This window comes from Pantoea sp. C8B4 (assembly GCF_051336905.1).
In the GTDB taxonomy this organism is placed as follows: domain Bacteria; phylum Pseudomonadota; class Gammaproteobacteria; order Enterobacterales; family Enterobacteriaceae; genus Pantoea; species Pantoea rwandensis_B.
Genome location: NZ_JBGMNK010000004.1, coordinates 115344 through 230686, shown reverse-complemented (window position 1 = coordinate 230686; position 115343 = coordinate 115344). Strand labels below are relative to the sequence as shown.

At 54.6% G+C, this 115343-nt stretch carries 97 protein-coding genes, 2 tRNA genes and 1 riboswitch (2 of these 100 cut by a window edge); of the genes, 44 read left to right on the top strand and 55 right to left on the bottom strand.

What is annotated here, in order from left to right:
- The 3 genes from nuoM to ACCW76_RS07350 all read left to right on the top strand — a co-directional run.
- Positions 1-877 carry the 3' portion of an NADH-quinone oxidoreductase subunit M gene (nuoM, locus tag ACCW76_RS07360; protein ID WP_045813694.1) on the top strand. The gene continues 644 nt to the left of window position 1, outside the view, so the window shows 877 of its 1521 coding nt (coding positions 645-1521); its start codon lies off the left edge, out of view; it ends in the stop codon at positions 875-877.
- Between the two features lie 6 nt (positions 878-883).
- Entirely contained in the window at positions 884-2347 is a 1464-nt protein-coding gene (gene nuoN, locus ACCW76_RS07355) for an NADH-quinone oxidoreductase subunit NuoN (RefSeq protein WP_034825051.1), read from the top strand.
- A 166-nt stretch (positions 2348-2513) separates the two neighbouring features.
- Positions 2514-2966, top strand: a complete 453-nt coding sequence (locus tag ACCW76_RS07350) for a GNAT family N-acetyltransferase (RefSeq protein WP_436338172.1) — start codon at positions 2514-2516, stop codon at positions 2964-2966.
- 151 nt (positions 2967-3117) lie between these two features.
- On the opposite strand, the gene ACCW76_RS07345 is transcribed toward ACCW76_RS07350, so the two are convergent.
- Complete coding sequence (locus ACCW76_RS07345) at positions 3118-4776, bottom strand: glucan biosynthesis protein D (RefSeq protein WP_436338171.1); 1659 nt, start codon at positions 4774-4776, stop codon at positions 3118-3120.
- 291 nt (positions 4777-5067) lie between these two features.
- Between ACCW76_RS07345 and elaB the strand changes: the two genes are divergently transcribed.
- Positions 5068-5376: a stress response protein ElaB gene (gene elaB / locus ACCW76_RS07340; RefSeq protein WP_034825045.1), complete on the top strand. Its 309-nt coding sequence runs from the start codon at positions 5068-5070 to the stop codon at positions 5374-5376.
- Between the two features lie 152 nt (positions 5377-5528).
- Positions 5529-6725: a nicotinamide mononucleotide deamidase-related protein YfaY gene (locus ACCW76_RS07335; protein ID WP_436338170.1), complete on the top strand. Its 1197-nt coding sequence runs from the start codon at positions 5529-5531 to the stop codon at positions 6723-6725.
- 59 nt (positions 6726-6784) lie between these two features.
- Here the strand turns inward: ACCW76_RS07335 and yfaE are convergent, their stop codons facing one another.
- The 4 genes from yfaE to lsrK all read right to left on the bottom strand — a co-directional run bounded on the left by yfaE (position 6785) and on the right by lsrK (position 12566).
- On the bottom strand, positions 6785-7045 hold the full coding sequence (yfaE, locus tag ACCW76_RS07330; RefSeq protein ID WP_045813639.1) for a class I ribonucleotide reductase maintenance protein YfaE: 261 nt from the start codon (positions 7043-7045) through the stop codon (positions 6785-6787).
- 2 nt (positions 7046-7047) lie between these two features.
- A complete protein-coding gene (nrdB, locus tag ACCW76_RS07325) occupies positions 7048-8178 on the bottom strand; it encodes a class Ia ribonucleoside-diphosphate reductase subunit beta (RefSeq protein WP_034825039.1) in 1131 nt (376 codons plus the stop codon).
- Between the two features lie 65 nt (positions 8179-8243).
- On the bottom strand, positions 8244-10529 hold the full coding sequence (gene nrdA, locus ACCW76_RS07320) for a class 1a ribonucleoside-diphosphate reductase subunit alpha (protein ID WP_097116584.1): 2286 nt from the start codon (positions 10527-10529) through the stop codon (positions 8244-8246).
- A 465-nt stretch (positions 10530-10994) separates the two neighbouring features.
- On the bottom strand, positions 10995-12566 hold the full coding sequence (lsrK, locus tag ACCW76_RS07315; RefSeq protein ID WP_436338168.1) for an autoinducer-2 kinase: 1572 nt from the start codon (positions 12564-12566) through the stop codon (positions 10995-10997).
- Positions 12567-12775: 209 nt separating this feature from the next.
- On the opposite strand from lsrK, the gene lsrG reads away from it, so the two are divergent.
- Complete coding sequence (lsrG, locus tag ACCW76_RS07310) at positions 12776-13069, top strand: (4S)-4-hydroxy-5-phosphonooxypentane-2,3-dione isomerase (protein WP_337023292.1); 294 nt, start codon at positions 12776-12778, stop codon at positions 13067-13069.
- 271 nt (positions 13070-13340) lie between these two features.
- On the opposite strand, the gene ubiG is transcribed toward lsrG, so the two are convergent.
- On the bottom strand, positions 13341-14066 hold the full coding sequence (gene ubiG, locus ACCW76_RS07305; RefSeq protein ID WP_038645776.1) for a bifunctional 2-polyprenyl-6-hydroxyphenol methylase/3-demethylubiquinol 3-O-methyltransferase UbiG: 726 nt from the start codon (positions 14064-14066) through the stop codon (positions 13341-13343).
- 177 nt (positions 14067-14243) lie between these two features.
- Between ubiG and gyrA the strand changes: the two genes are divergently transcribed.
- Positions 14244-16883, top strand: a complete 2640-nt coding sequence (gene gyrA / locus ACCW76_RS07300) for a DNA topoisomerase (ATP-hydrolyzing) subunit A (protein ID WP_436338167.1) — start codon at positions 14244-14246, stop codon at positions 16881-16883.
- A gap of 166 nt (positions 16884-17049) precedes the next feature.
- On the top strand, positions 17050-19902 hold the full coding sequence (rcsC, locus tag ACCW76_RS07295; RefSeq protein WP_436338166.1) for a two-component system sensor histidine kinase RcsC: 2853 nt from the start codon (positions 17050-17052) through the stop codon (positions 19900-19902).
- A gap of 41 nt (positions 19903-19943) precedes the next feature.
- On the opposite strand, the gene rcsB is transcribed toward rcsC, so the two are convergent.
- The 3 genes from rcsB to ACCW76_RS07280 are packed head-to-tail and all read right to left on the bottom strand — an operon-like array spanning position 19944 to position 24431.
- The gene (gene rcsB / locus ACCW76_RS07290; RefSeq protein ID WP_034825012.1) at positions 19944-20594 is read right to left on the bottom strand and encodes a response regulator transcription factor RcsB; all 651 of its coding nucleotides are present in this window, start codon (positions 20592-20594) and stop codon (positions 19944-19946) included.
- Position 20595: 1 nt separating this feature from the next.
- Positions 20596-23253, bottom strand: coding sequence for a phosphotransferase RcsD (gene rcsD, locus ACCW76_RS07285; protein WP_436338225.1), 2658 nt, complete (start codon positions 23251-23253; stop codon positions 20596-20598).
- Positions 23254-23276: 23 nt separating this feature from the next.
- Positions 23277-24431 carry an MFS transporter gene (locus ACCW76_RS07280; RefSeq protein ID WP_436338165.1) on the bottom strand — a complete coding sequence of 385 codons (1155 nt, stop codon included), beginning with the start codon at positions 24429-24431 and terminating at the stop codon, positions 23277-23279.
- Between the two features lie 909 nt (positions 24432-25340).
- Here ACCW76_RS07280 and ompC point away from each other — a divergent pair.
- A complete protein-coding gene (ompC, locus tag ACCW76_RS07275; RefSeq protein WP_436338163.1) occupies positions 25341-26441 on the top strand; it encodes a porin OmpC in 1101 nt (366 codons plus the stop codon).
- A gap of 56 nt (positions 26442-26497) precedes the next feature.
- Here the strand turns inward: ompC and ACCW76_RS07270 are convergent, their stop codons facing one another.
- A complete protein-coding gene (locus tag ACCW76_RS07270; RefSeq protein WP_436338162.1) occupies positions 26498-27052 on the bottom strand; it encodes a TetR/AcrR family transcriptional regulator in 555 nt (184 codons plus the stop codon).
- A gap of 95 nt (positions 27053-27147) precedes the next feature.
- On the opposite strand from ACCW76_RS07270, the gene ACCW76_RS07265 reads away from it, so the two are divergent.
- Positions 27148-27603 carry a DUF1348 family protein gene (locus ACCW76_RS07265; RefSeq protein WP_436338161.1) on the top strand — a complete coding sequence of 152 codons (456 nt, stop codon included), beginning with the start codon at positions 27148-27150 and terminating at the stop codon, positions 27601-27603.
- A 2-nt stretch (positions 27604-27605) separates the two neighbouring features.
- Here the strand turns inward: ACCW76_RS07265 and ACCW76_RS07260 are convergent, their stop codons facing one another.
- Positions 27606-27758: a hypothetical protein gene (locus tag ACCW76_RS07260; protein WP_436338160.1), complete on the bottom strand. Its 153-nt coding sequence runs from the start codon at positions 27756-27758 to the stop codon at positions 27606-27608.
- Between the two features lie 399 nt (positions 27759-28157).
- Between ACCW76_RS07260 and apbE the strand changes: the two genes are divergently transcribed.
- The 3 genes from apbE to ACCW76_RS07245 all read left to right on the top strand — a co-directional run bounded on the left by apbE (position 28158) and on the right by ACCW76_RS07245 (position 31590).
- Positions 28158-29195 carry an FAD:protein FMN transferase ApbE gene (gene apbE, locus ACCW76_RS07255; RefSeq protein ID WP_436338159.1) on the top strand — a complete coding sequence of 346 codons (1038 nt, stop codon included), beginning with the start codon at positions 28158-28160 and terminating at the stop codon, positions 29193-29195.
- A 15-nt stretch (positions 29196-29210) separates the two neighbouring features.
- Positions 29211-29852, top strand: coding sequence for a DNA oxidative demethylase AlkB (alkB, locus tag ACCW76_RS07250; protein WP_436338157.1), 642 nt, complete (start codon positions 29211-29213; stop codon positions 29850-29852).
- 85 nt (positions 29853-29937) lie between these two features.
- On the top strand, positions 29938-31590 hold the full coding sequence (locus tag ACCW76_RS07245) for a multidrug ABC transporter permease/ATP-binding protein (RefSeq protein WP_045813625.1): 1653 nt from the start codon (positions 29938-29940) through the stop codon (positions 31588-31590).
- A 155-nt stretch (positions 31591-31745) separates the two neighbouring features.
- Here the strand turns inward: ACCW76_RS07245 and ACCW76_RS07240 are convergent, their stop codons facing one another.
- Both ACCW76_RS07240 and ACCW76_RS07235 read right to left on the bottom strand, forming a co-directional pair.
- Positions 31746-32411 carry a 4'-phosphopantetheinyl transferase family protein gene (locus ACCW76_RS07240; protein WP_436338155.1) on the bottom strand — a complete coding sequence of 222 codons (666 nt, stop codon included), beginning with the start codon at positions 32409-32411 and terminating at the stop codon, positions 31746-31748.
- Between the two features lie 140 nt (positions 32412-32551).
- Positions 32552-32755: a hypothetical protein gene (locus ACCW76_RS07235; protein ID WP_034824993.1), complete on the bottom strand. Its 204-nt coding sequence runs from the start codon at positions 32753-32755 to the stop codon at positions 32552-32554.
- A gap of 210 nt (positions 32756-32965) precedes the next feature.
- Here ACCW76_RS07235 and ACCW76_RS07230 point away from each other — a divergent pair, with 210 nt between their 5' ends.
- A complete protein-coding gene (locus ACCW76_RS07230; protein ID WP_436338154.1) occupies positions 32966-33517 on the top strand; it encodes a GNAT family N-acetyltransferase in 552 nt (183 codons plus the stop codon).
- 53 nt (positions 33518-33570) lie between these two features.
- Here ACCW76_RS07230 and ACCW76_RS07225 read toward each other — a convergent pair.
- From ACCW76_RS07225 to ACCW76_RS07215, 3 genes are all read right to left on the bottom strand, one after another.
- Positions 33571-33647 (bottom strand) — tRNA-Pro (locus ACCW76_RS07225).
- A gap of 72 nt (positions 33648-33719) precedes the next feature.
- A complete protein-coding gene (gene yejM / locus ACCW76_RS07220) occupies positions 33720-35471 on the bottom strand; it encodes an LPS biosynthesis-modulating metalloenzyme YejM (RefSeq protein ID WP_045813621.1) in 1752 nt (583 codons plus the stop codon).
- A 23-nt stretch (positions 35472-35494) separates the two neighbouring features.
- Positions 35495-35722: a YejL family protein gene (locus ACCW76_RS07215; protein WP_034824987.1), complete on the bottom strand. Its 228-nt coding sequence runs from the start codon at positions 35720-35722 to the stop codon at positions 35495-35497.
- 158 nt (positions 35723-35880) lie between these two features.
- Here ACCW76_RS07215 and yejK point away from each other — a divergent pair, with 158 nt between their 5' ends.
- Positions 35881-36885 (top strand): nucleoid-associated protein YejK, encoded by a 1005-nt coding sequence (yejK, locus tag ACCW76_RS07210; RefSeq protein ID WP_045813620.1) that lies wholly within the window; start codon positions 35881-35883, stop codon positions 36883-36885.
- Between the two features lie 56 nt (positions 36886-36941).
- Here yejK and rplY read toward each other — a convergent pair whose 3' ends face one another.
- Both rplY and ACCW76_RS07200 read right to left on the bottom strand, forming a co-directional pair.
- Entirely contained in the window at positions 36942-37226 is a 285-nt protein-coding gene (gene rplY / locus ACCW76_RS07205) for a 50S ribosomal protein L25 (RefSeq protein WP_034824983.1), read from the bottom strand.
- Positions 37227-37354: 128 nt separating this feature from the next.
- Complete coding sequence (locus ACCW76_RS07200; RefSeq protein ID WP_097116598.1) at positions 37355-39109, bottom strand: DEAD/DEAH box helicase; 1755 nt, start codon at positions 39107-39109, stop codon at positions 37355-37357.
- 169 nt (positions 39110-39278) lie between these two features.
- Between ACCW76_RS07200 and rsuA the strand changes: the two genes are divergently transcribed.
- From rsuA to ACCW76_RS07185, 3 genes are all read left to right on the top strand, one after another.
- Positions 39279-40001, top strand: a complete 723-nt coding sequence (gene rsuA, locus ACCW76_RS07195) for a 16S rRNA pseudouridine(516) synthase RsuA (RefSeq protein WP_045813619.1) — start codon at positions 39279-39281, stop codon at positions 39999-40001.
- A gap of 12 nt (positions 40002-40013) precedes the next feature.
- Complete coding sequence (locus ACCW76_RS07190; RefSeq protein ID WP_038645809.1) at positions 40014-41204, top strand: Bcr/CflA family multidrug efflux MFS transporter; 1191 nt, start codon at positions 40014-40016, stop codon at positions 41202-41204.
- A 414-nt stretch (positions 41205-41618) separates the two neighbouring features.
- Positions 41619-41945: a hypothetical protein gene (locus ACCW76_RS07185; protein ID WP_034824977.1), complete on the top strand. Its 327-nt coding sequence runs from the start codon at positions 41619-41621 to the stop codon at positions 41943-41945.
- Here the strand turns inward: ACCW76_RS07185 and yejF are convergent.
- From yejF to yeiP, 9 genes are all read right to left on the bottom strand, one after another.
- Complete coding sequence (gene yejF, locus ACCW76_RS07180; RefSeq protein ID WP_436338151.1) at positions 41942-43528, bottom strand: microcin C ABC transporter ATP-binding protein YejF; 1587 nt, start codon at positions 43526-43528, stop codon at positions 41942-41944. The genes ACCW76_RS07185 and yejF overlap by 4 nt on opposite strands.
- Positions 43525-44550: an ABC transporter permease gene (locus ACCW76_RS07175; RefSeq protein ID WP_038645813.1), complete on the bottom strand. Its 1026-nt coding sequence runs from the start codon at positions 44548-44550 to the stop codon at positions 43525-43527. Before ACCW76_RS07175 ends, yejF begins: the two co-directional genes overlap by 4 nt.
- The gene (locus tag ACCW76_RS07170) at positions 44550-45641 is read right to left on the bottom strand and encodes a microcin C ABC transporter permease YejB (RefSeq protein ID WP_034824974.1); all 1092 of its coding nucleotides are present in this window, start codon (positions 45639-45641) and stop codon (positions 44550-44552) included. Before ACCW76_RS07170 ends, ACCW76_RS07175 begins: the two co-directional genes overlap by 1 nt.
- A 10-nt stretch (positions 45642-45651) precedes the next feature.
- Positions 45652-47460, bottom strand: a complete 1809-nt coding sequence (locus tag ACCW76_RS07165) for an extracellular solute-binding protein (protein ID WP_436338148.1) — start codon at positions 47458-47460, stop codon at positions 45652-45654.
- Between the two features lie 65 nt (positions 47461-47525).
- The gene (locus ACCW76_RS07160; protein WP_436338146.1) at positions 47526-49091 is read right to left on the bottom strand and encodes a cyclic di-GMP phosphodiesterase; all 1566 of its coding nucleotides are present in this window, start codon (positions 49089-49091) and stop codon (positions 47526-47528) included.
- Positions 49092-49389: 298 nt separating this feature from the next.
- The gene (gene mepS / locus ACCW76_RS07155; RefSeq protein WP_034824970.1) at positions 49390-49965 is read right to left on the bottom strand and encodes a bifunctional murein DD-endopeptidase/murein LD-carboxypeptidase; all 576 of its coding nucleotides are present in this window, start codon (positions 49963-49965) and stop codon (positions 49390-49392) included.
- Positions 49966-50481: 516 nt separating this feature from the next.
- Positions 50482-51189, bottom strand: coding sequence for a phosphatase PAP2 family protein (locus tag ACCW76_RS07150; protein WP_436338145.1), 708 nt, complete (start codon positions 51187-51189; stop codon positions 50482-50484).
- 45 nt (positions 51190-51234) lie between these two features.
- Complete coding sequence (locus tag ACCW76_RS07145; RefSeq protein WP_436338144.1) at positions 51235-52209, bottom strand: CobW family GTP-binding protein; 975 nt, start codon at positions 52207-52209, stop codon at positions 51235-51237.
- A gap of 95 nt (positions 52210-52304) precedes the next feature.
- Complete coding sequence (yeiP, locus tag ACCW76_RS07140) at positions 52305-52877, bottom strand: elongation factor P-like protein YeiP (RefSeq protein WP_034824964.1); 573 nt, start codon at positions 52875-52877, stop codon at positions 52305-52307.
- Positions 52878-53026: 149 nt separating this feature from the next.
- On the opposite strand from yeiP, the gene ACCW76_RS07135 reads away from it, so the two are divergent.
- The 4 genes from ACCW76_RS07135 to fruA all read left to right on the top strand — a co-directional run bounded on the left by ACCW76_RS07135 (position 53027) and on the right by fruA (position 57334).
- Positions 53027-53281, top strand: coding sequence for a YkgJ family cysteine cluster protein (locus tag ACCW76_RS07135; protein ID WP_038645825.1), 255 nt, complete (start codon positions 53027-53029; stop codon positions 53279-53281).
- A 276-nt stretch (positions 53282-53557) separates the two neighbouring features.
- The gene (gene fruB / locus ACCW76_RS07130) at positions 53558-54688 is read left to right on the top strand and encodes a fused PTS fructose transporter subunit IIA/HPr protein (protein ID WP_038645829.1); all 1131 of its coding nucleotides are present in this window, start codon (positions 53558-53560) and stop codon (positions 54686-54688) included.
- On the top strand, positions 54685-55623 hold the full coding sequence (fruK, locus tag ACCW76_RS07125) for a 1-phosphofructokinase (protein ID WP_038645831.1): 939 nt from the start codon (positions 54685-54687) through the stop codon (positions 55621-55623). Before fruB ends, fruK begins: the two co-directional genes overlap by 4 nt.
- 16 nt (positions 55624-55639) lie before the next feature.
- Entirely contained in the window at positions 55640-57334 is a 1695-nt protein-coding gene (fruA, locus tag ACCW76_RS07120; RefSeq protein ID WP_436338143.1) for a PTS fructose transporter subunit IIBC, read from the top strand.
- A gap of 51 nt (positions 57335-57385) precedes the next feature.
- On the opposite strand, the gene nfo is transcribed toward fruA, so the two are convergent.
- A complete protein-coding gene (gene nfo, locus ACCW76_RS07115) occupies positions 57386-58231 on the bottom strand; it encodes a deoxyribonuclease IV (protein ID WP_038649994.1) in 846 nt (281 codons plus the stop codon).
- A 230-nt stretch (positions 58232-58461) separates the two neighbouring features.
- On the opposite strand from nfo, the gene ACCW76_RS07110 reads away from it, so the two are divergent.
- The 6 genes from ACCW76_RS07110 to ACCW76_RS07085 all read left to right on the top strand — a co-directional run bounded on the left by ACCW76_RS07110 (position 58462) and on the right by ACCW76_RS07085 (position 63797).
- On the top strand, positions 58462-58779 hold the full coding sequence (locus ACCW76_RS07110; protein ID WP_038645835.1) for a hypothetical protein: 318 nt from the start codon (positions 58462-58464) through the stop codon (positions 58777-58779).
- A gap of 120 nt (positions 58780-58899) precedes the next feature.
- Entirely contained in the window at positions 58900-59277 is a 378-nt protein-coding gene (locus ACCW76_RS07105; RefSeq protein WP_034824950.1) for a YkvA family protein, read from the top strand.
- Positions 59278-59286: 9 nt separating this feature from the next.
- A complete protein-coding gene (gene yieE, locus ACCW76_RS07100) occupies positions 59287-60153 on the top strand; it encodes a DNA-binding transcriptional regulator YeiE (RefSeq protein WP_436338142.1) in 867 nt (288 codons plus the stop codon).
- 137 nt (positions 60154-60290) lie between these two features.
- Positions 60291-61757 carry an amino acid permease gene (locus ACCW76_RS07095; protein WP_038645839.1) on the top strand — a complete coding sequence of 489 codons (1467 nt, stop codon included), beginning with the start codon at positions 60291-60293 and terminating at the stop codon, positions 61755-61757.
- Positions 61758-61929: 172 nt separating this feature from the next.
- Complete coding sequence (locus ACCW76_RS07090; protein WP_436338141.1) at positions 61930-63009, top strand: FecCD family ABC transporter permease; 1080 nt, start codon at positions 61930-61932, stop codon at positions 63007-63009.
- On the top strand, positions 63009-63797 hold the full coding sequence (locus tag ACCW76_RS07085; protein ID WP_045813610.1) for an ABC transporter ATP-binding protein: 789 nt from the start codon (positions 63009-63011) through the stop codon (positions 63795-63797). The genes ACCW76_RS07090 and ACCW76_RS07085 overlap by 1 nt, the downstream gene beginning before the upstream one ends.
- Before the next feature lie 141 nt (positions 63798-63938).
- On the opposite strand, the gene fghA is transcribed toward ACCW76_RS07085, so the two are convergent.
- Genes fghA through ptrR form a run of 3 tightly spaced genes read right to left on the bottom strand, consistent with a single transcriptional unit; the run spans position 63939 to position 66876 of the window.
- Positions 63939-64781 (bottom strand): S-formylglutathione hydrolase, encoded by an 843-nt coding sequence (fghA, locus tag ACCW76_RS07080; protein WP_436338140.1) that lies wholly within the window; start codon positions 64779-64781, stop codon positions 63939-63941.
- Between the two features lie 12 nt (positions 64782-64793).
- On the bottom strand, positions 64794-65918 hold the full coding sequence (locus ACCW76_RS07075; RefSeq protein WP_038645848.1) for an S-(hydroxymethyl)glutathione dehydrogenase/class III alcohol dehydrogenase: 1125 nt from the start codon (positions 65916-65918) through the stop codon (positions 64794-64796).
- 46 nt (positions 65919-65964) lie between these two features.
- Entirely contained in the window at positions 65965-66876 is a 912-nt protein-coding gene (gene ptrR, locus ACCW76_RS07070; RefSeq protein WP_038645851.1) for a putrescine utilization regulator PtrR, read from the bottom strand.
- A gap of 104 nt (positions 66877-66980) precedes the next feature.
- Between ptrR and ACCW76_RS07065 the strand changes: the two genes are divergently transcribed.
- From ACCW76_RS07065 to mglC, 7 genes are all read left to right on the top strand, one after another.
- A complete protein-coding gene (locus ACCW76_RS07065) occupies positions 66981-68111 on the top strand; it encodes a YbfB/YjiJ family MFS transporter (RefSeq protein WP_045813608.1) in 1131 nt (376 codons plus the stop codon).
- Between the two features lie 125 nt (positions 68112-68236).
- The gene (gene folE / locus ACCW76_RS07060) at positions 68237-68902 is read left to right on the top strand and encodes a GTP cyclohydrolase I FolE (RefSeq protein ID WP_034824925.1); all 666 of its coding nucleotides are present in this window, start codon (positions 68237-68239) and stop codon (positions 68900-68902) included.
- Positions 68903-68953: 51 nt separating this feature from the next.
- Complete coding sequence (gene yeiB / locus ACCW76_RS07055; protein ID WP_436338139.1) at positions 68954-70114, top strand: DUF418 domain-containing protein YeiB; 1161 nt, start codon at positions 68954-68956, stop codon at positions 70112-70114.
- 141 nt (positions 70115-70255) lie between these two features.
- Complete coding sequence (galS, locus tag ACCW76_RS07050; protein WP_038645861.1) at positions 70256-71296, top strand: HTH-type transcriptional regulator GalS; 1041 nt, start codon at positions 70256-70258, stop codon at positions 71294-71296.
- Positions 71297-71600: 304 nt separating this feature from the next.
- Positions 71601-72596 carry a galactose/glucose ABC transporter substrate-binding protein MglB gene (gene mglB / locus ACCW76_RS07045; protein ID WP_167140405.1) on the top strand — a complete coding sequence of 332 codons (996 nt, stop codon included), beginning with the start codon at positions 71601-71603 and terminating at the stop codon, positions 72594-72596.
- Positions 72597-72666: 70 nt separating this feature from the next.
- Complete coding sequence (mglA, locus tag ACCW76_RS07040; RefSeq protein ID WP_034824907.1) at positions 72667-74187, top strand: galactose/methyl galactoside ABC transporter ATP-binding protein MglA; 1521 nt, start codon at positions 72667-72669, stop codon at positions 74185-74187.
- Positions 74188-74205: 18 nt separating this feature from the next.
- Complete coding sequence (gene mglC / locus ACCW76_RS07035; protein WP_436338138.1) at positions 74206-75216, top strand: galactose/methyl galactoside ABC transporter permease MglC; 1011 nt, start codon at positions 74206-74208, stop codon at positions 75214-75216.
- Positions 75217-75463: 247 nt separating this feature from the next.
- On the opposite strand, the gene sanA is transcribed toward mglC, so the two are convergent.
- The 6 genes from sanA to metG form a co-directional block, all read right to left on the bottom strand.
- Positions 75464-76183, bottom strand: a complete 720-nt coding sequence (gene sanA, locus ACCW76_RS07030) for an outer membrane permeability protein SanA (RefSeq protein ID WP_436338137.1) — start codon at positions 76181-76183, stop codon at positions 75464-75466.
- A gap of 136 nt (positions 76184-76319) precedes the next feature.
- Positions 76320-78017 (bottom strand): NAD-dependent malic enzyme, encoded by a 1698-nt coding sequence (locus tag ACCW76_RS07025; protein ID WP_045813604.1) that lies wholly within the window; start codon positions 78015-78017, stop codon positions 76320-76322.
- A gap of 160 nt (positions 78018-78177) precedes the next feature.
- Positions 78178-79074 (bottom strand): cytidine deaminase, encoded by an 897-nt coding sequence (cdd, locus tag ACCW76_RS07020; RefSeq protein WP_436338136.1) that lies wholly within the window; start codon positions 79072-79074, stop codon positions 78178-78180.
- A gap of 124 nt (positions 79075-79198) precedes the next feature.
- The gene (locus ACCW76_RS07015; RefSeq protein ID WP_038645873.1) at positions 79199-79891 is read right to left on the bottom strand and encodes a CidB/LrgB family autolysis modulator; all 693 of its coding nucleotides are present in this window, start codon (positions 79889-79891) and stop codon (positions 79199-79201) included.
- Entirely contained in the window at positions 79884-80258 is a 375-nt protein-coding gene (locus ACCW76_RS07010) for a CidA/LrgA family protein (protein WP_034824894.1), read from the bottom strand. Before ACCW76_RS07010 ends, ACCW76_RS07015 begins: the two co-directional genes overlap by 8 nt.
- Before the next feature lie 57 nt (positions 80259-80315).
- Positions 80316-82403 (bottom strand): methionine--tRNA ligase, encoded by a 2088-nt coding sequence (gene metG / locus ACCW76_RS07005; protein WP_436338135.1) that lies wholly within the window; start codon positions 82401-82403, stop codon positions 80316-80318.
- An 88-nt stretch (positions 82404-82491) separates the two neighbouring features.
- On the opposite strand from metG, the gene apbC reads away from it, so the two are divergent.
- Complete coding sequence (apbC, locus tag ACCW76_RS07000; RefSeq protein ID WP_038645877.1) at positions 82492-83604, top strand: iron-sulfur cluster carrier protein ApbC; 1113 nt, start codon at positions 82492-82494, stop codon at positions 83602-83604.
- On the opposite strand, the gene ACCW76_RS06995 is transcribed toward apbC, so the two are convergent.
- On the bottom strand, positions 83601-84053 hold the full coding sequence (locus ACCW76_RS06995) for a GNAT family N-acetyltransferase (RefSeq protein WP_045813600.1): 453 nt from the start codon (positions 84051-84053) through the stop codon (positions 83601-83603). The two genes, apbC and ACCW76_RS06995, sit on opposite strands and share 4 nt — an antisense overlap.
- Positions 84054-84422: 369 nt before the next feature.
- On the opposite strand from ACCW76_RS06995, the gene ahpC reads away from it, so the two are divergent.
- Entirely contained in the window at positions 84423-84986 is a 564-nt protein-coding gene (gene ahpC / locus ACCW76_RS06990; RefSeq protein WP_034824884.1) for an alkyl hydroperoxide reductase subunit C, read from the top strand.
- Between the two features lie 70 nt (positions 84987-85056).
- Positions 85057-86625: an alkyl hydroperoxide reductase subunit F gene (gene ahpF / locus ACCW76_RS06985; protein WP_045813599.1), complete on the top strand. Its 1569-nt coding sequence runs from the start codon at positions 85057-85059 to the stop codon at positions 86623-86625.
- Positions 86626-86691: 66 nt separating this feature from the next.
- Here the strand turns inward: ahpF and ACCW76_RS06980 are convergent, their stop codons facing one another.
- Positions 86692-86895, bottom strand: a complete 204-nt coding sequence (locus tag ACCW76_RS06980) for a hypothetical protein (protein ID WP_436338134.1) — start codon at positions 86893-86895, stop codon at positions 86692-86694.
- A gap of 324 nt (positions 86896-87219) precedes the next feature.
- Positions 87220-87315, top strand: a riboswitch (TPP riboswitch).
- A gap of 33 nt (positions 87316-87348) precedes the next feature.
- Between ACCW76_RS06980 and thiM the strand changes: the two genes are divergently transcribed.
- The 3 genes from thiM to fbaB all read left to right on the top strand — a co-directional run bounded on the left by thiM (position 87349) and on the right by fbaB (position 90181).
- Complete coding sequence (gene thiM / locus ACCW76_RS06975; RefSeq protein WP_436338133.1) at positions 87349-88134, top strand: hydroxyethylthiazole kinase; 786 nt, start codon at positions 87349-87351, stop codon at positions 88132-88134.
- Positions 88131-88931 carry a bifunctional hydroxymethylpyrimidine kinase/phosphomethylpyrimidine kinase gene (gene thiD, locus ACCW76_RS06970; protein WP_436338132.1) on the top strand — a complete coding sequence of 267 codons (801 nt, stop codon included), beginning with the start codon at positions 88131-88133 and terminating at the stop codon, positions 88929-88931. The genes thiM and thiD overlap by 4 nt, the downstream gene beginning before the upstream one ends.
- A gap of 197 nt (positions 88932-89128) precedes the next feature.
- Positions 89129-90181 (top strand): class I fructose-bisphosphate aldolase, encoded by a 1053-nt coding sequence (gene fbaB, locus ACCW76_RS06965; RefSeq protein WP_045832840.1) that lies wholly within the window; start codon positions 89129-89131, stop codon positions 90179-90181.
- Between the two features lie 212 nt (positions 90182-90393).
- Here fbaB and ACCW76_RS06960 read toward each other — a convergent pair whose 3' ends face one another.
- The 5 genes from ACCW76_RS06960 to ACCW76_RS06940 form a co-directional block, all read right to left on the bottom strand.
- The gene (locus ACCW76_RS06960) at positions 90394-91080 is read right to left on the bottom strand and encodes a GntR family transcriptional regulator (RefSeq protein WP_034824871.1); all 687 of its coding nucleotides are present in this window, start codon (positions 91078-91080) and stop codon (positions 90394-90396) included.
- Positions 91081-91178: 98 nt separating this feature from the next.
- A complete protein-coding gene (locus ACCW76_RS06955; protein WP_436338131.1) occupies positions 91179-92639 on the bottom strand; it encodes a mannitol dehydrogenase family protein in 1461 nt (486 codons plus the stop codon).
- 52 nt (positions 92640-92691) lie between these two features.
- Complete coding sequence (locus ACCW76_RS06950; RefSeq protein ID WP_038645896.1) at positions 92692-93975, bottom strand: MFS transporter; 1284 nt, start codon at positions 93973-93975, stop codon at positions 92692-92694.
- A 193-nt stretch (positions 93976-94168) separates the two neighbouring features.
- The gene (locus ACCW76_RS06945; protein WP_436338224.1) at positions 94169-95179 is read right to left on the bottom strand and encodes a Zn-dependent oxidoreductase; all 1011 of its coding nucleotides are present in this window, start codon (positions 95177-95179) and stop codon (positions 94169-94171) included.
- A gap of 603 nt (positions 95180-95782) precedes the next feature.
- Positions 95783-95858 (bottom strand) — tRNA-Asn (locus ACCW76_RS06940).
- 308 nt (positions 95859-96166) lie between these two features.
- Between ACCW76_RS06940 and ACCW76_RS06935 the strand changes: the two genes are divergently transcribed.
- The gene (locus tag ACCW76_RS06935; protein ID WP_436338130.1) at positions 96167-97288 is read left to right on the top strand and encodes a Gfo/Idh/MocA family protein; all 1122 of its coding nucleotides are present in this window, start codon (positions 96167-96169) and stop codon (positions 97286-97288) included.
- A 358-nt stretch (positions 97289-97646) separates the two neighbouring features.
- On the opposite strand, the gene yegS is transcribed toward ACCW76_RS06935, so the two are convergent.
- From yegS to ACCW76_RS06885, 10 genes are all read right to left on the bottom strand, one after another.
- Complete coding sequence (gene yegS, locus ACCW76_RS06930; RefSeq protein WP_436338129.1) at positions 97647-98546, bottom strand: lipid kinase YegS; 900 nt, start codon at positions 98544-98546, stop codon at positions 97647-97649.
- A gap of 232 nt (positions 98547-98778) precedes the next feature.
- The gene (gene trhP / locus ACCW76_RS06925; RefSeq protein ID WP_436338127.1) at positions 98779-100146 is read right to left on the bottom strand and encodes a prephenate-dependent tRNA uridine(34) hydroxylase TrhP; all 1368 of its coding nucleotides are present in this window, start codon (positions 100144-100146) and stop codon (positions 98779-98781) included.
- A gap of 140 nt (positions 100147-100286) precedes the next feature.
- On the bottom strand, positions 100287-100994 hold the full coding sequence (gene baeR, locus ACCW76_RS06920; RefSeq protein ID WP_038645906.1) for a two-component system response regulator BaeR: 708 nt from the start codon (positions 100992-100994) through the stop codon (positions 100287-100289).
- A 3-nt stretch (positions 100995-100997) separates the two neighbouring features.
- Entirely contained in the window at positions 100998-102389 is a 1392-nt protein-coding gene (baeS, locus tag ACCW76_RS06915) for a two-component system sensor histidine kinase BaeS (protein ID WP_436338126.1), read from the bottom strand.
- A complete protein-coding gene (mdtD, locus tag ACCW76_RS06910) occupies positions 102386-103792 on the bottom strand; it encodes a multidrug transporter subunit MdtD (RefSeq protein ID WP_436338125.1) in 1407 nt (468 codons plus the stop codon). The genes baeS and mdtD overlap by 4 nt, the downstream gene beginning before the upstream one ends.
- Before the next feature lie 16 nt (positions 103793-103808).
- Complete coding sequence (gene vapC / locus ACCW76_RS06905; RefSeq protein WP_200680250.1) at positions 103809-104207, bottom strand: type II toxin-antitoxin system tRNA(fMet)-specific endonuclease VapC; 399 nt, start codon at positions 104205-104207, stop codon at positions 103809-103811.
- Entirely contained in the window at positions 104207-104440 is a 234-nt protein-coding gene (vapB, locus tag ACCW76_RS06900; RefSeq protein ID WP_436338124.1) for a type II toxin-antitoxin system VapB family antitoxin, read from the bottom strand. The genes vapC and vapB overlap by 1 nt, the downstream gene beginning before the upstream one ends.
- Positions 104441-104511: 71 nt before the next feature.
- Entirely contained in the window at positions 104512-107580 is a 3069-nt protein-coding gene (gene mdtC / locus ACCW76_RS06895; RefSeq protein WP_436338122.1) for a multidrug efflux RND transporter permease subunit MdtC, read from the bottom strand.
- Complete coding sequence (locus ACCW76_RS06890) at positions 107577-110699, bottom strand: MdtB/MuxB family multidrug efflux RND transporter permease subunit (RefSeq protein WP_436338121.1); 3123 nt, start codon at positions 110697-110699, stop codon at positions 107577-107579. Before ACCW76_RS06890 ends, mdtC begins: the two co-directional genes overlap by 4 nt.
- Positions 110699-111925, bottom strand: coding sequence for an MdtA/MuxA family multidrug efflux RND transporter periplasmic adaptor subunit (locus tag ACCW76_RS06885; RefSeq protein ID WP_436338120.1), 1227 nt, complete (start codon positions 111923-111925; stop codon positions 110699-110701). Before ACCW76_RS06885 ends, ACCW76_RS06890 begins: the two co-directional genes overlap by 1 nt.
- A 240-nt stretch (positions 111926-112165) precedes the next feature.
- Between ACCW76_RS06885 and ACCW76_RS06880 the strand changes: the two genes are divergently transcribed.
- Both ACCW76_RS06880 and ACCW76_RS06875 read left to right on the top strand, forming a co-directional pair.
- Positions 112166-113128 (top strand): aldo/keto reductase, encoded by a 963-nt coding sequence (locus tag ACCW76_RS06880; RefSeq protein ID WP_436338119.1) that lies wholly within the window; start codon positions 112166-112168, stop codon positions 113126-113128.
- A gap of 213 nt (positions 113129-113341) precedes the next feature.
- Entirely contained in the window at positions 113342-114682 is a 1341-nt protein-coding gene (locus tag ACCW76_RS06875) for a carbohydrate porin (RefSeq protein WP_436338118.1), read from the top strand.
- A 138-nt stretch (positions 114683-114820) separates the two neighbouring features.
- Here the strand turns inward: ACCW76_RS06875 and yegD are convergent, their stop codons facing one another.
- A protein-coding gene (yegD, locus tag ACCW76_RS06870; protein ID WP_436338116.1) for a molecular chaperone crosses the window boundary here: on the bottom strand, positions 114821-115343 show its 3' portion. The gene runs 830 nt beyond the window's last position; only the last 523 of its 1353 coding nucleotides appear in the window; the start codon falls outside the window, past its right edge; its stop codon occupies positions 114821-114823.

Genomic DNA, 115343 nt, shown 5'->3' with positions numbered 1-115343 from the left:
GTCGCACACCGTTGAATATCTGCTGATGCTCGGCTTCTTTATCGCCTTCGCCGTAAAAATGCCGGTGGTGCCTCTGCACGGCTGGTTGCCGGATGCGCACAGTCAGGCTCCGACCGCCGGTTCGGTAGACCTCGCAGGTATCTTGCTGAAAACGGCGGCGTACGGTCTGCTGCGTTTCAGCCTGCCACTGTTCCCGAATGCTTCCGCAGAGTTTGCGCCGATTGCTATGTGGCTCGGTGTACTGGGTATCTTCTACGGTGCCTGGATGGCGTTCTCGCAGACGGATATCAAACGTCTGATTGCTTACACCTCCGTTTCGCACATGGGCTTCGTGCTGATTGCTATCTACACCGGCAGCCAGCTGGCGTTCCAGGGCGCGGTGATTCAGATGATTGCTCACGGCCTGTCCGCCGCAGCACTGTTCATCTTGTGTGGTCAGCTGTATGAGCGTCTGCATACCCGTGACCTGCGTCAGATGGGCGGTTTGTGGTCACGCATTAAATGGATTCCAGGCCTGTCGCTGTTCTTCGCGGTGGCCAACCTCGGTATGCCAGGCACCGGTAACTTTGTCGGCGAATTTATGATTCTGACCGGCAGTTTCCAGGTGGTGCCGGTGATTATCGTGATTGCCACCTTTGGCCTGGTGTTTGCCTCGGTGTATTCGCTGGTGATGATGCAGCGCGCTTACTACGGCGAAGCGAAATCGAAAGATCCGCTGCCGGGCATGTCACCGCGTGAATTCATGACGATCGGCGTGCTGGTGGTGCTGCTGGTTCTGCTGGGTGTTTATCCACAGCCGATCCTTGATACCTCTCACGCTGCGATGAGCAATATTCAGCAGTGGTTTACCGCTTCAATTTCAACTACAAGGCCGTAATTCGCCATGACAATAACTCCTCAACATCTGATTGCGTTACTGCCGCTGTTGATCGTCGGATTGACGGTGGTGGTGGTGATGCTGTCCATTGCGTGGCGACGCAACCACTTTGTCAATGCCACGCTGACGGTCATTGGCCTGAACGTGGCGCTGTTTTCACTGTGGTTTGTCGGTCATGTCGGCGCCATGGATGTCACGCCGCTGCTGCGCGTTGACGGCTACTCGATGTTCTACACCGCGCTGGTGCTGCTGGCCAGCCTCGCGACCTGCACCTTTGCTTATCCGTGGCTGGCCGGTTTCCCGGACAACAAAGATGAGTTCTATCTGCTGGTGCTGATCGCGGCGCTCGGTGGCATCGTGCTGGCGAGTGCCAACCATCTGGCGGCACTGTTCATCGGTATTGAACTGCTGTCACTGCCGCTGTTTGGTCTTATCGGCTACGCCTTCCGCCAGAAACGTTCGCTGGAAGCGGCGCTGAAATACATGATCTTGTCAGCGGCGGCCTCATCGTTCCTGATTTTCGGTATTGCGCTGATTTATGCCGATTCAGGCAGCCTGAGCTTCGTACAGTTAGGTAAGAGCCTGAATGACAGCATGATCCAGCAACCATTGCTGCTGGTCGGTTTGGGCATGATGATTATCGGCCTCGGCTTTAAGCTGTCACTGGTTCCGTTCCACCTGTGGACGCCAGACGTTTATCAGGGTGCGCCTGCGCCGGTTTCAACCTTCCTGGCCACCGCCAGCAAAATCGCCATCTTTGGTGTGGTGATGCGCTTGTTCCTGTACGCGCCAGTGACGGACAGCGAAGCCGTGCGCACCGTGCTCGGTGTCATCGCCTTTGTGTCGATTCTGTTCGGTAACCTGATGGCGATTTCGCAGAGCAACATCAAACGTCTGCTCGGTTACTCATCGATCGCGCACCTGGGCTATCTGCTGGTGTCGCTGATTGCGGTGAAAACCCATCAGCTGTCGCTGGAAACGGCGGGTGTGTACCTGGCGGGTTACCTGTTCAGCAGCCTCGGCGCGTTCGGTGTGGTCAGCCTGATGTCCAGCCCATACCGTGGCCCGGATGCTGATACGCTCTACTCTTACCGTGGTCTGTTCTGGCACCGCCCGATTCTGTCAGCGGTCATGACCGTGATGATGCTGTCTCTGGCCGGTATCCCGATGACGCTGGGCTTCATTGGTAAGTTCTACGTTATTGCTTCCGGTGTGAACGCGCATCTGTGGTGGCTGACCGCGGCAGTGGTTGCCGGTAGTGCGATCGGTCTTTACTACTATCTGCGTGTGACGGTGAGCCTGTATCTCAGTCCACCAGAAATGCACACGCGCGATCGTGATACGCCAGCCAACTGGGCCTTTACCGCCGGTGGTGTGGTGGTGCTGATCTCGGCGATTCTGGTACTGCTGTTGGGTGTCTATCCGCAGCCACTGATTTCGCTGGTACAGATGGCACAGCCGCTGATGTAAATGCGCTTTGACCTCAGGAATCAGGCCCAAGGGCCTGATTTTTTTTGCCTGTAATCTGAGAATGCGATCACGACAAGGCAATGCGGTAACCCTGTACGGCAGCTTAATACCCGCGCGCTGTGATACTCTCAGGGGATCACTTTTTTCGCTCAGACAAGGAAGCATCATGGAAATGCAATGGCTTGATTGCCACCACAGTGAACTGAGTGCACAGCAGTTGTATACCGTGCTGGCACTGCGCAATCACGTATTCATTGTGGAGCAAAACTGCCCCTATCAAGACCTAGATGGTCAGGATTTGCGAGCAGAGAATCGCCACATCATGGGCTTCCTTGACGGCAAATTATTGGCCTACGCTCGCGTGCTTACGCCCTCACTGGACAGCGCCCCGGTGATGATTGGTCGCGTGATCGTGTCCGAAGAAGCGCGTGGCCTGAAGTTGGGCTATCGACTGATGGAGAAAGCGCTGGAGAGCTGCGATACCCATTGGCCGCAACGCACTATTTATTTATCGGCGCAGGCCCATCTGGAAGGGTTTTACGGTCGTCTTGGCTTCAAAGCGGTGGGGGACGTTTACATGGAAGATAACATTCCGCACATCGGTATGCAGAAAGCGTAATGGCGAGGAATACTCCTCGCCATTTATACCCGTCATACTTCAAATTACCGGTGAGTTGGCTGCTCTGGCTCACCCGAATCACTGACTTGAGTCAGCTCATCGGGTTCTCTCGTTTGCCGCCTTCCTGAAATTCGAACTTTTTAGGGGGATATCAGCCCGGCGTCATCTGTCGGTCATCGGTGTATTTACGCTGATCCGGCGGCGGTGGGAAATACTGATACAGCCAGGTTTCACTTAAGGTCTCATCTTTGGTGCGCAGGAACAGGCGCATATCCACCGGCTTAGTAGAGTCGCTGTTCGGATACCAGTCAAACAGAATGCGGTAGCCGTTAAGCGGCTCCACATAAAGAATCTCAACCTGCTTGATGGTGCCGGCATTGACTGTAATAACCGGCTCAATGCCTTTCGGCGCAGCGGCTTTCAGGTCGCCACCGACGAAATCAATCGCAAAGCGACGGCACCACTGATCGGGGAAGTGCTCGCCCGGCGCCCAACCTTCCGGGAAACCACCGATGCCGGTACGTGTGGCATCGACGCGCGCCAGCCCGCTGCGCACTGGCGGCAGTTGGCTCCAGTAAAGTTTGTACTGGAAGTTAAATTCGCTGCCCGCTTTAACCGGTTCCGTTGGCTGCCAGAAGCACACCACGTTATCCAGGGTTTCACCGGTCGTCGGGATCTCCATCAGGTTGATGGCGCCTTTGCCCCACTTGCCAATCGGCTCAACCCACAGGCTTGGGCGCTTGTCGTACCAGCCAATGACATCCTGATAATCTTTGAAGTCGTGGTTGAGCTGCAGCAGACCAAAACCACGTGGGTTTTCATCTTCATAAGCATTGAATTGCAAGCGTTGCGGGTTGTTCAGCGGACGTGCAATCCATTCCCCTTTGCCGGTCCACATTGCCAGACGATCGGAGTCATGGATTTGTGGATGATAGGTATTACACATGCGACGCTCGTTGGTGCCGCAGCTAAACATACTGGTCATCGGCGAGATGCCGAGCTGACGAATGTCGTTACGAGCAAACAGGTGGTTTTCCACCTCCATCACCACGCGTTTCTCTTCGCAGTGGATAGTGAACTTGTACGCACCGGTCACGCTGGCGCCGTCCAGCAGCGCATAAACCACAAAGGTGGTGTCGTCGGCTTTCGGTGTTTCAAACCAGAAGGCGGTAAAGTCCGGGAACTCTTCGTGGCCGTTGCTAAAGGTGTTTACTGCTACACCGCGCGCTGACAAGCCGTACTGGAAGGTTTCATCAACCGCACGGAAGTAGCTCGCGCCGAGGAACGAGACGATATCGCGACGCGCCAGTTCTGGCTTTTTAAACGCGCGGAAACCAGCGAAGCCCAAATCGGTTTTGCCGACCAGTTGTTGGGTATCGACGTTAGCGTTGTGGTAGTTAAACAGTTCGGGACGGAAGTGGATTTCGCGCGCTTCACGGCTATCGGCATCCACTGAGAACATGCGGATACGGCGTTTAAAGCCCATCCCCACGTGGAAGAACTGCACATCCAGTTCGCGATCGGGAATGTTGTTCCACAGCGAATGGTTGGCATCGTACTGAATTTCGTTGTAGGCCTGCGGTGTCAAATTGGCCAGGGTATCAGGAAGCGGGCCGGGTGCGCCGCCCCAGGGCTGTTTCGCCAGCGCGGAGGCTTTCTTTTTCAGTAAGTCGAAATCGAAGCGCACTGCGGTGCCGTCGGCGATGCCATCATCGGCCCAGGCGGACTGCGCAAACAGCGAGGAGAGCCCGGTCATGCCGCTTGCGGCAGAGAGGGCCATGGACGCTTTCATAAATTTTCTACGATTCATGCCGGAAATCTAATCCTTAGCTGCTCTGGTGTGTTGTGACTGTCGTAAGACGCATTACGTCTGGCTACAAGGGGGTACGACAGTCGCGAAATTAAAAAATTCAGTCTGACAAAAATTTATCAGATTAATCAAATAAGCGAAGCAGATTTCACGCTGCAACAGCGCGGATTACGCAACTTTGCATTGAGTCGAGCAAAACCCAGCGTAATCCTAATCCCTTGCGCGCAGCAAATACCGAATTTATGACTATAGTTAAACGACGATAAGTGACGAGCATGGAGGAAGTATAACGTGTCATCTTCAGATCAATTTGAAACTCGCCTTGATGACGACCTGGCGCTACTGACAGAAACTTTGGAAGAAGTACTGAAATCGTCGGGCGATCCGGCCGATCAAAAGTACATCGAATTGAAACTTAAAGCGGAACAAGCACTGGAAGACGTGAAGAATCGCGTTAGCCAGGCTTCTGACAGCTATTATTACCGTGCCAAAAAAGCGGCCTACCGTGCCGACGATTATGTGCATGAAAAACCCTGGCAGGGGATCGGCATTGGCGCCGCCGCTGGCCTGTTTGTCGGTTTACTGTTGGCCCGCCGTTAAATTGTCGGGGCGTAACGCCGGTTACGCCCGATTCCTCTTTTTTACCGCTTTATCCCTCTCATTTGTCTCGAATCCTTGTTTCGCATCAACGGCGATTGTGTTTCGCGTGCGCGCTTTCTACAGTAAAGCGACAGGGATAAGGAGAATGTAACGTGATACGTGTTGAAATGCTCTCAACGGGCGATGAAGTGTTGCATGGGCAGATTGTCGATACGAATGCCGCATGGCTGGCGGATGTGCTGTTCCAGCACGGTTTGCCAATGACCAGCCGCAGTACCGTTGGCGATGCGATGTCCTCGCTGGTGGAGACGCTGCAGAGTCGCAGCCAGATTGCCGATGTGCTGATTGTGAACGGTGGCCTCGGCCCAACCAGCGACGATCTCAGTGCGCTGGCCGCTGCTACCGCGTGTGGCACCGAATTGGTGATCCAGCAGGAATGGCTGGAGAAAATGGAAGCCTGGTTTGCCAGCCGTGGACGCATCATGGCGCCGAGCAACCGCAAGCAGGCGGAAATTCCGGCGAATGCCGAGCTGATTGATAATCCGGTGGGTACCGCGTGTGGCTTTGCACTTCAGCTCAATCGCTGCTGGATATTCTTCACGCCGGGCGTGCCGTCCGAATTTAAAGTGATGGTCGAGCAGGAGATCATTCCGCGTTTGAAAGCGCGTTTTGATTTGCCAGAGCCGCCGCTGTGCCTGCGCCTGACCACCTTTGGTCGCGGCGAGAGTGACATTGCCGCCGAACTGGAGCCGTTACCGTTGCCGGAAGGTGTGGTAATGGGCTATCGCTCATCAATGCCAATCATTGAAATCAAACTCACCGGACCGGCCAGCCAACGTGTGGCTATGGAGCAGGCGTGGCAGCAGGTGAAGCTGCTGTTGGCGGAATGCACTATCTTCGAAGGCACTGTAGGTTTACCCGCTTTGTTAGCGCATGAGTTGCAACAGCGTGGTTTCCGGCTGGCGTTAAGCGAGCAATACACAGCCGGATTACTGAACTGGCAACTGGCGTCAGCGGACGTGCCGCTCAGCGCAGCAGAGATTTTGCCCCCTCATGATGAACCGCTGGAAGCTCAGGTCGAGCGTACGCGCAATCTGGCCGCGCATCACGGCACGGTGTTGGCGCTGTCGGTGGGTAATCTGGAAGAGGGCGAAGTGGCGATTGCGCTGCATACGCCGGAAGCCAGCTGGGGCCAGCGCGTGAAGTTCACCCATGGGCGTCACAATGTTGAAACCCGGCAGAAAGTCGTGGCGATGATGGCGATGAACATGTTGCGTCGCTGGCTGCACGGCAGTGAAGTCAGTACCGGGCATGGCTGGATTGATGTGCTGGAAGCCGTGAAACAGTAAGTGTGTGGGCAGGCTTTGCGATGAATTTCACCGGGTCGCCATTGATGGCGACCCGGTGCTTATAGCTCGATCTCAATCTCCCCTTTAGCGCGGCAGCAGCAGGGCAAAATCTCGCCCTGTTGAATAAACGCCAATGGGGTTTCCGCGTAAGCCACTTCGCCTTTCAGCAAACGCATCCGGCACGATCCGCAGTAGCCTTCACGACACTGAAACTCCACGCACACGTTGTGCGCTTCCAGTGCAGCAAGCAGATTGGGATGATCTTCTGCGCACTCCAGCCTGGAGCCGGAACTGCGTAGAATAACAACAGAACGGCTCATGCTTACAGCTGGAAGTCGTTGAAGTCGTCTTCGCCGACTTCGGCATCAATCTGACCCACCAGGTAAGAACTGACTTCCACTTCCTGCGGTGCCACCTGCACGTTATCCGATACCAACCAGGAGTTGATCCATGGAATCGGGTTAGAACGCGTCTGGAACGGCAGATCGAGACCTACAGCCTGCATGCGGATGTTGGTGATGTACTCAATGTACTGGCACAGAATGTCTTTGTTCAAACCGATCATTGAGCCACCGCTGAACAGATAATCTGCCCACTCTTTCTCTTGCTCGGCGGCTTTCTTGAACAGGTCGAAACACTCATCACGGCACTCGGCAGCGATCTCTTTCATTTCAGGATCATCTTCACCGGTGCGCAGCAGGTTCAGCATGTGCTGAGTGCCGGTCAGGTGCAGAGCCTCATCGCGCGCAATCAGTTTGATGATTTTGGCGTTACCTTCCATCAGCTCGCGCTCGGCGAAGGCAAATGAACAGGCGAAGCTCACGTAGAAGCGAATCGCTTCCAGTGCGTTAACGCTCATCAGGCAGATATACAGCTGTTTTTTCAGCGCACGCAGATTCACGGTCACGGTTTTACCCGCCACTTCGTGCGTGCCTTCTCCCAGCAGATGCCAGTAGCTGGTCATCTCGATCAGGTCGTCGTAATACTTCGAGATGTCCTGCGCACGCGCCAGAATCTGCTCGTTAGTGACGATGTCGTCAAACACCAGTGAAGGATCGTTGACGATGTTACGGATGATATGGGTGTAAGAGCGCGAGTGGATGGTCTCAGAAAACGCCCAGGTTTCGATCCAGGTTTCGAGTTCTGGAATCGAAATCAGCGGCAGCAGGGCCACGTTAGGGCTACGACCCTGGATTGAATCCAGCAGTGTCTGGTATTTCAGGTTGCTGATAAAAATGTGTTTTTCGTGATCTGGCAGCGCCTGATAATCGATACGATCGCGTGAGACGTCCACTTCTTCTGGACGCCAGAAGAAGGAGAGCTGCTTTTCGATCAGCTTTTCAAAGATGTCATATTTCTGCTGGTCGAAACGGGCAACGTTCACTGACTGGCCGAAGAACATCGGTTCTAACAGCTGGTCGTTTTTGTTCTGCGAAAATGTGGTGTAAGCCATGGCTAAGTCCAAAAGTGATGAGGGCCGACCATTGCCGGCCCTGACAAGATAGGGCGTCTGACTAATTAAATCTTACAAGCGCCGCTTTCGCAGCCGTCATCCTGAATGGAAGGAGCCAGGTCGTCCTGCGCATCTTCCGCACCATCACGGGTGTTTTGGTAGTACAGGGTTTTCACGCCAAATTTATACGCGGTCAGCAGATCTTTCAGCAGCTGTTTCATTGGCACTTTGCCATTGGCGAAACGGCTTGGATCGTAGTTGGTGTTCGACGAAATCGCCTGATCGATAAATTTCTGCATCACACCAACCAACTGCAAGTAACCGTCGTTAGATGGCATTTCCCACAGCAGTTCGTACTGATCTTTCAGACGCTCATACTCTGGCACCACCTGACGCAGAATACCGTCTTTGGATGCTTTGATGCTGATGTGACCGCGTGGTGGCTCAATGCCGTTGGTGGCGTTTGAAATCTGCGAAGAGGTTTCAGACGGCATCAGCGCGGAGAGCGTAGAGTTGCGCAGGCCGTGCGTAACGATCGACTCACGCAGACCTTCCCAGTCCAGGTGCAGCGGCTCGCTGCAAACGGCGTCGAGATCCTTTTTATAGGTATCGATCGGCAGAATGCCCTGTGAGTAAGTGGTCTCTTTGAACCACGTACAGGCGCCTTGCTCTTTCGCCAGCTCGTTCGAGGCTTTCAGCAGGTAATACTGAATGGCTTCAAAAGTTTTATGCGTCAGGTTGTTGGCGCTGCCATCAGAGTAACGCACGCCGTTTTTCGCCAGATAGTAAGCGTAGTTAATCACGCCAATACCCAGAGTACGACGGCCCATTGCGCCGCGTTTTGCCGCAGGAATTGGGTAATCCTGATAATCCAGCAGCGCATCCAGTGCACGAACTGCGAGGGTCGCCAGCTCTTCCAAATCGTCGAGGCTGTCAATCGCACCGAGGTTAAAGGCAGACAGCGTACACAACGCGATTTCGCCGCTTTCGTCATTCACATCGTTCAGCGGTTTGGTTGGCAGCGCGATTTCCAGGCACAGGTTAGACTGGCGGACGGGCGCGATAGCCGGATCAAACGGGCTGTGGGTGTTGCAGTGATCGACGTTCTGGATGTAGATACGGCCAGTAGAAGCACGTTCCTGCATCATCAGTGAGAACAGCTCAACCGCTTTCACGCGCTGTTTGCGGATGCTGTCGTCTTTCTCGTATTTGGTGTACAGACGCTCAAACTCGTCCTGATCGGCGAAGAACGCATCGTACAGGCCTGGCACGTCAGACGGGCTGAACAGGGTGATCTCTTCACCTTTCAACAGACGGGTATACATCAGCTTGTTGATCTGTACGCCGTAGTCCATGTGACGTACGCGGTTGCCTTCAACGCCACGGTTGTTTTTCAGTACCAGCAGGCTTTCCACTTCCAGATGCCACATCGGGTAGAACAGGGTGGCTGCACCGCCACGCACGCCGCCTTGTGAGCAGGACTTCACTGCCGTCTGGAAATGCTTATAGAACGGGATACAGCCGGTATGGAAGGCTTCGCCGCCACGGATTGGGCTGCCCAGCGCACGAATGCGACCGGCATTGATACCGATACCGGCGCGCTGAGAAACGTATTTTACGATAGCGCTGGAAGTGGCATTGATGGAATCAAGGCTGTCACCACACTCGATCAGTACGCAAGAGCTGAACTGACGGGTTGGGGTACGTACGCCCGACATGATTGGCGTCGGCAGTGAGATCTTGAAGGTAGACACGGCATCATAGAAGCGACGCACGTAATCCATACGCGTCTCACGCGGATAACCGGAGAACAGGCATGCAGCAACCAGAATATACAGGAACTGGGCACTCTCGTAGATTTCACCACTCACACGGTTCTGCGCCAGGTATTTACCTTCCAGCTGCTTCACCGCAGCGTAGGAGAAGTTCATGTCGCGCCAGTGGTCGATGAAGCCGTCCATCTGCTCGAACTCTTCTACGCTGTAATCTTCCAGCAGGTGGCGATCGTATTTGCCCATCTCAACCATTTTCACTACCTGATCGTACAGCTTCGGCGGCTCAAACTGGCCGTAAGCTTTTTTACGCAGGTGGAAGATGGCGAGGCGAGCAGCCAGGTACTGGTAATCCGGCGCATCACGGGAGATCAGGTCTGCAGCAGCCTTGATGATGGTCTCGTGGATATCAGAAGTACGAATTCCATCGTAGAACTGAATGTGGGAGCGCAACTCAACCTGAGACACGGAGACGTTATTCAGCCCTTCAGCGGCCCAATCCAGTACTCGGTGAATCTTGTCGAGATCAATGCGCTCCTGGCGGCCATCGCGTTTAGTAACGAGCAGACTTTGGTTCATGTCGCGTGTTTACCTGTCCATGAAAGAGTGAGTTATCCCCCATCTATTCACAAGGTCTATGCACAAGCCGCTCGTTGTGAGTAAGCCTGTGGATAAACACTATATATAGGGGGTGCGGGAAGTTTGAACAACAATATGGTGAGTATTCTAGTCAGCATTCTGATCATCACAAGAGTTGATTTTCGCGAAAAAATCCGTCCAGGGGGGTGGCGAAATTCCTGGATCCCCATTCCGTAAGGCCTGCCAATGGTGTCAACTGCCAACGACTTTTTTTTCACTTTTTGATCGAGCGCGTGTTTATTGCTCAAAGCTTCTCATCACGGAAATTTCTGAAGTCAAAAAAGCCCTGACAAGGCCGCCAGTAGCGAACTTATCTAAAATTGCTTATGAATTTTTTGTGACCAATGCAGCCTACAAAAAAGCGTGGTACGCGTCTAAAAGGAAATTGATCTGGATAGCAGTGAGTTACAAACCTGGTGCTTTCCACATCGAGGTGGTTAACCCACTGTCCACCAGGGTGAGTTGGTCGGCATAGACTTTCTGCCAGTTGGCTTTTTGCTGTTGATAGAGCTGGTGGTGTTCTGCGTTGGGGTGAAATTCGCGCTCCCAGCGGACTAACTGCTGTCCCGTTTCCTGCAAACTGCGGTAAACCCCAGCGGCAACACCTGCAGCGATAGCGCAGCCCAGAGCGGTGGCTTCTTTCACCTGCGGCACTTTGACCGTCAGCCCCGTGACATCGCTCAAAATCTGGCTCCACAATTTGCCCTTCGCACCGCCACCAGCAAACACGATCTGTGAGGTTTGGACACCGGAAAAGGCGGCCACCTGATCCAGATTGCAGGCCGAAACAATCGCAGCATTCTCTTCCAGCGCACGGAAGAGCGTCTGTTTATTGCAGCGTTCGGGATCGATGGAAAGATTAATAAAGGAAGGTGCAGCGTGATACCACTTGTTGAAGTGCATCGCATCTGAGAACACCGGCATCACGCCCCACGAACCGGCGGGAACGCGAGCCGCCATCTCTTCCAGCAGGCTGTAGCAATCCACACCAAGGCGCTCCGCCAGCAGTTTCTCTTCGCCGCAAAAGGCATCACGGAACCAGCGCATCGTTAGGCCGGTAAAGAAACTGATCGCTTCCGCCTGTGCCATACCGGGGATCACATGCGGATTCACGCGAATGTTCATTTGAGGATCAACCTGTGGTTGCGGCAAGTTCACTACTTGTTGCCAGAAAGTGCCCCCCAGCACAGCCGTTTCCCCCGCATTCACGACGCCTAACCCCAGAGTGCCAAGCTGCACATCGCCGCCGCCCATGCCAACCACCGTGCCTTGCTCAAGACCACACTGGCGAGCGGCTTCGGCCGTAATCTCTCCTAGCTTGCTGCCGGTTTCGGCTACCGGGGACAAGATATTCCCGCGCAATCCTGCCATCTCTAACAGATCAGGGCGCCATTGCCGCGTGTGCAAATCCAGCAGGCCAGTCGTGCCGGCGTTCGATGGGTCCACGGCGAGTTCACCGCTGAGACATTTCGCCAGCCAATCGCTGATCATGGTTAAGGTGGCGGCCTGACGATAAACATCAGGTCGATGATGCGCCAGCCACAGCAGACGCGGCATCGCGCCCAGTGCCAGCGTTTGTCCTGAACACTGATAGATTTCTCGCTCAAACTGTCCGTGGTGAATTTCCTTAAGTTCACTCACCTCGCGGCTGGCACGGGCATCGACATTGGCGCACGCCCAAATCGCTTCGCCCGCTTTGTTGTAAAGCACAATACCTTCGCGCATTGAACAGCAGGCCACGCTTCGTATCGACCTGGCAGGCAATTGTGACTGTTGCAGCACCTGTCGAATGCACTGACAGGCAAGTTGCCAGTTGTGCTCAAGATCAAACTCCATTGAGCCTGGCACATCGGGCAGGGCGAGGTGCCGCCATTCAGCCTGCGCCACCGCGACTTGCTCACCCTGAAGATTGAAAATCACGGCGCGAATGCTACCGGTGCCGGCGTCGAGCGCCATCAGATGTGGGGCGTGTGTCATCACGAAACTCCTGTTGAAAAGGAAAGAGTGCTCCACACCGACTGCCCAACGGGTGTTACTGCAAAGATAGTTGTGCGTGAGCGTTTTCACCTCCAGATGAAGGGCTTAGCCCATCGTTGAAAGTTTGAACTGTGATCGCTGCGAGAGTTTTATTCAGCGAGCCTGGCCAGGCTTGCCACTCTGCAAATCGTGATGAAAGGAACAAGCCGATGGAAGTAACGCTGGTAGAGATCAACGTGAAGCCCGACTGTATCGACGAATTTTTGCGGGTGTTTAAGCTCAATCATTTAGGGGCACTGCAGGAGCCTGGCAATCTGCGTTTTGACGTTTTGCAGGACAGTAGTGAAGCGACACGCTTCTTTATTTATGAAGCTTATGCGGATGAGGCCGCGGTGTTAGCACACAAGAAAACGCCGCATTATCTGGCCTGCGTCGAGGCGCTAGAGGCGCTGATGAGCGAACCGAGAAAGAAAACCGCGTTTAAGGGGATTTTTCCCGAGTAAGGGCGTTCATCATTTCGTCTTAACACTCAGAGGCATGACTTGTTGAACTCTTGAATGAGCAATGACTAAGAGATGCACCACTGCTACAGAGACAATCCGAAGCCATGATCAACGTTCAGGGCCAGTAAAGCCCCGCCCGAAGAGCAAAGCGTCCGCCGCAGGGATGCGGCGGCCGATCTGCATGGATGCGTGTTTCCTTTGCGATCGGGCGGGGCTTTACTGGCTTATGCACCGATCCCACAGCGGCGATTCGCCAATCCACGCAAAAAACTCAATCCTGACGATGGGTATGCACCATATAGTTCACATCCACACCACGCCCCAGACGGAACTGATTGGTCAGCGGATTGTAGTGCAGGCCAATCATGCCCCTCTCGCGCAATGGCGTCTCATCAACCCAATTCAGCAACTCTGAGGGGCGGATAAACTTTTTCACGTCATGCGTGCCGCGCGGCACCATGCGCATCACGTATTCGGCACCGAACACTGCGAGTAACCATGCCTTTGGATTGCGGTTAATGGTAGAGAAGAACACTTCGCCACCCGGCTTCACCAACTGCGCGCAAGCCAACACCACAGAACGTGGATCAGGAACGTGTTCCAGCATTTCCATACAGGTCACGACGTCATAGGCACCCGCATGGCTGACCGCATGATCTTCCACGGTCTGCTGCACATAGTTCACGCTCACACCGCTCTCCAGCGCATGTAACCGCGCCACTTCCAGCGGCTCCGCCCCCATATCCAGCCCGGTCACGTTGGCCCCTTCACGCGCCATGCTCTCCGCTAAAATACCGCCGCCGCAGCCGACATCCAGCACCTTCTTACCAAACAGGCCATTGCTGTGCTGGGCAATCCAGCCAAGACGCAGGGGATTGATGCGGTGTAACGGCTTAAATTCACCCTCTAAATCCCACCAGCGCGATGCGACCGCTTCAAACTTGGCAATCTCAGCGTGGTCGACGTTTTGGCGGCTTTCCTGCGGTTGTTCACTCATTGAATCACGACTCCTGACAAAATATTCCCTCAGTATAAACGCTTAACTCTTGCTAGCGCATCTCTCACCTGCAAGGAAAAGCGGCATTAAACCCCGCTTTACGTTCACCGAGGGCAACCACTGTGATATACTTTCGCACCATTAAAAACCGGCATTATGTAGAGGGATAGCGGCTCCATGAGCGACCTTGCGAGAGAAATTACACCGGTCAATATCGAAGAAGAGTTAAAAAACTCCTACCTCGATTACGCCATGTCGGTCATCGTTGGCCGAGCTTTACCCGATGTGCGTGATGGCTTGAAGCCGGTGCACCGCCGTGTGCTTTTTGCCATGAGCGAACTGGGTAACGACTGGAACAAACCTTATAAGAAATCGGCCCGTGTGGTCGGTGACGTGATCGGTAAATATCACCCACACGGTGATTCCGCGGTATACGAAAGTATCGTTCGTATGGCCCAGCCGTTCTCCCTGCGCTACATGCTGGTAGATGGTCAGGGTAACTTCGGTTCCGTTGATGGCGACTCCGCCGCAGCGATGCGTTATACCGAAGTGCGTATGGCGAAGATCTCTTCTGAACTGCTGGCGGACCTCGAAAAAGAGACCGTCGATTTTGTGCCGAACTACGATGGCACCGAGCAGATTCCTGAAGTTCTGCCGACCAAAATTCCTAACCTGCTGGTGAACGGCTCGTCCGGTATCGCCGTAGGTATGGCGACCAACATTCCACCGCACAACCTGACGGAAGTGATCAACGGCTGCCTCGCCTTCATCGAAGACGAAGACATCACTGTTGAAGGCCTGATGGAACACATCACCGGCCCTGACTTCCCGACTGCGGCGTTCATCAACGGTCGTCGTGGTATCGAAGAAGCCTATCGCACCGGTCGCGGTAAAATTTACATCCGCGCACGCGGTGAGATTGAAACCGACGCAAAAACCGGCCGCGAAACCATCATCGTCAATGAAATCCCGTATCAGGTAAACAAAGCGCGCCTGATCGAGAAAATTGCCGAGCTGGTAAAAGAGAAGCGTGTTGAAGGCATTAGCGGCCTGCGTGATGAATCCGATAAAGACGGTATGCGTATCGTCATCGAGATCAAACGCGATGCGGTCGGTGAAGTGGTGCTCAACAACCTCTATTCGCTGACGCAACTGCAAGTCTCCTTCGGCATCAACATGGTGGCACTGCATCAGGGCCAGCCGAAGATCATGACGCTGAAAGGCATCATTGAAGCCTTCGTGCGCCACCGCCGTGAAGTGGTGACGCGCCGTACCATTTTCGAACTGCGCAAAGCGCGTGACCGTGCACACATCCTTGAAGGTCTGGCCATTGCGCTGGCCAACATCGATCCGATTATCGAACTGATTCGTCGTGCGCCCACCCCAGCTGAAGCGAAAGCGGGCCTGTTGGCACAGCCATGGGATCTGGGCAACGTCGCCACCATGCTGGAACGTGCGGGCGATGACGCAGCACGTCCAGAATGGCTGGAAGCCCAGTTCGGTATTCGTGACGGTCAGTACTACCTGACTGAACAGCAAGCTCAGGCAATTCTGGATCTGCGTCTGCAGAAACTGACCGGCCTTGAGCACGAAAAGCTGCTCGACGAATACAAAGAGCTGCTGGACCAGATCGCAGAACTGATCCACATCCTGCAGAGCGCCGAGCGTCTGATGGAAGTCATCCGCGAAGAGCTGGTGGCAATGCGCGATCAGTTTGGTGATGAGCGTCGTACTGAAATTACCGCCAACAGCGCCGACATCAACATTGAAGACCTGATTAATCAGGAAGATGTTGTGGTCACGCTGTCGCATCAGGGTTATGTCAAATACCAGCCGCTGACTGACTATGAAGCGCAGCGTCGTGGTGGCAAAGGCAAATCCGCAGCACGTATTAAAGAAGAAGACTTTATTGATCGTCTGCTGGTGGCCAACACCCACGACACCATTCTGTGCTTCTCCAGCCGTGGCCGCCTCTACTGGATGAAAGTTTACCAGTTGCCAGAAGCGAGTCGTGGTGCACGTGGTCGCCCAATTGTTAACCTGCTGCCACTTGAAGCCAACGAACGTATCACCGCTATTCTGCCAGTGCGTGAGTACACCGAAGGCTTTAACATCTTCATGGCCACCGCTGACGGTACCGTGAAGAAAACCGCTCTGCAGGAATTTAGCCGCCCACGCAGCGCCGGTATCATCGCCATCAACCTGCGTGAAGATGATGAATTGATCGGTGTTGCACTGACCAACGGTAGCGATGAAGCGATGCTGTTCTCTGCAGCGGGTAAAGTGGTGCGCTTCGCTGAGACCGCAGTACGTGCCATGGGCCGTTCAGCCTCGGGCGTGCGTGGTATCAAGCTGGCCGAAGGCGATAAAGTGGTCTCCCTGATCGTGCCACGTGAAGAGGGCGCCATCCTCACCGTGACGCAAAACGGTTACGGTAAGCGTACGGCGAATAGCGAATACCCAACCAAGTCGCGTGCAACACAGGGTGTGATCTCGATTAAAGTCACCGAACGTAACGGGCCAGTGATTGGCGCGGTGCAGGTGGTGGATGGCGATCAGATTATGATGATTACCGATGCCGGTACGCTGGTGCGTACCCGCGTATCAGAAGTCAGCGTAGTCGGACGTAACACCCAGGGCGTGATTCTGATTCGTACCGCTGAAGACGAAAACGTTGTGGGTCTGCAACGTGTCGCTGAGCCGGTGGAAGAGGAAGAACTCGACGCCATCGACGGCAGCGTCGCAGAAGGCGAAGAGGATATCGCGCCGGAAGTCGACAACGACGACGATGCACCTGAAGTGGATGAAGAAGAGTAATCCGCAGCGGTGAAGAACAGCGGCAGGTCAGGGCAACCGACCTGCCGTTTTTTTATCTGAGTTTTACTCCCAAAGTCGCGCACCAACTGGCTTTTTCGGGCCGATAAAGCTAGTGTATGAGAGTTTTTCAACTTCCTGACAACCCCTTACCGCCAGTGAGCCTCTTTTGAAATATCTCGTCTCCTTTCGCACCACGCTTCGCATCTCGCGCTATCTGTTCCGTGCGCTGGCGTTGCTGCTTTGGACGCTGGGTGCGTTGCTGACCACTTTTTTCATCATCAACGTGCTACACGAGAAAGAGAATGCGGTACGTCAAGAGTTTGCGACCAATTATGGCCAGGCCGAATGGTATGTACGCCATTCTGCTGACGTGATGCGTGAACTGAAGTACATCACGGAAAATCGTCTGGGCAACAGCAGCAATGGTCTTGATGTGCTGAATGGCCTGCCTGCAGGCAAAAGTACCTTGCCGCAGTTCACGCCGCTGTTTTCCGATGGTGACTGCACCTCAATGAGCAATACCTGGCGCAACTCGCTCGATTCGCTGGGCTACTTCATCAATTACTGGAAAAGCAACTTTGCCTCCGCCTACGAACTCAACCGGGTGTTCTTTATTGGGGGTGAAAACCAGTGTCTGGCGGATTTTGCCATTGGTAATAACAATTCGGTCGATCGTGAACGTAGCCTGAAGGCACTGCGTGAGCGTGTGCTGCACTATCGCAGCGGCAACGAAGAAGAACGCCGTAATCCGATGTATTGGATCACACCGAGCAGCCAGCCTGGCGTCGGTAATTTCTATATGGTGATGCCGGTTTATGTGGCTAACAAGCTGCAGGCGTTGCTGGGCGTGGAACAAAATATCCGTCTTGATGAGTTTATTCAGCCAGGCGGATTGCCGCTGGTTGCCACCATCACTGACGAGAATTATCGTCCGCTGTTGAGTTCGCGACGCGGTGGGCCGGGTTATGCGTTGGATGATCTGCCGGATGACAGCACCTGGTTTGGCTATCTCAATAGCTATCACCAACTGGTGCTGAAAAAGCCGCTGCCGCCCTCCAATCTCAACGTCGTGTGGTCACTTTCAACCGATGTGCTGGTGGATCAGCTCAAGCTCATGCTGATTAACGCCCTGTTGCTTAACATCCTCAGTGCACTGATCCTGTTTACGCTGGCATGGGTTTTCGAACGTCGCATGTTCCTGCCGGCGGAAGACAACGCACATCGGCTGGAAGAGCACGAGCAGTTCAACCGCAAAATTGTCGCTTCGGCACCGGTTGGCATCTGTATTTTGCGCACCAGCGATGGCACCAATATTCTGAGTAATGAACTGGCGCACAACTACCTGACGCTGCTGACGCAGGAAGATCGCCAGCGTCTGAATGAGATTATCGGGGGGCAGCAGGTCAACTTTGTCGATGTGCTCACCGGCACCAATACCAACCTGCAAATCAGCTTTGTGCATTCACGCTATCGTAATGAAAACGTAGCGATTTGCGTGCTGGTCGATGTCTCAGCGCGTGTGCGCATGGAGCAGTCGTTGCAGGAGATGGCGCATGCGGCAGAGCAGGCCAGCCAGTCCAAATCCATGTTCCTTGCCACCGTCAGCCATGAGCTGCGTACTCCGTTGTACGGCATTATCGGTAACCTCGACCTGCTGCAAACCAAGTCGTTGCCGAAAGGCGTCGAATCGCTGGTAACGGCGATGAACAACTCGTCGAGCCTGCTGCTGAAAATTATCAGTGATATTCTCGATTTCTCGAAAATTGAGTCGGAGCAGCTGAAAATTGAGCCGCGCCCGTTCTCGCCACGTGAGGTGGTCAATCACATCGCCAGCAACTATCTGTCGCTGGTGGTGCGTAAACGCCTGACGTTATATGTCATGATTGAAAACGATGTGCCGCTGACGATGGATGGCGATCCAATGCGTCTGCAGCAGGTCATTTCTAACCTGCTGAATAACGCCATCAAGTTCACCCATACTGGCTGCATTATTTTGCATGCCTATGTCAACGATGGTTATTTAGCCTTCCGCGTGCGCGATACCGGCGTCGGTATTCCTGCGAAAGAAGTGACGCGTCTGTTCGATCCCTTCTTCCAGGTGGGCTCTGGCGTACAGCGCAATTTCCAGGGCACCGGGCTGGGTCTGGCGATCTGTGAAAAGCTGATCAACATGATGGACGGTGATATTGAGGTCGACTCTGAGCCGGGCATGGGTAGCCAGTTTATCATCCGTATCCCCATTTACGCGGGACAACAGCCTGCGCCGCCGCTGCTGGATGGTTTGCAGGAAAAAGCCATCTGGCTGGATATGCGCAATGATTATCTCGCGGTCTTCCTGCTACGTCTGTTGCAGCAACAGGGTATTACGATCGCGCATTATCAGGGTAATGCCGGTAGCGACGATGTGATTATTAGTGACCATCAGGATACGGTGCCACAGGCCGTGCGCGCGCAGATTCACATCTGCGGTCAGCACATCGATATGCCGCAGGAAACCGCGCCGGGTCAGTGGGTGCAGAGCAGTGCGATGCTGCACGATCTGCCTTCATTACTTGGCCGCATCTATCGCATCAATATTGATAGCGAAACCAGCACGCCGTTGCAGTTGGCCGCACCGCAAGAGGCCAACCGTTACGATGACATTATGGTACTGATTGTTGATGATCACCCGATTAATCGTATGTTGCTCTCCGAGCAGCTCGGCACACTGGGCTATCAAACCAAAACCGCACAGGATGGGGTCGATGCGCTGAACGTGCTGAGCCGTAATCACATTGATATTGTGCTGAGTGACGTCAATATGCCGAATATGGATGGTTATCGCCTGACGCAGCGCCTGCGTCAGCTGGGCCATGCCTTCCCGGTGATTGGGGTGACGGCCAATGCGTTGGCAGAAGAGAAGCAACGCTGTATGGATGCCGGGATGGATAACTGCCTATCCAAGCCTGTTACGCTTGATGTGTTGAAATCCACGTTGGCAATCTACGCCGAGCGGGTAAGAAAAAGCAGGAAAGGGTAGTACAAAAGAACAGGCGCACCGAAGTGCGCCTTTTTGACTTCTTAATCTCTTTCAACCTGAGTCGCGCTCACGGAAGAGAGGTAATTCAGCAGGGCGATATCATTTTCCACCCCGAGCTTCATCATCGCCGATTTCTTCTGGCTACTGATGGTTTTGATACTGCGGTTCAGTTTTTTAGCGATTTCCGTTACCAGGAAACCTTCTGCAAACAGGCGCAGAACTTCACTCTCTTTCGGCGACAGACGTTTGTCTCCGTAACCGCCAGCACTGATTTTCTCCAGCAGTTTCGCCACGCTTTCAGGCGTATATTTTTTGCCTTTCTGCAGGGCTGCCAGTGCTTTTGGCAGATCGGTCGGTGCACCTTGCTTCAGTACAATCCCTTCGATATCCAGATCCAATACGGCGCTCAGGATCGCTGGGTTATTGTTCATGGTCAGAACGATAATTGAGAGATCCGGATAGTGGCGTTTGATGTACTTAATCAGTGTGATGCCATCACCGTATTTCTCGCCTGGCATAGAGAGATCGGTAATCAGAACGTTAGCATCCAGTTTGGACAAGCTGTTAATCAGTGCTGTTGAGTCTTCAAACTCACCTACAACGTTGACCCATTCGATCTGTTCCAGAGACTTACGGATACCGAACAGAACAATCGGATGGTCATCGGCAATAATTACATTCAGGTTATTCATCTTATGGGTTACCTTGCTGCAGCAGTTGGTTGACGTATGCGTCAATTTCACTGGTGGTATTTATAATGGTTAAATCTTCACATAGTTTTATGTGATGTTCTAACTCTTCACAAAGCTGTTTACCTGGAACCAGATTTAGCATGGCGAACACGCCTTTCAGGCGATGTGCAGTCTGAGCAAGCGAGGGATAATCCTTCTCCGCTGCCTCAGTATACAGTCTCTTCACATCAGGCGGTACTGTCTCGGTAAACAGCTGGAAATAGCCTCCGCTCATCAGCGGCGTGGCAGCCTCATCTTCACTACTTTCCTCCATCAAATCATGAGCCATTTGCTTTTCAATCAGTGCCAGCAGCGCGTCAAGCAGCGCATTGCTGAGATTGAAATTGACCCGGTATTGCTGATCGTTCAATGCGTGGTGACCCATTTCGTCACCGGCTAATAGCAGAGCCCAGCCATTGAGGCGGGCGGGATCGTCAGTGATCAGCACATCATGATCCTGACCGGATAAACGTTCGTCAGAGGTCAGGCAATTCGCTCCCCAGTTTTCTAACTGGCGGCAAACAATTTTGTGCACATCTTCGACGGCGATATCAACCAGCGCGGTCACGCCCTCCAGCAGTTTCTCTTCCTGCTCGCCCTGCAGTTCCAGCGCGAGGGGCAGCTGAATATTATAGCGCGTGCCGATATCGGGCTTGGCGATGATCTCCAGCTGGCCACCCATCTGCTTGCACAGCTGCTTGCAGAGGAAAAATGCCATGCCAGAGGCCTGGCCGTAACGATCCTGGGTGGTTTCGCCCAGATACGGGAAATCAACATTCGCCAGCTCATCGACGCTCAGGCCGGAGCCGGTATCCACCAGTTGCAGCAGCACTGAGTTGGGTTTGTTCTCACTGGCTTTAATCTCCAGCGTAATCTTGCCCCACTGCGTGGTGGTTAGCGCATAGTGCATCAGGGTGGTCAGGACTTTGCGCAGTGCACGGCGATCGCCAAAGCGCATCTCGTCGTTCGCCAGATGGTTGTTGACTACCAGCGCCAGCCCTTTACGGCGCATCAGCGGTAGGCTTTCCAGCGCGATGTCGTCTAGCAACTCCTGCAAATTGAACACGCTGGCATCCGGCGACCAGTCGTGTGCTTCCAGGCGATTCAGCAACACAATGTCATCGACCAAACGAGACAGTCCCTGACTTTCATCCAGCAAATCCAGCACGCTTTCATCGTCATCACGCTGGCTGAGTTGCACCAGTTGCGCCACCATGCTCTCGAGCGGACGGTTGAGGGCGTGACCGAGATTTTGCATCAACTGCTGACGCATCTGATGATTACGATCCAACACCTGCTGTGCCTTCTGCAGCTTTTTATTCACCAGCAATTCACGGTCCTGATCGCGCATCATAAACAGTTGAGTATGCGGTGACAGCACGCTACGGGCGTGGCGGATCTCATACACCTCGTTGTTGATGGTGGCCTGCAGCACGCCCTGATGCTGATCGGACATATTGATGATTTTCTGCAGGTTCAGATGGGGCAACAGATGCTCGGCAATTTTGTTGCTTAACAGCGTGCGATTGGTGGCGAAGTCATATACCAGCAAACCCACCGGCAGGCTCGCAACAATCTCTTCATTCAGCATGCGCAGCGAATCCAATTCGGCGCTTTGGTTCTCGTTCGGGCGCAGTGACTGCTGGCGCAATAAGGTGATGCCGGCAATCGAGAGCAGTAACAGCACCAGATTGATCAACAGCGGCCACATCAGATTATGCAGGGTATCCAAAGCGAGGCTGGTGAGCGGCACGCGATAGACCAACTGCAGCGAAGTGCTGGGCAGTGACGCTGCAATTTCGAGATTGGGATTCGCCAGTGAAACCGATGTCGTTTCGCTGGTGGTATCGTCGCTGCTGGTGCTGGAAGATTGCGTGGCATCCTGAATTAACTGGAAGTTTTCTAGCGGCATGCTGTGTGGGATCAAATCGTTGATCGGCAGATCAAAAGCGACCACCGTGGCGAGGTGACCAGGCTGGTTGAAGGTCGTACGCAGGGTAAAGTAGTGATCATTCTGCCAGGCGAAATGGCGCAGCGGTGAAAAGCTTTCACGCTCGTCCAGCGCATTGGCCTGTTGCAGCATCTCGGCACGGCGGCTGTCAACCAGCGTATTGATGGCGCTCTCTTTATAACGCGTTGCCATGTCTTTCAACGGCAGCGTCGAGATCATGATCAAGCTGTTGTCCTGGCCATTAAGGAAATACATTGACCAGGTTGGATTCTCTGCGCCCCACAGTGTATCGAGGTAGTTGGACATGCGCATTGTCATATCCAGCGTGCTGCTGTCGTGGGAGCCAAAGATCAGCGCCTCCGTTTTACGGCGCGTCTTTTCCAGATAATAAACATCCGGGCGCAGGCGGGTTTCCTGCAGATTGGCATTGGGCGCAGATCCGGCCGCGCTGGTGGCGAGATTTTCATAAATCTGCCAGGTCGCGAAACGCGAGGCATCGATACGTTTTTGTACTGCACGCGCTAAATCGGTCATCGCGTAACGCTTCTCAGTAATCCAGGCGTTAACGCTGTTGTGCACCATGGCACCCAGTGCCAGAAACAGCACCAGGTTGAACACCACGAAGAAGCGGGTGACGTTACCCGAGGTCAGCGGAAATTTGTAAGGCAGCATAGTGTCTCAGGATCCTGCGATTAGCGCGCCACCAGGCGAGCACTGGCGGCAACGGCCAGCAGCAGCAGGGCGATCAATAAAAATGCGCCACTCAAACTGAGCCACTGGGAAATAAATCCGATTAAAGCCGGACCTGAAAGAATACCTGCATAGCCTAATGTTGTCATGGCAGAAATCGCCAGATTCGACGGCATATCGTGTTGATTCCCGGCCGCATTAAATAGCATTGGCACGGTGTTGGCTAAGCCGAATCCCACCAGCAGGAAAGCCAGCAGTGCAACCTGTGGCCACGGCAGTAGCACCGCCAGCGTCATACCCGCTGCAGCGGCTAACGCACCCGTGACCATGACGGGATAGCGGCCAAAACGTTGAATGACTTTATCACCGGTGAGACGGCCGATTGTCATCGCCACGGAGAAGATGGCATAGCCCAATCCCGCATGTGCTACGTCCATCTCTGTGTTTTGCAGTAACAGCAGGGCGCTCCAGTCGAGCACCGCGCCTTCTGCCAAAAACAGAATGAAGCACAGTAACCCCAGGAAGGCGACCCAACCGCGTGGGATCACCAGCCAGGGTTGATCCGGCTGATGCAACCGTTCAGTCATTAACGTTGGCAAGCTGAACACCAGCAGCACCACGATTAACACCATCACCACCGCGACGGCATGTAGGGGAGAGAGACCACTGGCCAGCAACAAACTGACGCTACCGGCACCAATAATCCCGCCAAGGCTGAAGAAACCATGGAAACCCGACATCATCGGCTTGCGTGCAGCTTTCTCCACTTCAACGGCCTGCACATTCATGGCGACATCCAGCATGCCCAACCCGGCACCGAAGATCATCAGTGCCGCAGCCATCAACCACATCACATTGAGCAGAGTAAGCAGTGGCAGGATCGCCAGCACCACTAACGTGGAACATAACATCACTCGACGACCGCCCACGCGGGCGATTAACGCACCGGTGATCGGCATCGCTGCCAGTGACCCCACACCGAGGCACAGCAGCAGCCCACCTAAGGATGCGCCGCTCAGTGCCAGACGCTGGCTGGCAAAGGGAACCAATGGCGCCCATGCCGACATGCAAAGTCCGGCGATCAGAAAGACGATGCGTGTACCCATGTTGACACGCTGATGCAAATGATTGTGCTGTGCGGCGTCCAGTGCTGTCATAAAAGTCTTATCAATAGCCGTTAAAGCGACGAAGTTTAGCATTAAAGCTGACGTCACACCGCTGTTCAGAACCGTTGAGTTCGGAAAAGATGAACGTCAGAAACAGGCATATTACCGAGTTTTGGCATGGCGTAACGCTTTTCCAGAACTTTCCTGGCACCTGAACGACCTTCCTGCCTCGCACAATCGGTCGCAAATTGAAATTTCATGATGGAACAGGATGAATATAAAACCACCATCGGTAATAAATCCGCGCGGCACTTTGCCTTAACCAATTGAATAAGAGAAAACTCATGTAGGCTAATAGGAGGGAGTCTGGACCAGAGAATATTCCAGTATTCTTAATTACGCACAGAAATTAACATTGCAGAATGATGGCTATCGATTGAACAAAAAGTGCGAAAAATAGCTAATAATGCGCTGGAGAGATTGTGTTAATTTAACCCAATCAACTAACTTTACTTAAAATTACGCGGGGATGCGTGATTTTGGCAAAAAAAATGCCGGACAAACATGTCCGGCGGGAATTAGGGTAAAACATCTCATTCGGGGTGAATGAAGGAAATAATGAAATAAATGATGATAGCGGGAGTAATTGTATGCGCTGAAGTGATTTTAGTTTTATCATTCAGTGCGGCAAGGGATATCAATTTAACCTGTTGTTATTAAATGAATAAATAATCGATTGCCAATATGTGCTGTATTTTTTGTTGATCCGTGCTGATTATTAGTTCCACGATATTTACATTTAGAAATAACTATTAAATACAATGAAACACTTTTGGAAATTTAGTATCATTTTCGTGATAGATTATTGCCCCGTATAAAATAACAATGGCTTGCCGGCTGAATTTTTAATCGTTCAGTTTGCAGTGGCATAAATAAAGGCACATTAAAGAGGGTAATAAAATGAAACGTCGCGTTCTCTCCCTGATGATCCCTGCATTGCTGGTTGCAGGTTCAGCAAGCGCAGCTGAAATTTACAACAAAGATGGCAACAAATTAGACCTCTACGGTAAAGTCGATGGTCTGCACTATTTCTCCGACAACTCAGGTTCTGACGGTGATCAGTCTTACCTGCGTTTCGGCTTCAAAGGTGAAACTCAGGTCACAGACCAACTGACCGGTTATGGCCAGTGGGAATACCAGGCTGCACTGAACACCTCTGAAAACGAAGGCACCGCCAACAGCTTTACGCGTGTCGGTTTTGCCGGTGTGAAATTCGGTGATGCCGGTTCATTCGATTACGGTCGTAACTATGGCGTGATCTATGATGTTTCTGGCTGGACTGACGTATTGCCAGAGTTCGGTGGCGATACCTACGGCGCGGACAACTACATGTTCCAGCGCGGTAACGGCATGGCGACCTACCGCAACACCAACTTCTTTGGCCTGGTGGATGGCTGGAACTTTGCGGTCCAGTATCAGGGCAAAAACGATAACCCAACTGAATCCGCTAGCGGTCGTGATGTGCTGGGTGAGAACGGTGATGGTTACGGCCTGAGCACCACTTATGACATCGGTTCCGGTTTCGGTATCGGTGCAGCGATGTTCCAGTCTGACCGTACTAACAATCAGAACACCGGCGCTATCCTTGGTCGTGGTGACAAAGCTTCTGCTTACACCGGCGGCCTGAAATATGACGCCAACAACGTGTATCTGGCCGCGATGTACACCCGTTCGTACAACGCGACGCGCTTTGGTTCAAGCGATGCGACCTCTTTTGGTTACGCAGATACAGCGGATAACTGGGAATTGGTGGCACAGTACCAGTTCGACTTCGGTCTGCGCCCATCCCTGGCGTTCGTCTCTTCTCGCGGCAACGTGGAGAACTACGGCGATCAGAACCTGAAAAAATATATTGATGTGGGTGCGACTTACTACTTCAACAAAAACATGTCGACCTATGTTGATTACCAGATCAACATGCTGGACGACAACAACTTCACTAATGCAGCCGGCATCAACACCGACGACATTGTGGCGCTGGGTCTGGTTTACCAGTTCTAAGTTGCAGCCTGGTAGGGCGTACCACTGTGCGCCCTTCGGCGGCCTTCGGGCCGCCGCTACTGTAGCAATGGCGTTAGCGCACTTCGTAATACCTGCACAATCTCCTCTGCCTCTTCCCCAATCTGTACCTGCACAATAGCCCCTTCGACCAACAGCACAATCGGTGCGATTTTGTCCTGGATTTCGGTTGGCAATTTATCAGCGATGGCCTGGGCCATTTCCTGTTTATGCTGGCGAATCAGCAGGCTGGCTTCCGGCAAGGTATTGCCCAATTCTGCTGCCGTATTGATAAATGCACAGCCGCGATAGTCGTCATCGTTAAACCAGCTCAGCAGCGCGGCGGGCAGGGCATCGACCAGATCCTCGTGCTGCGCCAACGCGCTGCGAAAGGCGGTCATCCAGCGCTGATGGCGCGTTTGCAAAAAAGCCAGAATGAGCGCGTTTTTCGCCGGAAAGTGGCGATAGAAGGTCACTTTCGTGACGCCAGCCGCAGCGATGATCTTGTCTATGCCTGTGGCACGAATGCCTTGTTGGTAGAACAGTTGCTGTGCGCTGAGCAGAATGCGATCGCGCGCGGCGGCACTTGCGTCAAAAACCAGAGGTTCCAGCATCAATACATTCCTGAAATTTGGTGTAGACAGAATTGTCTACATACGGCAGGATGAATCAAGTAGACAGATCTGTCTACATGCTCAGGAGAGAAATTATGCTGGTTCCCCCGTTTAATCATCAGACTGCTTTAGAGAAAGTGCGCATGGCGGAAGATGCCTGGAACAGCTGCGATCCACTGCGGGTATCTCAGGTTTACAGTGAAGATACGCGCTGGCGTAATCGGAGTGAATTCGTCAATGGGCGCGCTGACGTCGTGGCATTTTTACAGCGCAAGTGGGCAAAAGAGTTGAGTTATCGTCTGATCAAAGAACTTTGGGCGTGGCACGAAGATAAGCTTGCTGTTCGATTTGCTTATGAATGGCAGGATGATAGCGGCAACTGGTTTCGCAGCTATGGCAACGAAAACTGGCACTTTGGGGCAGATGGGTTGATGATTCAGCGCTTCGCCTGTATCAACGATTTACCGATAACGTCGCAACAGCGCCTGTTTCACTGGCCGGCAGGAAGACGCCCGGATGACCATCCGGGCCTGAGCGAGCTGGGTCTGTAACGTTACGAAATTGTGCGCCATTTTTTGGCTTTTGGCGCAGATGGCGCCGGCGTACTTTGCGTCGGTACGCCACCTTCCATCGCGACGCCTGCCAGCGTAAACGCTGAGAAGCGCAACCAGTGTTGCCAGGTTTGTTGTGTTTTTGTCTTGTCCATTTTGCACCTCGCTGATATTCAACTCAGTCTCAACGGTGCAGAATTCATGCCAGGTCACCGCTCTCAGCGCCACGCGGCCTCAATCTAATTTGCTACACTCCGGCAGCGCTGAAGCGGTGCATATCATGATTCCATGGTGCAAAAATTTAACGTTTTCGCGAGGGGTAATGCTGAATCAGTCGATGGCGATAGTGCTGCCAGCAGCGGAAAGTCCCGAAGATGAACAGAACGGCGGATACAGCGAGAATCATAAAAATCATCAGTCGCTCCTGTGCGGTTAGGGGCTTGAGCGCTTAATCCTCTGTCAGTCTGGTATGGACATCAAGCAGCTTTAGCCTGTTTTACAAGCGATTTATGCTTTGAAACAGGATGAATTAATAGGTTACAGATGAGGAAGTGATGAGTATTAAGAATATTCTGCTAATTGGTGCGCTGGCCGGTGCGTTAACCGGTTGCGATCAGCAAGCATCCCGCAGCGCACTGGTGTTAGAGGGGAAAACCATGGGCACCCAGTGGCGCGTTAGTCTGGCGGGCGTGGATCCTCAGCGCCAGGCCGCTTTGCAGCAGGCTATTCAGCAGCAGCTTGACCGCGATGATCATGAGCTCTCTACCTGGAAAAAGGATTCGGTGCTGTCGCGCTTCAATCAATATCAAGGTAATCAACCACAGCCGGTGAGCGCGGATATGGCCGATATCGTGGTTGAAGCCCTGCGCATCGGCAATAAAACCGGGGGCGCGATGGATATCACCGTCGGCCCGCTGGTCAATTTGTGGGGGTTCGGACCCACGAAACAGCCTGTGCACACCCCGAGCCAGGCGCAAATTGATGCAGCGAAAGCGCAAACCGGCTTACAACATTTGCATGTGATCCAGAGTGTGGACGGACAGTGGTTGCAGAAAGATCTGCCCGCGCTGGATGTCGATCTTTCAACCATGGGGGAGGGATATGCCACCGATCATCTGGCACGACTGATGGAGCAGCAGGGTATTACCGACTATCTGGTGTCGGTAGGGGGCGCAGTGCTGACCCGTGGGCAGAATGCCAGCAATCAACCCTGGCGTGTGGCAATCCAGAAACCCACCGATCGTGAAAACGCCGTCGAAGCGCGCGTTGATCTGCAAGGTCACGGTATCAGCACCTCAGGCAGCTATCGCAACTATTATGAACTGGATGGTAAACGCATTTCACATGTGATCGATCCCGCGACCGGACGGCCCATCGAACATAAGCTGGTCTCGGCCACCGTGATCGCCACCACGGCGCTGGAAGCCGATGGCTGGGACACCGGGCTGATGGTGCTGGGCAGCGAGCGGGCACAAGCGTTGGCACTCAAGGAGCATTTGGCGGTTTATCTGATTAGCAAACAGGGGGACGGCTTTACGCACTGGATGTCACCCCAGTTCAAATCCTTCCTGATCGATCAGGAAAGCAAATAACGGCAGGAGGCGCAGATGCTGGATCTGTTTAGTGACGAAGCACCATGGCAGGAACCGTTAGCGGAAGGCGCGGTGATTTTACGGCGCCGTGCACGCGATGATGCGGATGCATTGCTGGCGGCGATACAGCAGATTGCCGGGCAAAACCCCTTTGCTCACCGCATCACACCAGGTGGACATCGCATGTCGGTGGCGATGACCAACTGTGGCGATTTAGGCTGGTCAACGGATTCGCGCGGCTACCAATACACGGAGCAGGATAACGCCAGTGGGCATAAATGGCCGCCGATGCCTGCGCTGTTCCGCACGCTGGCGCAACAAACCGCACAGGAAGCGGGTTTTTCCGGCTTTAACCCGGATGCCTGCTTAATCAACCGTTATGAACCCGGAGCCAAACTCACCTTGCATCAGGATAAGGACGAGAAGGATTTGCGTCAGCCGATTGTTTCAGTGTCATTAGGCCTGCCTGCGGTGTTCCAGTTTGGTGGTTTTGAGCGCGGTGATGCCACGCAGCGGGTGCTGCTGGAGCACGGTGATATCGTGGTGTGGGGCGGCCCCTCACGCCTGCGTTATCACGGCATTCTGCCGCTCAAACCTGGTATTCACCCGGCAGCGGGCGCCTTTCGCTTTAACCTCACTTTCCGCCGCGCCCACTAACGGCACAGTGAATGAGAATTAATCTTGCTATCATCCGGAGCACCATTAAACTGCAGGCTGCTTGGTTGACCTCCGGAATCTGTTAATGGCATTGCTGCATGTGGTTTATCGCCAGTATCGCTGGCCTTTTATTGGCGTCATTCTGCTGACGCTGTTAAGCGCCGCGCTCGGCATCGGCTTAATCGCCTATATCAATAACGAGCTGATCGTCGCGGTGAATACCTCGATTTCTGTGCTGCCGAGTTTTCTGGGGCAGCTGTTTCTGCTGATGGCCGTGACGCTGGGTTCGCAACTGGCGTTAACTCAGCTTGGCCATCACTTTGTCTGGCGCCTGCGCGGCGAGTTCATCAAGCGTATTCTGGATACGCGCGTCGAGCGCATTGAGCAGATAGGTAACGCGCAACTGCTGGCGGGACTCACCAGTGATGTACGTGCGATCACCATCGCCTTTGTCCGCCTGCCGGAACTGATTCAGGGCATCATTATTACCCTGGGTTCCGCGCTCTATCTGGCGTGGCTGTCACCTAAAATGTTGCTGCTGACCTCGCTGTGGTTAGTCATCACTCTGGTGGGCGGCTGGTTGCTGGTGTCACGTGTGTATCAACACATGGCGAAACTGCGTGAAATCGAAGACGACCTTTACCGTGATTTCCAGACCATCATTGAAGGGCGTAAAGAGCTACAGCTTAACCGCGAGCGTGCTCAACTGATTTACGATACCGTGTATCAGGAAAACGCCAAAAGCTATCGTCATCATATCGTTCGTGCCGACACCTTCCATCTCAGCGCGGTTAACTGGTCAAATATCATGATGCTGGGTGCGATTGGCATTGTGTTCTTTATGGCCAATGGGCTGGGTTGGGCGAACACGGCGGTGGCCGCGACTTACTCATTGACGCTGTTGTTCCTGCGTACGCCGTTACTGGCTGCGGTGGGTGCCTTGCCGACCTTACTGAGCGCACAGGTCGCCTTCCGTAAAATCAACACCTTCGATCTCGCGCCTTACGATGCACAGTTCAAAGCGCTGCCACAGGTGAGTGACTGGCAAACACTGGAACTGCGCGATGTCTGCTTCCATTATGGCGATCACGGTTTCCAGGTTGGCCCGATTAATCTGACGCTGCATCGTGGTGAGTTAGTGTTCCTGATTGGTGGCAACGGCAGCGGTAAATCCACGTTGGCGATGCTGCTCACGGGCCTGTACCAGCCACAATCAGGCAGTTTGCTGTTGGATGGCAAAGTGGTTGACTGGCATAACCTCGATGCTTACCGCAAACACTTCTCAGCGGTGTTTACCGATGTGCATTTGTTTGATCGCCTGATCAGTCACGGCGGCCAGCCAGCGAATCCTGGACTGGTGCAGCAGTGGCTGGAACGCCTGAAGATGCAGGACAAACTGAAGCTGCAAGGCAATAAGGTGCTGAATCTGCAACTCTCTAAAGGGCAAAGTAAGCGACTGGCACTGCTTCTGGCGGCGGTGGAGGAACGCGACATCCTGCTGCTGGACGAGTGGGCTGCCGATCAGGACCCGCATTTCCGACGTATCTTTTACCGTGAATTGCTGCCCTGGCTACAGGCATCGGGCAAAACAATATTTGCCATCAGCCATGATGATCACTACTTCATTCATGCTGACCGCTTGCTGGAGATGCGCGAAGGCCAGTTGAGTGAACTGACGGGCAATGAACGTGAAATGGCCACGCTGGATGCGGTAAAGCGCACTGACACGGGTCATTAACGTCAGCTGGGATAGCTTAGCAAAAACCCTTATTGGGCAAGGTGTTGTCAGGCAGGTAAGGTAAGTTTCAACAGAGATTCCTCGTCTCTGTCTCCCTGGAACACTTCTGTCGTCTTGTGTTGTCACCGGCTTAGATTGATTCTGAGCCGGTTTTTTTATGGGTTGTTCAGTGGGTGGGCGATCAGTGTGATAACGCGGTCGCCACGTTGCCAGAAATGCGCCTGCAGCCGTGTGTTGGCGTTAAACTCGCGTGAAAAATCCTGCGTCAAAGTGACCGTGGCGCGGCCTTGCGCCAAATCCCACTCCAGCAACTCCGCTTGCAGAAAATCCATCGGCTGATGCAACTGTGGCCACAACGCTTTATAGACACTCTCTTTCAGCGAAAACAGCAGAGTGGCCGCTGCTGCAAACGGCAGTGCAGCGGCGGCTAACCGTTGACGCTCTGTACGGCTCATCAGCATCTCCGCCGTTTCCTCTGCGGTCTGTTCTGCCATCACTTGCTCGACATCAACGCCGATACAGAGGGGCGCCTGCGTTGCCGCGATGACGGCCATTTGCTGCGAATGCGAGAGTGAGGCCTGAATCCCCACTGGCCATACCGGCGAGCGATCGGGCGCATTACGCAGGATAAAGTCAGGCATCGCGAAGCGCGCCAGCATTTGCTGCGCCAGCCAGCGACTCGCTAAATGCTCAGCTTTACGCTTGGTGACGGCACTGTGTAGCGCCAGTGGTAGCGGGAGTTGCCAATGTTGATGCAGATCGCTGTGCCAGGCCTGCTGATTAAATTCACACCACGCAATAGGGAGCGGAGAGCTTGTCATAGCCGCAGCGGTGATAAACGGGGAGGGGGGCAGTACCAGGGGAATTTCAGAAGCAAACATTAAGCATCACGGCTGACGGTTAAAACGCTATTTTTACCCGTCAGCCGTGAAAAGAGCAAGCCAAAGCGGCTCACCCACGTTTAGTGATTAGGCGGAATCGACATGCCTTTGATCTGTACCACAAAGTGCTCGTTGCCTTTGGTTATACGTGCACCGCGGTCACACCACCGCGAAGCCAGGCGGAAAAAATCGTCGCTGCCGATATCGTAAGCCAGTTCAACTTTACTGATACCTGAATGCAGGAGTTCTTCCGCGTCCTGCAGGTTTTTAGCTTTGATGACCATAATAAGTGTCCATCGAAAAACAGGAAGGATAAGAGTAATTAAACTGTATGACAGTTTTGTTTCAATCAGATGAAATGCTGTCATATTTGACGAAAAATGTGATCCCGCTCCGCTTTGATTGCTTACGGTAACTGACTTATTATTTGCCAGAAGCATTCCCACCCCGGCCGTTTTACGATAATACTGAATGGGTTAACCAAGGAGGTTGCCATGGAAATACCCCGTCTGGAAACGCCCCGTTTACTGCTGCAACCGCTGCGAAGCGAAGATGCGATTCAGGTACAGCAGGTTTTCCCGCGCTGGGAGATCGTGCGGCATCTGATAGGTTCTGTGCCCTGGCCTTATCCCGCTGATGGTGCCCGCCAATATATTGAGGGCATGGCACTGCCCGCAATGAAAGCAGGGCAGGCGTGGCACTGGAGCCTTCGCCATCGATCTGATCCCAACAGTCTGATTGGTTTAATCTCACTACGTCTGGGGCCGGAAGATAACCGGGGATTCTGGCTGGTGCCTGAATGGCAGAAGCAGGGATTGATGAGTGAAGCCTGCGCAGCAGTCACCGAATTCTGGTTTATCCATCTCGACCAGACGCGTCTGCGTGTGCCCAAGGCGATGGATAATCTGGCTTCTCGTCGCATCTCGGAACGCACCGGCATGCGGTTAGTGGATACCTATAGCAAAACTTTTGTTGAGGGCGAGTTACCGGCGGGCACCTGGGAGCTGACGCGTGACGAGTGGCTGGCGCAGCGTGATAGAGGATAGCGGCCTTCAGAAAGCAAAAAAGCAGCCTTAAGGGCTGCTTTTTTATAGGATTTTGGTCGGCACGAGAGGATTTGAACCTCCGACCCCGGACACCCCATGACCGTGCGCTACCAGGCTGCGCTACGTGCCGAACGTGGAGAAGTAGTCTACTGGTTCCGCTCGCGATTGCAATATGCGCATGTTTTAACTGCCTCATTATTAATCAGTTTGCGGTAAAGCGCTTCTCTTCTGTCAACACCTGAAGCAGTAACGCCAGCTGCGGTTTATGATCCTTCAGCTTATGGCCCTGTGCATCGTAGGCGCTGTAACTGCCGTTGTTATTCAGCACCAGCGTCACGGTTGGCGTAGTCACCACCAGTTTGCCCTCTTCACTGCTGGCCACCCAGTTGTGGCTGCGCTGAGCAGCAAACAGGTCTTCACCCTGTGAATAGTTGGCTGGATTGGTGCGCACATGCAGCAGACGTTGCATCAACGTTGTCATCACATCCTGCTGGTCGGTCAGACGATCGATGGTCTGCGCCGGCGTATTCGGCCAATGCACCACCAGCGGCACCTGCAACGTTGCACGGTTACCCGGATTGTCATCATTCTCCGGTGTCACTGCACGCTGAGCGGTAATCACCACCACGGTATTTTTGAGTAAGTCGCGTTGTTTCAGCGTCTGTAGTACGGCCGCAATTTGCTCATCAACACTGTTAGCCTGGCGCAAATAGCTGCGCTGACGCGCTTTAATGCTTTCGCCAGTCACGTTGACGCCATCAAGTGAAATCCATGAGAACCAGGGCGCACCCTCGGCTTTCTGGCCGTTGAGCCAGTTTTGCCATTGGTTCACCGTCGTGCTGTTTGGCTGAGAATCAGCTTCAGGCAAGCTGTAATCCGCTAACAGCGCCTGGCGATACAAGGGTTGGCTGAAACCATCGGAGGAGAACAGACCAAACTGGTATCCCTGCGAATTTAGCGCACCGAGTAACGCCGAAGGCATCCGCGCGGCAAGTACGCCATCCATATAGCTAGAGGAGATGCCGTAAAACAGCCCGAACATGCCTTTCTCCGGCGCAATCCCGGCACTGTAGTGTTGGGTAAAGCGTACGTTGTCGCTGGCAAACTGATTCAGCGACGGCAGTGCCTTATCCAGATTGTCATGGCTCAAACCATCAACGGTCAGCAGCAGCAGGTTGTGGCGCGTGCCGCCATCGCGGAAGGTGATATCGCTCAGCGGATACTGTACTGACAGCGCCTCAGGATCGCCCTGTTGCACCAGACGGCGCTGATACTCCTGCGCATCCAGCAAGCCATGGCGTTCAAGAAACCGTCGTGCGGTCATCGGATAGGAGAGCGGCAGATTGGCGCGCTGCATGGTAATCGGGCGATAGAAATTGGCATCCGCCCAGATATACATCAGATGGCTGGCAAAGAAAGCACAGATAAACAGCGCGGCCAGCGGCTTACCAAATGAGCGTCGATTCAGGCTGCGCAGCTTCTGCCAGCTCCAGGTGGCAAACAACATCTCCACGAGGAAGATGACCGGTACGCTAATAAACATCAGCTGCCAGTCACGTGCCATTTCGCTTTGGTCCGGGTTGATCACTAACTCCCACACCACCGGATTCAGATGGAGGTGGAAGCGGTTGAACACCGCGCTATCGACCATAATCAGCGTCAGCCCGGCAGTGGCGATAATCGCCGACAGCACCCTTAGCAATCGCTGTGACATCACCACAAAGGTGAGCGGAAAAATCACCAGCAGATAACCGGCGAACACGATAAAGCTAAAGTGGCCAATCCAGCTGGTATAGGCATAAATACGGCCCGCGAGTGACGCAGGCCAATCGGCGACCAACAGATAGCGGCTACCTAAAATCAGCGCGAAGATGATATTAAACAGAGCAAACCAGTGCCCCCAGCTGATCATCTGGGAGACTTTTTCGCGATAGCGCTGCCGGTTGGTTACCATATTTATGAGGTCAGATCTGCAATTTAGTGGGCGTTGTCATCGCGAACGGAAGACTGCAACGCTTCCGCGAAAGATTTCGCCAGGCTGCGGCGCTGGGCCGGCGAGACACTGGTGTTAATCAAATTGGTTACCATGTTCCCTAATACCATCAGGGAAAGGTCGGTTGGCGCTTTGTCTTTTTCAAGAATCTGCGCCATCTGCGCGAGAAGCTTCTCTACGCGCTCGTCGCTATAACGGGATGATTGTGGCATATCGTCGACTAATCAAGTGTGAAAAGGCGGTATATTACCGTAACAACGCGCTTTTTTCCGCAATTAAATCGCAAGCAGAGCGATCAGTTTGTGCGTAGAGTTGAAAGCAGCGGCGGGCGGTGTTTGAATACGCGCCTGAGCCTAAAGGAGAGTCTACCATGAGTCTGGATATCGACCAGATTGCCCTGCATCAGTTAGTTAAACGTGATGAAAATCAGCTTGAGCTGGTCCTGCGTGACACATTACTGCCGACGACCCGTGCGGTAGAAGAGATGGCGGAAGAGTTGCATCGGGTGTATAGCGCCAAAAGTAAGGCTTACGGTTTGTTCAATGAAGAGAGCGAACTGGCCGATGCGCTGCGTAACTGCCGCAAAGGGCAAGATGACTTTCTGGCTTTCAGCCGTGCGGCGACGGGCCGTCTGCGTGATGAGCTGGGCAAATATCCGTTTGCGGAAAGTGGCGTGGTGCTGTTCCTGCACTATCGCTATCTGGCGGTTGAGTACTTGCTGGTGGCAATGCTGAGCAGCCAGTCGAGCATGCGCGTCAATGAGGAATTGGATATCAGCAGCACCCATTATCTCGACATCAATCATGCGGATATTGTGGCGCGTATTGATCTCACTGAGTGGGAAACCAACCCAGAATCAACCCGTTATCTGACCTTCCTGCGTGGACGTGTCGGGCGCAAAGTGGCCGATTTCTTTATGGATTTCCTCGGTGCCAGCGTAGGCCTCGATACCAAAGCGCAGAACCGGGGTTTGCTGCAGGCGGTAGATGATTACTGCGCGGAATCGAATCTCGATAAGAACGAGCGCCAGAACTATCGTCAGCAGGTCTACAGCTACTGCAACGACCAACTGCAGGCAGGTGAGGAGATTGCGCTGGAAGATTTGTCCAGTGAACTGCCGCCACTGGGAGAGAAAACGTTCCAGGCCTTTACCCAAGAGCAGGGTTACGAGTTGGAAGAGCATTTCCCGGCTGACCGTAGCACATTGCGCCAGCTGACCAAGTTTGCTGGCAGCGGTGGCGGCTTGACGCTGAATTTTGATGCCATGCTACTCGGCGAGCGCATCTTTTGGGATCCCGCGACCGATACCCTGACCATCAAAGGGACACCACCTAATCTGCGCGATCAATTACAGCGTCGAACCGGCGGAAACTGATTTCCAGGCAAAAAAAACGCCGCGTAAGCGGCGTTCTCTTTTCAACTCGTTGGCGATTAAGCGCGAACGAAGTCGATGTGGTGCAGTTTTGGCTTGAACGGATGACGCTGTACCGCCTGAGCTTTAACTTTAACTTCTTTACCATCAACAACGATGGTCAGCACGTCGGTGTAGAACTCAGGCTTAGCCTGCAGGTTCATTACAACGTCGTGGTCCAGTTCGATAGCAACTGGCGCTTCGTTTCCGCCATAGATGATGGCTGGGAATTTATTTGCTACACGCAGACGGCGGCTCGCACCCTTACCCTGCTCTTTACGTACTTCAGCGTTGAAAGTGGTCATTTGATTTCTCTTCAATCATTTCTGCTACAGGCGACCCAGCAACAGACGGTTATTCATATGCTTTTACGGATGCAAAAGCGGGCGGCATTATAGCCGCAATAGAAGACGCGGGCAAATGATTCCGTCGCTTAACGCAGCTCATTCGCGCGTCGATAACGTCCCTGATAATCGAACATCTTCTCGCGAATTTGCCAGAAATGACCTTTCGCACGTGCCACGACAAAATCGGGATGACGCAGCAGTGGCTGCAAAGCGATAACATCGGCAGCCGTTTGCCAACCGAGTTCCACGCCGGGTGCGCGCTGGTGTGGGCGCATAAACAGCTGCTCAAAGGCTTTACGTTGTGCAGGCGTTTGCAGACGGAAACGTTCACTGACGCTGGTGCCATCTTCATCAAAATAGGTCGCTTTCAGCCATTCGCCTTTTTCGTCGCGCCCTTGTTCCAGCGTCATGCCGCCGCAGCGCAGCACGCGTGCATCTTTAAGTTTTAGCGCGGCTTTCAACATATCATCCGGGTCGACCATAATACGATCGCACTGATGGCAGCGGCGAGCCGCAATATCGTTTTCTGCACCGCAGTCGGGACAACTTTTAAAGCGGAAGCGATAGTCGCACTGTTCACGATTGCCCTCATCATCCTCCATCACGCCCTGACAGCGACGACCAAAATGTTCAATGATGTGGCCATCTTCGGTGGTTTTTCCCCAAAAGGTGTTGGCGAAACCACAGGCGGGGCAGAACACCTGCACCGGCTGATTGTCACTGGCGCCCTTTGGCGTGCCGACTTCCGGTGTAAAGAGATCGTGCGGATTGCCGGCGTAATCGAGGATCAGGCAATCGGTTTTGCCCGGTGACAAACGCAGGCCGCGCCCGACGATTTGCTGATACAGGCTGACAGATTCAGTAGGGCGAAGAATGGCGATGAGATCGACGTGTGGCGCATCAAAGCCGGTGGTCAGCACCGCGACGTTCACTAAAAACTTTAACTGCTGCGCTTTAAATTCGCTGATCAAACGGTCGCGTTCTTTCACCACGGTTTCCGCCGACACCAACGCGCTGTTCTCGGGCAACAGAGATAAAATCTCACGCGCATGTTCTACCGTGGCGGCGAACACCATCACACCACGGCGATCTTCCGCGAACTCCACGATCTGTCTGATGATGTGCGGCGTTACGCGATTCTGCTGCTTCAATTCGCGATTGAGATCGGCTTCGCTGAATAAGCCGTTGTTTTGCGGGATCAGTCGGCTGAAATCGTACTGTACTACCGGCATATCCAGCCGTTCGGGCGGCACAAGGAAACCGTGCTTGATCATGTAGCGCAGCGGCAATTCATAAATACAGTCACGGAATAGCGCGTGCTGATCGCCGCGCACCATGCCGTGATAGTGAAACTGATAAATCCAGCCTTTACCGAGGCGGAAAGGGGTGGCGGTCAACCCCAGCAGCCGAAGCTGCGGATTGTGCTGTCGCAGATGGGCGAACAGCTGTTGATACTGGCTCTCTTCGTTGTCGCTGATGCGGTGACACTCATCAACGATCACCAGGGAGAAGGCACTGTCGAAGCGATCCAGATTGCGCGCCACCGACTGCACGCTGCCAAAAACCACTTTGCTTTCGCTCTGTTTGCGCTGCAAACCGGCGGCAAAAATATCGGCTTCCAGACCATACGCCTGATATTTACTGTGATTCTGCTCGACCAGCTCTTTCACATGCGCCAGCACCAGCACGCGGCCTCTGGCAATCCGCGCCAGTTCAGCGATCACCAGACTTTTACCGGCACCCGTTGGCAACACGATCACGGCGGGCGCATCGTGGCGGCGAAAATGCTGGAGCGTGGCGTCAACCGCCTCTTGCTGGTACGGGCGCAGGGTGAAGGACATCAGGGCAAACTTTTTTCTTCAAACGGGCACGCATTATGACATGAAAACAGCTGAAACGCAGGCGCGGTACTGTTAGCAGGCGAAGGATCAAGCTATACTGCCCACACTTTTTTAACGGTTTAAAAACACCGTTTCAGTTCCCTCCGTAGTAACAGGCAAAAGCGAATTCATGCGACTCGAAAAATTCATATCTCAGCAGCTGGAAGTCAGCCGTGCTATCGCCGGCCGCGAAATCCGCGCCAGGAAAGTCACTATTAACGGCGAAGTGGTGCGCGATGCGGGCTACAAAGTGTTGCCAGACGACGAAATCGAATACGACGGCAATCCATTGGTGGTGCAAACCGGCCCACGCTACTTCATGCTGAATAAGCCGCAGGGCTATGTCTGCTCCACTGACGATCCCGATCATCCTACCGTATTGTTCTTCATGGAAGAACCCGCTGCCTTCAAGCTGCATGCGGCAGGGCGTCTGGATATCGATACCACCGGTCTGGTTCTGCTGACGGACGATGGTCAATGGTCACACCGTATCACCTCTCCGCGCCATCACCTCGAAAAAACCTATCTGGTTGAGGTCGAAGAGCCGATTGACCCTGCGTTGGTGGAGAAATTTGCGGCGGGGATTCAACTGCACAATGAGAAAGAACTGACCAAACCGGCGGTGCTGGAGATCCTGGATGAAAAGGCCGCTCGTTTAACCATCACGGAAGGCCGCTATCATCAGGTCAAACGCATGTTTGCCGCGATGGGCAACCATGTCTCTGCGCTGCATCGCGAAAGCATTGGTGAGATTGTGCTGGATGACGATCTGGCTGAAGGTGAATACCGTGAACTCACGGAAGAAGAGGTCGACAGCATCGGCCTGCCAGAAGAGCTGAAAAAACGCAAATAGCGGGAGAGAGCGGTGCGTAAGGAAAAGAATTCACCGGTAGGTTTAGTCGTGATTCTGGGATTGCTGGCGATGCTGATGCCGCTCTCCATTGATATGTATTTGCCGGCTATGCCGCAAATTGCTCGCGAATTTGCCGTTTCGGCAGGCAGCGTGCAGATGACGCTTAACCTTTACATCCTGGGGTTTGCTATCGGGCAGTTGGTGTATGGCCCGCTGGCGGACAGCTACGGACGTAAACCGGTGATTGTGCTGGGCACGCTAATCTTTGCCTGCGCCGCGGCGGCATGCGCCTTGTCACAGTCCATTGATCAACTGATCTTTATGCGCTTCCTGCACGGTTTGTCGGCGGCAGCGGCCAGCGTGGTGATTAATGCGTTGATGCGAGACAGTTACTCGAAAGAGGATTTCTCGCGCATGATGTCGTTTGTCATGCTGGTCACGACGATTGCGCCGTTACTGGCACCGATTATCGGCGGTTGGCTGTTGCTGCTGTGGAACTGGCACGCGATATTCTGGACGCTGGCCGTGGCCGCATTGATCACCACCGTGCTGGTGGTGACTCAGATCCGTGAAACGTTGAAGCCTGAACAGCGGCAGCGATTCCATCTGCGTACCACAATCAGTAACTTTGTGGCGCTGGTGCGCCACAAACGCGCGTTCAGTTATATGCTGGCAAGCGGCTTCTCATTTGCGGGGCTGTTTACCTTCCTCAACGCCGGGCCATTTGTTTACATCGAAGTCAATCACGTTTCACCGCAAAACTTTGGCTACTACTTTGGCCTTAACGTGGTGTTCCTGTTTGTCATGACGCTGATTAACAGCCGTGCGGTACGCCGCTTTGGGCCGCTGGCGATGTTCCGTATCGGGCTGATCATTCAGTTCGCCATGGGTATCTGGCTGCTGATTGCCAGTGCGCTGGATTTGGGTTTCCTGTCGCTGGTGTTTGGCGTAGCGATGTTTATCGGCTGCGTCTCGACGGTCTCTTCGAACGCGATGGCGGTGATTCTCGATGAGTTTCCGCATATGGCAGGCACCGCATCGTCGCTGGCCGGAACCTTACGCTTTGGCGTGGGGGCGCTGGTGGGCGCATTGCTGTCACTGGTGAGTATTAACAGCGCCTGGCCGATGGTGGCGACCATTGCCCTGTGCGCAACCGTCTCCATTGTGTTGTTCAGCTACGCCGCACGTCCACGCCACACCTAATCCTGTGCATCCCTCTGACGGCGCGGTTTATCGCGGAGTTCGCTGAGCTTTAGAGCCAATGACTTCGCGGTTAAAACCGCGCCGCAATCACATTCCCACTTGTTGCAAGCGTTCTATTCCTCACCCCCACTCGCGAATCCCCACATATTCGTTATGCTTAATGTTTCCATAATGTGAAAATTAAGGGGTAAAAAAGTAACGACATTGCGTCTAAAATGATTGTTAACTGCCGCCGAACAAGGTACACATAGGCATAAATGCGAGAAAGCTCGCAAATAATAACTTTGCTACATGCTTTATGTTTAAAACGAGAAGGCAAACCTTGACGTCCGTATTCTGAGTTTACCAGGTAGGGATTCACTGCGTAATCGCCGTCGTCGTGAATAAGCGTTAACGTCTCTGGGGACTGTAACTATGCTGCAACTTTCGGTTATGCATCGCTTACCGCAACATTATCGCTGGTCAGCCGATCATGTTGGTGAAATTGAGCGTCAGGAAGCGGTAAATGGTGTGCACGATGAAGATCTCGTCGCATTGCGTCTGTTAAGCCACGATGGGCATCCCGCACTGGAAATTTTGCACCAGCTGCAAGAGACGCTGGCGCAGATTCAGGTCGAATGCAAAATTGCGCTGTGCGAAGGGCAACCCTGTTTACTGATTCAGCGCGGTGATGAAAGCACGACCAATTGTTGCCTGAAAAATCAGGGCGTTGCCATCGCAGAAACCTTTGAAGGTCATTAAGTTAACGATTCACCCTGCGCGGAGGCCAAAAGCTGACGCGTATAATCGCTGGCTGGTGCGTTAAACAACGCTTCGCATTCTCCCTGTTCCACCACCTCACCCTGGCGTAGCACAATCAGCTGATGGCAGAGTGCGCGCACCACCTGCAAATCATGGCTAATAAACAGATACGCTAACTGGTGCTCCTGCTGTAAACGGCGCAGCAGGGTGAGAATTTGCTTCTGCACTGAGCGATCCAGCGAAGAGGTCGGTTCATCCAGCACGATTAATTGCGGCTCCAGAATCAGCGCCCTGGCAATGGCGATACGCTGGCGCTGTCCACCGGAAAACTCGGCGGGATAGCGTGAACGGCTCTCTGCATCCAGTCCCACTTCCTGCATCACGGCAATCACTTTCGCTTCCTGCTCGGCAGCACTTAGTTCAGGACGATGCACTGCCAGCCCTTCCGCAATCACCTGCTGTACTGTCATGCGTGGATTGAGTGATGAGTTGGGATCCTGAAACACCACCTGAATATGTGGACGCAGCGGCAAAAGCTGTTTACGCGATAGGCTATGCAGCGGCTGACCGTCAAACCAAATCTCACCGCGCGCGGCAATCAAACGCAGCAGTGCCAATCCAGTGGTGCTTTTACCTGAACCGGATTCTCCCACCAACCCAAGGCTCTCACCCCGGCGCAGTGTGAAGTTGAGATCGCTGAGTACGGTTTTTTCCGCCACGCTGCGCTTGAACAATCCGCGTTTAATCGGAAAGCCCACGTGCAGGCTTTTGACCTGCAGCAGCGGTTGGGTATTGATAAGCGGCACCGGTTGGCCATCCGGCTCTGCGGCGAGTAATTCACGTGTATAGGGATGCTGTGGCTGGCTGAACAGCGGCTTGCAAAGATTGTGCTCCACTTCCCGGCCATTGCGCATCACCGTTACGCGATGCGCCAGCTGGCGGACGATATTGAGGTTGTGGGTAATGAACAGCATGCCCATATTCAGTTCACGCTGCAGTTCACGCAGCAAGCGCAGAATCTGTGCCTGTACCGTGACATCCAGCGCGGTGGTGGGCTCATCGGCAATCAGCAGTTTTGGTTGTGTCAGTAACGCCATGGCAATCATCACGCGCTGACGCTCTCCGCCGGAAAGCTGATGCGGGAAATCGCCGAGGCGTGATGCTGCATTGCGGATGCCAACGCGATCGAGACAGCCGAGAATTTCGCCGCGCGCCGCTTCTTTGCGCATCCCGCGATGCAGAGACAGCACTTCATACAGCTGCTTTTCAACGTTATGCAGCGGGTTGAGCGACACCATCGGTTCCTGGAAAATCATCGCCATCTGGTTGCCACGCAGGCCGCGCATTTCACGCTCACTGGCCTGCAAGATATTTTGGCCATTGAACAGAATCTCACCTTGCGGATACGTCACAGGCGGTTGCGGCAGCAGGCGCATAATGGAGAGCGCGGTGACACTTTTGCCTGAACCAGATTCTCCGACCAGCGCCAGAGTTTCACCGGCCTCAATTTGCAGAGAGATATCTTCCACCACGCGGCGCTGATTGAAGGCCACGGCGAGATGATTGACGCTTAACAGGCTCATTTCACCCCCCGGCTTGGATCAAAGGCATCACGTACCGCTTCACCAATAAAGATCAACAGCGAGAGTAGCAGCGCGAGGGCGAAGAAGCCGGAAAGTCCCAGCCACGGCGCCTGTAAGTTGTTCTTGCCCTGCAACAGCAGTTCACCCAGCGAAGGAGAACCTACCGGCAAGCCGAAGCCAAGGAAATCCAGTGAGGTCAGGGTGGTAATCGAACCGCATAAAATAAAGGGCAGGAAGGTCAGCGTGGCTACCATGGCGTTCGGCAGCATGTGACGCAGCATAATGCGTCCGTCACTCACGCCGAGCGCGCGCGCCGCACGCACATAATCAAAGTTACGCGTGCGCAGAAACTCGGCTCGCACAACGCTCACCAGGCTCATCCAACCAAACACCACGGTGACCAGCAATAGCCACCAGAAGCCGGGTTGAATCACACTGGAGAGCAGAATCAATAAAAACAGCGACGGCATACCGGACCACACTTCAATCAGACGCTGGCCAACCAGATCGACACGGCCGCCAAAATAGCCCTGCACGGCACCGATCACGATGCCGATCACGCTGGAGAACAGCGTCAGCAAGATGCCGAACAGCAGCGAGATGCGTGTGCCGTACAGCAAACGCGCCAGCACATCGCCACCATTGGCGTCAGTACCCAGCCAGTTCTGCTTCGAGGGCGGAGAAGGGAAGGGCACATCGGTGGCGAAATTGATGGTGCTGTCACTGAAACGAATAGGTGCCCACAGCGCCCAGCCCTGCTGATCGATCCGTTGTTTTAGCCAGGGATCCTGGTAATCGGCCGGGGTGGCGAAGTCGCCGCCAAAATCACTCTCGCTGTAATTGAACAGCAGCGGCATATACCAGCGTTGCTGGTAGTGCACCAGCAGTGGCTTGTCATTGGCCAGTAACTCCGCACCGAGTGAAAGCACAAAAATAAGCAAAAAAATCCACAGCGACCAAAAACCACGGCGGTTATGGCGAAAGCGTTGCCAGCGCTGCTGGTTGATTAGCGATAAACCCATTAGCGCCCCTCAAAATCGATGCGCGGATCGACCAGCGTATAGGTCAGATCGCTGAGAATATTCATCAGCAAACCAATCAGCGTGAAGATATAGAGTGTGCCAAACATCACCGGATAGTCGCGCTGAATGGTGGCATCGTAACCCAGCAAGCCGAGTCCGTTGAGGGAGAACATCACTTCAATTAAGACCGAACTGGTAAAGAACATGCTGATAAAGGTGGCAGGGAAACCGGCGATCACCAGCAGCATGGCGTTGCGAAATACGTGGCCATACAAAATACGTTTTTCATCCAGTCCTTTGGCGCGTGCCGTCACCACGTATTGTTTGCGGATCTCATCGAGGAATGAGTTTTTGGTCAACATGGTGAGGGTGGCAAATCCGCCAATGACGGTGGCCAGCACCGGTAGCGTGATGTGCCAGAGATAATCGCCTATCTTGCTGTACCACGGCAGCGTATCAAACTGCGGCGAGGTGAGACCGCGCAGCGGGAACCAGTCGAAATAGCTGCCACCGGCAAACAACACAATCAGCATGATGCCGAACAGAAATGCCGGGATGGAGTATCCAATGATGATAAAGGTACTGCTCCAGATATCGAAAGCGCTGCCATTGCGCACCGCCTTTTTAATCCCTAACGGAATCGAGACCAGATAAATGATCAACGTACTCCACAAGCCCAGGCTGATGGAAACCGGCAAGCTCTCTTTGATGAGCTGAAGCACCGAGGCGCTGCGGAACAGGCTGTCGCCAAAATCAAAACGGATATAGTTCCACAGCATTTCGCCATAGCGCTGCAGCAGCGGTTTATCAAAACCGTAGCGGTGTTTGATCTCTGCAATCACCTCAGGATCGAGGCCACGCGCGCCGCGATATTGGCTGTCGCCCGGATTATCATGCGCCAGCGCACCGCGCCCGCCGACATCTCCAGCACTGCCCGAGGAAAAACCGGAGCTATGACCAAATTGCGCATTCGCCAGCGCCTGGTCCACCGGTCCACCGGGCGCAATCTGCACGATAAAAAAATTCAGGGTGATGATCGCCCACAGAGTGGGAATAATCAGCAGCAACCTGCGCAGGAAATAGGAACCCAAACCGCTCTCCTCAGCGTCTATCGGCCGGCAATTGTGCGGCTTTGTTCACGTCATACCACCAGTTCTCTAACCCGGTTGCGTACGCGGGTTTGATTTCAGGGCGGGAAAATTTATCCCAGTATGCCAGCCTCTGTTCGGCGTTGTACCACATCGGGATCATATAGGCATTCCATAACAGGATACGATCCAGCGCCTGACCCAGCGGCAACAGCGCTTTTTCATCCCCCTGATGGTCGACGATCTCCTGCACGAAGTGGTCCACGATGGGATCTTTCACCCGAGGGGTGTTCCAGGAGGAGTCAATGTATGGCGATTGCCAAATGGTGCGCAGGCTGGTGGAAGGCGAGGGCATCGCGTAGTAAAGCGAGGGGATCATATCGTAATCGCCTTCACGCAAACGGCGCAGATACTGCGAGCTATCAATTTGCCGCAACGCTACCTGAATCCCCAGACGCTGCAGGCTGTGCTGGAACGGCAGCGCCCAATCGTTCTGCGTACCGCTACGCATCAGCAGTTCAAAGCGGAAGGGCTGCCCGGTTTTATTGTTCACCAGCTGCTGATTTTTAATCTGCCAGCCTGCTTCTTTCAGCAGCGTCATGGCTTTTAGCAGATTACCGCGATCGAAGCCGCTACCCTCTGAACGCGGCGGTGCGTATTCGTTGTTGAACACTTCAGCAGGCAACTGCGCTTTGTACGGTGCCAGCAGAATGAGCTGGTCGGCTTTCGGGTAGCCTTTGGCAGCGTAAGCCGTGTTCTGGAAATAGCTGTCCGTGCGTTTGTAAGCCCCGTAAAACAGCGCTTTGTTCATCCACTCGAAATCAAATGCCAGCGTCAGCGCCTCACGCACTCGCCGGTCAGCAAACAGGGGTTTTTCATTGTTAAAGGCCAGCCAGCGAGTATCGGTAGAGACGGTATTTGGCGTGGTCGATTTCACGATGGCGTGGCTATCAAAGTTGCGCCCACGGTATTGTGTGGCCCACTTCTTCGCCGACCCCTCTTCGCGCAGATCGGACGCGCCGGCTTTGAAGGCTTCAAAAGCAACGTTGTCGTCAAGATAGTAATCGTAGCGCAGCGTATCAAAGTTATAGCGTCCCCGATTGACCGGCAGATTTGCCGCCCAGTAGTTTTTCACCCGACTGTATTGAATGAACTGGCCTGGCTTATAAGACGTGACGCGATAGGGGCCGCTGGAGAGCGGAGGATAACCGATAGGCTCATTAAATTTTTTATTCTGCCAGAAGGCTTGCGGCAAAACCGGCAGCGTTAACCAGCTCAGGATCATGTCCTTATCTGGTTTCGGCATGTCGATGCGGACAGTGAGATTGTTGAGCGCTTTCACTTCAACACCACGAAACGCCACGCGAAATTGTGGCACCCCTTCGGTCATAAATTTCTGGAAGGTGAAGGCAACATCTTTCGCGGTTATCGGGCTGCCGTCCTGGAAGCGCGCATGGGGATTGATGGACACTTCCATCCAGTGATAGTCGGATGGATAGCGGGCGGATTCAGCAATCAAGGGATAGTAGCTGCCAGGCTCATCATCGGAGGTGGTGAACAGCCCGTCATACAGCGTATCGGTGCCGACGCCAGGATTACCGCGTGAAGCAAAGCGATTGAAGTTATCGTAAGTGCCCACCACCGCGATGGTCATCTTGCCGCCCTTAGGCGCAGCGGGATTCGCGTAATCGTAATGGGTGAAATTCACCACATACTTCGGTTCGCCCAGCTTGGCAAAGGCATAACTCTCATTGATGGTTTCCGCATGCAGTGGCGCGATGGCGCTACAAACCAACAACGCGGTGACAAGACGCAGCAGCATAAGTGGGGCGCTCTCCTTAAATAATCCGCACTGAATGGTAGCAGTTTCGTGACGATAGCGTGACGTTAACCGAGCGCTGCCTGACGTTGGTAATAACTGATCAGGTTTTCCGGACGCAGCGGGCGACTGAATAAATATCCCTGCAGATGTGTCACCCCACGGTTCACCAGCCACGCTGCCTGGTCGCCGGTTTCAACGCCTTCTGCAACGGTTTTGAGATTGAGCTTCTTCGCCAGCAGCAATACCGCGTCCAGTACCGGTGAGGTCACCGTTTCGGTACCAATACTCTGTACAAAGCCTCGGTCAATTTTAAGGTAATCAAAAGGATAGCGTTCAAGATAGATCAATGCGCTGTGGCCAGTGCCGAAGTCATCGATGGCGATTTTAATATCCTGCTCATGCAGCCAGGCAAAAATCTCGCCAGCATTTCTTTCGCCCACCATTGTGCGTTCGGTGATTTCGAAAACATAGTTGAAGTGGTCTTTTGGCATGTCGGCAATCCACTCCTGCACATGCTGACGAAAACTTTCTGATGCGAGATGCAGAGGGGAAAGGTTCAGACTCATACGCGTGCCGCGCGGCAGTTGCTGGCAGAGGAACTTCGCATCGCGCGCCACCAGTTTAAACAAATGCTGAGTCAGGGGAATAATCAGATTTTGCGCTTCAGCGTTGCTAATAAAGGCATCGGGGGGAATTATTCCCTCGGTGGGATGTGTCCAGCGCAGTAGTGCTTCAACGCCGTACGGTTGCCCATCGTGGGCGGTGACCAGGGGCTGATACTCAACATGAAACTGACCACGTTTAATGCCCTGCATTATCTCTTTGCCAGGACGCTGATACAACGTCAGCAGCAGCCAACTGGCCGCACTCATAAACAGGGCTGAGAGGAGGCCGGTCAGCAGGATCAGATGATAATCGCGTTGCGCCAGCGTCGTACCGTACAGCACGAAGCGCATACCATTATCTTTAAAACTCATTTCTTTCAAGGCAGGTGGTAAATCGTGGATATTCACCACCTGATTCTTGCCACTCAGCAGGGCTTTATCGCCAATCACCAACGCCATACCGGTGATTTCGGGATGATAAGAAGCCAGCAGCTGATAAGGCGTCAGGCTGATATTCATGGTGGCGAGAATGCCGGTCTCAGCTGAGCCAGGGTTCTTCATCCACAACGCCAGCGCGGGTTTGGTCGGCAACAGGGGCGTGCCTTCCAGTAAGCGTAAATCGCGATCGCGCTCCAGCTCCGATTGTGGCGAAATATCATTCGCAGGCAGCAGAAAGGCGCCGGTGGCGGACGAACAATAGGCATTACTGTTACGTACCAGCAAAATCGCGCGGATATTGCCGGCAAAGGCGGCACGTGAGGTGAGTTCGCGGCTTACGCTACTGCATTCAAGCTGGGTGTATTGTTGCAATGGATAAAGGGTATCCACCAGGGTCGACATCACCTGTTGAAGATCGTCGCGGCTATGGATCAGCAACTGTTCATGTTGTTGTACTCGTTTTTGCCAGGTTAGCGTCAGCAGTACGATGACAAACAACAGAAAGAACACACCGCCGATGATCGCACTACTCCAGGCGATACGGCGCGAATAGGTTGCATGACGTTTTAACGTCCCCGACAGTGGCATGGAGTGCATTCCCCTTTATGGCGCCATTATTATTATGTAAATCGTGCACTACTGCTCGCTGGTGTCTGGCGTGAAACATTGCATCAGGGTGGGTTTTTTTAACCGCCGGAGACACAACAATTTGCTGCCAGTAAGCAAACGAGAATATAACGAGGATGCGCGAAAAGTCTCGTTATATTTCTGATTCTCAATTACTTTTTATCTATCGGATTTGCGTTAAGAAATAGCAGGCGAAAAAAAACGCTGCCTGGGCAGCGTTTTCTGATTCTCTGGCTGAGAGGATCTTCAAAAGGATACGTTAGCTAGGATTTTTAGCTAAAACCCTGCGGGCTTCACGGTAACGTGTTTTCCAGTAACTGTCGTTTAAACTGGAGATCATCACACCACTGCTGGTGGATGCATGCACGAAGTTATCGTTACCGAGATAGATGCCAACGTGTCGTCCGGTAGAACCGGCACGGAACAGCACTAAATCACCCGGGCGCAGTTTGCCGCGAGAAATCTCTTTGCCTGTATCCTGCTGTTCTGACGTGGAACGTGGCAAATCTAAACCGAACTGCTCGCGAAAGGTGCGCTGAACAAAAGCAGAACAATCAATGCCGCGTTTGGTGTCACCGCCTAAGCGATAACGGACACCTTTCCAGTCACTGTACTGTTCCATGATGCGGGACTTAACGTCCACATTCTGCACCATCTGTTCAAATTCGTCCTGAGACGCTTGAAGTAAAAAACCATTCTGGTTGTTAACTTCATGATTCTCGTTATTCGCGTTCTGACCGTTATGCGTACTGCTACATGCCGATAAGAGTGTTGCTAATGCTACTGCGGGAAGGATCCGCCTGAGGTATCTCAGTATTGGTTGAGACTTGACCATTATACGTGTGTTCCTTTGAAGTCCTTACGACACAATGTCGCCAGCCAGATGACAAAACGGGTTTGAGATTAATAAGAGCAAACGCTTAAGACAATTCCTTAATTACTAAAATGTGTTAATGAACACATTTTTGTTGCATAAGGCACCGAATTTTATGCTGCACTCTAAGTAATCGCGTTTGAGGTTAACCGATTACAGACCGCGTGGCGAGTGCTTTTATATAAATTTTTATAGCTTTTATTGATGTGAAATCAATCCGTAACACAATGGTTACTTTATCAACGATTGGTAGCGATTTAATAGCCAATAAGGCGGGTTTTCAGGGGCTAATTCCGGCGCTAAGGCCGATTTTGAGAGGCTTCTGGCTGGACAAGCCAGGAAAAAGGCGATTGTTACGCGTTTTGCATCATAATGTTTTCTTTTAATAGAAAAACGTTAGCCTGCTAATAATGTATTTCTGGATTCGATAAGCGCGGATGATCGACTTTTCTGCGTATTGTCATCCGCGCTTAACAATTATGTGCGTGGCTTATATTTCCCTGGCAGGGCGCGATTGAGCCAATTAACCAATGTGTCACTGAGCGGTGTTAATAAGCACCAGCTTAAACCCACCAGAATCACCGACATCGATCCCACGGCTATATCGGTAAACCAGTGCGCACCGGCCATCACGCGCGGCAGAGCAAACACCACCACAATCACCAAACCGACCAGGAAGGCGCGGAAGCCGAAATAACGCCACATAAAGCAGGCGAAAATAATCAGCATCATGCCGTGATCGCCAGGGAAGCTATCACTGGAGGCATCTTTCGCCGGAATCCCGGTCAGTTCACTCACGCGATGCACGTTGTCAAAGAACAGCGTAGGGCTGGCGTGTTGCACAGGAATCAAATGACCCAGTTGATTCAGCACCACCGCGGTGAGCAACATGGTGATGCCAATGGCCAGCATGCGGCGGCGGCCCTGCGGTGTTTCACCACGCCAGAACCACAGATACAGCAGACCCATCGCCAGCAGCGATACCGCGTCAAAACCACGGAAATTGGTGATCGCCACCAGTAAGGCGAAGCCGTGATGATCCACCATCCGATCGTTGAAGCTATAGAAGATGGCTTTGTCGATACCAAACCAGAAGCCATGATCCGGCGGCAGGTACCACGAAAAGAACAGCATGATCCCCAGTGCATTGAGCAGCAGGATGGTGATTAAACGAGACGCGCGCATAAAAAATAGACTCAAAAAGAAAAATAACGGGGCAACCTAACGCAGCTAATTTAAACGAATCCTCAACAAGGTTGTTTGCAAAACGTTCCAGTCAACGGGTTGATGGTGGATTAACTCGATGCGACTGTCGGGCGGCGTAGTGGTGCGCGTTTCCATAAAGAAGTCATCACCCTGGCGGTTGATGTTCACCAGACCGTCTGGCGTGCGGAGTACGCCTTTGACGCGATCCACCGGTGCAAGCCGCGCCCACTCTAGCGCCGGAATGGTATCGAACACCGTATCGCCATCAAAAATCCAGCCACAGGATGCGTAGCCCTGGCCTTCATTTAATGCACGGCGCCAGCGAGCTGAGCCCTCAAGTTTGAGTGCCGCCAACCCTTTTGGCCGTGAAGTATGATGATGATGTGCCGCTTCAGGAACCGCACGATCCGCCAATGCGGATTGGCACAGTAACGCGGGATCAACTTTACCCCACGCGGATTCGACCAGTTGGCGATCGCCCAGATTATGCTGCTGCCATTGCTGCAAACGCTGACGATCTTCCTCGCTCCAGCGATCGCTTTTATTGGCGACGATAATATCGGCGGCGGTGAGCTGATCGCGGAAGTTTTCATTCTCGACAACGCGCGCATCGGCTAACTGACGGGGATCGAGCAGCGTGATGGTGGCATCAACCTGAATCCAGGGTTGATACACGGCGGCGCGCAGCATATCCAGCAGTTGTTTAGGGTGGCCAAGGCCGGTGGGTTCAATGATCAGACGATCGGGCTTATTTTGCTTAAGCAGCATATTGAGCCCGACTTGCAGCGGCAGGCCGTTAACGCAACACATGCAACCGCCAGGAATTTCCTTCAGCGTGGCACCGCGATCGGCAAGCAGTGCGCCGTCAATACCCACTTCGCCAAACTCGTTAACCAGAATCGCCCAATTCTCATTGGCGGGTTTATGGGCTAACAGATGCAGCAGGGTGGTGGTTTTACCGCTGCCGAGAAATCCGGTGATTACATTAACGCGCGTCATTACAGGCTCCATTTTCAGGCGCGCGGACAACATACCCGGCGCGCACGACATTGTTATACTATAACAACCTTCGGCGGCCGGATAAAATCGTGCGGTTAGTCCGCGCGGCTCATATAGCGGCGTTCAGCCACGTGAATACGGATGCGATCGCCATTGCTCAGGTATTCCGGTACCTGGATCGACAAGCCGGTGCTCATGCCCGCGGGTTTGGTGCGTGCGCTGGCGGAAGCGCCTTTAATGCCCGGTGAAGTATCGACAATTTCCATATCCACGGTCTGTGGCAGTTCCAGCGCCAGCACCTGGCCTTCCATCGTTAACACCTGGATGCCAGGAATGCCGCCTTCAGGGATGAACAGCAGCTCTTCTTCAATCTGATCTTTCTTGAAGCTATAGGGCGTGTAATCTTCATCATCCATAAACACGTACTCGTCACCGTCTATATAAGAGAAGGTCACGGCGCGACGGCTAAGCTGAATGGCATCGATAATATCGTCACCCTTAAAGCGCTCTTCCACTTTCAGGCCAGTGCGCACGTCGGTAAAACGCATCTTATAGAGGGTGGCAGCACCGCGTGCGCTTGGGCTCTGGACATCAATGTCCTTTACCAGCAACAGTTTGCCGTTCCAGGTAACAGCCATTCCTTTTTTGATTTCATTTGCCTTTGGCATGGGGATTACTCGCTGTGAAAAGGTTAATGCGCGCCACGTTACTCGCGCCGTGAAAAACAGGCAAGGGAGGCGGTGTAAAATTGTTGCCCGCGCATGGCATTCCCGTCATCAGCCTGCTATTGTCGCGACGAAATCCTCAGGAGCGCATGATGTATTGTCGTGACCAGTGCGGTGCCTGTTGCACAGCCCCCTCAATCTCTTCCCCGATTCCCGGCATGCCCCAGGGCAAACCGGCGAATACCCGCTGCGTTCAGCTTGACGATAATCAGCGCTGCAAAATCTTTGGTTCTCCGCTGCGTCCCGCAGTCTGTGCGGGTTTACAGCCCAGCGCAGAGATGTGCGGCAGCAGTCGCGAAGCGGCGATGATCTTCCTGCTGCAACTGGAAGCGGACACCGCGCCTTAACTTGCTGACGCGGTGCTGAAATATTTGCTTTCTATGATCCCTGCGTTACAGCAAAAACGTCAGCCCTGCAGGCCTGAAAAATCTTAAATCCGATCTGAAGTGTGCGGAACGTCAAAAATCTGCTACGCCGATCGCGCATTTTCTTGCCTGCTTTCTCATGCTGTACCATATTCCCTGAAACGTTTCAGCGTTGTCCTCTCGGCAACCCCCGAGAAGTGCAGCGTAATTTTTCGCCATTAAGCTGAAACGATTCAATTTCAGCAAGCGAGGAGAAATATGTTCCAGCTCGACGTTCAGGCCATCCATACCGGTGCCAGTGCACAAAATAAAGAAGAGGCTATCCGTCAGGTTGCCGCTGCGTTAACCGCAGCCGGCAATGTGTCGGAAGGCTATGTTAACGGCATGCTGGCGCGCGAACAGCAGACCACCACTTTCCTGGGTAATGGTATTGCCATTCCGCATGGCACCACCGATACGCGCGATATGGTGCTGAAAACCGGCGTACAGGTTTATCAGTTCCCACAGGGCGTGGAGTGGGGCGACGGGCAAACGGCTTATGTCGCCATCGGTATCGCGGCGAAATCTGATGAACATCTTGCGCTGCTGCGTCAGCTGACTCACGTATTGAGCGATGACAGCATCGCAGAGCAGTTGAAAACCGCCTCAGCCGAAGATCTACGTGCCATCCTGATGGGTGAAAAGCAGGCCGCGGAATTCAAATTCGATACTTCGCTGATTGCGGTTGATGTTGCCGCCAGCGATCTCATCACCTTACAGGCGCTAAATGCTGGCCGTTTGCAGGCAGCAGGTGCTGTTGAAGCGACGTTTGTGGCGGATGCCGTATCGCGTACCCCACTGAGCCTCGGTCAGGGCATCTGGCTGAGCGACAGCGCCAACGGCAACCTCAACAGCGCCATCGCAGTCAGCCGTACCGCCACGCCATTTGTGCACCAGGGCGAAAATGTGGCGCTGTTGTTGACCGTGGCAGCCACCGACGATCGTCCGCTGGAAGTGCTGGGCTACCTGAGCAATCTGCTGCTGAGCAACAAAGCTGAACGTCTGCTGAAAGCCGATGCAGCAGGCATCCTCGCGTTGCTGACCAGTGAAGTGGACGAAAGCGCGGATCAACTGGTGGCTGAATTTACTATCCGCAACGAGCACGGACTGCACGCACGTCCGGGCACCGCGCTGGTCACGGTAATTAAACAGTTCAACAGTGACATCACCGTCACCAACCTTGACGGTAGCGGCAAACCGGCCAACGGACGCAGCCTGATGAAAGTCGTCGCGCTGGGCGTGAAAAAAGGCCATCGCCTGCGCTTTACCGCCAGTGGTGAAGATGCACAGCAGGCGCTGAATGCCATCGAAGAGGCCATCAATTCTGGCCTGGGCGAGGGGGTCGCATGAGCCGCCGCGTTGCCACAATCACACTGAATCCCGCTTACGATCTGGTGGGCTATACGCCAGAAATCGAACGTGGCGAAGTTAACCTGGTGAAAACCACCGGTCTGCACGCAGCGGGTAAAGGCATTAACGTCGCCAAAGTACTGAAAGATCTCGGTATTGACGTCACCGTAGGTGGATTTCTCGGGAAAGAAAATCAGGACGGTTTCCAGCAGCTGTTCAGCGAACTGGGCATCGCCAACCGTTTTCAGGTGGTGCAGGGCCGTACCCGCATTAACGTAAAGCTGACGGAAAAGGACGGTGAAGTTACCGACCTGAATTTCTCTGGCTTTAACGTCACCGCGCAGGACTGGGATCGCTTCACTGCCGATTCACTGACCTGGCTGGGACAATTTGACATGGTGTGCGTCAGCGGCAGCTTGCCAGCGGGCGTGGCACCCGAAGCGTTCACCAAATGGATGAGCGATCTGCGCACCCTGTGCCCGTGCATCATTTTCGACAGCAGTCGTGAAGCGCTGGTGGCTGGTTTAAAAGCAGCGCCGTGGCTGGTGAAGCCGAACCGTCGTGAACTGGAAATCTGGGCCGACCGCAAACTGCCAACCTTGCAGGATGTGATCGAAGCCGCGCATGAACTGCGTGAGCAGGGCATTGCCCATGTGGTGATTTCCCTTGGTGCGGAAGGCGCACTGTGGGTCAACGCCTCTGGCGAATGGATCGCCAAACCACCAGCCTGTGAAGTCGTCAGCACCGTAGGCGCGGGAGATTCGATGGTCGGAGGCCTGATTTACGGGCTGCTGATGCGTGAATCCAGCGAGCATACCCTGCGTCTGGCAACGGCAGTGGCTGCTATGGCGGTGAGCCAGAGCAACGTTGGTGTGACCGATCGTACCCAGTTGGCCGCGATGATGGCGCGCGTCGACTTACAACCCGTTAACTAACAGCAGGAGAGCGATAATGAAAACGCTGCTGATAAAAGATTCTTCACTGGGACTGGCATCAGGACATCTGGCTTTAGAGCGTCTGCGCGCGACTGCCGCACAGGCTGGCCTGACGCTGACCGACAACGCGGCCGATGCGGAACTGGTGCTGGTTGCTGGCCATGCCGTGCCGAACGATGCACAGCTGGCAGGTAAATCTGTGGCACTGATCGATGTGCAGCAGACGCTGCGCGATCCGCTGGCGGCCATTAATCAGGCTAAAGTCAGTGCCAAAGTCTGGCAGGCTGCTGCGGCGGTTGCCGCACCGGTTGCTGCACAGAGCACCGGTCAGAAACGCATTGTCGCGGTCACCGCTTGCCCAACTGGCGTGGCGCACACCTTCATGGCGGCAGAGGCGATTCAGGCAGAAGCAACCAAACGTGGCTGGTGGGTGAAAGTGGAAACCCGCGGTTCTGTGGGTGCTGGCAATGCCATCACGCCAGAAGAAGTGGCGGCGGCCGATCTGGTGATCGTGGCGGCGGATATCGATGTGGACCTGGCGAAGTTCGCCGGTAAGCCGATGTACCGCACCTCAACCAGCCTGGCGCTGAAGAAAACCGCTCAGGAACTGGATAAAGCGCAGGCAGAAGCCAAAACCTATCAGCCGAGCGGCAGCCAAACGGCCAGCACGCAAAGTGACAGCAAAGAGAAAGCCGGTGCTTATCGTCACCTGCTGACCGGCGTGTCCTACATGCTGCCGATGGTCGTCGCGGGTGGTTTGAGCATCGCGCTCTCCTTCGCCTTTGGTATCACCGCATTTAAAGAGCAGGGCACCCTGGCGGCTGCGCTGATGCAGATTGGTGGCGGCAGTGCCTTTGCGCTGATGGTACCGGTGCTGGCGGGCTTTATTGCCTTCTCGATTGCGGATCGTCCGGGTCTGACCCCGGGTCTGATTGGCGGTATGATCGCCACCAGCATTAACGCCGGTTTCCTGGGCGGGATCATCGCCGGTTTCATTGCCGGTTATGCAGCGAAGATGCTGAGCAGTAAAGTCAAATTACCGCAAAGTATGGAAGCGCTGAAGCCGATTCTGATCATTCCGCTGGTGGCGAGTTTAATTACCGGCCTGCTGATGATTTACGTGGTGGGTAAACCTGTTGCGGGCATCATGAGCGGTCTGACGCACTGGCTGGCGAACATGGGCACCGCTAATGCGGTACTGCTGGGTGCAATCCTCGGTGGCATGATGTGTACCGACATGGGTGGTCCGGTGAACAAAGTGGCCTACGCCTTCGGTGTCGGTCTGCTGAGCTCACAAACCTATGCGCCAATGGCGGCCATTATGGCTGCGGGTATGGTACCGCCGCTAGCAATGGGTCTGGCGACGATTGTTGCGCGTCGTAAGTTCAACAAAGGTCAGCAGGAAGGGGGCAAAGCGGCACTGGTTCTCGGTTTGTGCTTTATCTCTGAAGGTGCGATTCCGTTTGCAGCGCGTGACCCAATGCGTGTGCTGCCTTGCTGCATCGTCGGCGGTGCGATAACGGGTGCGGTCTCCATGTTGGTTGGCGCGAAACTGATGGCACCGCACGGTGGTCTGTTTGTACTGCTGATTCCAGGTGCAATCACCCCAGTTCTCGGTTACCTGATGTCGATTGTGATTGGTACCGCAGTGGCTGGCCTCGGTTACGCGATTCTGAAACGTCCGGAAGAAGAGCTGGCGAAAGCCGCGTAATCTTCACGGGGTAAGAAAAAGGGAGCTGCGGCTCCCTTTTTGCTGTCTGTTTTATGCCTGTTGTTCCGACTTCAACCACGCAATCTCATCTTTCCAGATATCCGGATTGATGGTTTCCAGAATCATCGGGATGCCATCAAAGCGTTTATCTTTCATCAGCCAGCTAAACACCGTCTTGCCAATGTTGCCTTCACCTAAGCTATGGTGGCGATCCACACGACTGCCGAGCGTGCTTTTGGCGTCATTCAGGTGCATGCCGCGCAGGAACTGGAAACCGACAATGCGTTCAAATTCCGCAAAGGTCTCCACACAGGCTTCTTCAGTACGCAGATCGTAACCGCCGGCAAACGCATGGCAGGTATCAATACACACGCCGACGCGTGATTTATCTTCGACGTGCTCAATAATGGTGGCGAGGTGTTCGAAACGAAAACCGAGATTGCTACCCTGACCTGCGGTGTTCTCAATCACTGCCACGACGTTGTGAGTCTGATCCAGCGCGATATTAATCGACTCGGCGATGCGCTTCAGGCATGCCTCTTCTTCGATCTGCTTCAGGTGGCTGCCAGGGTGGAAATTCAGCAGTGTCAGCCCAAGCTGTTCAGCACGCTGCATCTCATCAAGAAACGCCTCACGGGATTTTTCCAGCGCATCCATCACCGGATGGCCAAGGTTAATCAGGTAGCTGTCATGCGGCAAAATCTGCGCGGAAGTGAAGTTGTATTTCTCACAGGCGGTTTTGAAGGCATCAATCACTTCACCTGAAAGCGGGGCGGCTTTCCACTGGCGCTGATTTTTAGTGAACAGCGCAAAGGCTGTGGCTTCGAGTTCGTGGGCACGGATAACTGCCTGGTCTACGCCGCCTGATGCACTGACGTGTGCGCCGATATATTTCATGCCGCTCTCCTGATTGGGCGATTGCTGCTGCAAAGCGCACATCATAGCGGATGCGCTACGCCCATGAAATGTCGCATTGCCTGCGGGGAGAAAAACGGCACGGTCTGACACTTATCCAGCACGACACGACACCTACCAAAGTTGGCAGGTGCGCTTTTTTTCTGGTTAACTATAGTTTAACAAATTAGAAACTTTTAACTATAACCATGAAAACAGCTTATAGAAGTACTTTGGATACCGCTTTTCAGCATGAGAAATTCAACGTAATCCATAAATTAACTTTAGGTAAAACCAACGCAGTGACCCTTTTTTATAATGGTCATGGCGCAGTCGGTTTCACGCTCGCCGTGCCCGATACCGACAACTCGCTGGTCCATTTCTATCGTTATGGGGTCAATAACAGCGACCCGAAAAAGTTGTACCGCTCTGAATGCCTCTATTCCCGCCGGGAAAACTTTGGTTATCAGGACTGGCTGATTCGCACGATTACTGATGAGTTCACGGCCTGTGACACCGAGTTGGAAGAACTGATTGGCATGAAAGCCTGACTCTGAGTGGGCCGCCATTCATAAGGCGGCATCTTGCCTGCGGAAATACCTGACTGGTTTAAAAGTTAAATTGGTAATATATTGTCCATTGACCAGTATAACTAATAAGGAAGAGTCGGGATGTTGAAGCGCTTGCGCCGCTGGGCACGCTTAATTAAACGTGATGTGCTCACGCTGTGGTTTGCTTGCCGCGATCCGCGTACCCCCTGGTGGTTTAAGCTGCTGGCATTTGGCATTGTTGCCTATGCACTCAGCCCCATCGATCTCATTCCTGATTTCATTCCCATTATCGGCTTGCTCGACGACGCCATTATCGTCCCTCTGGGTGTGATCATCCTGCTGCGTTTGCTCCCGCGTGAAATTCGGATCAGCAGCGCAGAACGGGCTGATGTCCAGCGGGCACGTGGCAAGAAGATTGTCAGCTGGGCAGGATTCTTCCTGACGGTGATCGTCTGGTTAGCAGTGGTGGCTTATCTTGTGAAGCGTTACGCAATGTGAGGAGGGCGCATGCATATCACGCTGCGTCAGATTGAAGTCTTTACCGAAGTGCTGAAAAGCGGTTCAACCACTCAGGCCTCGCAGGTACTGGCACTGTCGCAGTCTGCCGTCAGTGCGGCGCTGGCCGATCTGGAAAACCAGCTCGGGGTGCAATTGTTTGATCGTGTCGGCAAACGACTGGCCCTGAACGAGCATGGTCGTTTGCTCTATCCACGCGCGGTCGGATTGCTGGAACAGGCCGGCGAGATCGAACAGCTGTTTAAAGAGGATAATGGTGCCATTCGTCTGTTTGCCAGCAGCACCATCGGCAACTATCTGCTACCGGGGATGATCGCCGCCTATCGCCGTGATTTCCCTACGCTGCCGCTCGAGCTCAGCGTCGGCAACAGCCAGGATGCGATTAACGCGGTGGCCGATTTTCGCGTGGATATCGGTTTGATTGAAGGGCCGTGCCATGAACCGGATATCGTCAGCGAGGCGTGGCTGGAGGATGAGCTGGTGGTGTTTGCTGCACCCGATGCCGACATCCTGAAACAGCCGATCACGCTAACATCACTGGCGGCCGCGCCCTGGATATTGCGAGAGCGCGGTTCGGGCACGCGTGAAATTGTCGATTACCTGCTGTTGTCTCACCTGCCGCAGTTTCAACTCGGCATGGAGCTGGGCAATTCTGAGGCAATCAAACATGCGGTGCGCCACGGCATGGGCATCAGCTGTTTATCGCGCCGGGTGATCAGCGATCTGCTGGAGGCGGGCACGCTGGTGGAAGTGGCTGTGCCGTTACCACGCCTGACGCGCACGCTGTATCGCATTCATCATCGGCAGAAGCATTTGTCGAAAGCGCTCAGCCGATTTCTCTCCTATTGCCGCGAGTAATCGCGGCTGTGAAGACGTGAGCGGCTAATAATTTCGCGCTGATTATGAAGGTAACTAATAACCCGACGTGAATGCTATACAGCCAGGGGTTAGCTGCTACAATCGCGCCTTATTTTTATCCAGCATAGCGTTTACACATGCATAATGACTCAAAAACAACACAACAACCTGGGCTGCGCCGTGAATTAAAAGCGCGCCATCTCACCATGATCGCCATTGGCGGTTCCATCGGCACCGGCCTGTTTGTCGCCTCGGGTGCCACCATTTCTCAGGCAGGTCCCGGCGGCGCATTACTCTCATACGCGCTAATTGGCCTGATGGTTTACTTCCTGATGACCAGCCTCGGCGAACTGGCGGCCTTTATGCCGGTCTCCGGCTCCTTCGCCACCTACGGCTCAAAATACGTTGAAGAAGGTTTCGGCTTCGCGCTTGGCTGGAACTACTGGTACAACTGGGCGGTCACCATCGCCGTTGATCTGGTGGCTTCACAGCTGGTGATGAACTACTGGTTCCCGGATACGCCAGGCTGGATCTGGAGCGCGCTGTTCCTCGGTCTGATGTTCCTACTTAACTACATCTCCGTCAAAGGCTTCGGCGAAGCGGAATACTGGTTCTCGCTGATCAAAGTTGCCACCGTCATCATCTTTATCGTGGTGGGCGTGCTGATGATCGCGGGGATTATGCGTGGCGCAGAAAATGCTGGCTGGCATAACTGGACCGTGGGCGACGCACCTTTTGCCGGCGGTTTTGCCGCGATGATTGGTGTGGCGATGATTGTCGGCTTCTCGTTCCAGGGCACGGAACTGATCGGCATTGCCGCCGGTGAATCACAGGACCCAGCGAAAAATATTCCACGCGCAGTGCGTCAGGTGTTCTGGCGTATCCTGCTGTTCTATATCTTTGCGATTCTGATTATCAGCCTGATTCTGCCGTATACCGATCCGAAACTGCTGCATAACGATGTCACCGATATCGCCATCAGCCCGTTCACGCTGGTGTTCCAGAATGCCGGATTACTGTCAGCTGCGGCGGTCATGAATGCGGTGATCCTGACGGCTGTGCTGTCAGCGGGTAACTCCGGCATGTACGCTTCAACGCGCATGCTGTTCAACCTGGCGCAGGAAGGTAAAGCACCGCGTATTTTTGCCAAACTGTCGAAAGGCGGTGTGCCGCGTAATGCATTGATTGCGACCACCGTGGTGGCAGGCCTCTGTTTCCTGAGCTCGAAGTTCGGCAACCAGGAAGTTTATCTGTGGCTGCTCAACACCTCAGGCATGACCGGCTTTATCGCCTGGCTCGGTATTGCGATTAGCCACTACCGCTTCCGTCGCGGTTACGTAGCGCAGGGGCATGATTTAGCGGCGCTTCCTTACCGTTCCGGCTTCTTCCCGCTCGGTCCGATTTTCGCCTTCGTACTCTGTTTGATCATTACGCTGGGGCAAAACTATCAGGCGTTTCTGGCAGATCGTATTGACTGGTATGGCGTGGCGGCGACCTACATCGGCATTCCGCTGTTCCTGCTGATTTGGCTGGGTTACAAGCTGGCACGCGGCTCGCGCTTCGTGAAGTACAGCGAGATGGAATTCCCGACCTTCAAAGAGTAATGCGTCAAACGCGTATGACATCACGCCGCAGCCTTTGGCTAGCGGCGTTTTTTTGCCAAAGATGAACCGTGTTACAACGTTTTGGGCTTTGTCATACAGATATAATTGATAATTATTATCACCTGCACTATTGTGGCTGCCGTTATGATTTCGATAAGAAACAGGTAAAACAATGCAGACCACGGATTCCGCGCTGCTGGCGGAAAATCACCGCGAAGCCGATACCATGACGCGCTATCGTCAGGTATTACGTCAGCGCCTGATGCTGATTGGCGTACTGGTACTGGCGATTCTGGCGTCAGTGATTCTTGATTTCACCCTCGGCCCGGCGGGGCTCTCCCTCGACACCCTGTGGCAAACGCTCACCCATCCTGATGCGGTGGATGCGGGCACGCGTGTGATCGTCTGGGATATTCGTCTGCCGTATGCGCTGATGGCGGTGGTGGTCGGCTTCTCACTCGGTCTGGCCGGGGCTGAGATGCAAACCATCCTCAACAACCCATTGGCGAGTCCGTTTACGCTTGGCGTCTCTTCTGCGGCCGCTTTTGGCGCGGCGCTGGCGATTATTCTCGGCATCGGTATTCCCGGCGTGCCGGACCAATGGTTTATCTCGGCGAACGCTTTTGTGTTTGCGCTGTTTGCGGCGTTAATGCTGGATGGCGTGACGCGCTGGACCAAAGTGTCGACATCGGGCGTGGTGCTGTTCGGCATCGCACTGGTGTTCACCTTTAACGCATTAGTCTCGATGATGCAGTTCATCGCCAGTGAAGATACCTTGCAGGGTCTGGTGTTCTGGACCATGGGCAGCCTGGCGCGCGCCTCGTGGGAAAAACTCGGCGTGCTCACGGCGGCTTTCGCCATCCTGATCCCGTTCTCGATGCTCAGCAGCTGGAAACTGACCGCGCTGCGCCTCGGCGAAGATCGTGCCGTGAGTTTCGGCATTGATGTGCGTCGCTTGCGTCTGGCAACGCTGCTGCGCATCAGTATTCTTTCTGCACTGGCGGTGGCCTTTGTCGGCCCGATTGGCTTTATTGGCCTGGTGGCACCGCACATTGCCCGCATGATGTTTGGTGAAGATCATCGCTACTATCTGCCAGCCAGTGCGCTGACCGGTGCGCTGGTGCTATCACTGGCTTCCGTCGCCTCGAAGAACCTGATTCCGGGTGTGATCATTCCGGTGGGCATCGTGACCTCACTGGTCGGCGTGCCGTTCTTCCTGAGTATCATTCTGCGTCATCGGGGGACGGTGTAATGGAACAGGGTTTACGTCTCAGCCATTTCTACGCCGGTTATCCGAAGCGTAAAGTCATTGAAGATCTCAACGTCCCGGCACTGCCGCGCGGCAAAATCACCGTGCTGCTGGGCCCGAACGGCTGCGGTAAATCGACGCTGTTGCGTGCGCTGGCCGGCCTGAACAAAGGGCAGGGCGAGCTGTGGCTGAACGGCGAAGAGTTAATGACCCAGCCGTTTGCACGCCGTGCGCAGCGCGTGGTGTATCTGCCGCAAAGCTTACCGGCGGGCGTGCATCTGCATGTGCTGGAATCGATTATCGTGGCGCAGCGTGCGTCCGGTGGCTTGCACAGCGCGTCGAGTGAAGCCGAGATCATGCACTTGCTGGAACAGTTGGGTATTGCTCATCTGGCGATGCGTTATCTGGATCAGCTGTCTGGTGGTCAGAAACAGCTGGTGGGCCTGGCGCAATCGCTGATTCGTCGTCCTGAACTGCTGCTGCTGGATGAGCCGCTGAGTGCGCTCGATCTTAATTACCAGTTCCATGTGATGGATTTGGTGCGCCGCGAAACCCGCCTGCGCAATATCGTCACGGTAGTGGTGGTGCATGATATCAACATCGCACTGCGTCATGCCGATCATGCGTTGATGCTGAAAGAGGGCACTCTGCTGGCTGACGGCGAGCCGTCGCAGGTGATCACGCCGGACACGCTGGCGCAGGTGTATGGCGTGCGCGGGCGTATTGAACACTGCTCGCAGGGCATGCCGCAGGTGATGATCGATGGTTTAGTGGCGGAATCGCTGGCTTAAACCTCGCAAAAGACGCTAAAGCTCAACATCAGGAAAGGCTGAAGATAAATGTTGGTGCGGCTTTAGCCAATCGCCGTCAGCCATAGCCAAAAAGGGCGCACCGGGTGCGCCCTTACTGTTATCTACATCAACTGGCGTGATTTACACCAACAGATGCTTCGCGTGGAACCGCAGATGGTCCTCGACAAAGCTGGCGATAAAGAAGTAGCTGTGGTCGTAACCCGGCTGTACGCGCAGCTCCAGCGGAAAACCCTGCTCACGCGCTACTGCTTCAAGGCGATCCGGACGTAACTGATCGGCGAGGAACTGATCGCTATCCCCCTGATCGATCAGAATCGGCAAACGCTGTTCCACTTCGCGCATCAGCAAACAACTGTCCCATTCGCGCCACGTCTGGCGATCTTCACCCAGATAGGCGCTGAACGCTTTTTGTCCCCACGGCACTTCAGTTGGATTCACAATCGGTGCGAACGCGGAAGCCGAAGCAAAACGGCCACCCTGACGCAACGCCAGCACCAGCGCGCCATGGCCGCCCATCGAATGGCCCATTACCGACTGACGATCGCTCACCTTGAAGTTGCCCGCCACCAGGGCTGGCAACTCTTCACTGAGATAATCGAACATACGATAGTGCGCCGCCCAGGGTTGCTGCGTGGCGTTGAGGTAGAAACCTGCGCCCTGACCGAGATCGTAACCGCTGTCATTGGCCACGTCGTCACCGCGCGGACTGGTGTCCGGCATTATCAGCACCAGACCCAGCTCAGCGGCAACACGCTGCGCACCGGCTTTGGTGGTGAAATTCTCGTCGCTACAGGTTAGTCCGGCGAGAAACCACACCACCGGCGGTGGCGTGTCATCCTGCGGCGGCGGCAGGAAAATGCTGAAGGTCATCGGGCAGTTCAGCACCGCCGACTGATGACGCCAGCGCTGCTGCCAGCCGCCGAAGATACGATGTTCTTCCAGCAGTTCCAGAGTGGATGCCATAACGCCTCCTTTTTACTTGTTAAAATGCACTACCGAACGAATAGATTTCCCTTCGTGCATCAGATCAAAGGCGTCGTTAATCTCTTCCAGCGGCATGGTGTGGGTGATGAAATCGTTCAGCGCGAACTTGCCGTCCAGATAATCCTGCACGATGCCCGGCAGCTGGGTGCGACCTTTCACGCCACCAAACGCTGAACCGCGCCAAACGCGTCCGGTCACCAGCTGGAACGGACGCGTGGCGATCTCTTCACCGGCACCGGCCACGCCGATAATCACAGACTCGCCCCAGCCTTTATGGCAGCACTCAAGCGCGGAACGCATCACGTTGACGTTTCCGATGCACTCAAAGGAGAAGTCCACGCCGCCGTCGGTCAGTTCAACAATCACATCCTGAATCGGCTTGTCGTAATCTTTCGGGTTGATCAAATCGGTGGCACCCAGTTTGCGCGCCAGGTCGAACTTGCTGGTGTTGAGATCGATACCGATGATGCGACCGGCTTTCGCCATCTTCGCGCCAATGATCGCCGACAAACCAATGCCGCCGAGGCCGAAGATCGCCACGGTATCGCCTTCTTTCACCTTGGCGGTATTCATCACAGCGCCCATGCCGGTGGTCACGCCGCAGCCCAGCAGGCACACTTCTTCCAGAGGCGCTTCTTTGCTGATCACTGCCAGTGAGATTTCCGGTACCACGGTGTACTCAGAGAAGGTTGAGGTGCCCATGTAATGGAAGATTGGCTGACCGTCTTTGAAGAAACGGGTGGTGCCGTCTGGCATCAAACCTTTACCCTGAGTCGAGCGGATGGCCTGACATAGGTTGGTTTTACCTGACAGACAGAACTTACATTTGCCGCACTCTGGGGTGTAAAGCGGGATCACGTGATCGCCCACTGCCACACTGGTCACGCCTTCGCCCACGGCTTCCACCACGCCACCGCCTTCGTGACCGAGGATTGCCGGGAACACGCCTTCAGGATCTTTACCTGACAGGGTATAAGCATCGGTGTGGCATACGCCGGTGGCGACGATGCGCACTAACACTTCACCTTTCTGCGGTGGCATCAGATCCACTTCTTCGATTTTCAGCGGTTCGCCCGCTGCCCAGGCAACGGCAGCGCGGGTTTTAATCATGTTCATGCAATCCCTCTTCTTCAGATGTCGTGATTTACTTAAAATTAAAAACTCACTCAGCGGTTTGCAGCGGGTGCAGCAACTCATCGTTAAGTGGGCGGTCGTCAAACATTTCAATAATCAAATATTTCAGCGCTTCTACGTTGGGCGTGAAGGCGTCGCGTCGCCACATCAGCCAGGTGGCGGTATCGCGATAAGCGGGTGGCAGTGCATGTTCCTGCACGCGGGCGCGGCCGGGCATTTGCGTCAGCACCGACGCCGGAATCATCGCCACGCCTGCGCCGCCTGCCACACACGCTACCATGGCGTGATATGACTGAATCTCCATCACGCTTTTCGGTGAGGTCTGGCTTTCGCGATACCAGGACTCCAGTTTGGTGCGATACGAACAGCTGTTACCAAAGGCAAACAACGTGTCATGCTGCGTGTCGCGGGCGCTGGTAATCGGGTCGTGATCGAGACTGGTGATCAGCACCATTTCCTCACGAAAGGCGATGCAGCCATTGAGATCGTCATGGGTGGCAGGGCCATCCACCAGCGCGGCCGCCAGCGTACCGGCGCGCACTTTATCGATGATGTCGCCCGAGGTGCCGGTGACCAGCGATAGCGCCACGTTGGGAAATCGTTGATGATAAGCCGCCAGCAGGCCGGGCAGACGGGTCGCGGCGGTGCTCTCCATCGAACCGAAGGCAAAGTTCCCGCCCGGTTCCCCGGCACGGGCCATATTCAGCGCCTCATCGCTCAGGCTGAGGATGCGCTGAGCATAATTCAGGAAATTGTGGCCCATTGGCGACAATCGAATACGCTGCTTCTCACGGATAAACAGGTCGACGCCAATCTCTTCTTCCAGCTGGCGCAAACGGGTGGTGAGATTGGAGGGCACGCGATGCAATAGCTCCGCGGCGCGCGCCAGCGAACCGGTTTCGGCCACAGAACAGAACATGCGGAGTTGTACTAAATCCATATTCTCTTTCCGTAAACAACTTGGTTAATATTATTCACTTTTCGTGAGTGTAATCGTCATGCATGCTAATAACAAGTACTAAAAGAATCTGAACGGGAGTGGGAATGGCGTTTCGTGTCGCGCTGAGCGCGTTTTTAAGTTTAGTGGTTGCCATGGGGATTGGGCGATTTGCTTTCACCCCGCAGGTGCCGCTGATGATTCAGGACCATCAGCTTACCCTGACCAGCGCCAGTCTGGTGGCGGCGCTCAACTATCTTGGTTACCTGTGTGGCTCCTTCGATGCCATGCGTGCTCGCCAGCGTGTGGAGTGGCGTTTGCAGCTGGGTGTCTGGGGCGCGGTGATCCTGACGCTGCTGTCTGCCTGCGTCAGCGGGCCGTGGCTGCACGGCTTGATCCGCTTCGTGATTGGCGGTGCCAGCGGCTGGGCGATGGTACTGATCGCCGCGTGGAGCAACGAGCAGCTGCTGCATCATGGGCGACCGGGCTTGTCGGCGGCGGTGTTTGCCGGACCGGGCACCGGTATATTCCTCAGCGGTATGCTGGCGGTGGCGCTGCATGCCAGTGGTGCCAGCGCGGCATTAGGCTGGGCGGCTTATGGCCTGCTGGCGTTGCTGTTTATCGCTGCCATTGCGCGCTTTTTACCGCGCAGCGGGCAGTTACATCGACCCGATCAGGCACCTGCGCCGCTGGTGCTCAATGGTAATCTGAAACGCCTGGTGCTGAGCTACAGTCTGGCGGGCTTCGGCTACATTCTGCCCGCAACCTTCTTGTCACAGATGACCGCCGCGCGTTTCCCGGACAGTGCGCTGGCGCAGTTTGTCTGGCCGGTGTTTGGCGGCGCGGCGGTGATCGGCATCGTGCTCGGCATTTTGACGCGGCGCTGGGGCAGCAGCCATCTGCGGCTGGCAGTGGTGCTCTGGGCGCAGGCTTTGGGCGTCATCTCCGCGATTGTCCTGCCGGGGCTGGATGGACTGTTAATTAGCGCGCTGTTAGTCGGCGGCGGGTTCTTATGCGTGGTGCAACTGACGCTGCAATACGGCCGTGAGCTGGCGCCGCATCACGCACGCTATCTGGCCGGGCTGCTGACTACCGGCTACGCGGTTGGGCAATTGGGCGGGCCGCTGCTGTCATGGATCTCCAGCTTGCTATGGCACCGCCTCGATCCTGCCTTGTGGGTCGCCGGTGGCGCGCTGATTCTGGCAGGCTTACTGGTGCTGCGCCGTTCGGCACCATGAAAAGCTTTCATCTCCGATTGGATTGATTGCTGGATTACGCGCGCGTTGTGTTTCACAATACGCGCTCAGAATTTCCCCCGCAGGCGACGATCTGCGGGCGCATCACCTGCCGGAGAAAGAGTACGATGAGCACCTTAAGTCAGGAAGCCGCCCTGGTTCACGAAGCGCTGCTGGCGCGTGGCCTGGAAACGCCGTTACGCGCCCCGGTGCGCGAAATGGATGACGAAACCCGCAAGCGTGAAATCGCCGGTCATATGACCCAAATCATGCAGTTGCTGAATCTGGATCTGGAAGATGACAGCCTGATGGAGACGCCACATCGCATCGCCAAGATGTACGTGGACGAGATCTTCTCTGGCCTTGATTACGCCAACTTCCCGAAAATCACCGTCATCGAGAACAAGATGAAGGTCGATGAGATGGTCACCGTGCGTGATATCACCCTGACCAGCACCTGTGAGCACCATTTCGTGATAATCGACGGAAAAGCCACCGTCGCTTACATCCCGAAAGAGAAAGTGATTGGTCTGTCGAAGATCAACCGCATTGTGCAGTTCTTTGCCCAGCGGCCACAGGTGCAAGAGCGTCTGACCCAGCAAGTGCTGGTGGCGCTGCAAACTTTGCTTGGCACCAACAACGTAGCGGTGTCGATTGATGCGGTGCACTACTGTGTGAAAGCGCGTGGCGTGAAAGATGCCACCAGTGCCACCACCACCACATCGCTGGGTGGGCTGTTCAAGTCCAGCCAGAATACGCGCCAGGAGTTCTTACGCGCGGTGCGTCACAGCTAATCCTTTGGGCGGCTTATTGCCGCTCGTTTTCTCTCTCCGTCAGGTCACTCGATGCAACGCTATCTTGCGCTGGATTTCATTCGTGGTTGCGCCATTCTCGGCATTCTGTTGCTCAATATCGTGGGGTTTGGCTTGCCTTCAGCAGCCTATCTCAACCCGGCGTGGCAGGGCGCTGTTTCATTCTCCGATGCCTGGACCTGGGCGATGATGGATGGCCTGGCGCAGCTGAAATTCCTCACGCTGTTTGCGCTGTTGTTCGGCGGTGGCCTGTATTTGCAAATCCCACGCGGCAGTCGCTGGATGTCGGCGCGTCTGACGTTACTGGTGCTGCTGGGTTTCATTCACAGCATCTTCTTCTGGGAAGGGGATATCCTGCTGGATTATGGTCTGACCGGGCTGATTATCTGGCGGATGCTGCGCGAAGTGCCCTCCGACAAAGCTTTGCTGCAAACTGGCGTGTTGCTCTACCTGATCGGTTGCGGCGTGCTGCTGGTGTTCTGGGGCATTTCCAGTCCTGAACCGGGACGATCGTGGCTGCCGGGTGCCGCCGATGTCGAGTATGAAAGCTACTGGAAACTGGTCGGCGGCTGGGAAGCGATTCAGAACCGTCTTGATCATCTTTCCTCCGGCCTGATGGCACTCGCCGCGCAGTACGGCTGGCAATTGGCGGGACTGATGCTGATTGGCGCGGCGTTGATGCGCAGCGGCTGGCTGAAAGGGGAGTTCAGCGTGCAGCACTATCGCCGCTCGGCCGCGCTGCTGCTGACGATCGGCTGGCTGATTGCCATCCCCGGCATTGTGGCGCAGTGGTTGCTGGGCTGGGAATTCCGCTGGAGCGGCTTTTTGTTGCAGGTGCCGCGCGATCTTGCCAGCCCGTTTATCAGCCTCGGTTATGCGGCGCTCTGCTTTGGCTTCTGGCCGCAAATCGGTGCCACGCGTTTCAGCTATGCGCTGCAATGCGTTGGCCGCATGGCACTCAGTAACTATCTGCTGCAGACCTTGATCTGTACCACGCTGTTCTATCGTTTCAATCTGTTCCTCAAGTTTGATCGCCTGCATTTGCTGGCACTGGTCCCGGCTATCTGGTTGGTTAATATCCTGTTTTCAGTGCTCTGGCTGCGCTTTTTCCCGCAGGGGCCGATGGAGTGGATTTGGCGCAAACTCACGCGTCTCGCCGCTGGTAAGACGGAGCCTTCCTCGCGCATCAGATAATGATGTTCATCACAAAGGTTGCAGATTTGTATGTAACCGTTTTCATCCGTGTGACGTGATTCACGCAGCTGAACAAAATGCCCTGACAAAATAGCGCCGTTACGCGCTTGTCGCGCATTTTCTCCTCTGTGGAACAGCTGCATGATAACGATTCGAGATGTCGCCCGTCAGGCCGGTGTATCAGTAGCCACCGTGTCGCGTGTGCTCAATAACAGCAGTGCAGTTACCCCTGATACCCGCGAAGCCGTGCTACAGGCGGTGGAGGCGTTGGGTTATCGCCCTAACGCCAATGCGCAGGCACTGGCCACTCAGGTCAGTGACACCATCGGCGTGGTGGTGATGGACGTATCCGATCCCTTCTTTGGCGCATTAGTGAAAGCGGTAGATACCGTGGCACAGCGTGTTCACAAACATGTATTGATCAGCAACTCGTGGCACCAGGAAGAGAAAGAGCGCCATGCCATTGAGGTGCTGATCCGCCAACGATGTAACGCTTTAGTGGTCCACGCGAAAACGCTTTCAGACGCTGAACTGACTCATTTTATGGACCAGGTTCCAGGTATGGTGTTGATAAACCGCACTATTCCGGGCTATGAGCATCGCTGTGTCTGCCTCGATAATGTAACGGGATCTCTGATGGCTACGCGCATGTTGTTACAACAGGGTCATCAACGCATTGGCTATCTTAGCTCCAGCCACCCGATTGAAGATGTCACACAACGCCGCGAAGGCTGGCTGCAGGCCCTGTCAGAGCAGGGGATTCGCCCGCAGGAGTCCTGGATTGCCCATGGTGAACCGGATATGCAGGGCGGTGAAGCAGCGATGGTGGAGTTACTGGGCCGTAACCTGCATTTAACCGCCATCTTCTCCTACTGTGATGGCATGGCCGCCGGTGCCCTAACCGCATTGAAAGACAATGGTATTCAGGTGCCACAGCACTTCTCCGTCATCGGCTTTGATGATATTCCCATCTCGCGTTACACCGATCCACAACTGACAACCGTACGCTATCCTATTGTTTCCATGGCGAAATTGGCCACGGAGCTGGCGCTGAAGGGCGCAGCCGGAGAACTCGATCCTGATGCCACACACTGCTTTATGCCGACCCTGGTACGCCGCCATTCGGTCGCTCAGCGGCAAATTGTGGAGTCGGTCACTAATTCGGGCGATAGCGCTGTGTAACCGTTTCCAATCTGTGATTACATTCACAGTTAATTAACATGGCGCTCACTATGATGGCAGCGTCTTACCGGACTGAAACATCATGTAACGCCGGGTTTTCCTTCTCCGGTCAGGTTTCAGTAGCCGATTGAAATAGTTCACAACACTCTTCAGGAAGCGTTTACGTACAGGGAAGTCAGGATAGCGATGGTGGCCCGGCTTTGCGTTACGCGTCCGCCCCATAAATGAGTTTGAACCGACTGCGCTGGTTGCCCGCAGGCAGCACAGCGCGATGATATGCCCTACATAAAAAACCGGAGATACCATGAATAAGAAGGTTTTCACGCTCACAGCACTGGTTGCCAGCATGATGTTTGGTGCAACTGCGCACGCCGCGGATACCCGCATTGGCGTGACAATTTATAAATACGACGACAACTTTATGTCTATGGTTCGCAAGGACATCGATAGCGAAGCCAAAAAACTGGGCGGCATCCAGCTGCTGATGAATGACTCGCAGAACAGCCAGTCTACCCAGAACGACCAGATTGACGTACTGATGGCCAAAGGCGTGAAAGCGCTGGCAATCAACCTGGTTGACCCTGCTGCTGCGGCGGTGGTGATCGACAAAGCGAAAGCGAATGATGTGCCAGTAGTGTTCTTCAACAAAGAGCCGAATGCCAAAGTGCTGGCCAGCTATCCGAAAGCCTACTACGTGGGTACCGACTCTAAAGAGTCAGGCATCATCCAGGCCAAACTGATTGAGAAGCACTGGAAAGCGACTCCAGCCTGGGATCTGAACAAAGATGGTCAGATTCAGTTTGCGCTGCTGAAAGGCGAGCCAGGCCACCCGGATGCTGAAGCACGTACCAAATACGTGATCGAAACTCTGAACACCGATGGTTTCAAAACTCAGCAGCTGGCGATGGATACCGCGATGTGGGATACCGCGCAGGCAAAAGATAAAGTTGATGCCTGGCTGTCTGGCCCGAACGGCAACAAAATCGAAGTGATCATCGCCAACAACGATGCCATGGCAATGGGTGCTGTCGAAGCCCTGAAAGCCCACAACAAAACCAACATTCCAGTGTTCGGTGTGGATGCGCTGCCAGAAGCGTTGGCATTAGTGAAATCAGGTGCGATGGCCGGTACCGTGCTGAACGATGCGGAAAACCAGGCGAAAGCTACCATTGATATCGCGAAAAACCTGGCGGATGGCAAAGAGCCAACTGCGGGTACTAGCTTCAAGATGGAAAACAAAATTGTACGTGTTCCTTACGTACCAGTAGATAAAGAAAACCTGTCTCAGTTTGTGAAGTAATACGTACCGGGCGCGGCAGCACGCCGCGCCTTATTGCATCTGACCCACGTTTTATTTAGCCAGGTAAATTATGGCCAGTGAGAATCCGACCGCACAGCGTGAATATCTGCTGGAGATGACGAATGTCTCGAAATCATTTCCAGGGGTGAAAGCCTTAGATAATGTGAATTTGAAAGTGCGGCCGCACTCAGTCCATGCCTTAATGGGCGAAAACGGCGCCGGAAAATCCACATTATTAAAATGCCTGTTTGGTATTTATAAAAAGGATACGGGGAGCATCCTGTTTCAGGGTGAAGAGATTGATTATAAAAGTTCCAAAGAAGCGCTGGAGAATGGCGTTTCAATGGTGCATCAGGAATTAAACCTGGTATTACAGCGCAACGTGATGGATAACATGTGGCTTGGCCGCTATCCACGCAAAGGCGTGTTTGTTGATCAGGATAAAATGTATCGCGATACCAAAGCGATCTTTGATGAATTAGATATTGATATCGATCCACGTGATAAAGTGGCGAATCTTTCTGTTTCGCAGATGCAGATGATTGAAATTGCCAAGGCATTTTCCTATGACGCGAAAATCGTCATTATGGATGAGCCGACGTCATCGTTGACCGAAAAAGAAGTGAATCACTTGTTCACTATTATCCGTAAGCTGAAAGATCGTGGCTGCGGTATTGTGTATATCTCGCACAAAATGGAAGAGATTTTCCAGCTGTGTGATGAGATTACGATTTTGCGTGATGGACAATGGATTGCCACCCAGCCGCTGGAAGGGCTGGATATGGATAAGATCATCGCCATGATGGTTGGTCGTTCATTGAATCAGCGCTTCCCGGACAAAACCAACGTGCCGGGTGAGACCATTCTTGAGGTGCGCCATTTAACTTCGCTGCGTCAACCGTCGATCCGCGATATCTCTTTTGACCTGCGCAAAGGGGAGATTCTGGGCATTGCCGGCCTGGTGGGCGCGAAGCGTACTGACATCGTTGAAACCCTGTTTGGGATTCGTGAGAAGTCGGGCGGTACCATCAAATTGCACGGCAAAGCGATCAATAACCACAGCGCGAATGAAGCCATTAACCACGGTTTTGCGCTGGTGACGGAAGAGCGTCGTTCAACCGGGATTTATGCCTATCTGGATATTGGTTTTAACTCGCTTATTTCCAATATTAAGAAATATAAATCCAGCATGGGTTTGCTTGATAATAAGCGCATGAAGAGTGATACCCAGTGGGTGATTGATTCAATGCGCGTGAAAACGCCGGGTCATCATACGCAAATTGGTTCGCTTTCCGGTGGTAACCAGCAGAAAGTTATTATTGGTCGCTGGTTATTAACTCAGCCGGAAATTCTGATGCTGGATGAACCGACACGCGGTATTGACGTCGGTGCTAAGTTCGAAATTTATCAGCTTATTTCTGAGTTGGCGAAGAAAGAGAAGGGGATCATTATTATCTCTTCTGAAATGCCAGAATTGCTGGGAATTACCGATCGTATTTTAGTGATGAGTAATGGCCTGGTAGCGGGCATTGTCGAGACCAAAACGACCTCGCAGAATGAAATCCTGCGTTTAGCGTCATTACACCTTTAATGAAGCAAGGGCTTTAACATGAAAGCGACTACTAAAAAGAATGCGCTAACCTGGTTAAAAGAGGGCGGCATTTACGTTGTCCTGTTGGTACTGCTGGCAATTATTATTTTCCAGGATCCGACGTTTTTAAGTTTGATGAACCTGAGTAACATTCTGACCCAATCTTCGGTGCGTATTATTATTGCACTGGGCGTGGCCGGATTGATCGTGACGCAGGGTACTGACCTGTCAGCCGGACGCCAGGTCGGTCTGGCCGCGGTGGTGGCCGCCACTTTGCTGCAATCGATGGATAACGCCAACAAGGTGTTCCCGCACCTCGATACCGTGCCGATTCCATTGGTGATCCTGACCGTGTGCATCATCGGTGGTGTGATTGGCCTGGTGAACGGCGTGATCATTGCCTATCTGAAGGTGACACCGTTTATCACCACGTTGGGCACCATGATCATCGTTTACGGTATCAACTCGCTGTATTACGACTTCGTTGGTGCTTCACCGGTTGCTGGTTTTGACTCACGCTTCTCCACCTTTGCCCAGGGCTTCTTGCGTTTCGGTGATTTTAAGCTGTCATTCATTACTTTCTACGCGTTTATCGCCATTATTTTTGTCTGGATTCTGTGGAATAAGACGCGCTTCGGTAAGAACATTTTCGCTATCGGTGGCAACCCAGAGGCTGCACGTGTTTCAGGTGTTAACGTGCCGCTGAACCTGATTCTGGTCTATGCGCTGTCAGGTGTGTTTTACGCCTTCGGCGGGATGTTGGAAGCGGGCCGTATCGGCAGTGCCACTAACAACCTCGGCTTTATGTATGAGCTGGATGCGATTGCGGCTTGCGTGGTTGGCGGCGTGTCATTTGCGGGTGGCGTGGGTACCGTGGCAGGTGTGGTGACCGGTGTGATTATCTTCACCGTTATCAACTACGGTCTGACTTATATCGGCGTGAACCCTTACTGGCAGTACATCATCAAGGGCGGCATCATCATCTTCGCCGTCGCATTGGATTCACTGAAGTACGCACGTAAAAAATAAGACTTAGCACACAGCAAAACATCACTGCAAAAGGCTGCCATCTTATGAATGGTGGCCTTTTTATTTGTGCATACTGCGAAGGGCGAAGGGCGAAGGGCGAAGGGCGAGGGGCGAAGGGCGAGGGGCGGGTGCGAGGACCGCCAGCCCCCAAAGCGGCACCAGACAGCGTCACCCTCGCAGCCCAAAGCGTCACCACAGCAGCCCAAAGCGGCACCAGACAGCGTCACCACAATATCTTCAGGCAGCGTTACTTCTGCAGTTTCTCTTCCAAATCCAGCAACTGCTCTGGTGTCACCGCCGGATAGCTCTGCGCATCTTCTGGCACTTCATGCACCGCCGGAATCGGCACCAGCGGCCCAAGGAAGCGAGGCTCACGTTTCATCAGATACAAATCAGCCAGCGCGCCTAAACGTGCGCCGACCTCACGGAAACGCACTGACAGCATATTTTTCGGCGACGGCACGGCATAGCACTGTGCCTGTATCCCCAGGTGCTGAGCGATGTAAAGCGCGCGTTCACAGTGGAAACGTTGCGTAATGATGATGAAATCATTGGTATCGAAAACCTTGCGCGTTCGTACGATTGAATCCAGCGTGCGGAACCCAGCATAGTCGAGCACGATATCGGCAGGATCGACACCAGCTTTGATAAGATCGCGACGCATGGTCATCGGTTCGTTATAGCTTTGCTGCGCGTTGTCACCACTCAACAGCAGATAATTCACCTTGCCGCTGTTGTACGCGTTGAGCGCACCCTGAATGCGATAAAGGTAATACTGATTGATGACGCCAGTGCGGTAATACTTGGCCGTGCCTAAGACCACCCCGACCTGACGATGCGGCAGTGAAGTGACATCTTCATAAATAAAGGGCGCGGTTTTCCAACTGATCCAGCGATCCAGGCCGAGCGCGGTCGCCACCATCAATAAGATGATGAAAAACAGACCAAAGAAAACGCGTTTAATCATGCGCGTAAGCACTCGGTTGGCGAAAAAAAGGATGGCTAAAGGCTACTTGAGGTGGGGGCGCTAAGCAAGTTTACGCCGGTTGGCTGGCGATATTTTAAGCGCAGCCGGTACTATATTCACCGGCTGCGCTGGCTGATTAGATAGAAGTACGGCGATAATGACGATACTGCGGCAGCCAGAAGTTGTTGTTCACGGCTTTCGACAGCACATCTTCTGAAGTGACCACGGCCACGCCAGCCAACTGCGCTGCTTTACCCACTTCCATGGCGATCAGCTTTGATACGCCCTGAATGTGTTTCAATTCTGGCAGCACCGGGCCTTCGCCATCGTTCACCAGCGGTGAACAGTCGGCCAATGCACGGCTGGCGGTCATCAGCATCGAATCGGTGATGCGAGTGGCACCGGCGGCAATCACACCCAAACCAATACCTGGGAAGATATAGGAGTTATTGCACTGGGCAATCGGGTAGGTTTTACCTTTCCAGGTCACAGGCGCAAATGGGCTGCCGGTGGCGACCAGCGCTTCACCGTCGGTCCAGGAAATGATATCCGCTGGTGTGGCTTCAACGCGTGAGGTTGGGTTCGACAGCGGCATCACAATCGGACGCTTGGTGTGCTTGTGCATCTCGCGGATGATCTCTTCGGTGAACAGACCCGGCTGGCCGGACACACCAATCAGAATGTCTGGCTTCGCGTTGCGCACCACATCCAACAGTGAAATAGAATCGCTGGTCACATCCCAGTCCTTCAGGTTTTCACTCTTCTGCACCAGTTTGCTCTGGAAATCGAGCAAATTAGGCAGTTTGTCGGTCAACAGACCAAAGCGATCCACCATCATCACGCGGGAACGCGCTTCGTCGTCGCTCAGACCTTCGGACTTCATCTGCGCGACGATCTGCTCAGCGATACCGCAGCCGGCGGAACCCGCGCCGAGGAACACCACTTTCTGCTCGCACAGACGGCTGCCCGCTGCACGGCTGGCGGCGATCAGGGTGCCTACGGTAACAGCGGCGGTGCCCTGAATATCATCGTTAAAGCAGCATACTTCATCGCGATAACGCTCGAGCAACGGCATGGCGTTCTTCTGCGCGAAGTCCTCAAACTGCAGCAGCACGTTCGGCCAGCGGCGTTTCACTGCCTGAATAAACTCATCAACGAAGGCTTCGTACTCTTCGCCGGTAATACGCGGATGGCGCCAGCCCATATACAGCGGATCGTTCAGCAACTGCTGATTGTTCGTTCCCACATCCAGCACCACGGGCAGGGTATACGCCGGGCTGATCCCGCCACACGCGGTGTACAGCGACAGCTTACCGATTGGAATACCCATACCGCCGATGCCGAGGTCGCCGAGGCCGAGAATACGCTCGCCATCGGTCACCACGATCACTTTCACGTTCTGCTTAGTGGCGTTTTGCAGCATATCTTCAATGCGATCGCGGTTGTTATACGAGATGAAAACACCGCGCGCACGACGATAAATTTCCGAGAAGTGTTCACAGGCCGCGCCGACGGTTGGGGTGTAAATAATCGGCATCATCTCTTCCAGATGATTATCCAGCAGGCGGTAGAACAGGGTTTCGTTGGTGTCCTGAATGTTGCGCAGATAGACGTGCTTGTCGTTATTGTTTTTGAAATCCAGGAACTGACGCCAGGCACGCTCTGCCTGCTCTTCGATGGTTTCAACGGCTTCGGGTAACAGGCCATTGAGATTGAATTCGTTGCGTTCTTCCAGGGTGAAGGCGCTGCCTTTATTCAGCAGCGGAAATTCCAGCAGAATCGGACCCGCGTAAGGAATATACAGCGGACGTTTACTTTCGTAGTCGAGTTCCATGCAGTGTTTGCTCCGGTTGCAGTGTTTTCTGACGTGTCACCGGGAAAAGGTAACGCCAGACCTGTTTCTTGTGAAGTGGTTCTGGCGCCCGATCCTATGAGGATTCTTGCAGATGTACAGCTTTTGTTAATAGAAAGTCACAAAAGCGATGAAAGGATCACTAAACTGATGTTTTCGAAACTAAAGTAAGTGAGAAATCTTCACAGCCCAGCGCCGCCAGCGTGGCGCGAGTGGCATCGCGCTGACTCAATGTGCTGTCTTCACATTCGACCAGCACAGCCTGTTGGATGGTATCCAGCGCTTCATTCCGCATGTTCATCATAATCAGCGCAGCCTGCAATGGCGGCAAACTCGGGTTAAAGGCCGCGTTTTCTGCATAGCGTCCGGTGAACAGGTTGCCGCTTTGGCTGCGCAGGGCCACGCCACTGTAACTGTGGCTGTAAGGCGCGTGACTGTGGTTCGCGGCTTCAATGGCCGCCTGCTGTAATGCATCACCTTCTGAAACGAAGCCGTGATGAATCGGTGTCAGCAGACGTTCAGTGATATTCAGATCGGCAGGGCCAAACGCATCGGGCAAATAATCACCCAGCGTACTCACCGCGCGCCCCGGTAAACTGATGCGGATCGCCGTGCCGCTGTTCAGCTCGTTCATAAACTGACGACAGTGACCGCACGGCGTGTAGTTAACGGTTATCGCATCCAGCTTCTCTTCGCCGTGCAGCCAGGCGTGCGTGATGGCACTTTGCTCCGCATGCACGGTTTGTTGCAGCGGCGCATGTTCAAACTCCATGTTGGCACCGAAATACCAGTGACCGCTCACCCCACGCGAAATGGCACCCACATTAAAGTGAGACACCGGTGCCACCGCACAACAGGCAGCAATCGGCAACAGTGCCAGCGCTAAGGCATCCTCATCCAGTCCCGTCTCCTGCTTCAGACGCGCCACGTCCTGCGGGCGCAGTACGCCGTTAAAATCAGCTGAATCCAGCAAGGAGTGAATCGCAGTTTGCAAGTCAGCGGGCAGGGCGGAGAAAGCAGCAGTAAATCGTGGATTCATGATGTGATGACCTCATTAACGCGTTAGCGGCGATGCGCCGCCTATGGGGTTATATGTGATCTGTGTCGCTATGACAATGTAAGCTGATTGAGTCGTTTCAACTTTGCGAGATCTCTCGCAAGTTTCAGCCCAACCAGTGCATCAACAGCGGGAAAAGGAACGGTGCCAGCAGCGAAGTAATAATGCCGCAAATCACCAATGCCAAAGAGCTAAACGCCCCTTCCTGATAATCGATTTCTGCTGCGCGCGCCGTGCCCAACGCGTGCGATGCGTTGCCAATCGCCAGGCCGCGTGACGATTTGCTGTGCACGTTAAACAGATTCAGCAGCATATGGCCGAACACTGCACCGAGCACGCCAGCAATCAATACGCAGATGGCGCTGATGGCGGGGATACCGTGCAGCGAACCGGATACCGCCATGGCAATCGGCGTGGTAACGGATTTCGGCATAATCGTCGCGGCAATTTCTGGCGTAGCCCCCATCCACAGCGCAATAGCCGTGCCGGATACCATCGCCGTGATACTGCCAATAAAACAGACGCTGATAATGGTTTTCCAGCGCGCGCGAATTTGGTGCATCTGCTCATAGAGCGGCAATGCCAGCGCGACCACCGCAGGTTGCAGCAACTGATTAAGGAAGGTGCTGCCGGCGAAATAGCGGGTGTAAGGGATATGCGTGAGCAACAGGATCGGAATGACAATCGCCATCGCCACCAACAGCGGATTGATAATCGAGATGTTGATTTTGGCTGCCAGCTTACGCGCCAGCAGATACGCCACCACGGTGAGCGGCAGTGACCACCAGGCGTCAGTCATGAGGCTGCTCCTTCGGGCGCTGCAAACGTTCGGCGCTCAGGCCAACGATCAGCAGCACCATAAAGGTACTTACCACGCAGGAGACCACAATCGGTCCAAACTGTGCGCTCAGGATATCGGTATACCCCATCACGCCGACGCTGATCGGCACAAACAGCAGCGCCATATAGCGGATCAGCAAATGACAGCCCGGTTTCACCCAACCCACCGGCAGGATTTGCAGTGCCAGCAGGGTAAACAGCAGCAGCATGCCGATAATACTGCCTGGAATGGTAAACGGCAGCAGGGCAGCAATACCGTTCCCGGCATAGAGCGCGGCATAGATAATCACAAAGGCACGCAAATAGTGCCAGCAAGCAGTTAGCACGACAGGCTCCACAACAGAGTCTCGATAAAAAAGCCGCCCTGAAGGCGGCTTGTTCAATTACTTCACCTGCATTCCAGGTTTTGCACCGCTATCAACGGACAACACAAACAGGTCTGAACCGCCAGAACCGGCAGACAGCACCATGCCTTCTGACACGCCGAAGCGCATCTTACGCGGTGCCAGGTTGGCGACGATGATGGTCATTTTGCCGACCAACACAGACGGGTCCGGATAGGCCGCGCGAATGCCAGAGAAGATCTGGCGCTTCTCACCGCCGAGATCCAGTTCCAGACGCAGCAGCTTGTCAGAACCTTCAACCAGTTCCGCTTTCTCGATCAGCGCCACACGCATATCGACCTTGGCGAAATCGTCGATGGTGATGGTGTCACCAATCGGTGCGTCAGCCAGAGGACCGGTGACCGCAGGTTTGTTCGCCGCTGCCGCGTCTTCTTTAGACGCTTCAATCAGCCCTTCAACCTTGGCCATTTCGATACGACCATACAAGGCTTTGAACGGTGCAACATCGTGATCCAGCAACGGCTGCGCAATCGCATCCCAGCTCAGTTCCGTGTTCAGGAAAGCTTCGGTACGCGCGCTCAGTGAAGGCAGCACCGGCTTCAGCCAGGTCATCAGAATGCGGAACAGGTTAATGCCCATAGAGCAGATCGCTTGCAGGTCAGCATCGCGGCCTTCCTGTTTCGCCACCACCCACGGTGCCTGCTCGTCCACATAACGGTTGGCGATATCCGCCAGCGCCATGATTTCACGGATCGCGCGGTTATACTCGCGGCTCGCCCAGGCTTCACCAATCTTCTCTGAAGCATCGACAAAGGTCTGATACAGCGCCGGATCGGCCAGCTCGCTCGCCAGTTTGCCGCCAAAGCGTTTAGTGATGAAACCGGCGTTACGAGACGCGAGGTTCACCACCTTGTTAACGATATCGGCATTCACGCGCTGCACGAAATCTTCCAGATTCAGGTCGATGTCGTCGATGCGTGAAGAGAGTTTCGCCGCGTAGTAGTAACGCAGGCTGTCCGCATCCAGATGCTGCAGCCAGGTGCTGGCTTTAATGAAGGTTCCGCGCGATTTGGACATCTTCGCGCCGTTCACTGTCACATAACCGTGCACGAACAGATTGGTCGGCTTGCGGAAGTTGCTGCCTTCCAGCATCGCTGGCCAGAACAGGCTGTGGAAGTAAACGATGTCTTTACCGATGAAGTGATACAGCTCGGTAGAAGAATCTTTTTTCCAGAACTCGTCGAAATCGATGTTACCGCGCTTGTCGCACAGGTTCTTAAAGGAACCCATGTAACCGATTGGCGCATCCAGCCACACGTAGAAGTATTTGCCCGGCGCACCTGGAATTTCGAAACCGAAATAAGGCGCATCACGGGAGATGTCCCACTGCTGCAAGCCCGATTCGAACCACTCCTGCATTTTGTTCGCCACCTGCTCCTGCAACGCACCTGAACGGGTCCAGGTCTGCAACATCGCGCTGAACGACGGCAGATCGAAGAAGAAGTGCTCGGAATCACGCAGTACTGGCGTCGCGCCGGATACCACGGATTTCGGATCGATCAGCTCGGTTGGGCTGTAGGTCGCGCTGCACACTTCGCAGTTATCGCCGTATTGATCCGGTGACTTACATTTCGGGCAGGTGCCTTTGACAAAACGGTCCGGCAGGAACATGCCTTTTTCCGGATCGTACAGCTGTGAAATGGTGCGGTTCTTGATAAAGCCGTTTTCTTTCAGACGACCGTAAATCAACTCCGACAGCTGACGGTTTTCGTCGCCGTGGGTGGAGTGATAGTTGTCGTAGCTGATGTCGAAGCCAGCGAAGTCAGTTTCGTGCTCCTGCTTCATCTCAGCGATCATCTGCTCAGGTGGGATACCAAGCTGCTGTGCTTTCAGCATGATCGGCGTGCCGTGGGCATCGTCTGCGCAGATGAAGTAAACCTGGTTGCCACGCATTCGCTGGTAACGGACCCAAATGTCAGCCTGAATATGTTCAAGCATGTGACCGAGATGGATAGAACCGTTTGCGTACGGCAGTGCGCACGTTACCAGAATTTTTTTAGCGACTTGAGTCATAGTTTGCGTAGCGTTCCGTGAATAAAAATCGGGCTTAGATGTTACCCGAAGCACCCTCTGGCGTAAACACAACTGGACGGCATCTGATATTATTGAAAGCACACCGCCGTTATCTGGCGTTATGAAAACACAAGGAGTTGGGATGACTTCACAATCCCGGGAACATCATTCACCCGAAGCATTGCGCGCTGTGGTTATCGGCGTGCTGAGTGACTTTGAACATCCGACGCTGCATCACAATCTGACTACCCTCAAAGCGCTGCGTCATGTGGCGTTACTCGACGGCAAACTGCACATCGAACTGGTGATGCCGTTTGCGTGGGCCTCAGCCTTTGAGGAGCTTAAGGCGCAAACCAGCGCTGAACTACTGCGCTTAACCCATGCCAGCGCCATTGACTGGCGTTTGCGCCATGATATTGCCACGCTCAAGCGGGTGAAAAATCATCCCGGCGCGACAGGCGTGAAGAACATCATTGCGGTGAGTTCCGGTAAAGGCGGCGTCGGCAAATCCAGCACGGCGGTGAACATGGCGCTGGCGCTGATTGCCGAAGGCGCGAAGGTCGGTATTCTCGATGCCGATATTTACGGCCCGTCGATTCCCAATATGCTCGGCACCGAAAGCCAGCGTCCAACCTCACCGGATGGCACGCACATGGCACCGATTATGGCGCACGGATTGGCGACCAACTCGATTGGCTATCTGGTCACCGATGAGAATGCGATGGTGTGGCGCGGTCCGATGGCCAGCAAAGCGCTGATGCAACTGTTGAACGAGACGATGTGGCCTGATCTCGATTATTTGATTCTCGATATGCCGCCAGGCACCGGTGATATCCAGTTAACGCTGGCGCAAAACGTACCGGTGACAGGCGCGCTGGTGGTGACGACACCACAGGACATCGCCCTGATTGATGCGCGCAAAGGCATTGTGATGTTTGAGAAGGTCAGCGTGCCGGTGTTGGGCATTGTGGAGAACATGAGTATTCACATTTGCAGCGAATGTGGCCATCACGAGCCGATATTTGGCACGGGCGGCGCGCAGAAGCTGGCGGCTGATTACCACACGCAGCTGCTGGCGCAATTGCCGCTGCACATCAATCTGCGTGAGGATCTGGATGATGGTGAGCCGACGGTGATCCGTCGTCCGGACAGCGAATTCACCGCACTCTATCGTCAATTAGCCGGTCGCGTGGCCGCCCAGCTTTATTGGCAGGGTGACGTGATCCCGGCCGATATTGCCTTCCGCGCAGTTTAACGCAACGTTTTTCCGCTGGCGCGCGCCGTCAGCGGAAAATGCATCAGCACGTACTTTCCCTGTTCGCTCACACCGGTGGCTTCACGCTGCCAGCCGTGTTTCAGGTAAAACGCCTGCGCGGGCTCATTCAGCATCAGGCATTTCAACGCACCGGTTGAGGTGAAGCGGCGCTGCACCGCCTCCAGCAGAGCGCTGCCAATGCCGCGGCCCTGAAAGTCAGGATCGACATACAGGCTGTGCAGGAAATTGTCGTTAGGAAGGATGCCGGCAAATCCGGCGCGGTGGCCCTCGACGAACGCCACTAACACCGTTTCACCCAATATCACCCCATCCAGATCTTCCAGCGCCCAATCATCGCCATCCAGCCAGGTCCAGCTATGACGTCGTGCAGCCAGAAACAGTGTGCGCAGAAAAGGGCGATCGGCTTCCTCAAATAATCGAATGTCCAAGCAGGGGCTCCAGTTGAAGAATGGCAAATCGTGTGTTGGTCGCCATAAATGCTGACCCTACATCAAAGCAGGGTGTTTATATCGCAACAGTCCCAGGGAAGGGTGACCCTACAGCAAAGCAGGATTTTCGTAGGGTGCGCATTGATGCGCATCTGTCGCCATACAGGGCAACCTTAGGTAACAATAGCCGACCAAAAAGATAAAGCCTGTCAAATCATCAGGCTTTCTGTGTAGAATGCCGCGGCAAGCCGCATGGAATCTGGCATCAGCACTTTGATAGCTTTTGATTATCTGATTGATAACGACTGCATATTAGAAGTTGGCCCGGAAAAACTGTAACTTGCATCACATCTTTTAACGGAGGTCACCATGTCCATCATTAATACCAAAATCAAACCATTCAAAAACGCAGCGTTCAAAAACGGCGAATTCATCGACGTAACCGAGAAAGACGTTGAAGGTAAATGGAGTGTTTTCTTCTTCTACCCGGCTGACTTCACCTTCGTATGCCCGACTGAACTGGGTGACGTGGCAGACCATCATGAAGAGTTGCAGAAACTGGGCGTAGACATCTACTCTGTTTCTACCGACACGCACTTTACCCACAAAGCCTGGCACGGTTCTTCCGAAACCATCGCAAAAATCAAATACGCGATGATCGGCGACCCAACTGGCGCACTGACCCGTAACTTCGAAATCATGCGCGAAGACGAAGGTCTGGCAGATCGCGGTACCTTCATTGTTGACCCACAGGGCATCATTCAGGCTATCGAAATCACCGCTGAAGGCATTGGCCGTGACGCATCTGACCTGATCCGCAAAATCAAAGCGGCTCAGTATGTTGCTTCTCACCCAGGCGAAGTTTGCCCGGCTAAATGGAAAGAAGGCGAAGCAACACTGGCTCCATCTCTGGACCTGGTTGGCAAAATCTAAGTCACACCCAGCCATTCGATCTTTCTCAATCGGGTGCTACGGCACCCGATTTTCTTGACAGGAACTCACTATGCTCGATACCAATTTAAAAACACAGCTCAAGGCTTACCTTGAGAAATTAACGAAACCGGTTGAGTTGATTGCCACACTGGATGATGGCGCTAAATCTGCGGAGATCCGTTCTCTGCTGACCGATATCGCGAGCTTGTCAGAAAAAGTCAGCTTCCGTGAAGAGAATGATCGTCCGGTTCGTAAACCCTCTTTCCTGATCACTAACCCAGGCAGCCAGAGCGGTCCTCGCTTTGCCGGTTCGCCAATGGGACACGAATTTACTTCACTGGTGCTGGCACTGTTGCAGACCGGTGGACACCCTTCGAAAGAGTCGCAGAGCCTGCTGGAGCAAGTGGTGGCTCTGGATACTGACCTGCATTTCGAAACCTATTACTCACTGTCATGCCATAACTGCCCTGACGTAGTACAGGCACTGAACCTGATGGCGGTGCTGAACCCACGCATCAGCCACACCGCGATTGATGGCGGCATGTTCCAGAACGAAATCACTGAGCGTAATGTGATGGGCGTTCCTGCGGTATTCCTCAACGGCAAAGAGTTCGGTCAGGGCCGTTTGAGCCTGGCGGAAATCGTCGGCAAAGTGGACACCAACGCAGAGAAGCGTGCGGCAGAAGAGCTGAACAAGCGTGAAGCCTATGAAGTGCTGATCGTCGGCAGCGGCCCAGCGGGCGCAGCGGCAGCGATTTACTCGGCGCGTAAAGGTATCCGCACTGGCCTGATGGGCGAGCGTTTTGGTGGCCAGGTACTCGACACCGTAGACATCGAAAACTACATCTCAGTCCAGAAAACCGAAGGCGCTAAGCTGGCGGGTTCACTGCGCGCCCACGTTGATGATTACGATGTTGACGTCATCGACACCCAGAGCGCCATCAAGCTGATTCCCGCAGCCAAAGAGGGCGGTCTGCACGCGATTGAAACCGCGTCTGGCGCGGTATTGAAATCACGCAGTATCATCATTGCCACCGGTGCACGCTGGCGCAACATGGGTGTGCCGGGTGAAGAGCAGTATCGCACCAAAGGCGTGACTTACTGCCCACACTGCGATGGCCCGCTGTTTAAAGGTAAACGCACTGCGGTGATCGGCGGCGGTAACTCCGGTGTCGAAGCGGCTATCGATCTGGCTGGCCTGGTTGAGCACGTGACGCTGCTGGAATTTGCCAGCGAAATGCGTGCCGACAAAGTACTGCAGGACAAACTGCGCAGCCTGAAAAACGTCGATGTGATTCTGAATGCCCAGACCACCGAAGTGAAAGGCGACGGCAGCAAAGTGACGGGCTTGAGCTACATCGATCGTAACAACCAGACCAGCCATGAAATCGCGCTGAGCGGCATCTTCGTGCAGATTGGTCTGCTGCCCAACACCACCTTCCTCGAAGGCGCGGTGGAACGTAACAAAATGGGCGAGATCATCATCGACGCCAAATGCGAAACCAGCCTGAAAGGCGTGTTCGCGGCCGGTGACTGCACCACGGTGCCGTACAAGCAGATCATTATCGCCAGCGGTGAAGGTGCGAAAGCCTCACTCAGCGCGTTCGATTACCTGATCCGCACCCAACCGGCTGAATAAGTTTTATTGCGATAGCCACGCAGCAGCCCCGTAACGGATGTTACGGGGCTTTTTTTTGCCTGTTATTCATCCTAACCAACGGCGTGCTTCCGCATCGCTGACGTCGCGATAATAAATTTTATGCAAACGCTCACCGCAACCTTTGCATTGCGCTTCAACATGGGTAGAAAAATAGTGGCGGCCGGAAGGGCAAATTGCGCCTTTACGCGAAATACGAATGTCGTGCCATTTATGGGCGTGCGGAATAAAGCTGAATAATTTTGAGATCATTATCGATTCCGGAATTGGATAGGCAGTGACTCTCTTCAAGTCCGGAGGGGGATTAGGCCTTGCCACAGTGGGCGGGGCGTTGATGTGCATCAATGAATGCGAAGGCGGGTGTTTATTAGTCGATTTTTCAGTGATTAGAATAAATCTGGCAAATTCAGATGAGAATTATTTAATGATGATAATTGACCGATACAGCTTTTTTTAAAATTCAGCCTATCGAATGATTTTAACTATTTTGATTTAGTGCCGTTTTCAGCGTCTTTCAAAGCACCACGATTTACAACATCCCGAACTGCCCTTATTCTGTGTGCGGCATGTTCACCATGCCATGACTCGGGGTGCCCCTGTTAAACAGGGCTGAGATACACCCGCTGACCTGATCTGGATAATGCCAGCGTAGGGAAGTCAGATGCCTGACCGCATTCGCCTTCTTGATCGCCGGTTGGGAGTTTTATGACACAGCCTGACCTTCTTACCCCCGCGCAACTCGCGCAATCCCTACAGCTGCTGCGTCAGCAGGCGCCGCTGGTGCACTGCATGACCAATGACGTGGTGCAAACCTTCACTGCCAATGTGCTGCTGGCTCTACAAGCCTCTCCTGCAATGGTGATCGATGCCGAAGAAGCCGTGCAGTTTGTGAGTTTTGCCGATGCGCTGCTGATCAACGTGGGCACCTTAACCCGCGATCGTCGGGATGCAATGCTGGCGGCGGTGCAGGCTGCTCAAAAGGCTGGCACGCCCTGGACGCTCGATCCGGTGGCCGTGGGCGCACTCTCATTCCGTACCGAATTCAGCCAGCAGCTGCTGAACCTGCATCCCGCCGCAATTCGTGGCAACGCGTCGGAAATCCTCGCGCTGGCTAACCAGGCTGCGGGCGGACGCGGCGTGGACAGCGTGCATCAGGCCGATGCGGCACTGAGCGCGGCACAACAGCTGGCGCAGGATTACCACACGCTGGTGGCGGTCACTGGCGAAGTCGATTACATCACCGATGGCACACGCACGCTGGCGATTCCTGGCGGTAGCCCGCTAATGACGCGCGTGGTCGGTACCGGCTGCGCGCTTTCAGCCGTGGTCGCAGCCTTCAGCAGCTTGCCGGGCGACCGTTTACAGCATGTCGCGGCGGCGTGTCGTGTGATGTCTCTGGCGGGTGAACAGGCGGCACGTGCCGTTCAGGGGCCAGGCAGCTTTGTTGCGGCTTTTCTGGATAACCTCTGGACGCTGGAGGTCACTGTATGAAACGCATCAACGCGTTAACCATTGCTGGCACTGACCCAAGCGGCGGCGCGGGCATTCAGGCCGATTTGAAAGCCTTCTCCGCACTGGGCGCGTATGGCACCAGCGTGATCACCGCGCTGGTGGCGCAGAACACCTGCGGCGTGCAGTCGGTGTATCGCATCGAACCCGATTTTGTTGGCGCGCAGCTGGATTCCGTGCTGGATGATGTGCGCATTGATGCCGCCAAAATCGGCATGCTGTCTGAAACCGCGATTGTCGAAGTGGTTGCCGAGCGGCTGAAACGCGCCAGCCTGCCGTTTGTGGTGCTGGATACGGTGATGATCGCCAAGAGTGGCGATCCGCTGCTGTCGCCCGATGCGGTGGCCAGCGTGCGTGAACTGCTGCTTCCGCAGGTGTCGCTGATCACCCCCAATCTGCCCGAAGCCGCTGCGCTGCTGGGGCGGGATATGGCGCAGGATGAAAATACCATGCTGATGCAGGGCGATGCGCTGTTGGATCTCGGTTGTGAAGCCGTATTGATGAAAGGCGGACATCTCAGTGATGCCGAAAGCCCGGACTGGCTGATCACCCGCGCGGGCCGCCAGCGCTTTACCGCCCCACGCGTCAATACGCGCCATACCCACGGCACCGGCTGTTCGCTGTCCGCTGCTTTAGCGGCGTTGCGTCCACGTCATGATAACTGGGCGGACACAGTCACCGAAGCTAAAGCCTGGTTGCAGCAGGCCTTGCTGCATGCGGACTCGCTGGAAGTCGGTAAAGGCATTGGGCCGGTGCACCATTTCCATCAGTGGTGGTAGGCAAGCATTATGGCGTGCCTCAGCGTTGCAGGATGCAATCTGCAGGCCGCCCATCGCAAGGTGGCAGAATTTTTTTACTGCGTATCCGTCTGAAAAATGGTGTCAGCAATTTGCCAGCCTGGCGCTTTTCGGTCCAGGCTGTTGGGGGCGAATCGGCCATTGCCGGTTCCATTCCAGCCATTTATTCAGGAGCCAACATGACGGACATCGTACAGTTATTGGGCAAAGAAGCGGATTCTCTTCTTCAACATCGCTGCATGACCATTCCAGCGGACAGCCTTTATTTACCGGGCGCGGATTTCGTCGATCGCGTGATGATCGACAACAATCGTTCTCCTGCCGTATTACGCAATATGCAAACCCTGTACAACACCGGTCGCCTGGCGGGCACTGGCTATCTGTCGATTTTGCCGGTCGATCAGGGCGTTGAACACTCAGCGGGCGCCTCCTTCGCCGCTAACCCGGCTTATTTTGATCCGAAGAACATCGTTGAGCTGGCGATTGAAGCGGGCTGCAACTGCGTGGCTTCGACCTATGGCGTGCTGGCCTCGGTATCACGCCGCTATGCGCACCGCATTCCGTTCATGGTGAAACTTAACCACAACGAAACCCTGAGCTATCCGACCCAATACGATCAAACCCTGTATGCCAGCGTTGAGCAGGCATTCAACTTGGGTGCGATCGCGGTGGGCGCGACCATCTATTTTGGTTCTGAGCAGTCACGCCGTCAGATTGAAGAGATCTCGGCCGCCTTTGAGCGTGCCCATGAACTGGGTATGGTGACGGTGCTGTGGGCTTATCTGCGCAATGATGGCTTCAAGAAAGACGGCGTGGATTACCATGCAAGCGCCGATTTGACCGGCCAGGCCAACCATCTGGCAGCGACCATTGGCGCAGACATCGTGAAGCAGAAGATGGCCGAGAACAACGGCGGCTACAAGGCGGTGAAATTCGGTCACACCGATGAGCGCGTCTACAGCAAGCTGACCACGGAGAACCCCATCGATCTGGTGCGCTACCAGCTGGCGAACTGCTATATGGGCCGTGCGGGATTGATCAACTCTGGCGGCGCATCAGCCGGAGACACCGACATTGCCGAATCAGTGCGTACTGCGGTGATCAACAAGCGTGCGGGCGGTATGGGGCTGATTCTGGGTCGCAAGGCGTTTAAGAAGTCGCTGAAAGAGGGCGTGCAGCTGATTAATGCGGTGCAGGATGTTTATCTGGCGAAAGATGTGACGATTGCGTAATTGATTGCCCAAATCCCTTCCCGCAAGCGGGAGGGGAACCGATCCAACGAAGTATCAATGGCAGCATTGGGACGAAATCTTATCTGCAAAGCTCGCTTTACTGGCCAGCACTTCGCTTTTCACTCACCCGCAAACCACACTTTACTCACGCTCTGCTTTATCCCCCTTAGTTGTGTGTAAGGGGCGGGGTGAGGCATCAAATTGCAGAGGAACTAAGGCGCTTCAAACCACTCGCTATTACGCTCAGCAATCGGCGTAATGGTCAAAATCATCTCCTGCAGATGACGGCGCATCGCCGCTTCTGCCGCTTCAACATCTTGCGCTTTTAACGCCTGGTAGATGTTTTCATGCTGCTGAATCAAGCTTTCCGGTGGCGACACTTCGCTCAGAGTCAGGAAGCGCACGCGGTCCATGGTGGCTTTGATGTTCTCCACCGTTTCCCACGCCAGCAGGCAGTTAATCCCTTCGGCAATCAGGCGATGAAACTCATCGTCCAGCGCTAAAAACGCCTGGCTGTCGTGGCGTTCAGCAGCTAAGCGTTGCAGCTGTAGGTTATGCTCCAGCGCCATCAATCCCTCGGGGGTGATCTCCTGCGCAGCGCGACGCACCACGGCAATCTCCACCGCTTCACGGATAAAACGGCCGTCGGCCACGCGCTGGGCGGAAATCTTGCGCACAAAAGTGCCACGCTGCGGCAGCACCTGCACCAGACCCGCTTCCGCCAGTTTGATAAAGGCTTCGCGTACCGGCTGGCGCGACACATTAAAGCGCGCGGACACTTCCTTTTCGGACAGCAACGAGCCCGGATGAATGGCGCAGGTCACGATATCTTTGCGCAGATAACGATAGATCTGCTGATTTACGGGTTCGCTGGTGGTTATGGTATAGGCAATCGACATGCAGCAATATCCGTATTACGGCTGGCCTACGCCAGCCCGATGAGAAAGGTTCAGTCTAATCAGCACGCTGCATCTGCGCTACACATTTGTGAAAGCGCTTACGCCTGCGTCACAAGGGCTTGCACCGTGGCGCGTGCACCTTGGGTATTAAGCTGGTTATACAACTCAGTGACGCGTGAGACAAAGGCGGTCTGATAACGTAAATCATCGCCAAACACCGCTTGTATCCGCAGTAAGGCTTCGACGCGCTGTGCACCGTCATCGCTATGCGCAACGATACTCGCCAATTGTTCTTTCATTGGGTCGCGAATCTCAATCGCCTGCCCTTGCTCATCGACACCGCTCACGTAACGCATCCAGCCCGCCACACCGAGCAGCAGATAGTCACAAGATGTGCCGTTACGCAGATGCCAGCGCACGCTGTCCAGCAAACGCTGCGGCAGCTTCTGTGTGCCATCGGTGGCGATCTGGTAAGTACGATGCTTGATGGCGCGGTTTTCGTAGCGTGCAATCAGCGAGTCGGCATAAGCGGTGAGATCCACGCCCTGAGTGCGCAGTGTCGGGGCCTGATCCTGCAACATCAGCGCGCGCGCTGCCGTGCGGAAGTGGTTGTCGGCCATGCAATCGCTGATGTGTTCATACCCGGCGAGGAAGCCAAGATAGGCGAGGAAGGAGTGGCTGCCGTTGAGCATGCGCAGCTTCATCTCTTCGAACGGCAATACATCACTCACCAGCTCAGCACCGGCGTTTTCCCATGCCGGGCGTCCATTGACGAAGTTATCTTCAATGACCCACTGGAAGAAAGGCTCGGCTTCTACCGCGACCGGATCGCTGCTGCCTAAGCGTGCTTCCAGCGCATCAAACGCCGCATCAGTCATCGCGGGGACGATGCGGTCCACCATGGTGGAAGGGAAGGTGATGTGCGTTTGAATGTACTCTGCCAGTTCGTGGCTATGGCGCTCTGCCAGTTGGGTGATGACGTTGCGCGTGACATGGCCGTTCTCTGGCATGTTGTCGCAGGACATCACGCTGAACGGCGCTAATCCACGCTCGCGACGACGGATAATCGCCGCCAGAATCAGGCCCGGCAGGGAACGGGGCTGCGTGGGGTTTTCCAGATCATGCACGATATCAGGATGATCCGGGTTGAGCTTGCCGCTGGAGGGCATATAGCAATAGCCTTTCTCGGTCACCGTCATCGAGACAATCGCCACATCGGGCTGGCTCATCGCCTCAATCACCGCATCAATGCCGTCGCCTTTGCCATGCAGCGCTTGCGTCACCACGCCAATCACGCGGGTGTGCAGGCTGCTATCGGCCATCTCGGTGAGGGTATAGAGCAAATCCTGTTGGCGCAGCGCCTGAATCAATGCGCCGCTGTTGAGATTCACTTCGCAGTAGCCCCAGTCACTGCCTTCCGCCGCCAGTTTATCGGTGGCGAGCGCCTGATGCGCACGGTGAAAAGCACCAAAGCCGATGTGCACCATGCGGGTTTTCAACTGGCTGCGGTCATAAGCGGGACGTTGGACGTCGGCGGGAAGGCGATCAAGCTCTAACATGCGTTTTCCTTTTAGCAAACGGGGCGCTGAGCGCCCCATTATGGTCAATCTGTTATGCGGACACCGGTTTATCTATGGTCTTTGGGCTACGAATCACAAACAGCACTAACATCGCACCAATCCCGGCGACACAGCCCGCCAGAATAAAGGCGCTATCGAATTTGCCGGTGTGCTGCACGATAAAGCCCGTGACAATCGGTCCAACAATCCCGGACAGGCTGCCAATCAGATGGATAAAGCCACTGATGCTGCCGACACGGCTTTTATGCACCACATCCTGAATAATCGCCCAGTAAATCGCACCGGTGATGTAGAGGAAGAAGATGGAGATCGACATCATGATCACCGCCGAATTCACCTCTTTAATCGTTCCCGCCAGTGCCACGCAGATCGCGGCAGCCAGCAGCGAGACCACCAGCACGATTTTGCGCGACAGCAGCAGCTTGCCCGTGATGTTGAAAATCTTATCTGAGATCCAGCCGCCCAATGCCAGGCCGACGAAGCCGACAATCCACGGGATCATGGTGGTGATACTCATGGATTTGATGTCCAGGCCGTGCGCCTGCACCAGATAGGCCGGGAACCAGCTCAGGAAGAAGAACAGAATGTAGTTGTAGCAGAAGAAGGCAAAAGCGGTCACCAGGATAATCGGCTGACGCAGGTAGTAGCCCATGCCGTGCGCTTTGCCGGTCGGATCGATAACGTCAGCCGGTTCTTCCGCTTTCAGTTTTTCCACCAGTGCGCGCTCTTCTGCAGAGACTTTTTTGCTGCGCGCGGGATTATCTGCGGCGAAGTAGAACCACAGGCACATCCATACCAGACCAATCAGGCAGATCACCACGAACGCCGGACGCCAGCCGAATGACAATGCCAGATAGCCGACAATCGGACCGGCTACCGCGCCACCCAACGGTGAACCGGCACTGAGCAAGCCCATCGCGGTAGCCGCCTGTTTTTTCGGGAACCAGCCGTTAATCGCTTTGTTTGCCGAGGCGCAGATCGGACCTTCCGCCATGCCGAACAGCACGCGCAGAATCATCATCGACCAGAAGCCGGTCGCCAGTGCGGTCATGCCGCAGAACAGCGACCACATACCGACGGCGGTGCCGAGCACGATGGTGGGGCCGAATTTATCGGTCGCCAGGCCACCGATAAAGTTAAACAGCGCGTAGCCAAAGAAGAAGCTACCGAAAATCATGCCGAACTGTTCGGCGTTGATCATCAGGTCTTTTTCTACCAGCGGTACAGTCAGAGAAAGGGCAATACGATCGAGGTAGTTGATCATATAAACCAGGAACAACAGCAGTACGAGGGTCCAGCGTAGATTCTTTAACATAGAAACTCCGTTTCCTCGTCATGCTTCAATCTGTCTTTAAGTTGGCTGCGTGATTGCACCCCATTCACTTATCGTTGTAAGCGTCTGGGGGCTTAATCACTGGCCGCCTTGATACAGCCTGAAGCATTGAGAGGATTATTATATTGGCCGGCAGGTACGCACCGGATTAAGGACACCTGGTGTGAAGATTAACTTAACCCATGTGCAGAATCACTTTGCAGCAAGTGCGCGGATCTTTTTCGAACAGCGTCATCGCACGTTCAATCTCCGCCAGCGGGAAATAGTGCGTGACGAGTTTTTCTGGCTGAATCTGACCTTTTTCCATCCACTCAATCACCTGCGGGAAGCGATGGCTATTAAGACGCGAAGTGAACAGTGACAGCTCTTTGCTGGTTAATGCCTGCTGCGTAATGCTGCAAGGTTCACCAGAGAAGCCCAGCAGGCCAATACGCGCCGCCGGAGAGGCGAGGGCAGCGGCTTCGGCCAGGATGGTGGGATGGCAGGCGGCATCAATGATCAGCGTGGGTTGCACGCCTTCAAGCTGTGCGGCCAGCGGAATGTCGCTGTTGTTGAACACCAGATCGGCACCATTTGCTTGCGCCAGCGCCAGACGTTCCGGCAGACGATCCACCACCAGCACTTTTTCTACGCCGTAGACGCCTTTCAGCACCTGAATCGCGGTTAAGCCCATCGGGCCTGCGCCGTAAATCAGCGCCACGTCATTGACCTGCGGCTTAAGGAAGGCGGTGATGTTCGCCGCGATGGTGAAGGGCTCTACCAGGCTGGCCAGTTTGTCGGGAATGGAAGCCGGCAGAGCGAATGCGTTCTTCGCCGGTGCCACCGCGAACTCGCTGAAACCGCCGTCACGGTGTACACCGATCACCTGCAATTCTTTGCAGACGTTCGGGCGTCCAACAGAGCAAGGGTAGCAGTGTCCGCAACTCACCACCGGATCCACCGCGACACGTTCACCGATTCGCGCGGCATCCACGCCTTCACCGACGGCATCGATCAAGCCGAAGAACTCGTGACCAATCACGCGCGGGTATTTGGCGAAGGGATTGTGGCCGTGCCAGATGTGCACATCTGAACCGCAGATACTGGCAAACTGTACTTTGACACGCACTTCGCCTGCGGCTGGTTCTGGCAATGTGCGTTCCGCCAGCACCAGTTCACCCGGTTGTTCAATTACGACACTTTTCATCATTTACTCCTTGCCAGATACACGCTCAATCGCTGGATTTGGCATCAACGGGAATGCAATGAATGAAAAATACGCTTGCTAATACTACCATACAAGTCGGCGTTAAAGAGTTGTGAAGAGAGTCACAGAGTGCAGGGAGGGTGAGCGAAGAACGGTGTCGGTTTGGGAGATGGGGCGGGGGAATTTGATGTGAGGCTGCAAGAATCAAAACATGCAGAGATGTGAGATGTGAGATGTGAGATGTGAGATGTGGGATTTGAGATGTGGGATGTGGGATGTTCAGCCTGGGTTGAGATGCTTAGGCAGGCCAAAGGTATTCAAGCTGGGTGGCGATGTTCAGATTGAGTTTAAGGTCTTCAGGCAGGATTGAGGAGGTGAGTTGGGTTCGGGATGTTCAGCCAGGATTGAGATGTTGAGTTGGGTTGGAGATGTTCAGGCCAGGCTGAGGTGTTTAAGCTGGGATGCGATATGCAGATTTGGCCGAGACCGTCAGATTGAACTCACAAGGACTTTGGATAGGGTGTCGTCCGGTTATTCAACCCGCTCGCCCCCAAATTTCAGGCATAAAAAAAGCAGCCTGTTAGGCTGCTCTTTTCAAGAATTTGGCTCCTCTGACTGGACTCGAACCAGTGACATACGGATTAACAGTCCGCCGTTCTACCGACTGAACTACAGAGGAATCGTTTGGAACGGGGCGCATAGTAACGAGCAGGCTCTGGGTTGTCAAAGGCCTTTTCCACATTTTTTACTGACTGCTGAATAAAGCGTCAATTTTGCGTTTCTCTTCCCTCTCTCGCGGCGAATCACACTCGATATCGGGCCTATTTGTGATGTAAGTCACTAATGCTATGCAAAATTACATTCTGATTTGTCGATTCTGTCGAATACCTCGCAGGTATGATCACAGATATTTCATTTCGTCGTTGTCGGGGCCAAAAGCGAAACATATATTCCAGATCAATTCCCACCCACAACTCCAGGTGCAGCATGAACAAAGTCAGAATCGGTATGATCGGCAGTGGTTACATTGGTCGTTGTCACGCCATTGCTTACGCGCAGGCCCCCACTGTTTTCGCACTGAAAGGTGAAATCGTGCGGGAAATGCTGGCAGAGGTGAACCCGGAACTGGCCGCGAAACAGGCGGCAACCTTTGGCTTTGCCCGTTCAACCGGCGACTGGCATGAGCTGGTACGCGATCCCAACATTGATGTGGTCGATATCTGCGCGCCGAACTTCCTGCACAAAGAGATGGCGCTGGAAGCGATTCGTAACGGCAAACACGTTTACTCGGAGAAACCGCTCTCCCTGTCCGTGTCCGATGCAGAAGAGATGGTGCAGGCCGCGCAGCAGGCAGGCGTCAAAACGCTGGTGGGCTTCAACTACATGAAAAACCCCACCAGCCAGCTGGCGCGTGAAATCATTGCGCGCGGTGAGATTGGAGAAGTGATTCATTTCTACGGTACGCATAATGAAGATTATCTGGCACGTCCGGAAACACCGCTCGACTGGCACTGCCAGAAAGCGCTGGCCGGTTTAGGTGCGCTGGGCGATCTGGCGGCGCATATCGTCAATATGGCGCACTATCTGGTCGGGGATATCGAAGAAGTCAGCGGCGATATGATGACGGTGATTAAACAGCGTCCCGATCCGAAAGATCATTCACGTTTGTTGCCAGTTGAGAACGAAGATCAGGCCAGCGCGCTGCTGCGCTTTAAAAACGGTGCGCACGGTGTGTTTGAAACTTCACGCATCGCCTGCGGCAGCAAAATGGGCCTGACCTATGTGGTCACTGGCACCAAAGGCACCCTGCGCTACACCCAGGAGCGTATGGCCGAGCTTGAGCTGTATATCCATGATGAACCCGCTGGACGTCAGGGCTTCAAAACCATTTTGACCGGCCCGGCCCATCCCGATTACGCTAATTTCTGCGTATCAGCCGGTCATGGTATTGGTTTTAACGATCAGAAAACCGTCGAGATCCGCGATTTAATCAACGGTATCGCGGCAGGCGATCGCATGTGGCCTGATTTTGCCGAAGGCTTGCAGGTACAGAAAGTACTGGAAGCGGTCGCGGTGTCCGCCGTCGAGCGTCGCTGGATGAAGGTGTAACGCCTACTCGTCAAGCGCAAGCCCTGGATTAATAGCACGCACTCAAGCTAATAAGCAGGCTGGGGGCCGTTCTGGGGCAGGCATTTCGCAGCGCTGAACGGAATGAGGAAGCCAGGAGAGCCAGCATGGATGCTGGCGAAAGGCGCAGCCGGAACAGGGATGTTCCGTCTGCGCCGGTCCGTCAGGCTGACGAGTGAAGTGAAGGTACCGCGTCAGCGGCGCGAGGACCGCCAGGCCCAGAACGGTCCCCAGACGGCGACACCGCGGGCACCCTAAAATCCATCACCACCAGCTCTCCAGACTGCGTCATCCCCGGCAACCAACCCGCTCTTATCACCCGCCTCTCAACTGACAAACATCACGCCAGCAGTGGGCACTGCGGCGGCAGGCGGCAGCTCAGCGCGCCGGGCATCACTTCAATTTCAAATTCACTGCCGGTCAACGGCTCGCCATCCAGATTAAACGTCATCTCATGCGGGGAGCGAATGCGTAGCGACTGCAACTGCGCCGAAACAATATTCGGGTTCTCATCATTGCGCGTCAGCGAATGCAGCAGCGTTGGCAACAGCTCCTGCGCGGTCACAATGCTCAGATTCAGCTGCCCATCATTGATCAACGCATCCGGACACAACTTCTGCCCGCCGCCCGCCTGGCGACCATTACCAATGCCGATCACCAATGCATCGCCTTGCCACGCAAAGCCCGGTCCGCTGATCTCACAACTATCCGGCTTCAGCGCATCCACCCGCATCAAACCGTGAATAAAGTACGACACGCCGCCCAAAGCCGATTTCAATTTCTCCGGCGTCTCCGTGGTGATACGCGTGCCAAAGCCGCCGGTCGCCATATTGATAAAATAGCGATCGCCATTCACGCGCGCCAAATCAATCGCGCTGGCTTTGCCCAACACCGCCAGACGCAGTGCCGGTTCAATCTCCGCTGGAATACCGACGCTGGTGGCGAAATCATTGGCCGTGCCAAGCGGCAGAATACCCAGCGCCGGACGCTGCTCTGCAGCCACCGCCGCCAGCGCCGTGGCGATCTCATTGATGGTGCCATCGCCGCCACCGGCTACCACGGTTTCAGCCTGCAACTCCACCGCTTCCTGCACGTAACGGTCGCCGTCGCCCTTTTCCCAGGTCACGCGCACCGCCAGATTAAAGCCTTCCTCACGCAGCGTATTAACCGCCGCACGCAAATCTTCATTGCCCGCGCCTTTTCCATTGAGGATAAGCAGCGTCAGTGGTTTGTTTTGCATAATCAGTTCCTTGAGGCGAAATACGATGCAGTGGTTATAGCATAGCTGGACAGGGAACTTTATCGGCGGGCGATGAAAAAAAGAAAACCCGCACGGGGGAGCCGGGCGGGTGAATGAGGTGGTTCCTGGTACTACCTGCTGTTTATTGTTACTCGTTAGCAGCAGGCGGGATTCTAAAGCGAGGCGCAGCGGCGGTCTGTGATCCTGTTCTAACTTCGCGCCTTTCTTTTCATTATGTGCGCTTTTTTCCGTGCGGATCGTAGGTGCTATTGCCGTCAGTAAAATTACGCATCAACAAGGCAAAGGCCAGATCCACCGATTCCGGTACTGGGATCCACACGCGATGCCCATCGCCCGGTGCCACCTCCACCGCCGCGCCTTTATCATTTTGCATCGATTCCAGCGTACAGTTCAGATTGCCTTGCGGCGTCATGATCTCCACGGAGTCACCGAGCAGAAACTTATTCTTCACCGCGATCTGCGCCCAGTCACCGCGACGCTCACCGGTAAATTCCCCGACAAACTGCTGGCGTTCGGAAACGGAGAAACCCTGTTCATAGTTCTGATAACTGTCGTGAGTATGACGACGCAGGAAACCCTCGGTATAGCCGCGATGCGCCAGACCTTCCAGCGTCTCCAGCAGCGCCGGATCGAACGGCTTGCCGGCTGCCGCATCATCGATGGCGCGACGATACACCTGCGCGGTGCGCGCGCAGTAATAGAAAGATTTGGTACGGCCTTCAATTTTTAATGAATGCACGCCCATCTGGCTCAGGCGCTCGACGTGGGCCACCGCGCGCAAATCCTTTGAGTTCATGATGTAAGTGCCGTGCTCATCTTCAAAGGCACTCATCACTTCACCGGGCTTCATCTTCTCTTCTAACAAAAATACGCGGTCGGTCGTTGCGCCAACGCCCAGCGTGGGCTCCTGCACCTCAACCGGTTGATGGAAACCGACAATATTGCCCACCTCATCCTGTTTGCCTTCCTCCACTTTATATTCCCAGCGGCAGGCGTTAGTGCAGGTGCCCTGATTGGGGTCGCGCTTGTTGAGATAACCCGACAGCAGGCAGCGGCCGGAATAGGCCATGCACAGCGCGCCGTGCACGAAGATCTCGATCTCCATCTCTGGCACCTGCTGTCGAATTTCTGCAATCTCCTCCAGCGACAGCTCGCGCGACAAGATCACGCGGGTTAGCCCCATCTGCTGCCAGAACTTCACGGTCGCCCAGTTCACCGCATTCGCCTGCACTGACAGATGAATCGGCATCTCAGGAAAGGCTTCGCGCACCAGCATAATCAGGCCGGGATCGGACATGATCAACGCATCGGGCTGCATCTCCACCACCGGCGTCAGGTCGCGGATAAAGGTTTTCAGCTTCGCGTTATGCGGCGCGATGTTCACCACCACGTAGAATTTCTTACCCAGCTGGTGGGCTTCGTCAATGCCTTTGGCCAGCACTTCGTGGGTGAATTCATTGTTGCGTACGCGCAGGCTGTAGCGCGGCTGACCGGCATACACCGCGTCAGCGCCATAGGCAAAGGCATAGCGCATATTCTTCAGCGATCCCGCTGGAGAAAGGAGTTCAGGTTTAAACATGGAGGGAAATCTCACTGATGTCAGGTCAGCATGCCATCGGCGATGGCAGGTGCACGAGCCGCATCAAACGGCCCTGCAAAAGGTGGGGAATTGTAGGCAGGGCCGCCGCTGAAGTAAATTGATCTACATCAAGCTAAGCGCTACATCAGGCGACAGACGTCCGCTTCCCAGCGATAACCCATGCCGTACACCGCGCGAATAAACGGCTGTTCCGCATCGAGGTTTTCCAGCTTACGACGCAGGTTCTTGATATGGCTATCGATAGTACGGTCGGTGACCACGCGATAATCGTCATAAAGATGGTTCAGCAACTGTTCGCGCGAGAACACTTTACCCGGCTCCAGCGCCAGGGTTTTCAGCAAGCGGAATTCAGCAGGGGTCAGTTCCAGCTGCTGTTCACGCCAGCTGGCCTGAAAACGTCCTTCATCAATCAGCAGATGCGAGGCGAGTTGCGCCTCTTCCGGCGAACGTTTCACGCGGCGCAGAATGGTTTTCACACGCGCCACCACTTCACGCGGGCTGAAAGGCTTGCAGATGTAATCGTCTGCGCCAATCTCCAGCCCCAGCAAGCGGTCAATTTCCTCGGTGCGCGCGGTGACCATAATGATCGGCAGCTCAGAGAAACGGCGGATCTCGCGGCACAGCGTTAAGCCATCACGGCCCGGCAGCATCAAATCCAGCAGCATCAAATCTGGCGGCGAGTGCTGCACATAGCTCAGCACCTCATTGCCATCCGCAATATGATGAGTGCGATAGTTGGACGCCTGCAGATAATCAATCATCAGCTGCGCCAGTTTGGGTTCATCTTCAACAACAAGGATCAGTGGATCGTGATTATCCGGGCTCATAAGCTATTTCTGGTGAGGAACATACGGCAAGTTTAGCGCGATTTGCAGCCCACCTAAATCAGAGTGATCCGCAGAAATGCTGCCGCTGTGTGCTTCAACAATGTTTTTACAGATCGCCAGACCCAATCCAGAGCCGCCGCTGGCGCGATTGCGTGAACTTTCAGCGCGGAAAAAACGCTCAAAAAGATGTGCCTGATGCTCAGCGTCCACGCCAGGCGCGCTATCCGCAAAGCGTAACTGCCAGTATTCGCCGTGTTGCTGCAGGCTGACCCGTACTTCGCCACCGGCATCCGTGTAGCGCAGGCTATTCTCCAGCAGATTCGTGAACAACTGCATTAAACGATCGGGATCGCCAAAGCTTTCCGCTTTGTACGGCAGTGCGAGAGTGAGCGTTAAATCCCGGCTGCGATAGCGCTCGCCGAAGCTGCCCGCCACCACTTCCAGCAGATTCACCACATCCACCGGCTGTTTGCGGTAGGCGAGGGCGCCCGCGTCAGACAGCGACAGCTGATGCAGATCGTCCACCAGTTTGGTCAGCACCACCACTTCGCTCTGCAGTGAGGTGATGGCTTCCGGCGTCAGCTTGCGCACACCATCCTGCATCGCTTCCAGCTCACCGCGCATGATCGCCAGCGGCGTGCGCAGTTCGTGGGAGATATCGGCCATAAAAGCGCGGCGGTTACTCTCGTTCTTTTCCAGCGAACTGGCGAGCTGGTTAAAATCGCGCGCCAGCTGGCCGATTTCATCACTGCTGCCCACTTCCACACGTGTGGAAAATTTACCTGCCGCCAGCTCGTGGGTGCCATCCACCAGCCGTTTCACCGGGGCGAGCAAGCCACGCGCCAGTAGCCAGGTGACCAGCGCCGCCAGCAGCGTGGTGAGCGTGACGATCATCCAGCTGGTACGCCGCTGCTGCAGATCAAAGTTGATATCGGTGCTGCGTGTTAACCGCTCAGCGGGCGAGGCGATCACCCAACCCACCACTTTGCCGGTGCTGGTGGTGATGTTGCGACGGGTGCCTTCCGGCGGCACCGGCGAGTGCGGCCCGGACAACACTTTATACTGCTGATCAATAATCCAGAATTGGGTGCGCCAGCCGTGTGGCGGTAGCTGCGTACTGCTGCCGGGATTTTGTTCCATCGAACGCAGAATGGTGAAAATCAGCCGATCGTTGTTCCGCAGGAAATCCCAGTCGCCGTGCTGCTCGTACTGATCCGCCAGTGCATCGCTCAGCAGGGTTAAGCGTTGCTCATTGCCCTTTTTGATGTAATCGACAAAGCCATGCTCAAAGCTGAGGCGCACGCCCCAGTGCATGGTGATGATCACCAGCATGCAGGTGGAAAAAATCGCCACAAACAGCTTGGCGCCAATGCCGAGTTTCACCGGCTGCTTCATGCTTTTCTCCTGCCTCTGAGATCCACGTTCTTACTCACATCTTTGGGTACGCGCCAGAACACCAGTGCCGGCAACACAATCACTAACGCCATGCACAGATAGGTATAAATAAAGGTTTGATGCGCGGCGGCGCTGTTGGTCACGGCACCGTGTGCGAAGGCACCCAGCAGTAAACCGGCCACCGTGACGCCAATACTCATCGACAACTGCATGATCATCGAGAGCAAGCTGTTGCCGCTGGAGGCCAAATCATCCGGCAACTCTTTCAGCGTTAAAGTATTCATTGAGGAGAAGCGGATGGCATTCACCATTCCTTGCAGTAGCAGAACCACCGGCAGCATCCACACCCAACCGAGCAGCGCCACTGTCGGGAACAGCAATACCACCAGCGCCAGCGCGACTGTCGCACCGACCAGCGCATTACGGTAGCCGAACAGATTCACGATGCGCACCACCACGCGTTTGGTGCCCATATTGCCCAGCACCATCGGGATCATCATCAATCCGGCGTGGAATGGGCTGTAGCCGAGGCCCACCTGTAGAAAGATCGGTGTCATAAACGGCAGCATGCCGCTACCGATACGGCCGGTGAAGCTGCCGAGCAGGCCAATCGAATAAATACGGTTGTCGAACAGCTTGAGGCTAAACAGCGCATTGTCGTTATTGCGGCCGTGCATCAGGTAGAACAGCAGGGAGAACACACCGACCAGAATCAACAGGCCGAGCAGCAGCGGGGAACCGCCGGTGCTGCGCTGACCGTCGAGCGCCAGCGTCAACGTTGCCATGCCAACCGCCAGCAGCACGAAGCCGAGGAAATCAAAGCGTTTGGTTTGCATGGTGTAATTGGGCATCAGCATCAGGGTGGCAATCGCACCGATAATGCCGACCGGAATGTTGATCAGGAAAATCCAGTGCCAGCTGGCGTACTGCACCAAAATCCCACCCAACGCCGGGCCGAGCAGCGGACCGATTTGACCGGGCGTGGTGACAAAGGTCATCGCCGACATGTACTGTTCGCGCGGCACGATTTTCATTACGGTCAAACGCCCCACCGGCACCATCATTGCACCGCCCACGCCTTGCACCACACGCGCCATCACCAGTTGATCGAGTGAGGTGGAGAAGGCGCACAGCACCGATCCGATGCTGAACAGCACAATGGCGCAGAAGAAAATGTTGCGCACGCCGAAGCGATCCGCCAGCCAGCCGCTGATCGGCAGTGTCACCGCCACCGTGAGCACATACGACACGATCACCGAATGCATGTTGAGTGGGCTGACGTTGAGGTCGCGCGCCATCGAAGGGATGGCGGTATTCACGATGGTGGTATCCAGCGCCTGCATAAAGAAGCCGAAGGCGACGATCCACAGCTGCCAGCGCACGGTGGCGTTTTGCGAGTTCATGGAGAGTACCGTTGTATTAAAGCCAGTTGTCGCTGATTAACCCGTTCACCCGTGAAAATTCGCGCAGGTTGTTGGTAATGAGTGTTAGCGCTTCACTTCTCGCATGTGCAGCGATGTGCAAATCATTCAGACCAATGGGGGTGCCTTTCTTTTCAAGCTCAGCGCGAATCGAGCCGTAATGAAATGCTGCCTTTTGGTCGTAACTGAGTACGTCCAGACGGGAAATAAAGTCTTCAACAGTGCGTAGATTCCTTTCAGGAAAAGCACTTTTCTCCGCACCATGAACGAGTTCAGCAAGCGTAATCGATGAGATGACCATGCGCCCGACGTTGGCATTAAAGCGTTCTAAAACCTCAATCGGGCGGCGTTTGATGACATAGATAACGATGTTGGTATCCAGCATATAGCGATGCATTAAATATCTTCCCTGTCAGATTGCTCCTGTGACGCACGTTCATTCATAAAATCATCGCTTACGCTGGGGCCATCGAGGAAAAAGCTATCCCAGGCGTTTTCTATTGGTGTGAGAATGCGCTCTTTGCCAATCGCACGTACCGTGACATTTTTCACATTATCTGGAAAGCGCACGTCAGCAGGAATACGCACGTTTTGCGTACGATTATTGGTAAACACTGTACCTTGAGACATATAAACCTCCTTCATAGTGACTGGATAAAGTTTACTCGCTTTATGCTATGTAGCAAAGGTGTATAGCATGGTCATTCGGTAATCAATGCCGTTTTTTTACGCCGACTCAGCTTATCCATCATCAGAAACACCACCGGCGTGGTGTAGAGCGTGAGTAGCTGGCTCATCACCAATCCGCCTGCAATAGTGATCCCCAGCGGCTGGCGCAGTTCGGCACCATCGCCGCTGGTCAGCACCAGCGGCAGTGCACCAAACAGCGCGGCCAGCGTGGTCATTAGAATCGGGCGGAAGCGCAGCTGACACGCCATGAAGATCGCATCACGCGCGCTGAGATTGCCGTTGCGCTGTGCCTCCAGCGCGAAATCCACCATCATGATGGCATTCTTCTTCACGATGCCGATCAGCAGCAAAATGCCAATCAGCGCAATTAAACTGAACGGCGTATTAAACAGCTCCAGCGCCAGCAGCGCCCCCACGCCCGCCGAGGGCAAAGTCGAGAGGATGGTCAGCGGATGCACATAGCTCTCGTACAAAATCCCCAGCACGATATACACCGCGGCAATCGCTGCCAGCATCAGATACAGCTGATTGGATTGCGACTGCTCGAACACCTGCGCGGTGCCGGCAAAACTGCCGCGCACGCTGGAGGGCACACCGAGCGCCGTCATGGTGCGTTCAACCGCCTCTGAAGCCTGAGATAACGACACGCCTTCCGGCAGATTGAACGAAATGGTTGAGGCGGCAGACAAACCTTCATGGTTCACCGACAGTGGTGCATTGGCGGGCTGCCATTTGGCGAACCAGCTGAGCGGGATCGCTTTGCCATCATTGTTGATCACGAACATCTGATCCAGCGCACTGATATCCTGGGTGTAGCGCGGATCGACCTCCATCACCACCTTGTACTGGTTCAGCGGCTGATAAATGGTAGAGATCTGCCGTTGACCGAAAGCATTGTTCAACAGCGCGTTGGCGGTCGACACCTCAATGCCCAGTCGCGCCATACTTTCACGGTCGTAGGTCAGATCCATCTCACTGCCTTTGTCTTGCTGATCGGAGTTCACGTCTACCAACTCCGGCAACGCGGAAAATGCCTGACGAATTTTCGGCTCCCACTCACGCAGGTCGGCGAGATTATCCGACAGCAAGCTGTACTGATAGCTGGCATTGGATTCACGTCCACCGATGCGAATATCCTGCACCGCGTTGAGATACAGGTTGGCGCCCGGCTCTTTCGCCAGCTTGGTGCGCAGGCGCGCAATCACTTCCTGGGCGTTTTCACTGCGCTCCGACAGCGGCTTGAGTGAGACGAACATCGAACCGCTGTTGGTGCGCGAACCGCCGGTAAAGCCAGTGACGTTATCCACCGCCGGATCGGCCTTGATGATGTTCATAAAGTCCTGCAGCTTGCCGCGCATCGCCTGGAACGAAATGCTCTGATCCGCCGAGATAAAACCGTTCAGTCGTCCGGTGTCCTGCTCCGGCATAAAGGTTTTGGGGATCGAGATAAACAGATACACGGTCAGCCCAACGGTGGCGAGCAGCAGCATCAGTACCCAGATGGCGTGGTTCAGCACCCATCCCAACGAGCGCGCGTAGCCGTTTTGCACACTCAGCATCACTTTGGCAAAACCCCGCGTGCGCGGCTGGCTGCGCTTTTCCTGCGGTTTCAACAGGTAGGCGCACATCATTGGCGTCAGTGTGATGGAGATAAACAGTGAGATCAGGATCGCCACCGACAGCGTGATGGCAAATTCCGAGAAGAAGCGCCCAATAATGCCGCCCAGCATCAGCAGCGGCAGGAACACGGCAATCAGCGACAGACTCATCGACAGCACGGTAAAGCCCACTTCGCGCACGCCGGTTAGCGCCGCCTGTAGCGGTTTCATCCCTGCTTCGACGTGACGCGCGATATTTTCCAGCACCACAATCGCATCATCGACGACAAATCCGGTGGCGATGGTGAGTGCCATCAGCGACAGGTTGTTGAGGCTAAAACCGCACAGATACATGGCGGCGAAAGTACCAATCAGCGAAACCGGCACGGCGGCGGCAGGGATTAAGGTGGCGCGTCCATCCCGCAGGAAGACAAACACCACCAGAATCACCAGCGCAACCGCAATCATCAATGACTGCTCCACTTCCTGCAGCGAGGCGCGAATGGTGGGGGAACGGTCCTGCGCGATCTGTAAATCGATGGCGGCGGGGATCACTTCATGCAGTAGCGGCATCTCGCTGCGAATTCGATCGACGGTTTCAATGATGTTGGCATCCGGCGATTTGCGCACCACCAGCAGCACCGCCGGTTTGCCATTGGTCATCCCGGCGTTGCGCACGTCCTGCACCGAATCCTGCACGTTGGCGACATCGCTCAGGCGGACGGCTGCGCCATTGCTGTAATGCACCACCAGCGGCTGATATTCGCTGGCGGTTTGCAGTTCATCGTTGGTGCGTACCTGCCAGCGCTGCTGCACATCATCAATCGCCCCTTGCGGACGGCGCTGGTTGGCGTTGCTGATGGCGGTACGTACCGCATCCAGTGATACGCCCTGATTAAACAATGCCTGCGGGTTGAGATCGACGCGCACCGCAGGCAGCGAACTGCCGCCCACGGTCACATCACCGACACCCTGAATCTGCGACAGCTTCTGCGCCAGTTGCGTTGAAGCGTAATCATACAGCTGACCGGGATTATAAATGTCCGAGGTCAGCGTCAGGATCATGATCGGTGCATCTGACGGGTTCGCTTTGCGATAGGTCGGACGGCTCGGCATGCCGGTCGGCAGCAGGCTTTGTGCGGCGTTGATCGCGGCCTGCACGTCACGCGCTGCGCCGTTGATGTCGCGGTCAAAATCAAACACCAGAATCACGCGCGTGCTGCCGAGTGAACTGGTGGAGGTCATTTCACTGACACCGGCAATGCGCCCCAGCGAACGTTCCAGCGGCGTGGCGACCGAAGCCGCCATAGTTTCAGGCGACGCGCCGGGCAGCGAAGCGGTAATCACGATCACCGGGAAATCCAGCTGCGGCAGCGGGGCCACCGGCAGCAGGCGGAAACCGAGAATACCGGCCAGCGCAATCGCCAGCGTCAGCAGCGTGGTTGCCACTGGCCGATGGATAAACAGTGCGAAGAACTTCACGGCTGCGCCTCAGAACGCTTAAAGCGACGGCGCGTGGCGTGGGCCAGTCGGTCAAACAGCAGATAGATCACTGGCGTGGTAAACAACGTCAGGATTTGGCTGAGGATCAAGCCGCCGACCATGGCAATGCCTAAAGGATGGCGCAGTTCAGCGCCAACACCGGTGCTCAACATCAATGGCAAGGCACCGAGCAGTGCCGCCATGGTGGTCATTAGAATCGGACGGAAACGCAGTAAACAAGCCTGATAGATCGCGTCACGCGGTGCCATACCTTGCTCACGCTCGGCGGCCAGCGCAAAGTCGATCATCATGATGGCGTTTTTCTTCACGATACCAATCAGCAAGATAATGCCAATGATGGCGATAATATCCAGCTCATTGCCGCTCAGCATCAGCGCCAGCAGCGCGCCCACACCCGCTGTTGGCAGCGTGGAGAGAATGGTGATCGGATGGATAAAGCTCTCATACAGCACACCGAGCACGATATACATCGCCACCACCGCCGCGATAATCAGCCACACGGTACTGGTGAGCGCCGCTTCAAACGCCAGCGTGCTGCCCTGGAACTGCGTCATCATTTCGGCCGGCATGCCGACCTGATCTTCGGCTGCACTGATGGCTTTCACCGCTTCGCCCAGCGAATAGCCTTCGGCGACATCAAACGAGAAAGTGGCTGACGGGAATTGATCGAGGTGATTAATGCTCAACGCCGCATGACGCTCTTCGATCTGCGCGATGGCACTGAGCGGCACGCTGCCGCCATCGGTGCTGGTCAGCCGAATACCGTCGAGACTGGCCAGCCCCGGCGTTTGCTCATTGTTCTGCTCCAGTACCACGCGATACTGATTGGCCTGGGTATAAATGGTGGAGATCAATCGTTGACCGAAGGCGTTGTACAGCGCGTTATCGACATCCGCCATGGTGATACCGAGACGGCTGGCGCTGTCGCGATCGACGCGGATAAAGGCTTCCAGCCCCTGATCCTGCCAGTCGCTGCTGACGTCACGCAGCTGCGGCAAGCTATTGAGTTGTGCCAGCAGCTTCGGTACCCAGGTGCTGAGTGATTCCAGCGAGCCCGATTGCAGCGTGAACTGGTACGGCGTGCGGCTTGCCTGGGTTTCAATGGTCAAATCCTGCACGGGCTGCAGCCACAGTGAGACGCCAGGCACTTTATCAATCTCTTGCTGCAGGCGTTTCTGCACCGCGGGAATGCGGTCATCACGCTCACTCAGCGGTTTCAGGTTGATCTGCAAACGTGCGCTGTTCAGTGCTGCATTGGTACCATCGACGCCGACAAACGACGTCATGCTCTGCACCGCCGGATCTTTCATGATGATCGACGCCACATCGCGCGTGCGTTCCGCCATGCTGCTGTACGACACCGACTGCGGCGCCTGCAAGGTGCCCTGAATAATGCCGTTGTCCTGCTGCGGGAAAAAGCCTTTCGGGATGGCGATCCACATCAACACCGTCAGCAGCAGGGTGCCGAGCGCCACCGACAATGTGATCCATGGATGTTGCAATACGCGGGTTAGCCAGCGGCCATAACCGGCAATCACCCGATCAAACATCGCTTCACTGGCGCGGGAAAAACGGTTCTGTTTGCGCAACGATTCGGCGCTGAGCATGCGTGCACACATCATCGGCGTCAGCGTGAGCGATACCACGGCGGAGATCAGTATCGCCACCGCCAGCGTCACCGCAAACTCACGGAACAGGCGACCAATCACATCGCCCATAAACAGCAGCGGGATCAGCACCGCAATCAGCGAGAAGGTGAGGGAGATAATGGTGAAGCCGATTTCGCCCGCGCCTTTCAGCGCTGCCGTCATCGGCTTTTCGCCTTTTTCGATATAGCGCGAGATATTCTCGATCACTACGATGGCATCATCGACCACAAAGCCGGTGGCAATGGTGAGTGCCATTAGCGTCAGGTTATTGATCGAGAAGCCAAGAAAATACATCGCCGCAAACGTCCCGACCAGCGACAGCGGCACAGCCACGGCCGGGATGATGGTGGCAGGCACGTTACGCAGAAACAGATAGATGATCATCACCACCAGACCAATCGCCAGCATCAGCTCGTGCTGCGTATCCGCCACCGATGCACGGATATTGGTGGTGCGGTCGGTGAGCAGTTTCACGTCCACCGATTTGGGCAGCGTGGCGGTAAGGGAGGGCAGCAGCGTACGAATGCTGTCAGCGGTGGCAATGATATTGGCGCCCGGCTGGCGCTGTACGTTGAGCACAATTGCCTGCTGACGGTTAGCCCAGGCTCCGAGCCAGCTGTTCTCCGCACCTTGTTCAATGCTGGCGACATCGCCTAAGCGTACCGGCGCGCCGTTGTTATAGCTGATGATCAGCTTGCGGTAATCTTCGGCCGAGGTCATTTGGTCATTGGCCGCCAGCGTAATCGAGCGCGTTGGGCCATCCAGGCTACCTTTGGCGGAGTTGACGTTGGCGTTGGTAATCGCGGTGCGCACGGTTTCGCTGGTCAAACCTAATGCGGCCAGCGCCTGGGTATTCATTTTCACGCGTACGGCCGGGCGCTGTCCGCCGGATAGCGTCACCAGGCCTACACCTGTGACCTGCGAAATTTTCTGCGCCACGCGCGTTTCGACCATGTCCTGCACTTGCGTCAGCGGCATGCTGGTGGTGGTGACGGCGAGCGTCATGATCGGGGGATCGGCAGGATTGACCTTACTGTAGACCGGCGGGTTGGGCAGATCGCTGGGCAGCAGATTGGTGGCAGAGTTGATCGCCGCCTGTACTTCCTGCTCGGCAACATCCAAAGAGAGGGAAAGCTGGAACTGCAAGGTCACCACGGAGGCACCGCCGGAACTCTGCGAGGCCATCTGCTTCAGTCCTGACATCTGGCCGAACTGGCGCTCAAGCGGGGCGGTAATCGAGGACGTCACCACATCCGGGCTGGCGCCGGGATAGAGCGTGACCACCTGAATCGTCGGGTAATCCACTTCGGGCAGCGCCGATACCGGCAGAAAGCGGTAACCGAGCACGCCCGCCAGCAGAATGGCAATCATCAGCAGCGTGGTCGCCACCGGGCGCAGAATAAACAGGCGTGACGGGCCGCCACTGCTGTCTGGGGGCATCACCTGCATTATTGACGCTCTCCGCGCGCAGGCTGGGCGGCGCGCGTGCTGTGTGTGGCGGTACTTTGCGGTGATACCACTTCAACAGTGGCACCTTCGGTCAGACGGTCCAATCCGTCAGTGACCACGCGCTCACCGGCGTCGAGCCCGGCACTGATCACCACTTTCTGGCTGTCCTGCAAGCCCGCCGTCACGCGCTTCTTGCTCACTTTGTTTTCGCTGTTGACCACCCAGACAAAGTGGCCGTCGTTGCTCATTTGCAGCGCAGCCGTTGGGATAACCACCGCATCCTGCAGCGTGTCCACTTTCAGGCGCGCGTTGACGAACTGATTGGGGAACAGCGCATCATCCTGATTATCAAAGCGCGCTTTGAGTTTGATGGTGCCGGTGGTGGCATCAATCTGGTTATCGAGGCTGAGCAGCGTGCCGCTGGTGAGCAAGGTTTTGTTACTGCGATCCCAGGCTTCGACAATCAACGGCTGTCCACTTTTCTGTGCCTTGAGAATCTGGCTAATGTTGTTTTCGGCGACGCTGAACACCACGTCAATCGGATGGGTTTCGGTGATCACCACTAAGCCAGTGGTATCGCCAGAAGTGATGTAATTACCGACATCAACCTGCTTCAGCCCGACGCGACCGGCGATCGGCGCGGTAATGCGGCTGTAGGTAAGATTAAGCTGCGCGCTGGCGACGTTACCTTCATCGGCTTTAATCGTGCCCAGCGTTTCACTCACCAGCGAGCGTTGTGTGTCCAGTTCCTGCTGCGACACCAGTGAGGTTTTCGCCAGTTTTTCATAGCGACTAAGATCGCGACGTGCATTGGCGAGCGTGGCCTGATCTTTTGCCAGCTGTCCCTGGGCCTGAATTAACGCGACCTGATAAGGGCGGGGATCGATTTCGGCAAGCACTGCACCCGCGGCCACCTGCTGACCTTCCTGGAAATGTAAAGCCATCAGCTGGCCGTCAACGCGGCTGCGAACGGTAACGGTATTCGCGGCGGTCACGGTGCCGAGTCCGCTGAGATAGTAGGGCACGCTTTGCGTGGTTGCGGCAGCCGCCTGCACCGGTGCCAGAGGACGGCGATTGGCGCCGCCTGCGCCACGACCATGATGCTGTTGGCCCTCGGCTTGCGGCTGTTTACTCGGTTCCGCAGGATGCTGCCACCAGTAATATCCACCGGCCAGTGCGGCGACCGCGACGATCGTTATCAGGCTTGTTTTCAGTCGACTGTTCATCTGCTTGCGTGCTCTCCAGCGGTTTCGTATTCCCCAAATGCGAAAGCAAAATGGCTGTTTCGCAAACGAAATGATTGTAGTCGCCCGTACCGGGCAAAAATTGAAGGAATTAAGAATATCGCCCCTGAGGCGCTAAGTATTCATATTACGTAAACATTTTGGCAGGAAAACGCATAAGCGCAGCGATTTCCTTTGCTAAGCTCAAAGGCAGTCATGTCTCGTTTCAATAAGGAGAACAAAATGAGTCAACAGAAAACCCGTCAGCTTGGCGACAGTGGTATTCAGGTTCCGCTTCTCACTTTTGGCGGCAACGTTTTCGGCTGGACAGTCGACGAGAAAACCTCGTTCTCACTGCTCGACGCGCTGGTGGAAAAAGGGCTGTTCTTTATCGATACTGCGGACGTTTATTCGCGCTGGGCACCCGGTAATGAAGGGGGCGAGTCTGAAACTATCATTGGTAAATGGCTGAAAAAAAGCGGCAAGCGCGACAGTATCGTGCTGGCGACGAAAGTGGGGATGGAGCTGTCTCCGGAGAAAACCGGTCTAAAACCGGCTTACATCCGTCAGGCGGTGGAAGATTCGCTGCGTCGTTTGCAAACCGATGTGATCGATCTCTATCAGGCGCACCGCGACGACCAGGATACGCCGCTGGTTGAAACTCTCAAAGCCTTTGATTCGTTGATTAAAGAGGGCAAAGTGCGCGCGATTGGCGCCTCCAACTACAACGCAAAACGCCTGCAGGAAGCGCTGGATATCAGCAAGAAAGAGGGGCTGGCGCGCTATGAAACGCTGCAGCCAGAATACAATCTGTATGACCGCCAGGAGTATGAAAGCGGGCTGGAGCAGGTGGCGGTTAAAAATGGCCTCGGCGTGATTAACTACTACTCACTGGCCAGTGGCTTCCTGAGCGGCAAATACAAAAAGCCGGAAGACGCCAGCAAAAGTAAGCGCGGACAGGGCATCGTTGAGAAGTACCTGAATGAGCGCGGCAAGCGCATTGTTGAAGCGCTGGAAGATGTCGCGGCTTCGCATGATGCGTCAGCGACTCAGGTGGCTCTGGCGTGGCAGATTGCGCGCCCGAGCATCACCGCGCCGATTGTGAGTGCGACCTCGCTGGAACAGATTAATGAGCTGGTGAAAGCCACCGAATTAGAGCTGAGCAAGCAGGAAATCGAAGAACTGGCGAGCGCCAGTAAGCTGTAATCCTCACGGGACGCTGCGGCGTCCCGCTTTATTTTGTTTTTTTGCCATGCAAAAAATGCCATTTCTGTAAAAAAATATTCATTCATAGACCCTTGTCACAGTTGCGTTAATTAACTATCACCCTTCCAATCAGTGCGCACATATTTGCAAAAATTGACATAACGCCAGCACTATCCTCTGTTCGATCCTTTCCCGTCACATCACAAAAGAATAATGATCATGAACAGAAAAAAAGCAGTGCAGCATATGCCCCGTCTGGCAGCGGGCACCCTGATGTTTGCGATGTTGAGTACATCAGCAATGGCGGCTGATGCATTCAGCTATGACTCACCTTACATGTTTGGCGATTGGGGTGGTTCCCGAACGCAGCTGGAAAAAGACGGCATTAAATTCGACGTCAACTACACCATGGAGAGCGCCTCTAACCTCGGCGGCGGCGCGGATACCAACACATCCATGCGCTACAGCGATCAGTGGGCGTTTGGCGCCAACTTTGACCTGGAAAAACTGCTGAACTGGCAGGATGCAGAATTCCAGATGACCATCACCGACCGTAATGGCCAGAATATCTCCGATCAGGTCGCCGACCGTCGTACCGGTATGCTCTCTTCAGTGCAGGAAGTGTATGGTCGCGGGCAAACCTGGCGCCTGACACAGTTCTGGTTGCGTAAAGGGCTGTTCAACGATGTGGTGGATTTGAAAGCCGGTCGTGTCACCGTAGGTGAAGACTTCGATAACTTCGACAGTAAGTTCCAGAACCTTGCTTTTGGTAGTGGTCAGGCGGGTAACTGGCGTGGCGATCGCTGGTTCAACTGGCCTGTCTCCCAATGGGGCGGCCGTGTGAAATTCAACATCACACCGGAAGTGTTCTTCCAGGTCGGCTTCTATAACCAGAACAGCTCGAACTACGATCGCGGCGATGGCTTCCGTCTGGATACCAGCAACTCTGAAGGCAACATGGTGCCGGTGGAACTGGGCTGGAAACCGACTTTCGGTGCCGACAAACTGCCGGGTAACTACCGTATCGGGTATTACTACTCGTCTGCCAACAGCGATAACTACGGCAGTTGGCGCGATGGGGCTTATCAGAGCCAGGATCACGCCTACGGCGGTTATGTGCTGTTGCAACAGCAATTGACAGCGCAAGGCGGGGACGCCAGCCGTGGTTTGGGCGTGACGGTGCAGGCGGTGATGAACGACCACAAAACGTCGAAAACCGACAATTACCAGTCCATCAGTTTCACCTGGAAAGGGCCGTTTGATGCGCGTCCACAGGATGAAATCGGTGTCGGTGCGGCGCGTATTCACGTTAACAGCGCCTATACCCGTTCGCTGCGTGAGCAGAACAACGCTAACGGCGAAACTGACTTCAACAGCCCGACCTATCTGCCGATTCAGGATGGCTCGGAATATAACTATGAGATCTATTACAACGCTCAGCTGACCAAATGGCTGCAGCTGCGTCCGAACCTGCAGTATGTGGTGGCGCCGGGTGCAGTGAGCGAAGTGAAAGATGCGTTTGTCGGTGGCATCGCGGCGAATATCAACTTCTGATTCGCGGATGCCCATGAAAATGGCGGCCAGATGGGCCGCCATTTTTTTGTCGCTTACCCATAGCGTCACAACGCCATTCGCCTCTGCCGGCGAGTCAGTGACTTCAGCGGTAAGCGATGGAGCAGGTCGCGGTAGCGATTAACGGAACATCACTTCTGCCCAGCGCGCCAGACCGGCGGTGACCGAGCCAAAGTCATCGCCACCGGCAATCGGTGTGTCCGGCAATGCTTGCTGCAATGCCGCACGCAGCACCGGTGAACGTGCGCTGCCGCCGGTCAGGTAAATCACTTCCGGCTTGGTTTCACAGGTGGCGAGTGCCAGATGCACTTGCTCCAGGATACGCTCCAGTGGCTGGTTGATGGCTTCTTCCAGCTGGGCGGCACTGATTTCAGCCTGCAATGACTGGGCGATAAACGCCAGTGACGCTTCGGTCTCCGGCAACTCGGACAGCGCGATTTTGCTCTCTTCAGCGGCACGCACCAGACGATAGCTTAGCTTCTGTTGCCACACTTTCATCAGGTGCGCCACTTTATCGCCCTGCTCGGCATCGCGAATCAAATCGCGCAGCAGTTTACCGCTCGCGGCAGAGTAGAAGTCGCTTTGCGCCGGAACATCGTTAATCGCCACCGCATTCCACCACGGCAGTGCGGGCAGGGCGGTG

Coding starts and splice junctions, on each gene's coding strand:
- yeiB (WP_436338139.1), top strand. CDS start 68,954: ATGCAACGCTATCTTGCGCTGGATTTCATTCGTGGTTGCGCCATTCTC.
- nfo (WP_038649994.1), bottom strand. CDS start 58,231: ATGAAATATATCGGCGCACACGTCAGTGCATCAGGCGGCGTAGACCAG.
- fruB (WP_038645829.1), top strand. CDS start 53,558: ATGTTCCAGCTCGACGTTCAGGCCATCCATACCGGTGCCAGTGCACAA.
- thiM (WP_436338133.1), top strand. CDS start 87,349: ATGACACAGCCTGACCTTCTTACCCCCGCGCAACTCGCGCAATCCCTA.
- fghA (WP_436338140.1), bottom strand. CDS start 64,781: ATGGCATCCACTCTGGAACTGCTGGAAGAACATCGTATCTTCGGCGGC.
- ACCW76_RS06890 (WP_436338121.1), bottom strand. CDS start 110,699: ATGCAGGTGATGCCCCCAGACAGCAGTGGCGGCCCGTCACGCCTGTTT.
- ACCW76_RS07150 (WP_436338145.1), bottom strand. CDS start 51,189: ATGCGCGCGTCTCGTTTAATCACCATCCTGCTGCTCAATGCACTGGGG.
- yejF (WP_436338151.1), bottom strand. CDS start 43,528: ATGAGCCTGTTAAGCGTCAATCATCTCGCCGTGGCCTTCAATCAGCGC.
- ACCW76_RS07230 (WP_436338154.1), top strand. CDS start 32,966: ATGGAAATACCCCGTCTGGAAACGCCCCGTTTACTGCTGCAACCGCTG.
- yeiP (WP_034824964.1), bottom strand. CDS start 52,877: ATGCCAAAGGCAAATGAAATCAAAAAAGGAATGGCTGTTACCTGGAAC.
- ompC (WP_436338163.1), top strand. CDS start 25,341: ATGAAACGTCGCGTTCTCTCCCTGATGATCCCTGCATTGCTGGTTGCA.
- mepS (WP_034824970.1), bottom strand. CDS start 49,965: ATGGTCAAGTCTCAACCAATACTGAGATACCTCAGGCGGATCCTTCCC.
- mglB (WP_167140405.1), top strand. CDS start 71,601: ATGAATAAGAAGGTTTTCACGCTCACAGCACTGGTTGCCAGCATGATG.
- ACCW76_RS07280 (WP_436338165.1), bottom strand. CDS start 24,431: ATGACAGCACTGGACGCCGCACAGCACAATCATTTGCATCAGCGTGTC.
- ahpF (WP_045813599.1), top strand. CDS start 85,057: ATGCTCGATACCAATTTAAAAACACAGCTCAAGGCTTACCTTGAGAAA.
- ACCW76_RS07085 (WP_045813610.1), top strand. CDS start 63,009: ATGGAACAGGGTTTACGTCTCAGCCATTTCTACGCCGGTTATCCGAAG.
- vapC (WP_200680250.1), bottom strand. CDS start 104,207: ATGCATCGCTATATGCTGGATACCAACATCGTTATCTATGTCATCAAA.
- yieE (WP_436338142.1), top strand. CDS start 59,287: ATGCATATCACGCTGCGTCAGATTGAAGTCTTTACCGAAGTGCTGAAA.
- ACCW76_RS07200 (WP_097116598.1), bottom strand. CDS start 39,109: ATGTCCTTCACCCTGCGCCCGTACCAGCAAGAGGCGGTTGACGCCACG.
- ubiG (WP_038645776.1), bottom strand. CDS start 14,066: ATGAGTGAACAACCGCAGGAAAGCCGCCAAAACGTCGACCACGCTGAG.
- ACCW76_RS07235 (WP_034824993.1), bottom strand. CDS start 32,755: ATGGTCATCAAAGCTAAAAACCTGCAGGACGCGGAAGAACTCCTGCAT.
- ACCW76_RS07135 (WP_038645825.1), top strand. CDS start 53,027: ATGTATTGTCGTGACCAGTGCGGTGCCTGTTGCACAGCCCCCTCAATC.
- ACCW76_RS07245 (WP_045813625.1), top strand. CDS start 29,938: ATGGCATTGCTGCATGTGGTTTATCGCCAGTATCGCTGGCCTTTTATT.
- ACCW76_RS06955 (WP_436338131.1), bottom strand. CDS start 92,639: ATGTTAGAGCTTGATCGCCTTCCCGCCGACGTCCAACGTCCCGCTTAT.
- ahpC (WP_034824884.1), top strand. CDS start 84,423: ATGTCCATCATTAATACCAAAATCAAACCATTCAAAAACGCAGCGTTC.
- ACCW76_RS07265 (WP_436338161.1), top strand. CDS start 27,148: ATGCTGGTTCCCCCGTTTAATCATCAGACTGCTTTAGAGAAAGTGCGC.
- lsrG (WP_337023292.1), top strand. CDS start 12,776: ATGGAAGTAACGCTGGTAGAGATCAACGTGAAGCCCGACTGTATCGAC.
- ACCW76_RS07105 (WP_034824950.1), top strand. CDS start 58,900: ATGTTGAAGCGCTTGCGCCGCTGGGCACGCTTAATTAAACGTGATGTG.
- thiD (WP_436338132.1), top strand. CDS start 88,131: ATGAAACGCATCAACGCGTTAACCATTGCTGGCACTGACCCAAGCGGC.
- mdtD (WP_436338125.1), bottom strand. CDS start 103,792: ATGAACTCGCAAAACGCCACCGTGCGCTGGCAGCTGTGGATCGTCGCC.
- ACCW76_RS07065 (WP_045813608.1), top strand. CDS start 66,981: ATGGCGTTTCGTGTCGCGCTGAGCGCGTTTTTAAGTTTAGTGGTTGCC.
- vapB (WP_436338124.1), bottom strand. CDS start 104,440: ATGTCTCAAGGTACAGTGTTTACCAATAATCGTACGCAAAACGTGCGT.
- ACCW76_RS07015 (WP_038645873.1), bottom strand. CDS start 79,891: ATGACTGACGCCTGGTGGTCACTGCCGCTCACCGTGGTGGCGTATCTG.
- nuoN (WP_034825051.1), top strand. CDS start 884: ATGACAATAACTCCTCAACATCTGATTGCGTTACTGCCGCTGTTGATC.
- lsrK (WP_436338168.1), bottom strand. CDS start 12,566: ATGACACACGCCCCACATCTGATGGCGCTCGACGCCGGCACCGGTAGC.
- ACCW76_RS06960 (WP_034824871.1), bottom strand. CDS start 91,080: ATGTCGATTGCCTATACCATAACCACCAGCGAACCCGTAAATCAGCAG.
- rcsB (WP_034825012.1), bottom strand. CDS start 20,594: ATGAATAACCTGAATGTAATTATTGCCGATGACCATCCGATTGTTCTG.
- folE (WP_034824925.1), top strand. CDS start 68,237: ATGAGCACCTTAAGTCAGGAAGCCGCCCTGGTTCACGAAGCGCTGCTG.
- ACCW76_RS07175 (WP_038645813.1), bottom strand. CDS start 44,550: ATGGGTTTATCGCTAATCAACCAGCAGCGCTGGCAACGCTTTCGCCAT.
- galS (WP_038645861.1), top strand. CDS start 70,256: ATGATAACGATTCGAGATGTCGCCCGTCAGGCCGGTGTATCAGTAGCC.
- nrdB (WP_034825039.1), bottom strand. CDS start 8,178: ATGGCTTACACCACATTTTCGCAGAACAAAAACGACCAGCTGTTAGAA.
- rplY (WP_034824983.1), bottom strand. CDS start 37,226: ATGACCACTTTCAACGCTGAAGTACGTAAAGAGCAGGGTAAGGGTGCG.
- fbaB (WP_045832840.1), top strand. CDS start 89,129: ATGACGGACATCGTACAGTTATTGGGCAAAGAAGCGGATTCTCTTCTT.
- baeS (WP_436338126.1), bottom strand. CDS start 102,389: ATGAAGCAGCCGGTGAAACTCGGCATTGGCGCCAAGCTGTTTGTGGCG.
- yegS (WP_436338129.1), bottom strand. CDS start 98,546: ATGCAAAACAAACCACTGACGCTGCTTATCCTCAATGGAAAAGGCGCG.
- rsuA (WP_045813619.1), top strand. CDS start 39,279: ATGCGACTCGAAAAATTCATATCTCAGCAGCTGGAAGTCAGCCGTGCT.
- mglC (WP_436338138.1), top strand. CDS start 74,206: ATGAAAGCGACTACTAAAAAGAATGCGCTAACCTGGTTAAAAGAGGGC.
- ptrR (WP_038645851.1), bottom strand. CDS start 66,876: ATGGATTTAGTACAACTCCGCATGTTCTGTTCTGTGGCCGAAACCGGT.
- ACCW76_RS07095 (WP_038645839.1), top strand. CDS start 60,291: ATGCATAATGACTCAAAAACAACACAACAACCTGGGCTGCGCCGTGAA.
- ACCW76_RS07260 (WP_436338160.1), bottom strand. CDS start 27,758: ATGGACAAGACAAAAACACAACAAACCTGGCAACACTGGTTGCGCTTC.
- fruK (WP_038645831.1), top strand. CDS start 54,685: ATGAGCCGCCGCGTTGCCACAATCACACTGAATCCCGCTTACGATCTG.
- ACCW76_RS06875 (WP_436338118.1), top strand. CDS start 113,342: ATGATCATGAACAGAAAAAAAGCAGTGCAGCATATGCCCCGTCTGGCA.
- ACCW76_RS07145 (WP_436338144.1), bottom strand. CDS start 52,209: ATGACGCGCGTTAATGTAATCACCGGATTTCTCGGCAGCGGTAAAACC.
- yfaE (WP_045813639.1), bottom strand. CDS start 7,045: ATGAGCCGTTCTGTTGTTATTCTACGCAGTTCCGGCTCCAGGCTGGAG.
- sanA (WP_436338137.1), bottom strand. CDS start 76,183: ATGATTAAACGCGTTTTCTTTGGTCTGTTTTTCATCATCTTATTGATG.
- trhP (WP_436338127.1), bottom strand. CDS start 100,146: ATGTTTAAACCTGAACTCCTTTCTCCAGCGGGATCGCTGAAGAATATG.
- ACCW76_RS06950 (WP_038645896.1), bottom strand. CDS start 93,975: ATGTTAAAGAATCTACGCTGGACCCTCGTACTGCTGTTGTTCCTGGTT.
- ACCW76_RS06945 (WP_436338224.1), bottom strand. CDS start 95,179: ATGAAAAGTGTCGTAATTGAACAACCGGGTGAACTGGTGCTGGCGGAA.
- ACCW76_RS07160 (WP_436338146.1), bottom strand. CDS start 49,091: ATGCCACTGTCGGGGACGTTAAAACGTCATGCAACCTATTCGCGCCGT.
- ACCW76_RS07185 (WP_034824977.1), top strand. CDS start 41,619: ATGCTGCAACTTTCGGTTATGCATCGCTTACCGCAACATTATCGCTGG.
- baeR (WP_038645906.1), bottom strand. CDS start 100,994: ATGAGCCCGGATAATCACGATCCACTGATCCTTGTTGTTGAAGATGAA.
- mglA (WP_034824907.1), top strand. CDS start 72,667: ATGGCCAGTGAGAATCCGACCGCACAGCGTGAATATCTGCTGGAGATG.
- fruA (WP_436338143.1), top strand. CDS start 55,640: ATGAAAACGCTGCTGATAAAAGATTCTTCACTGGGACTGGCATCAGGA.
- alkB (WP_436338157.1), top strand. CDS start 29,211: ATGCTGGATCTGTTTAGTGACGAAGCACCATGGCAGGAACCGTTAGCG.
- cdd (WP_436338136.1), bottom strand. CDS start 79,074: ATGAATCCACGATTTACTGCTGCTTTCTCCGCCCTGCCCGCTGACTTG.
- gyrA (WP_436338167.1), top strand. CDS start 14,244: ATGAGCGACCTTGCGAGAGAAATTACACCGGTCAATATCGAAGAAGAG.
- nrdA (WP_097116584.1), bottom strand. CDS start 10,529: ATGAACCAAAGTCTGCTCGTTACTAAACGCGATGGCCGCCAGGAGCGC.
- yejM (WP_045813621.1), bottom strand. CDS start 35,471: ATGGTAACCAACCGGCAGCGCTATCGCGAAAAAGTCTCCCAGATGATC.
- ACCW76_RS07240 (WP_436338155.1), bottom strand. CDS start 32,411: ATGACAAGCTCTCCGCTCCCTATTGCGTGGTGTGAATTTAATCAGCAG.
- apbE (WP_436338159.1), top strand. CDS start 28,158: ATGAGTATTAAGAATATTCTGCTAATTGGTGCGCTGGCCGGTGCGTTA.
- apbC (WP_038645877.1), top strand. CDS start 82,492: ATGACTTCACAATCCCGGGAACATCATTCACCCGAAGCATTGCGCGCT.
- ACCW76_RS07025 (WP_045813604.1), bottom strand. CDS start 78,017: ATGGAACTCGACTACGAAAGTAAACGTCCGCTGTATATTCCTTACGCG.
- ACCW76_RS07345 (WP_436338171.1), bottom strand. CDS start 4,776: ATGAATCGTAGAAAATTTATGAAAGCGTCCATGGCCCTCTCTGCCGCA.
- ACCW76_RS06885 (WP_436338120.1), bottom strand. CDS start 111,925: ATGAACAGTCGACTGAAAACAAGCCTGATAACGATCGTCGCGGTCGCC.
- yejK (WP_045813620.1), top strand. CDS start 35,881: ATGAGTCTGGATATCGACCAGATTGCCCTGCATCAGTTAGTTAAACGT.
- ACCW76_RS07270 (WP_436338162.1), bottom strand. CDS start 27,052: ATGCTGGAACCTCTGGTTTTTGACGCAAGTGCCGCCGCGCGCGATCGC.
- ACCW76_RS07165 (WP_436338148.1), bottom strand. CDS start 47,460: ATGCTGCTGCGTCTTGTCACCGCGTTGTTGGTTTGTAGCGCCATCGCG.
- ACCW76_RS07350 (WP_436338172.1), top strand. CDS start 2,514: ATGGAAATGCAATGGCTTGATTGCCACCACAGTGAACTGAGTGCACAG.
- ACCW76_RS06935 (WP_436338130.1), top strand. CDS start 96,167: ATGAACAAAGTCAGAATCGGTATGATCGGCAGTGGTTACATTGGTCGT.
- ACCW76_RS07215 (WP_034824987.1), bottom strand. CDS start 35,722: ATGCCACAATCATCCCGTTATAGCGACGAGCGCGTAGAGAAGCTTCTC.
- ACCW76_RS06980 (WP_436338134.1), bottom strand. CDS start 86,895: ATGATCTCAAAATTATTCAGCTTTATTCCGCACGCCCATAAATGGCAC.
- ACCW76_RS07090 (WP_436338141.1), top strand. CDS start 61,930: ATGCAGACCACGGATTCCGCGCTGCTGGCGGAAAATCACCGCGAAGCC.
- ACCW76_RS07075 (WP_038645848.1), bottom strand. CDS start 65,918: ATGAACATGATTAAAACCCGCGCTGCCGTTGCCTGGGCAGCGGGCGAA.
- ACCW76_RS06880 (WP_436338119.1), top strand. CDS start 112,166: ATGAGTCAACAGAAAACCCGTCAGCTTGGCGACAGTGGTATTCAGGTT.